The organism is Coleofasciculus sp. FACHB-542 (assembly GCF_014695825.1).
In the GTDB taxonomy this organism is placed as follows: Bacteria; Cyanobacteriota; Cyanobacteriia; order Cyanobacteriales; family FACHB-T130; genus FACHB-T130.
On record NZ_JACJPB010000043.1, the window covers coordinates 1 to 93,578 of the forward strand.

62 protein-coding genes and 3 pseudogenes are annotated in these 93,578 nt (G+C 44.9%); 36 read left to right on the top strand and 29 right to left on the bottom strand.

All coding sequences use genetic code 11. From position 1 onward, the window contains the following. The 6 genes from H6F52_RS16525 to H6F52_RS16550 all read left to right on the top strand — a co-directional run. Window positions 1-620 (top strand): transposase (locus H6F52_RS16525; protein WP_190536120.1); only part of this gene is annotated, 620 nt, incomplete at its 5' end. Between the two features lie 303 nt (window positions 621-923). Further along, window positions 924-4,064 (top strand): WGR domain-containing protein, encoded by a 3,141-nt coding sequence (locus H6F52_RS16530; RefSeq protein WP_190536121.1) that lies wholly within the window; start codon window positions 924-926, stop codon window positions 4,062-4,064. Window positions 4,065-4,225: 161 nt separating this feature from the next. Then, a complete protein-coding gene (locus H6F52_RS16535) occupies window positions 4,226-5,866 on the top strand; it encodes an SWIM zinc finger family protein (protein ID WP_190536122.1) in 1,641 nt (546 codons plus the stop codon). A gap of 480 nt (window positions 5,867-6,346) precedes the next feature. Further along, the gene (locus tag H6F52_RS16540) at window positions 6,347-7,750 is read left to right on the top strand and encodes a reverse transcriptase family protein (protein ID WP_190536123.1); all 1,404 of its coding nucleotides are present in this window, start codon (window positions 6,347-6,349) and stop codon (window positions 7,748-7,750) included. 225 nt (window positions 7,751-7,975) lie between these two features. After that, window positions 7,976-9,814, top strand: coding sequence for a VWA domain-containing protein (locus H6F52_RS16545; RefSeq protein WP_190536124.1), 1,839 nt, complete (start codon window positions 7,976-7,978; stop codon window positions 9,812-9,814). 385 nt (window positions 9,815-10,199) lie between these two features. Further along, entirely contained in the window at window positions 10,200-11,552 is a 1,353-nt protein-coding gene (locus tag H6F52_RS16550; RefSeq protein WP_190536125.1) for a pentapeptide repeat-containing protein, read from the top strand. Between the two features lie 293 nt (window positions 11,553-11,845). On the opposite strand, the gene H6F52_RS16555 is transcribed toward H6F52_RS16550, so the two are convergent. Then, window positions 11,846-13,270, bottom strand: coding sequence for a WGR domain-containing protein (locus H6F52_RS16555; RefSeq protein ID WP_190536126.1), 1,425 nt, complete (start codon window positions 13,268-13,270; stop codon window positions 11,846-11,848). Between the two features lie 790 nt (window positions 13,271-14,060). On the opposite strand from H6F52_RS16555, the gene H6F52_RS16560 reads away from it, so the two are divergent. Both H6F52_RS16560 and H6F52_RS16565 read left to right on the top strand, forming a co-directional pair. Further along, a complete protein-coding gene (locus H6F52_RS16560) occupies window positions 14,061-19,592 on the top strand; it encodes an ATP-binding sensor histidine kinase (RefSeq protein WP_190536127.1) in 5,532 nt (1,843 codons plus the stop codon). Between the two features lie 188 nt (window positions 19,593-19,780). Then, complete coding sequence (locus tag H6F52_RS16565; RefSeq protein WP_190536128.1) at window positions 19,781-20,509, top strand: iron-containing redox enzyme family protein; 729 nt, start codon at window positions 19,781-19,783, stop codon at window positions 20,507-20,509. Between the two features lie 49 nt (window positions 20,510-20,558). On the opposite strand, the gene H6F52_RS16570 is transcribed toward H6F52_RS16565, so the two are convergent. The 6 genes from H6F52_RS16570 to H6F52_RS16595 all read right to left on the bottom strand — a co-directional run bounded on the left by H6F52_RS16570 (window position 20,559) and on the right by H6F52_RS16595 (window position 33,670). After that, entirely contained in the window at window positions 20,559-24,584 is a 4,026-nt protein-coding gene (locus H6F52_RS16570; protein ID WP_190536129.1) for a non-ribosomal peptide synthetase, read from the bottom strand. Further along, complete coding sequence (locus H6F52_RS16575) at window positions 24,574-25,212, bottom strand: Uma2 family endonuclease (protein ID WP_190536130.1); 639 nt, start codon at window positions 25,210-25,212, stop codon at window positions 24,574-24,576. Before H6F52_RS16575 ends, H6F52_RS16570 begins: the two co-directional genes overlap by 11 nt. Before the next feature lie 333 nt (window positions 25,213-25,545). Beyond that, window positions 25,546-26,031 carry a hypothetical protein gene (locus H6F52_RS16580; protein WP_190536131.1) on the bottom strand — a complete coding sequence of 162 codons (486 nt, stop codon included), beginning with the start codon at window positions 26,029-26,031 and terminating at the stop codon, window positions 25,546-25,548. Continuing rightward, window positions 26,028-27,158 (bottom strand): AAA family ATPase, encoded by a 1,131-nt coding sequence (locus tag H6F52_RS16585; RefSeq protein WP_190536132.1) that lies wholly within the window; start codon window positions 27,156-27,158, stop codon window positions 26,028-26,030. The genes H6F52_RS16580 and H6F52_RS16585 overlap by 4 nt, the downstream gene beginning before the upstream one ends. A 222-nt stretch (window positions 27,159-27,380) precedes the next feature. Next, window positions 27,381-28,757 carry a GH1 family beta-glucosidase gene (locus H6F52_RS16590; protein WP_190536133.1) on the bottom strand — a complete coding sequence of 459 codons (1,377 nt, stop codon included), beginning with the start codon at window positions 28,755-28,757 and terminating at the stop codon, window positions 27,381-27,383. A gap of 5 nt (window positions 28,758-28,762) precedes the next feature. Then, on the bottom strand, window positions 28,763-33,670 hold the full coding sequence (locus tag H6F52_RS16595; RefSeq protein ID WP_190536134.1) for a non-ribosomal peptide synthetase: 4,908 nt from the start codon (window positions 33,668-33,670) through the stop codon (window positions 28,763-28,765). A gap of 126 nt (window positions 33,671-33,796) precedes the next feature. On the opposite strand from H6F52_RS16595, the gene H6F52_RS16600 reads away from it, so the two are divergent. Then, window positions 33,797-34,906: an alpha/beta hydrolase gene (locus H6F52_RS16600; protein ID WP_190536135.1), complete on the top strand. Its 1,110-nt coding sequence runs from the start codon at window positions 33,797-33,799 to the stop codon at window positions 34,904-34,906. Between the two features lie 70 nt (window positions 34,907-34,976). Here H6F52_RS16600 and H6F52_RS16605 read toward each other — a convergent pair whose 3' ends face one another. The 4 genes from H6F52_RS16605 to rsgA all read right to left on the bottom strand — a co-directional run bounded on the left by H6F52_RS16605 (window position 34,977) and on the right by rsgA (window position 42,236). Continuing rightward, window positions 34,977-38,351, bottom strand: coding sequence for a non-ribosomal peptide synthetase (locus tag H6F52_RS16605; protein ID WP_190536171.1), 3,375 nt, complete (start codon window positions 38,349-38,351; stop codon window positions 34,977-34,979). 147 nt (window positions 38,352-38,498) lie between these two features. Continuing rightward, entirely contained in the window at window positions 38,499-39,224 is a 726-nt protein-coding gene (locus tag H6F52_RS16610) for a cyclase family protein (protein WP_190536136.1), read from the bottom strand. An 80-nt stretch (window positions 39,225-39,304) separates the two neighbouring features. Then, complete coding sequence (abc-f, locus tag H6F52_RS16615; protein WP_190536137.1) at window positions 39,305-40,915, bottom strand: ribosomal protection-like ABC-F family protein; 1,611 nt, start codon at window positions 40,913-40,915, stop codon at window positions 39,305-39,307. A 259-nt stretch (window positions 40,916-41,174) separates the two neighbouring features. Further along, complete coding sequence (rsgA, locus tag H6F52_RS16620; RefSeq protein WP_190536138.1) at window positions 41,175-42,236, bottom strand: ribosome small subunit-dependent GTPase A; 1,062 nt, start codon at window positions 42,234-42,236, stop codon at window positions 41,175-41,177. Between the two features lie 526 nt (window positions 42,237-42,762). Between rsgA and H6F52_RS16625 the strand changes: the two genes are divergently transcribed. The 9 genes from H6F52_RS16625 (at window position 42,763) to H6F52_RS16665 (ending at window position 49,710) form a co-directional block, all read left to right on the top strand. After that, on the top strand, window positions 42,763-43,530 hold the full coding sequence (locus H6F52_RS16625; protein WP_190536139.1) for a nucleotidyltransferase domain-containing protein: 768 nt from the start codon (window positions 42,763-42,765) through the stop codon (window positions 43,528-43,530). A 90-nt stretch (window positions 43,531-43,620) separates the two neighbouring features. Beyond that, complete coding sequence (locus tag H6F52_RS16630) at window positions 43,621-43,773, top strand: hypothetical protein (protein ID WP_190536140.1); 153 nt, start codon at window positions 43,621-43,623, stop codon at window positions 43,771-43,773. 209 nt (window positions 43,774-43,982) lie between these two features. Next, a complete protein-coding gene (locus H6F52_RS16635) occupies window positions 43,983-44,165 on the top strand; it encodes a hypothetical protein (RefSeq protein WP_190412268.1) in 183 nt (60 codons plus the stop codon). Between the two features lie 213 nt (window positions 44,166-44,378). Next, window positions 44,379-44,969, top strand: coding sequence for a CDP-alcohol phosphatidyltransferase family protein (locus H6F52_RS16640; RefSeq protein ID WP_190536141.1), 591 nt, complete (start codon window positions 44,379-44,381; stop codon window positions 44,967-44,969). 706 nt (window positions 44,970-45,675) lie between these two features. Continuing rightward, complete coding sequence (locus tag H6F52_RS16645; protein WP_190412267.1) at window positions 45,676-46,890, top strand: hypothetical protein; 1,215 nt, start codon at window positions 45,676-45,678, stop codon at window positions 46,888-46,890. 73 nt (window positions 46,891-46,963) lie between these two features. Further along, entirely contained in the window at window positions 46,964-47,143 is a 180-nt protein-coding gene (locus H6F52_RS16650) for an HNH endonuclease signature motif containing protein (RefSeq protein ID WP_190412266.1), read from the top strand. A 336-nt stretch (window positions 47,144-47,479) separates the two neighbouring features. Beyond that, the gene (locus H6F52_RS16655; RefSeq protein WP_190536142.1) at window positions 47,480-47,941 is read left to right on the top strand and encodes a hypothetical protein; all 462 of its coding nucleotides are present in this window, start codon (window positions 47,480-47,482) and stop codon (window positions 47,939-47,941) included. Window positions 47,942-48,049: 108 nt separating this feature from the next. Continuing rightward, window positions 48,050-48,847 (top strand): sulfite exporter TauE/SafE family protein, encoded by a 798-nt coding sequence (locus H6F52_RS16660; protein WP_190536143.1) that lies wholly within the window; start codon window positions 48,050-48,052, stop codon window positions 48,845-48,847. Between the two features lie 116 nt (window positions 48,848-48,963). Continuing rightward, window positions 48,964-49,710: a phosphatase PAP2 family protein gene (locus H6F52_RS16665; protein ID WP_190412263.1), complete on the top strand. Its 747-nt coding sequence runs from the start codon at window positions 48,964-48,966 to the stop codon at window positions 49,708-49,710. Window positions 49,711-49,741: 31 nt separating this feature from the next. On the opposite strand, the gene H6F52_RS16670 is transcribed toward H6F52_RS16665, so the two are convergent. The 6 genes from H6F52_RS16670 to H6F52_RS16695 all read right to left on the bottom strand — a co-directional run bounded on the left by H6F52_RS16670 (window position 49,742) and on the right by H6F52_RS16695 (window position 55,595). Continuing rightward, on the bottom strand, window positions 49,742-50,938 hold the full coding sequence (locus H6F52_RS16670) for an AbrB family transcriptional regulator (RefSeq protein ID WP_190536144.1): 1,197 nt from the start codon (window positions 50,936-50,938) through the stop codon (window positions 49,742-49,744). A gap of 245 nt (window positions 50,939-51,183) precedes the next feature. Then, window positions 51,184-51,609, bottom strand: coding sequence for a DUF202 domain-containing protein (locus tag H6F52_RS16675; protein ID WP_190412261.1), 426 nt, complete (start codon window positions 51,607-51,609; stop codon window positions 51,184-51,186). Window positions 51,610-51,852: 243 nt separating this feature from the next. Further along, complete coding sequence (locus H6F52_RS16680; protein ID WP_190536145.1) at window positions 51,853-52,497, bottom strand: hypothetical protein; 645 nt, start codon at window positions 52,495-52,497, stop codon at window positions 51,853-51,855. Window positions 52,498-52,646: 149 nt separating this feature from the next. Next, on the bottom strand, window positions 52,647-53,303 hold the full coding sequence (locus H6F52_RS16685; protein WP_190536146.1) for a cadmium resistance transporter: 657 nt from the start codon (window positions 53,301-53,303) through the stop codon (window positions 52,647-52,649). Between the two features lie 21 nt (window positions 53,304-53,324). Then, the gene (locus H6F52_RS16690; RefSeq protein ID WP_190536147.1) at window positions 53,325-54,062 is read right to left on the bottom strand and encodes a cadmium resistance transporter; all 738 of its coding nucleotides are present in this window, start codon (window positions 54,060-54,062) and stop codon (window positions 53,325-53,327) included. A gap of 45 nt (window positions 54,063-54,107) precedes the next feature. Beyond that, window positions 54,108-55,595: an APC family permease gene (locus tag H6F52_RS16695; RefSeq protein ID WP_190536148.1), complete on the bottom strand. Its 1,488-nt coding sequence runs from the start codon at window positions 55,593-55,595 to the stop codon at window positions 54,108-54,110. A gap of 221 nt (window positions 55,596-55,816) precedes the next feature. Here H6F52_RS16695 and H6F52_RS16700 point away from each other — a divergent pair, with 221 nt between their 5' ends. Next, complete coding sequence (locus H6F52_RS16700; protein ID WP_190536149.1) at window positions 55,817-56,758, top strand: LysR family transcriptional regulator; 942 nt, start codon at window positions 55,817-55,819, stop codon at window positions 56,756-56,758. A 6-nt stretch (window positions 56,759-56,764) separates the two neighbouring features. Here the strand turns inward: H6F52_RS16700 and H6F52_RS16705 are convergent, their stop codons facing one another. Further along, window positions 56,765-57,565 (bottom strand): prohibitin family protein, encoded by an 801-nt coding sequence (locus H6F52_RS16705; protein ID WP_190536150.1) that lies wholly within the window; start codon window positions 57,563-57,565, stop codon window positions 56,765-56,767. A 366-nt stretch (window positions 57,566-57,931) separates the two neighbouring features. Between H6F52_RS16705 and H6F52_RS16710 the strand changes: the two are divergent. The 5 genes and pseudogenes from H6F52_RS16710 to H6F52_RS16730 all read left to right on the top strand — a co-directional run. After that, window positions 57,932-58,136, top strand: a pseudogene (locus H6F52_RS16710) (ATP-binding cassette domain-containing protein); the annotation flags it as partial. 186 nt (window positions 58,137-58,322) lie between these two features. Beyond that, a complete protein-coding gene (locus H6F52_RS16715) occupies window positions 58,323-58,625 on the top strand; it encodes a hypothetical protein (protein WP_190536152.1) in 303 nt (100 codons plus the stop codon). Window positions 58,626-58,737: 112 nt separating this feature from the next. After that, a complete protein-coding gene (locus H6F52_RS16720) occupies window positions 58,738-59,442 on the top strand; it encodes a pentapeptide repeat-containing protein (protein WP_190536172.1) in 705 nt (234 codons plus the stop codon). A 246-nt stretch (window positions 59,443-59,688) separates the two neighbouring features. Next, complete coding sequence (msrA, locus tag H6F52_RS16725; protein ID WP_190536153.1) at window positions 59,689-60,342, top strand: peptide-methionine (S)-S-oxide reductase MsrA; 654 nt, start codon at window positions 59,689-59,691, stop codon at window positions 60,340-60,342. 226 nt (window positions 60,343-60,568) lie between these two features. After that, the gene (locus H6F52_RS16730; RefSeq protein WP_190536154.1) at window positions 60,569-61,357 is read left to right on the top strand and encodes a tryptophan-rich sensory protein; all 789 of its coding nucleotides are present in this window, start codon (window positions 60,569-60,571) and stop codon (window positions 61,355-61,357) included. Window positions 61,358-61,506: 149 nt separating this feature from the next. Here the strand turns inward: H6F52_RS16730 and H6F52_RS16735 are convergent, their stop codons facing one another. Then, window positions 61,507-62,985, bottom strand: a complete 1,479-nt coding sequence (locus H6F52_RS16735; protein WP_190536155.1) for a CoA-acylating methylmalonate-semialdehyde dehydrogenase — start codon at window positions 62,983-62,985, stop codon at window positions 61,507-61,509. Between the two features lie 189 nt (window positions 62,986-63,174). On the opposite strand from H6F52_RS16735, the pseudogene H6F52_RS16740 reads away from it, so the two are divergent. Both H6F52_RS16740 and H6F52_RS16745 read left to right on the top strand, forming a co-directional pair. Beyond that, a pseudogene (locus tag H6F52_RS16740) lies at window positions 63,175-63,403 on the top strand (transposase); the annotation flags it as partial. A 130-nt stretch (window positions 63,404-63,533) separates the two neighbouring features. Continuing rightward, entirely contained in the window at window positions 63,534-68,966 is a 5,433-nt protein-coding gene (locus H6F52_RS16745) for an ATP-binding sensor histidine kinase (RefSeq protein WP_190536156.1), read from the top strand. 438 nt (window positions 68,967-69,404) lie between these two features. Here H6F52_RS16745 and H6F52_RS16750 read toward each other — a convergent pair whose 3' ends face one another. Beyond that, entirely contained in the window at window positions 69,405-69,620 is a 216-nt protein-coding gene (locus H6F52_RS16750; RefSeq protein ID WP_190412247.1) for a hypothetical protein, read from the bottom strand. Between the two features lie 235 nt (window positions 69,621-69,855). Then, window positions 69,856-70,524, bottom strand: a pseudogene (locus tag H6F52_RS16755) (DUF1614 domain-containing protein). Between the two features lie 430 nt (window positions 70,525-70,954). On the opposite strand from H6F52_RS16755, the gene H6F52_RS16760 reads away from it, so the two are divergent. The 4 genes from H6F52_RS16760 (at window position 70,955) to H6F52_RS16775 (ending at window position 77,596) form a co-directional block, all read left to right on the top strand. After that, window positions 70,955-71,563 carry an Hsp20/alpha crystallin family protein gene (locus tag H6F52_RS16760; RefSeq protein WP_190536157.1) on the top strand — a complete coding sequence of 203 codons (609 nt, stop codon included), beginning with the start codon at window positions 70,955-70,957 and terminating at the stop codon, window positions 71,561-71,563. A 406-nt stretch (window positions 71,564-71,969) separates the two neighbouring features. Beyond that, complete coding sequence (locus H6F52_RS16765; RefSeq protein ID WP_190536158.1) at window positions 71,970-72,254, top strand: hypothetical protein; 285 nt, start codon at window positions 71,970-71,972, stop codon at window positions 72,252-72,254. A 470-nt stretch (window positions 72,255-72,724) separates the two neighbouring features. Further along, complete coding sequence (locus tag H6F52_RS16770; protein WP_190536159.1) at window positions 72,725-73,807, top strand: glycosyltransferase family 4 protein; 1,083 nt, start codon at window positions 72,725-72,727, stop codon at window positions 73,805-73,807. 399 nt (window positions 73,808-74,206) lie between these two features. After that, window positions 74,207-77,596: a tetratricopeptide repeat protein gene (locus H6F52_RS16775; protein WP_190536160.1), complete on the top strand. Its 3,390-nt coding sequence runs from the start codon at window positions 74,207-74,209 to the stop codon at window positions 77,594-77,596. Window positions 77,597-77,603: 7 nt separating this feature from the next. Here the strand turns inward: H6F52_RS16775 and H6F52_RS16780 are convergent, their stop codons facing one another. Next, on the bottom strand, window positions 77,604-77,816 hold the full coding sequence (locus H6F52_RS16780) for a hypothetical protein (protein WP_190412242.1): 213 nt from the start codon (window positions 77,814-77,816) through the stop codon (window positions 77,604-77,606). A gap of 423 nt (window positions 77,817-78,239) precedes the next feature. Between H6F52_RS16780 and H6F52_RS16785 the strand changes: the two genes are divergently transcribed. Beyond that, window positions 78,240-80,717, top strand: a complete 2,478-nt coding sequence (locus H6F52_RS16785) for a glycoside hydrolase family 31 protein (protein WP_190536161.1) — start codon at window positions 78,240-78,242, stop codon at window positions 80,715-80,717. Between the two features lie 36 nt (window positions 80,718-80,753). On the opposite strand, the gene H6F52_RS16790 is transcribed toward H6F52_RS16785, so the two are convergent. The 3 genes from H6F52_RS16790 to H6F52_RS16800 all read right to left on the bottom strand — a co-directional run bounded on the left by H6F52_RS16790 (window position 80,754) and on the right by H6F52_RS16800 (window position 83,303). Further along, window positions 80,754-81,629 carry a phosphatase PAP2 family protein gene (locus H6F52_RS16790; RefSeq protein ID WP_190536162.1) on the bottom strand — a complete coding sequence of 292 codons (876 nt, stop codon included), beginning with the start codon at window positions 81,627-81,629 and terminating at the stop codon, window positions 80,754-80,756. 139 nt (window positions 81,630-81,768) lie between these two features. Continuing rightward, window positions 81,769-81,990, bottom strand: a complete 222-nt coding sequence (locus H6F52_RS16795; RefSeq protein WP_190536163.1) for a hypothetical protein — start codon at window positions 81,988-81,990, stop codon at window positions 81,769-81,771. Next, complete coding sequence (locus tag H6F52_RS16800) at window positions 81,945-83,303, bottom strand: erythromycin esterase family protein (RefSeq protein ID WP_190536173.1); 1,359 nt, start codon at window positions 83,301-83,303, stop codon at window positions 81,945-81,947. Before H6F52_RS16800 ends, H6F52_RS16795 begins: the two co-directional genes overlap by 46 nt. A gap of 223 nt (window positions 83,304-83,526) precedes the next feature. Here H6F52_RS16800 and H6F52_RS16805 point away from each other — a divergent pair, with 223 nt between their 5' ends. Both H6F52_RS16805 and glpK read left to right on the top strand, forming a co-directional pair. Then, a complete protein-coding gene (locus H6F52_RS16805) occupies window positions 83,527-83,763 on the top strand; it encodes a hypothetical protein (RefSeq protein WP_190536164.1) in 237 nt (78 codons plus the stop codon). Beyond that, entirely contained in the window at window positions 83,690-85,210 is a 1,521-nt protein-coding gene (gene glpK / locus H6F52_RS16810; protein WP_190536165.1) for a glycerol kinase GlpK, read from the top strand. The genes H6F52_RS16805 and glpK overlap by 74 nt, the downstream gene beginning before the upstream one ends. Before the next feature lie 262 nt (window positions 85,211-85,472). Here glpK and H6F52_RS16815 read toward each other — a convergent pair whose 3' ends face one another. After that, entirely contained in the window at window positions 85,473-86,255 is a 783-nt protein-coding gene (locus H6F52_RS16815; RefSeq protein ID WP_190536166.1) for an SAM-dependent chlorinase/fluorinase, read from the bottom strand. Window positions 86,256-86,563: 308 nt separating this feature from the next. On the opposite strand from H6F52_RS16815, the gene H6F52_RS16820 reads away from it, so the two are divergent. From H6F52_RS16820 to H6F52_RS16830, 3 genes are all read left to right on the top strand, one after another. Next, entirely contained in the window at window positions 86,564-89,056 is a 2,493-nt protein-coding gene (locus tag H6F52_RS16820) for a glycoside hydrolase family 15 protein (protein ID WP_190536167.1), read from the top strand. 118 nt (window positions 89,057-89,174) lie between these two features. Next, the gene (locus H6F52_RS16825) at window positions 89,175-89,906 is read left to right on the top strand and encodes a pentapeptide repeat-containing protein (RefSeq protein ID WP_190536168.1); all 732 of its coding nucleotides are present in this window, start codon (window positions 89,175-89,177) and stop codon (window positions 89,904-89,906) included. Window positions 89,907-89,911: 5 nt separating this feature from the next. After that, window positions 89,912-90,478: a DUF4126 domain-containing protein gene (locus tag H6F52_RS16830; RefSeq protein ID WP_190437222.1), complete on the top strand. Its 567-nt coding sequence runs from the start codon at window positions 89,912-89,914 to the stop codon at window positions 90,476-90,478. A 248-nt stretch (window positions 90,479-90,726) separates the two neighbouring features. On the opposite strand, the gene H6F52_RS16835 is transcribed toward H6F52_RS16830, so the two are convergent. The 3 genes from H6F52_RS16835 to H6F52_RS16845 all read right to left on the bottom strand — a co-directional run. Continuing rightward, entirely contained in the window at window positions 90,727-91,701 is a 975-nt protein-coding gene (locus H6F52_RS16835; protein ID WP_190536169.1) for a DUF6569 family protein, read from the bottom strand. Continuing rightward, window positions 91,683-93,062: a VWA domain-containing protein gene (locus H6F52_RS16840; RefSeq protein ID WP_190536170.1), complete on the bottom strand. Its 1,380-nt coding sequence runs from the start codon at window positions 93,060-93,062 to the stop codon at window positions 91,683-91,685. Before H6F52_RS16840 ends, H6F52_RS16835 begins: the two co-directional genes overlap by 19 nt. Window positions 93,063-93,408: 346 nt before the next feature. After that, on the bottom strand, window positions 93,409-93,578 hold a 170-nt coding region (locus tag H6F52_RS16845), incomplete at its 5' end, for a transposase (RefSeq protein ID WP_190531097.1).

Below are 93,578 nucleotides of genomic sequence, written 5' to 3' on the forward strand. Positions count from 1 at the left end.
AAAGGCTTTCGCACCGCCCAGCCGAAACTCGTTACCTGAGAGAAATTATTTTTGGCAAACGTCACCGCCGGAGATATTACCAAATTAGTAAGACGAATACTCCCGATCCAACCGGAGAGGAAAGTTGGTACATTAGGACCAATTTTTCAATTGATTTGTCACCGAATGTAGCTGAGTTATATAGTTTACGAAACTGGATTGAATATGGTTTTAAGCAAGTTAAAAATGAACTAGGCTGGGCGGATTTTAGACTGACTGACTATGAAAGTATTGAACGGTGGTGGGAAATCGTTTTTAGCGCCTATCTTTTAGTCAGCATTCAGGCTGCCTCATTTCAATTTTTACCCCAATCAAGCCCAACATCTACATCATTAGTGCCAGACTCAAGTGACTCCAATATTTCTCAACATAGTCAACATCCTGATTGGGAGTCTGGTACGACCTGGAAGAGTTCATTGAATAACCTGAGATTAATTATTCAACCTTATATCTTCTACTGTTTGATTCGACCTTGGCTACAAGTATTTAACATTCCTGGGATGAAACGTTGCTTTTTGAAATTAATTCACTTCATGAATGATTTTCGCGCTTCTCCTGTCAGTTTCCCTATTGCTAGTTGAATCTATTCCTGATTCTCCTCTCCCCCTAGTAACAAAAGAGGGATCAATCCGAGCAAGGTGTATACTAGCCCTTGGGCTAAGGGCAAGAATTGTAGACATTGTTCTTGCTATCTTTTGGTTTCATGCCCTTTTCTCTCATTTCTGGCTACTGTTTGGCAACTAGAGCATTTGTACTGGTGCAAGATGTGAGTCAACCGAGAACCGCGATAAACAGCGTTGACGAGTTCTCCAAAGAAGGCGATCGCTTTTGGCAATTATTTAGTACATTTATACTATTTACACACCAAGCTTTGAGACACTCGTATGGAACTCATCCAACGGACTACGCTTCTCTACCAAGCCGGGAGTTCAGATAAAGTCTACGAAGTCGATCTCTGCAAGACAGGTGAAAACCGCTACCTCGTTAACTTCCGCTACGGACGACGCGGTACAACTCTCAAGGAAGGTACAAAGACGGTTCAGGCTGTACCTTTAGCCCAAGCGCAGCGAGTGTTCGATAAGCTGGTTGACTCCCAAATTCAGAAGGGCTATCGGGATGTCACCGCTGGGGCAGTTAGCGAGCCAGCTGCACCCGCACCAGTCCAAACTGCAAGTAATGTACCAATCACCAGCGACCCACGCCACCAAGCCATCCTCAACCGTTTGGCGAACCGGGACAATCGGAAATGGCCTCTGGAACGGGCAATTTGGCGGGCTGGCGAACTTAAAATTAGAGAAGCTACGCCGTTGTTAATTCAACTCATTGGAACTGGCGAAGCTTTGAGAGATTATTGCATCGCTTGGGCGTTGGGTTGGTGTGGGGATGAGAGCACCATTCCCTTTGTCAGGGAACTTTCCCAGCATAAATCTGTTGCTGAATTCGTCTGCCGCATCGCCTGGGAAGCACTATTTAAATTATCAGATGAACAGACACAAGGGCAGATGCGTTCTGAGAAGATAGAACAACTGCCCTTAGAGTTGCGCGATTTAGCCCGAAATGGAACAGCAGAAACATTTGCAACTACACTTCGCGATTATTTAAATAGCAGCGATTACAGGCGTTTTTCCGTTCTCGATACTATTTATCAAATTGATAACCAATACGTGCGTCCAGCACTACTCGATATTTTATGCGAAACACCTTTTAAATCTAACTACTTCCAGCGAATTCGCCATATTTTCAAGATGGCTGAGTATCGCCATGATGCAGAAGTTTTCGGAATCCTTGCTTATGCCTTTGAGAAAGAACCGGGGACGTTTAATAATCAGCAAACGGGTTGGCAATGGGACTCAGTGAAGCGCGAATATTATAGTACCGGGAAACGTCACACTGAAGAACTCAAGAGTCCGCAGTCGAAAAAAGCTTACAGCCAACAAACTCGTGAATATCTGCGGCGGCGAGTTTGGCGTACTCTTAAAACTTTGGGTGAAGAAAGCGATTCTAACTATATCAATCTTGCAGTCAATATTCTCCTACAGTATTCGGATGATGACGCTCAACCAGCCAAGCAGTCAACTTTCAGGAGATGGAACGGACAACGCCGTTCCTATGAAAGCTTTACTAGAGGTTGGGATACTTATGCTGGCTACCTAATTTTTAATCATATTCTTTACGAAAACAGTCCCCGCTATGCCTCCCATCCTAAAGCATGGCGTTGTCAAGATGGTTACAAACCGGGAGATCCAGAACCGCAAGTAAGAGAAGAAGCTTTTTCCGAACTTTGGCAGCAAAACCCAGCAGCACTTGTACAGTTATTAATAGAAAGTGATTGCCGTCCCGTTCATCATTTTGCAGTTAAAGCGTTGCGCGTCTGCAAAGAATTTTGCGATAGCCTTGACACAGACACATTAATCAAATTCCTGAATAAACCTTACGAAATAACCGCCGAATTCGGCTTTTTACTGGCACGCGATCGCTACGACCCCGCCCAGCCCAACAGTACATTAGTCCTGGCTCTTGCTAATTGTGCATTCCCAGAAGCACGTACACAAGCCTATCGTTGGATCGAACAGCAACGAGAATTCTTTTTTGAATCCAGCGACTTTATCGCGGGTTTAGTGACCAGTCAACAAGCTGATACCCGTGCTTTTGCGCGAAGGTTACTAAGTTCATCAATTTTAACCGATACCACCCCCAGGGTACTCATCGGAAGAATTATTGCTGCTGTGTTGGCACTAGAACCTACGCAAACAGATAGTTCAAGAGAAATTAGTGAAACTTTGTTGCTCTGTTTTGCGCCGCAACTGCGTAATTTGGGGTTTGGTGTAATCCTTGATTTACTTAATCACCCGATGCAGGAAATTCAAGAATTAGGTGCAAGAATTCTATTAAATCATGATATTCGTGCTGTTGATCTACCGCCAGATTTAATTGAATTACTTCTTGCCTCTCCTTATGAGTCAGTACGCGGTATTGGGGTGAGGATTTTTGGACAACTACCTGATGAGAGATTGTTAAGCGATCGCATCCTCATCGTCTCAATGGCAATTAACGCTGTCGCTGATATTCGTAATGCAATCCGTCCTGTGATTCGGCGTTTAGCAACCAATCAACTCAATTTTAGTGCCGAGTTAGCGGCTGACTTGATTGATATCTTAATTACGCCAGAAAGACACGAAGGTGTTCACAAATATTTATTGGGTTTGTTACGAGAAGATATCCCCGGATGGATGTCTAACATCAGCAAAGAACGTGCGATGCAACTTCTTCGCGCTAAATCATCAGTTGCCCAAGAATTGGGGGGTTTGGTGTTGCAAGAAAATAGCGCTCGCTTTCTTCCCGACTTCGAGACAAGTGAGATTGTCAAGCTGGCAAATCACGAAATTTTATCAGTGCGTGAAGCCGCAAGAGAGATGTTTTTAAAAACATTAAACCGTATCCGCACCAACTCCCAAGAAATGTTATCAGCAGTGCGACTACTAGAGTCAAAGTGGGATGATTCGCGAGAATTTGCATCTAGAATTTTTAGCACAGATTTCACCAATGAAGATTGGACTCCAGAAGTAATGGTTAGCGTCTGCGACAGCATTCGCGAAGATGTCCGTTTTTTTGGGCGCGATTTAGTAACTCGCAACTTCAAAGAAACCGATGGACAAGAATACCTACTCAAATTCAGTGAACATCCCTCAACGGATATGCAGACCTTTGCTACTAACTATTTAGAAAACCATGCTGTAAATAATTATCAAGGCTTGCGACAACTAACGCCATACTTTATCAGCGTTTTGTCCGGTGTCAATCGCGGAAGAGTTGCCAAACAAAGAATATTTGCCTTTCTAGATACCGAAGCCCAAAAAAGTGAAGAAGCTGCACAAATTGTAGCTGGAATTCTCACTCGACAATCTGTCACAATGGCAATTGGCGACAAAGCCACTGCGATTCAGATAATGCTGAAAATTCAAAAAGCTTATCCTCAGATATCCTTACCGATTCAGGTAAAACCTATTTCCCAAGTCAGAAACTAAAGCCAAACATAAACCTTCCTCTCTGTTTCTTATATTCGCGTCTTGGCACTTCATTCTCCCTCCCTAAAAGCCATTAAATATCCTACCTTTTTTCTTAGCGCCTTCAGTGCTTCTGCGGTTCGTTAAATCTACTTTCTCCCACTTCCTACAAGTCAAACCTTATGGAATTTAACTACGCCTACAACGGAAGTACATCTGTTAATGAAAGCGGTGCAAACACCCAGATGTCCTTTTCTCCCGATATTAAACGCGAACCCACGTACTTTATTGGAGAATTGCGTCAGAATGTCGCCTTTCGGGAAGCGATTAGTGCCTTGCATGATGTTGTCGTCTCCGATATGCGGTTCAAACCCAAAGACAAAACGGCATATAAAGAATGGGCAGCAAAACAGCAGGATCTGGACTGGCAACTCATCGCCGCACAACGCCAAGAAGTTGCGAATCAAATCAAGCCCTTGCAGGATGAACTTAATCAATTAAGCCAGCATAGTTACCAGCGTCGGGAACCTTTTTACAAGGCACAACGCCGCTATTTTGATTACCTTTATCAAAAAGACCGCGATGCTTGGTTTGTCCTCGACCCGGTGATTACAGTTCATCCCGATGAAGTATTTTTTGAATGTTTCAGTCAAGATGAATCCAGTTATGGGCGTCTCGGTGCCAGCTACGAAGTCTTTAAGAATATCAACGAGTTTGCCTGCGGTACGACTAATATTGATTACTCAGCGGCACTTTACGACGAGTTTCAAAAAATCCGCAGTTACAAAAACACCAAATTTGAAATAGATCCCTCTGGTTTTGAAGTTCAAACTACCCACGAAGAAACTTTTAAAGAAGTCAAAATCGATTTACCCGACAGTTGGGTAAGAGGCTTTTTGCAAGTTAGTTCTGCGATGTCTTTACCAGCAACGCGAGTTGATTTGCATCCGATGGATATTTACAATATGTGCTTTGTGCTGCGTCGCCACAAGGAGAAGCAAGGGCCTCGCAGTATGCGCTACCATCTTAAACCTGGGGAACCCGTGCGGATAACGTTTGATCCGTGGGGAATTGAAATCGTTTGTGCGCGATCGCTCTACACTGGATCGCAATCACAAGAAATCCGCGTTTGGGGACGCCGCCGCCTCCACATCCTCGAACGTCTCATCCCCGTGGCGAAAAAGTTTACCGTTCACCTACTCGGTACGGGTATGCCTTCCTTCTATGTCGCTGACTTAGGCGATATGTCCTTTACCCTCGGTTTATCGGGATGGACGGCAAACGACTGGTCGCAATCTGGTAACTTTGACTTAATGGCACCCCGCGCCGACATCGACAAATGGACGCAGCAACAAATTTTCGAGGCGCTGAAGAAGAATTGGGTAGAAAGTCCCGATTCGCTTGCGGAACGCCTTGGTTTAAACCGTGCCGTAGTTCTCGGTGCTTTAAGTGCTTATACGCAAGCCGGACGTGCGATTTACGACTTAAACAAGCAAGTTTATCGAGTGCGGGAACTGACGCGAGAACCTTTGCCAATGGAACGGTTGCGCTTTGCCAACGAGCGAGAAGAGAAGGCAACCCGTTTCTTGGTTTACAATGCTGTGCAGGTGACTAATGTTACTAGCGATGCCACGAGAGCGTTTACTCTGCAAGGTAATGTTTCAGACAAAGGTAAAACCTTGAATCCTTCATTGACAGTTGACGCAGACGAGCGTATAATAGCCGCAGAATGTACTTGCAACTGGCATCAACAGAATAAACTGTACAAAGGCCCTTGCGAACACATTCTGGCGTTGCGAATGCAACACGCCCGTCAGTATTGACGAATCACGCGCACCTAATCAGTTGGTAAACAGCCTTGCAATCCGGACGATGGATCGTCGTCCTTGCGTTTAGCTTAGCCATGCACCACTAGCCTGCTCTTAACTGTGCGGTCATTCAGGGCTACCCCCTTTTCCGGTGGGACTTCCCTGAAGTGTAAGAAGGGGGTAGCCCTGAGACCGCTTGAGTTGAGCAATCTAGTCCAGAGGGATTTACGAAGGGGCAACCAACTGACAGCGGCGCGTGATTTTATTATTTTTAGCTACCAACGCCCCCACAAGCTGAAGTCTGGGGCTATACAAAAAAGTCCACCTGCGCGGACTAGATAAATATCCTCATCGTTCCCAGTCAGATGTTGGGAATGCTTTTCGGAAACCCCAGCCTCCATTACTACCAGGTTTCAGGGATTATTCCCCGATTGCTATTAAGTACATCTGTACTATAATGTTCAAAATGGTATCGCTACTTCAACCCCAACAAATATGTCAGATCAGCCTCGTACCCGCCAGGAACTCTACGATCGCATCCGACAAACGGGAAAAGAGGAATTCATCCTCGAAGAGATGATACGTTATGGGTTCTGGCCTGCACAAGGTGAGATACCGCAAGATCCAGCCGATGACATTCGGCGGATGGGAGAGATCCGGAGAGAACTGGATGAACTGCGACAGCAGAGTTCGCGTCTTCACAACGAAAAAGAACTTCGCAAGCAGCTACTCAAGCAACGCCTCGCCGAGTCGCGGCGAAAGCGACAGGAGACGAAAGAACGGCGGGAACGGGAAAGGCAAGAACGAGCGGAAGAGTGGCGGCAAAGAAAAGAGCGAGAAATCCTTTATCTCGGTGAAGATGTCTCAGGTGGACTTAACTATACTGAGTGCGATGAGGAAAGGTTGCGAAGTTATGGATTACCTTTGTGCGGTACACCCTACGAAATTGCCGCTGCAATGGGAATTACTGTGGGACAATTGCGCTTTCTCGCTTTTTCCCGCAAGACTTCGACAATTTCTCACTATATCCGCTTCAAGATTCCTAAAAAAACGGGTGGAGAACGGCTGATTTCGGCACCGATGCCACGCTTGAAGCAGGCGCAGCATTGGATTTTGGGAAATATTTTGGAAAAGCTGGAACTGCACGATGCAGCTCATGGTTTTAGACGCGATCGCTCTATTGTCAGCAACGCTCAACCTCACGTAAAACGCGACGTAATTATCAATTTTGACCTGAAAGATTTCTTCCCCTCAATTTCCTATAAGCGAGTTAAAGGACTTTTTCAATCATTCGGTTATTCGGAAGCTGCGGCAACAATTTTCGGCTTGCTGTGTACTCAACCGGATATCGAGGAGGTTGAATTAGACGGCAAAACTTATTATGTAGCACTCACCGATCGACATTTACCCCAAGGTTCGCCAGCTTCTCCAGCAATTACGAATCTAATGTGTCGCCGCTTAGATCGACGGCTTACCAGTATGGCTGACGAATTGGGTTTTGTTTATACTCGCTACGCTGACGATTTAACTTTTTCGGCTTCTGGTGATAGCCTCCGAAATATCTGCAACATTCTCAAACGCACTCAGTCAATCGTGGCTTATGAAGGGTTTTCGATTAACGAACAAAAAACTAGAATATTACGGAAAAATCGGCAGCATGAAGTTACTGGAATTGTAGTAAATGATTATCCAAATGTTTCTAAAAAAGAGCTAAAACGTTTTCGTGCTACTTTGTTCCAAATTGAGAAAGAGGGCTTGGAAGGTAAGCATTGGGGAAATTCTGATAATGTGATGTCTTCGATTCAGGGTTATGCCAATTTTGTCGCTATGGTTAATCCGCAAAAGGGTGTTGAGTTTCAAGAGCAAATTCGACGAATTCGAGATAAATACAGACGGTAATACTGAAAAAAATATCACGTGTTAGGGATATATCTGTAGGGGCATGGCATTGCTATGCCTCTACAAGTTTTGATTTTGTTGGAAGTTGAAAAATATGCAATTTTCTCCATAAAAAATCGGAAATTTCCATCTCTACTCTTGTAGTTTATCTAAGTCACAAATCAAAAAAACGGTATTCTCGACTCGACGCTAGAAACTGCACAAAATATCTAGAGGACGCTACAAATGAAAGCAACTTACTCCCTGAGTCAATCGCTTATTGCAGCCGCTACCCCGTCCACTGTAGACCTGATTGTTAGTTTCAAGGCTGAAGAAGAAACCTGCAACAAAGTACCGCGTCTTCCGCTTAATTTGAGTGTAGTAATTGATAGATCGGGTTCGATGGCGGGAGCGCCACTTAAGAATGCTATTCAAGCTGCACAAAGGCTTGTGGAATATTTGACACCGGAGGATTTTCTTTCAGTTGTAATTTATGACGATACGCCGGAAACGATTCTTCAGCACCAACTGGTTCAGGATAAAGCTGTCATTCGTTCGCTAATTGGTAAAGTAAAAGCTGGCGGGTGTACTAACTTGAGTGGCGGCTGGTTGATGGGATGCGACAATGTAAAATCTCAGCAGTCCACAGAACGCATCAATCGCGTTTTATTATTAACAGATGGACAGGCAAATGTTGGGATTACCGATTCTCAGGTATTAATTAACACTGCAAGACAACAAGCTGAACAAGGAATCATTACAACAACTTTAGGGTTTGGAACTTATTTTAATGAAGATTTGCTCATCGGTATGGCAAATGCTGCCGGGGGAAACTTCTATTTCATCCAATCGCCTGACGATGCTACTGATGTATTCAGAATCGAACTAGAAAGCCTCACGTCTGTTGTCGCGCAAAATCTGACGGTGACGCTGCAACCAGAGGATTCTGTACAAATTACCGGGATTCTCAACAATTACCGATCCAATCCGATTGGCAACAATCTGGAAGTTTTCTGCGGCGATGTTTATGAGGTAGAAAATAAGCAGTTAGCTGTAGAATTGTCAATACATCCGCAAGCAAATCTTGGGGTAAAAAATATTGCCACCGTTGCTTATAAATATCAAGCGGTTGTCGATGGCAGCATTCAACAATTCACTGACGAAATCCCGATTAGCCTAACCGTTGCTGATGCTGAGTCAGCCAACAATGTGCAGCCAAATGCAGCGGTTGTAGAGCAAACAAGTAAGCTGAGGATTGGTAAGGTAAAAGATGAAGCGATCGCACTCGCTGACAAAGGAGATTATACCGCCGCATCCCAGAAACTTCGCAAGACAATTGAGGATCTCAAGCTCAAAGCATTGCATGAATCCTTTGAAGTTGCCGAAGAGATGGAACAACTGGATTATTATGCACAACGCCTGGAGAGCAAAAAGTTTGATAGTGTCAGTCGCAAGGAGATGCGAGATCAATCTTACCAAGCTCTTACACGCGATCGCGGCGATTTGAAATTACGCGGACTTGCTGCGAGTGCCAACAGCTTACAGGCGGTTTCCAGCGTGGATGCGGGAGTTTTGGTGAAATGCGATCGCATTAGTGGTAAGTTGCGGATTCACGTCATTTCTGACGGTTACAATCCTGATTTTAATGTGCAATTCCCTCGTAATATTCGGGAAGAAGGTGTCACCTACATTGTTGATGAAATTAATCTATCTGCTAACGGTAGCTTTTATCGCGTCTCCGGTAACATTCGCCGCTTAGTGCAACCTGGACAAGAACGCGCCGCATCATCTCAAAATGGTACATCTTCTTCCAGCCCAAAACGACAAAAGCTGAATGCACCTGCTTCTGCTGCCGATTTAGAAACAATTGATACTGTAGGTGATGGAGTTCTCGTGCAGTGTGTGAAAGAAGGCAGTAAATTGAGAGCGAGAGTCGTGTCCGATGGGTACGATCCTAACTACAATATCCGCTTTCCCCGCGACATTCGCGAAGAAAATGTTCTTTATGTTGTTGATGAAGTGGAAGAAGCTAAGAATGGGGGGTCTTATGTTGCTTATGGGAAGATTCGCAGGTTAGTTCAATAGGACTGTTTTTTTAACGTTGAGCAATATAGAGATACACAAAGCTAAAGTGACTAATGCTACCCCTGCCAAGGTGTTTTTGATCAACTAGGATAAAATTCATAAATCTGATGATTGCGTGGGGTCGGTTAGCAACAGCGTAACCCAGTAAGCAGAGAAATTCACTGACAACACAATCATTCTCAATTCATAGTCAATTAGCTAGACTGAAATAACCTAACTTCGTTGAACTCACCTTGACTGGGGTAAGTGAGTAACGCTTACTTTGCTTAAAGATAACTGAGGACTATGGAATATGTTTAAGCTAGTTTGGACAAACGACGCACCAGATCCATACCATCTTGCTATACTCTAGCAAGGAGTGAATGTTTGGAATGCTTGGCGTGGAATGAATTCACAAATCATACCTAGCTTCCATAGAGCCAATCTCAGCAAAGAAAACCTTAGTAATACAAATTTCAAAAGAGCTGAATTTAAGGAGGCTAATCTTCAAGGAGCTAACCTCAGCGGAGTAGTTCTTGGAAAAGCTATTCTAAGCAAAGCCGATCTCAGTGAAGCCGATCTCACTGGAGCCGGATTATATGAGGCGGATCTTAGTGGAGCCAACCTTACGGGTGCGAACCTTAGCTTTGCTCACTTCAATAATACAAAGCTTAGTAACGCCAAACTCATAAAAGCTAGACTTATTGGAACTAAAATAGCTGACGCTAACTGTGGTTCTGTGAATTTCAGCTATGCTGATTTTCAAGGTATTGAGAGTTTTAGGAGTATTTTTAATGAAGCTGATTTTAGCAATGCTACTTTCAAAAATGCGCTTTTTTTGGGAGCCAAATTATACAGGGCAAATTTCAAAAAAGCTATTTTGAATTGCGTCAAAATGCCCAGAGCTTATCTACAGGAAGCCGAATTTAGCAATGCTACTATCATAGGAGTAGATTTTAGTGGTGCTGATCTTAGTAACGCTAATTTTAGTGGTGCTGATCTTACAAACGCTAATTTAAGCGATGCTAATCTTAGTAACACTAACCTGACTGGTGCAATTCTCGATGGAGCTTGCTTAGTCAGAGTAAAAGCATTAGCAACAGACTTTACAGGAGCAAAGCTTACAGGAGCCTGTATAGAAGACTGGCACCCTAACGGTGATACAAAGTTTAATAATATTGCTTGCGAGTACATCTATCGAAAAGAAGACAATCAAGAACTTCATCCGAGCGGTGGAAGAAAATTTGCACCCGAAGAGTTTGCTGCATTCTGCAAAGAAGAACAAGACAAGGATAAAAGGCGTTATACATACACCTCAACACGTCTCCAAAAAGATAAGCCTGAAGAGAATTTGAAAAGTCTAGCAAAGTTAATAGATGTTTCTAAAGTTGAAGCAATATTTGACCCTTATCTGGATAATTCAGCTCTAGACAATCTCTCAAAGTTAGTAAGTTTTGGAGTTTCTATTTCTCCGGATTTAAGAGTTCTGACTTCTAATAAAGTTTTGAACCCAAACAGACCAAGACTAACAAATACTCATGCAAAAAAATTTTTAAAAAATTTCTCATATTCAGGAGAAATTCAGATACTTCAATCCGACAAAGAACATCGCCGTTTTATGCTCTTGAGCGATAAAACAAGTCTCATTATTGGACTATCTCTTAATGATGTATCCAAAAATGAAGCAGCGTATGTGGAATCTGATAGAGAAGATTTAGTGTTCTTTGATTCGGAGTGGAAAACGGCTCAACAAATATAACATAACCTAAATTCAAGAGAACTTTGGCAACCCCTATACTTTGGTAGAGTTGAGCCTTCACCCATCCAATTCCAAAAATTACGCCATTTAAAAATAATTGTAGGTTGGATTTGAGCAACAGAAAAACTCAACAAATACTTATAGCATTCCTATTTGTTTCGTAACAAAAGAACCACAGAAAAAGCAGTCTTATTTGTTGGGTTGAACTATCGTTCAACCCAACAAATGTAGTCGTAACTACTTAACTTTACGTTTCGTAACCTCAACCCAGCCTACTGAATCATATCTTTGAACTAAACCAATTTCTTAATATCTCCAAAAGCACGATAAAATCCGCCACGAGAAGATTCGCGCACCTCTTCCACCAGATAACGCGCACCTTCGGAGCGAATCTCCTGAGGAAATTGCACTTTCCAACTGGGATTATAACCAGGAGAAACAGCGCGAATTCTTAACTTCCCACCTTCTTTAAAGCACTCGACAATTACTCCCTGACTGGCGTTCGATGTCGTTTCTAAAGTATTAGAAGGAACGGCTGCGGCAACGGCAGTAGGTGCTTTAATGTTAATAGCCTGGGGAACTGTACCCGCTTGCGCCGCTTTGATTGCAGCTTCACTAGCATCGATGCAAGCAAGAGAACCATCGGTGGTGACGATGTAGAGATGGTCATCTATAAACTGCATGGAAAAAGCAGAACCGCAGCCAGTGGCTAGTTTCCAAAGACGCTCTCCTTGTTGAGTAAAACAATAAATTGAGGAGCAATTATCGCCTGCAAAGACATATTTACCTTCTTCAGCAGTCGCGCAAGAATAAACAGGCGCATCACATTGATAAATTGTGCTAACTTCCCCTTTCTTGGTGAAGCAATAAACTTGATTCTCACTGGTACTAGCATATACAAATGCTTCTTCTTGCCAGCCAAATAGCACCTCACCGCGAGTTTTCTGATTCCAAATCTTCGTTCCATCTTCCCAGTCATACATGGTTACGCCGTTGCTGTGACCGTGATAAATACCAATTTCATCGCAGCGCACCATCCAGCCATACTCGCCACTACTTTTTTTAGTCCATTGAGACTCATCTTCGTGATTGATAGTTGTAACATTTCCAGCGTCATCAGAAACACCGAGAATGGCATCTTTGATATCCAGCCAGAAGATATTCACATTGAGGGCAATTTCATAAGCAACACGGGGAATTTTCCCTGTCAAATCGTATACTTTGCCATCATCGCATCCCGCATAAAGCCAGCCTTCATCAGCGACAATACACTTCACGCCGTCAGGAAGACGAAACTGATTTTGCACAATTCCCGTATGGCTGAGAGCAAAAATTTGACCCGCTTGATTGCCAAACCAACAGCGCGAGTTGTCAATAAAGATACCGAAAGCAGGGGAAGAAGAGGCGAATTTCCAAACTACAGGTGCTTGGTTTGCAGTTGAGCGATCGCTCTTTATTTCCCGTCGAGTCACGGGACGTTTACTTCGCACTCCCATAACTGCTTGTTCGTAACCTTTCTTCAGTTTCTCATTAATCTTTTTGGTCGCCTCAGCTTTAGCTTTTTCCGGGGTTGGATAGGTTTTAACTTGAGTTTGTCCTGAGTCACCAATGCGACCGTAACGAATCGATACTTCCGTACCGTTGACAATTACTTCATAAAATTTGTGAGAACTACTATCTGACTCTGACAATTCTAGATACGTTTTCTCTTGAGTCATTTTTTCCTCCAATTCTGTATGTATTAATAAATATCTATCTTGCCTAAAATTTTCCATTCTTAATTCAGTATTCTGCCGTGTTAAAAGGAGAAAATTAAAATTTCAAAAATAGCATAAATCCTCTTTTAACTTTGCACTTGGCATTCATAAATGAAAATCAGTAAAATTTCAGCTCAAGCTCACTTCCTTGGATTCGTATATGTATGTCAACTTTATATCAAATAAATATAGTAATTAAAGTAGAATTAAGAAAAAAGTCCATTTGTTAACTTTTTATAAAAATTAGACATAAAACATTTTTTATTGATAAATACAGATTTATATATTTTTTGTAAAATCATTAACATCCCAGTCTTTTCGGTTGGTCTTGCAATCCTTAAAAATTCACCACTGGCAGGCGAATCTCAAGAATAAGTTTTTTGAACGAGGATTAGATGCAGTTCCAGATGGCAAGCAATGTTTTTACAAGCATTAAAATACACTTGGTTAGACTCTTTTAATCCTTTTTACTCAAACTATCTCTAACATTTGGCTACATTTATTTGGACAAGTCAACAAAGCAATTAGTATTTTAGGTTACATTTTTTAGAGTGTCAGAAAGATGACTTGCCCAAACTGTGTATACACTGATATTCACTGAGGAGCAAACTATATTTCCGTATAAATACGCTTTCAATTAATCGAATAAAGTTTTAATTTTACTTCAGCACAATAGGCTGATCTAGTGTTCACTTACAAAAAGCGTCTCTAACTGGACTGGATCGCCTACAAATCCGTAAATGGAATAATTATGAGAACAATTCCGGGATATCAGATTTTTGAGCTAATTTATGAAAGTAGCAAGTCGCTTGTGTATCGAGGATGCCGACTTCAGGATAATTTGCCTCTTATTCTTAAAGTTATCAAAGAAGACTATCCATTACCAGAAGAAATTTCTAGGTATAAGCAAGAATATGAAATTACCCGTTCGTTGAATATAGATGGTGTTGCTAAAGCGTATGATTTAAAATCATATCAAAATACTCTAGTAATGCTCTTGGAGGATTTTGGGGGTCAATCTCTAAAGATATTGATGGACAAACAAAATTTTACAGTTTTAGACGCTATGAAAATTACTATAAAAATTGTTGAAACTTTAGCTAAACTGCATAATTTAAACATTATTCACAAAGATATTAATCCATCTAATATTGTTTTTGATCCAAAAAGTAGGCAAGTCAAATTTATTGATTTTGGGATTTCCAGCGTTTTGTCGCGGGAAAACCCTACCCTAAAAAATCCCAATGTTTTAGAAGGCACTCTTGCCTATATGTCGCCAGAGCAAACTGGCAGAATGAATCGTTCGCTGGATTATCGTACTGACTTTTACTCCCTTGGCGTTACCTTCTACGAGCTTCTCACTGGCAGACTACCTTTTAATGGTACTGATGCAATAGAGTTAGTACATAATCATATTGCGCTTACGCCAATTCCGCCTCATAAGCTTAATCAAAACATTCCCAAAGCAGTTTCGGACATTGTTATGAAATTGCTGGCTAAAACTGCTGAAGATAGATATCAAAGTGCTTATGGAATTCAAGCAGATTTAGAATATTGTCTAACTCAATTAGAAATAAATAACCAACTTCCAGAGTTCTCTCCCGGTCGTCATGATATCTCTAATAAATTTCAAATCCCTGAGAAGCTCTATGGCAGAGAGCAAGAAATTAATACTTTACTAACAGCATTTGAACGAGTGAGCCAATTCTCGTTTGGTAAGCCAATGCCAGGGGATATTGAGATGATGTTGGTGTCGGGTTATTCTGGCATCGGCAAGTCATGTTTAGTGCAAGAAATTTATAAACCAATCACTCAACAGCGAGCTTATTTCATTTCAGGGAAATTTGACCAGTTTCAGCGGAGTATTCCCTATTCTGCTGTTGTCAGCGCCTTTTCTGCCTTAATCCAGCAACTTTTAACGGAAAGCGAAGCACAGCTCAACCAGTGGAAAGAAAAACTCCTAGAAGCCCTTGGCTCTAACGGGCAAATTATTATTGATGTTATTCCTGAGGTAGAACTCATTGTCGGTTCTCAGCCTAGAGTTCAAGAATTAGGGCCAACTGAATCCCAAAACCGCTTTAATTTAGTCTTTCAAAACTTTATTCGGGTATTTTGCCAACAAGAACATCCATTAGTCATCTTTCTGGATGATTTGCAGTGGGCTGACTCTGCCACGCTCAAATTGATGGAGTTGATGATGACGGATGATCAAACGCACTATCTATTTCTCATTGGAGCATATCGGGATAATGAAGTCAGCTCCACTCATCCCTTGATGATTACGCTGGATAGTTTACGCGATGATGGAGCTATCATCAACCAGATTAATCTAGCACCTTTAGAACTTGAGCATATTACCCACTTGATTGCTGACACCTTGCATACGGATAGGGAATCAGTAAGATCCTTAGCTTCCCTCATCCTGCGTAAAACAGAAGGAAATCCCTTCTTTGTCAATGAATTTCTAAAAACCCTATATCAGGAAAACCTGCTTACCTTCACCCCCCCTCAGACCTTTCTTACTCAGGGGGAAGAAGAGGCAAGTAAAGCCCTATGGCAATGGGACATCGCTCAAATTGAAGCGTTGGGTATTACTGATAATGTTGTCGAATTAATGATAGGAAAATTAAAAAAATTGCCGAATTCAACACAGCAGGCTTTACGGTTAGCAGCTTGTGTCGGCAATAGTTTCGATTTAAATACCCTGTCTATCATTTATGAGAAATCAATTTATGAAACTTTTAAAGACCTTTTGCCAGCTCTGAAAGAAGAATTAATTAAGCCTACTTCTGTGTTGGAAACGACCGAAGAGGAAGGGGTTAGTTCTCAACTATTAGTTTTTAATTATAAATTTTCACACGACCGCGTGCAACATGCAGCTTATGCACTGATTGATAACTCGCTTCAAAAAGCAGTTCATCTCAAAATTGGCAATCTCCTTTTAGCAAGTACGCCTTTGGAAGACCAGATAGAAATAATTTTTAAATTAGTCGATCATCTAAATATCGGTTCTGACTTAATTGTCGATGAAGAGGCAAAAATTGAATTAATAATATTGAATTTGGAAGCAGCTCGAAAAGCGAAAGATGCAACCGCATACAGCTCAGCACTTCACTATTTGACTGCTTGTATGAATGTTTTACCAAGCGATATTTGGGTAAAACGCTACGATCTAGCTTTTTCATTGCATAAAAAACGAGCCGAAATTGAGTATTTAAACGGTAATTTTGCTCAGGCTGAAGCCTTGCTGGATCTAACCCTATCTCAAGCAAAATCAGTTCTCGACAAAGCTGAAGTTTATAATATGCTGATTGTGCAGCATACCATGCTTGCGAAATATCAAGAGGCAATTCAAGCAGGTCGTAATGCTCTTAGTCTGCTAGGAATTGACTTACCTGAAGGGGAATTAGCAACAGCAGTTGAGCTAGAAATAGGCGAAGTTAATAAGAAATTAGAAACCCATGAGATTGGGTCTTTAATTAATTTAGAAGCAATAAAAATTCCGGAAGTAAAAGCAGCAGTCAAATTGTTAGCAAACATGGGGCCTTTAGCATATTTTGTCAATTTTGACCTTTGGCAGCTAGTTACTGTTAAAACAGTTAATCTTTCTCTCACCTATGGTTATGCATCAGGAGCAGCGTATAGCTACTCGTGTTATGGAATGATACTCAGCGCAATTTTAGGGAATTCTCACTCTGGTTATGAGTTTGGGGTCTTAGCAACTAAACTAAGTAATAAGTTTAATAATGTAGCTCAAAAATGTGCAGAATTGGTGGTTCTTGCCAATTACTTGAGCAATTGGGTGAAGCCAATTAAGTTTAGTCATACAATTAATGATGAGGCATATAAAACGGGGCTAGACTTTGGAGATTTGCAATGGGCAGGTTATACTCGTCTTCACAAAGTCATTGCTTCCTTCCATCAATGTAAAAGTTTAGAGCAAAGTTTAAAACAAATACCTCAGTCTTTGCTATTTTGCCAAAAGAGTAAAAATCAATGGGCAATTGATATAATTTTAGGTTATAAACTAGCGGTGTCGAACTTGATAGGCATGACTGCTGGAACCTTATCTTTTGAAAATGATGGGATTAGCGAATCCAACTTCTTGACAAGTTGCGAACAACATCAAAGTTCGGCGGCAATTTGTGAATTCCATATTTTAAAAGCCCAAATTCTTTACTTATACGAAAAACCGGATTTAGCTTTGAACAGTAGTTTGTTAGCTTCAAAGCTACTTACTTCTATTTTCGGTCATATCTCAGTATCTACACATAACTTTTATCACTCACTGATTCTAGTTGCTCTCTATCCGAATGCTTCAGAATCTGTACAAAAACAATCTTGCGAGACGTTAGCAGCGAATCAAAAGCAGATGAAGATTTGGGCAGACAACTGTCCAGAAAACTTTCTACACAAGTACCTGTTAGTAGAAGCTGAAATTAGTCGCATCACTGGCAATGATTTAGAGGCGATAGACTTGTATGAACGCGCCATTGAGTCCGCAAAAGAAAATGAGTTTATTCAGAATGAAGCTTTAGCGAATGAACTCGCTGCTAAGTTTTGGTTAGCGAAAGGAAAAGAGAAGTATGCTAAAGTCCATATTACAGAAGCTTATTACGGCTATCAACGTTGGGGAGCTAAGCGCAAAGTAGAAGATTTAGATGAAAAATATCCGCACTTTCTGACTAAAACATCTATTCTGCCTCGCGTTAAAGATACTCCCACGACTACTGGACATTCCTCTACGGGTAGTAGTTCTAATACGTTGGACTTCACCACTGTGATGAAAGCTAGTCAAGCGATCGCTGCTTGTATCGTGTTGGATAAGTTACTGGCTTCTTTAATGAAAATATCTATCGAGAATGCTGGCGCACAAAAAGGTTTACTACTCTTGGTAAGAGATGAAAAACTGCTGATTGAAGCCCGTTCATCGGTTGAATCAAAAGAGGTTGTTGTTCGGCAGTCAACTCCGCTTAAAGGTTGTCAAGAGTTACCTCTGACAGTGATTAATTATGTAAAAAGAACTCGCTCAGATGTGGTTCTAAATGATGCGGCTAGTGAGGGAAAGTTTATTAATGACTCTTATATAGAGCTAAATAAATTGAAGTCCGTTCTCTGTATGCCTATCCTTAATCAAGGGAAATTAATCGGTATTCTTTATTTAGAAAATAATCTGACATCCGGAGCTTTTACTCCCGATAGGATAGAAGTTTTAAGAGTACTTTCAGCTCAGGTAGCAATTTCTCTGGAAAATGCTATGCTTTACAATTCGATGGAACAAAAAGTCCAAGAGAGGACGCATGAGCTAAATGAAAAAAATGTACGGTTATCCCAAACTCTACAAGAACTTAAGCGTACTCAGACGCAATTAATTCAGACCGAGAAAATGTCTAGCTTGGGTCAATTAGTAGCGGGAGTTGCCCACGAAATTAATAACCCAGTTAACTTTATCTACGGCAACCTTGTCCACGTTAATGAATATACTCAAGACCTACTAAACCTAATGCAGCTATATGCCAAGCATTATCCCAATCCGGTGTCTGAGATTCAAGACGAAGCGGAGGCGATAGAAGTAGATTTCTTAGTTGAAGATTTACCAAAAATGCTGTCCTCGATGAAAGTGGGGGCTGACAGAATTCGTCAAATTGTCCTGAGTTTGAGGAATTTTTCGCGCCTTGATGAGGCAGAAATGAAAGAGGTCGATGTTCACTCAGGGCTAGATAGTACGTTATTAATTCTGCAAAACCGCCTGAAGGCTAAGACAGAAATTCCGGCTATTAAAGTGATTAAGGAGTATGGTTCGCTGCCGCTCATAGAGTGTTATGCAGGTCAGCTTAACCAAGTATTTATGAATCTTCTGGCTAATGCGATCGATACTTTGGAAGAAGTAATGAGTAATGATTCAAAGACAAAAGGACATTACCAGGAAATAGCCCAGGCATCTTGTTTGTCTTCATGGGAACGGAAAGAACAACATTCAGATAACCAATTGTCAACCAGCGATTACCAATTACCGACAATCCGGATTCGCACCTGTGTCGTAGACGAAAGTCGGGTTCTGATTGCCATTGCTGATAATGGCCCTGGGATGACAGAGGAAGTCAAAAAACGTATTTTCGATCCTTTCTTTACTACAAAACCGATTGGTAAAGGGACAGGGCTAGGGTTAGCAATTAGTTACCAGATTGTGGTGGAAAAACACGGCGGTCAATTGCAATGTTTTTCCACACTTGGGCAGGGAACTGAATTTATTGTTGAGATTCCGATCCGTCCGCAACATTAACCTTTGTCTTCACAAGCGGATCTCCTTTATTCAGATAGAGGACAAGCAGCATTCTCAGTAATTTTGCTTAAACATTTCTTTATGTAAAGCTCATAGTTACGCACATTCACATACGCACATTCACGGTGGACTAGGGATGTAGAGAAAGGCTACCACTGAGGGGTAAGGTTAGCGGGAAGAGATAAGTCATGCAGCTCCTAGACAATTGCTCGATTGCTACCGAGAGAAAAGTAGGACTTCACCAATTGTATGTAGAAGATATAGTGAGATGCACCACGCTATCAGAAGCAGTGCTGATGGTAAATAAGGCTTATGATTTCCACCGTCATCCTTACTTTATGTGGATGCAGGCACCCTCTACCTCACGGGCACAATTTCTTTGCACACAGCTACCAATTTGTTTTGCAATTGAGTCATTTTCGCAATCATTAGCGGCAGTTTTGGCTCGGACTCCAGTATTAGAACGGCGACTTTCGGTGATGGAAAACGTGGCTGAAGAACATGGTCACGGCAATTTATTGAACTCTCACAAATACACCTTCCGCCAATTTTTGCGGGCTTTAGGTGCCACTCCAGAAGATTTAGAAATACCCTGTCCTGCATCAGTGTTAGCTTTCAATCATTCACTTCTGGGCTACTGTCTGACGCAATCAAGTGAAGCGGGTGGAGCCGCTTTGGGGATGCTGGAGCATCTGTATTCGAGTGTTAGTGGGATGATCGCCCGCACGATTAACGAGCGAGGTTGGGCAGCGCCGGGTAGCCAGTCACACTATACTGTCCACGAGGAACTTGACGTAGAACACGCACGAGAACTACTGACTTTGGCAGAACCCAGTTGGGAGGAGCCACGCAACCGCGCTCATGTTGCTCAAGGGCTGGTGCTGGGTGCCCACTACTTATGGGCTTTGTACGAATAGTACGCTACGAAAAGAGCGATCGCTGTACTGTGTGATGTAGCGATCGCTCTTATCTTTCGACCTGTGCATTCTCAATACAGGTTCTTAACTGTTCGGTGAGAACCTGGACATGGGGTTTCTTGAGCATGGTTAGGTGATTGCCAGGAATGTTATAAATTTCCACTCCTCCTCCAGCTAGCTCGCCCCAACCCATACTTGGATCTTGATTCGCAGCGATATTTTGTTCGCTATTTTTCAAAAGAGTAATTTTGCTAGGATAGACTTGCGGCACATAGCTAAGCGCTGCTTGACTATTCGCTTGAAAAACCCTAAGTATCGATTTACTTCTTAATTCTTTTAATATTCGTTTTTTAGATTCTTTAGAGATTAGCTTGCTTTGGGGCTTGTCGGTAGCGGCTATAAGATAAAAATAATCCATAAAATAAGGCCATATATGTCGCGCTACTGTGTTCATCAGAAACTTTAAACCGTCCCCGAAGGAAGGTTTGTTTTTAGAAATTGGTGCGGAAGTATCTATCACAGCCAGTAGAGCTACTTTATGCCCAGTTTTTTGAAATTGTTGAGCCATTTCAAAAGCAACCAAGCCTCCAAAAGACCAACCTCCTAAAAAATAAGGGCCATTCGGCTGCACTGCACGTAAGGCATCAATATAATAAGCCGCTATATCCTCAATACGAGTTAATGGGGATTGTTCTCCGTCCATACCCAGAGGTTGTAGCCCATAAAATGGTTGTTCTGTCCCCAAATGATATGCGACTTCATAATAAGGAAAGACAACTCCAAAAATGGGATGAACGCAGAAGAAAGGTGGATTTGAACCTTTAGGCTGAATGGCAACCAAGGGCGACCAAAATGGAGAATCTGTTTCTGGAGATAGCGTGCTGGCTAGACCTTCAATAGTTGGATTTAAGAATAGAGTAGATAGCGGTAATTCGCGCTCAAATTGCTTGCGTATCTGCTCCATGAGGGTGATACTCAGCAGCGAATTTCCCCCTAAATCGAAGAAGTTATCGTAAATACTTACACGCTCGATGTTAAGAACTTTAACCCAGATTTTGGCGAGGACTGACTCAGTCGGATTACGAGGTTCAATGTAAGCCTTATCTAGGGTTTGGCTAGTTGAATTATCGGGTTCGGGTAAGTTCCGACGATTGACTTTGCCATTAGGTGTTAAAGGCAGAGCTTCTATCATGACAAAAGCTGAAGGAACCATGTATTCTGGCAACTTCTTCCTTAGGAAATCACGGAGTTCAATGATTGTAGGGGTAAAATTTTGGGCTGGCACAATATAAGCGATTAAACGCTTATCACCAGATATCTCTGTAGCAATTACCACCGTTTCTCTGACTGTCGGATGCTGAGTCAGCAGTGCCTCAATCTCTCCTAATTCGATGCGGAAACCGCGAATTTTTACTTGGTCATCAAGGCGACCTAAAAATTCAATGTTGCCGTCTGGTCGATAACGAGCTAAATCGCCGGTTTTATAAAGACGCTCCTCCCTACCCCCCTTTAAAAGGGGGGAGAAAAAAGAGTTTTTTCGGGTTTCTTCTTCATTTTCTATTTTTGCCTTTTTGAAAGGATTAAGAATAAATCGTTCGGTAGTTAAATCAGGGCGATTGAGATATCCCTGCGCCAGTCCATCACCCTGGATGTACAATTCGCCAGTAATTCCGATGGGTACAGGCTGTAAATATTTATCTAATATATAAATTTGAGTGTTAGCAATTGGGCGACCGATGGGCGGCTTTTTGCTATTGTCATTAATTTCTGAAATCGTAGCCCAAACAGTTGATTCAGTTGGTCCATAAGCGTTAAAAAATCTGCGATCAGAAGCCAATTTGTTTACAATATCTTTAGAACAAGATTCGCCTGCACAGATGATAGTTTGCAGCGCAGGAAGTTTTTCTGGTAATACTGCGAGTACAGTAGGCGGGAGCGTGGCGTGAGTAATCGCATTCTCGCGCAATAACTTGATTAAGGGTTGTCCAGGTAGAAGAGTTTCTTTTTTGGCTAAATAGAGAGTGGCTCCCGATCGCAATGCCATGACAATCTCGAAGATTGAGGCATCAAAACTCAAGGATGCGAATTGCAGGATGCGATCGCTTGGCTGTACCTTGAAAACCTCAAGCTGAGCTTCTGCTAAGTTAGACAGTCCTCTGTGCTGCACTAAAACGCCTTTTGGTTTTCCGGTTGAGCCAGAGGTGTAGATGACATAAGCTAGATTTTCAGATGTTACGTTGCTGGTTGGGTTGTGTTGGGGATGGTGAGCGATCGCATCCAAGTCCGTATCCAAACAAACTACAGATAAACCGTCTTGGCGATCCTCCCAACAGGTCTTCAACAGGGAGGATAGATGGGAATGAGTTAGCAAGATCGATACCTGAGCGTCCTCTAGCATGAAGCTAAGACGTTCTTGTGGATAGGTGGGATCTAAAGGCAGGTATGCTCCTCCGGCTTTGAGGATGCCTAACAGTCCTACAATCATCTCTAGGGAACGCTCTATACAGATGCCAACTAGAACGTCTGGAACTACCCCCAATTGTTGTAGGTGGTGTGCAAGTTGATTGGCTCTGATGTTGAGTTCGCGGTAGGTTAATTGCTGATTTTCAAAGATGAGCGCAATCGCATTCGGAATCTGCTCTACTTGTGCCTCAAACAACTGATGAAAACACTGGTTTTGCGGGTAATCTCTTCTGGTATTATTCCAATCAATTAATAACTGTTGCCTTTCGGCTGCTGTCAATAAAGGCAACTCGCAAAGGCTTTGCTCTGGATTTGCAACAATACCCTCCAGCAGCGTTTGGTAATGTCCCAGCATCCGAGTAATGGTAGCATCATCAAATAAATCAGTGCTGTAAATTACCTGTCCTCTGAGAGCTTCCGGAGATTCCCACAGGTGAAACTCTAGGTCAAACTTAGCGCTGGGGTTGTCAAAATCTAGATGCGAAAGTGTTAGCCCAGGTAACTCTAGCGCCTCAATGGGTGTATTTTGTAGGCTGAATGCCACCTGAAATAATGGATGATGGCTCAGGTTGCGCTCTGGATGCAGTTCCTCTACTAGCTTCTCAAAGGGTAAATCTTGATGGGCGTATGCTCCTAGCGCCACCTCCCGGACTCTGCTCAGCAATTCCAGAAATGTTGGATTGCCGGATAAATTAGTACGCAGCACCAAACTATTGACAAAAAAGCCAATTAAACCCTCAATTTCGCGGCGGTTGCGGTTAGCAATGGGTGAGCCGACAACAATATCTTCTTGCTGTGTATAGCGGTAAAGTAAGGTTTGAAATGCCGCCAAAAGGGTCATGAAGAGAGTAACGCCTTGGCGCTGCGAAAGTGCCTCTAGTTCCTCACTCAGGCTTTTCGGTAACTCTAGAAATTGCGTTGCGCCTTGATAGGTTGGAGCCGCTGGGCGAGGTTTGTCAGTGGGCAAGTTAAGTGAGGGAAGATTGTTCAGTTGCTGCTTCCAGTAGGCTAACTGAGTCTCTAAAACTTCACCCTGTAGCCATTCGCGCTGCCAGTCTGCAAAGTCTGCATATTGGATCGGTAGTTCTGGCAAAGGCGATCGCTCGTTATTGCCAAAAGCGGTATACAGCGTTCCGAGTTCCCGAATTAGCACCCCAATCGACCAGCCATCGGAGATAATGTGGTGCAGATTCAGCAAAAGTACGTGTTCTGAGGAATCTAGCTGTAGCAGCATCACTCGCAGTAACGAGTCTTGAGATAAATCAAAAGGACGCGATCGCTCCTCAGTGGCTAGTCGTCGAGTTTCCGCTTCCCGTTCGGTTGCAGATAGATGCCGCAAATCTATAAGGGGCAAAGGTATGGTTAAGCTGGGAGCAATGACTTGAACAGGTTGCCCATCGAGCATCCTAAAAGTGGTACGCAAAGCTTCATGGCGACGCACGATTTCGTTGAACGTCTCCTCCAGCGCCCAAGCGTTGAGCGAACCTTTTAGGCGAAGTGCAGTCGCTACATTGTAAAAGGTATTGCCAGGGAATAGCTGGTCGAGAAACCACAGTCGCTGTTGGGCAAAAGATGCCGGAAATACAAAAACTTCTGTTTCTTCAGCTTTCATTTTGTTGTTGCTGTTCAATCAGCACCCCAACCATAAAAATCTGTTTAGCCGTCAAATTTAACTCTGGAAATGCTGGCGACTGAATGCGATCGCTACCTCTAAACAGATTCACTTGGTACTCACCCTCAACCAATGAGTAAACCGAAATAGTAGGTTGCTTGGGGTTGCCAATAAATCGCCTACCGCCTAAACCCAGGTAATCAACAATCCAATATTCAGGCACACCAATTTCTTCATAATCTGCAACTTTGAGCAGGTAATCATCTCGCCAATTGGTACTGACGACTTCAATTACTAGAGGGATTGACGCACCTTGAGTAACAGTTGAAGATCTTTTCCATAACGGTTCCGCCGCTAGATTAGGTCGATTTAGTATTAGTACGTCTGGTAAATAACCTGATTTTTTTTCTGGCGGCTTAACTAGCGCTTGATTGGGTATGAAGTAGGGAAGATTCAATCGCTTAAACTCTACAGTTAGTTCAGAAGCTAAAAACCCGGTAATCTCTTCATATTCTCCTACTGGCTGCATTTCAATAATTATCCCGTCATGCAGTTCATAGCGTCTCGTTTCCGGTTTCCACTCTAGAAAGTCTTCAAAGGTGATTGTTTTGGGTAAGGCTTGAGTCATAGCTTGCTGCTCTCTCAGAATCAGTGTAGATGCATTTTATTCAATGGGGCGATAGCGCGCTAATTTGAAGGTTGAGTTATTTCTTTTGGACAGGTGGCTCCGATCGCATCATAAAGAGCGAATTACTGTTGCTATATTGTAGAAGGAATTGCTAAGTTGCGATCGCTATGATCAAAGTACAAACAGAAATGTCTAAAACTTCTGGATTATACGAGACAGACTTTTATGCTTGGACGATCGAACAAGTTCCTGCCGGAATCTCAGCTCCATCCGTTACGGCCCAAAATGAAGCATTTGCCATTCACTACCTTAGCCCCAGGAATCTGCTATGCCTTAATTAAACAGAAAGGATTTGACCGAAGGAACCATACGAGCTAATTCAGTTTTATTGTGTTTGAGAAGCTCATGCTCCCATAATTCATTAGTATCGTCAGGGCAGTCATTTGCAAGAGTTTCTCCAATCTCTTCAAAATTCTTTTTAATGTCGCTTCTTAACTTCTCTGGTTCAGATAACACTCCGAGAACAAATACTCTATCTTCTAAATCAATTGGAATATTTTGCTTCACATAATCTAATCGATCTTTATCTTGATCAAAATCAATTAACAAAACAATTATTCTATGTGGATATTGGCGCATTGTAGAGGCATAATCATTCGTAAATTTCTCCACAACATCTTTCCAGCCACTAGCCTCTGGTAGAACTTGAATAGCACGACTATTGAGTTTTGAATAAAGCAAAAATCCGTTGGCAATTTGGCGATTAGCGTCATCTTCGGGCAACACAAGAAGATGAGGTTGGTACTTATTCACACTCATAATTCTATGTCGCCACGAATTAAGGTGTCTACAAGGTCGCCACTAACAGGTATATCACTGAGCAACCTAACTAAGGTTGGCTCTAGGTGACTCTTTCGATCGAGTACAAAGGTGTTTTCATTGGAAAACTTTCGGATTGCTTCCTCATTATGCGAGGTTACTACAATCTGACCGCTATTCTTAAATGAGCGTCGTAGTGATGTTACAAAATGTCCAACCTCTGACAGGGAAAGATAGTTATCAGGTTCGTCCCAAAAGCAAAAAAGTGGGCCGTAGTATTTGTTGGCAGCTAAGACAACAGCACAAAGAAAAAAGCATTTCTCCCCATCAGATAAGTCTTTAAAATCAACGCTCAGATTGGCACTCTTTGCTTCAAATCGAACAACCATACTTTTAGAGTCTTTACCGATCTGTTCATTCAGAAAATCCTGAATGTCAGGCATAACTTCTCTGAGGTATCTGTCAGCCTGTGTGTAGGCAGCAGGGTAGCGACTGAGTAACCCAGAGAACCACTCACCAAAATTTGAACCGTCTCGTTTTGGCTCCAACGTTTCCCCGTTAGAGTCTCCAGTCATCAGGCTTGGAATCGGGGCTAAAATAATCGTGCGCGCCAGCCAAGTCTTGAAAATACGAAGCGGATCGGTTTCTGATTGTTCTTGAATCACTGGAAGAGCAACGAGATGCCAATCTACCAGAAACTGAGCTTCAGGATTTCGCGGGCTGGTGTAAAGAGTGACTTGGGCTTCCTTGCGAGAGTAAATTGGATTTCCTGAAATTAACAGTTGCTCTTCAAAAACTCGAAGCTCTCTAAAGTTTTCTGGTAATTCCAATGCAAGGATATATTTGTATAGTTTATTGTTTAGTAATACTTCTATCTCAAATCTAATTGGAACATCAGACTTTCCTCGATTGAAATCTTTAGGATCGATAAGACCAAGATGATTTTTATCAAATTCACGCATTCTGTTAATGCCTCGACCAATGTGTTGAAGGATTTCCAATACAACACGGATGGTTGATTTACCTGCACCATTTTTCCCAATTAAAAGGGAGGATGGCATCTCTTTGAGAATCAGTTCAAAGTTCTCCAGGCATCTGAAGTTATTTACGTATAGTCTTTGGAGCATAGAAAAACGACTCCGGGGAGTGAAAAGTGAAAAAAATCGGTCAGCCTAATTAACCAATATACATTATTAGTAATTTCCATCTCACGAGAAATTGACACTAAGGCTGGAGCTTTACTTTCACGCTTACTGTCTTTCAATCTTTAACCCCTTTAGAAAATTGCGCGATCGCGTAACTTCACCACTTGTGCCAGTATGATTAAGGCGTGATCGCACGATTTCGTTTCAAACCACTCGGTTCTGACGAATGCACTCTGCATACCAATTAAAGCTTGCTTTGGGAATGCGTTGTTGCGTCTTGTAATCGACATAGGTAATCCCAAAGCGGCGACTATAACCGTAAGGCCACTCAAAGTTATCCATGAAACTCCAAAGAAAGTAACCTTTCAGGGGATAGCCTTCACGAATGGCTCGATGAGCCGCCTTCAAATACTGGCGTAAATACATAATGCGGTCTGTATCAATTACCTCGCCTTGAGGGTTCAGTTCGTCTTCGGCAGCACAACCATTTTCGGTAATGAACACGGGCAAATCTTGTCGCCTAAGCGTGTTGCTAATATGGCGAATACCCCAATAGATGCTCTCAGGAACGATATGCAGCCAAGGCATATTCATTCGCGGGTAGCCTTTGGGTAAGTCAAGAAACTCGTAACCGTCTTTATTGTCCGCCGCACGAACATAAGTTCCCGTGTAAATATTGATACCGATTGCGTCGAGGGGCTGGTGAATGATTTCCAAATCGCCCGACTGAATATCTGGGGCATCAGCGCCCAACTTCTCAAGCATTGCTGGACTGTAGACACCCGTCAGCGCTGGAAAAATAATCCCACCATTGAGCCAAGAAGTATGGAAAGCTTGCTGAGCCGCTGTTATATCAGCCGCTGATTCGGTGAGGGGAACGGTGACAGAAATATTGTCTACAAGTGCTACGGAACAAGGAACGGGCGAGGCAGCACGGATAGCTTGACAGCCCATTCCATGAGCGAGGAGGGCATGGTGAGAAGTCTGCCACACTTCTTTGCGAGTTTTGACGCGAGTGCCAGGGGCAAAGGGTGGGTCTTTATCCACATCGTAGGCGAAATCAGTGAAGCAGGGGATTTCGTTGATGGTCATCCAGTTGGTGATGCGATCGCCTAACCGACTGACAACAGCAGTAACATAGTCAGCAAAATCTGAAGCCATCTCCCGGCTGCGCCAAGAACCGTACAAATCCTCTAGTGCTTGAGGACTGTCCCAATGAAACAAGGTGGCGTGGGGAGTAATCCCGTGTTTGTGCAGGCAATCAACCAGACGCTTGTAGAAATCAATTCCCTTCTCATTCACGTTTCCCCGACCATCAGGAATAATTCGGGGCCAAGCGATACTAAAGCGATAATGCTTGATGCCCAGTTGTGCCATCAGTTCTACGTCTGTTTCGTAGCGGTGGTAATGGTCGCAAGCAACAGCACCCGTATCGCCATTCTCAACCCGTCCGGGGGTGGCACTGAAGGTATCCCAGACGCTGGGTTTGCGATCGCCTTCTGTTGCCGCACCCTCTATCTGATAGGCGGAGGTAGCCGCGCCCCAGATGAAATTTTCTGGAAATTGGTCGCTGGTTTTCATCTGGTTCACGGTTGCTGGTTTTCTTTATTGAGAGAAGATAGCTTCATGCGACGATTTTCACGAGAAATTGGCACTAAGGCTGGGGCTTTGCTTTGAGTAGTGGTCTGCTGAAAACTAGCGATCGCTTTCGATAATTCTGCAATGGTCGGTGCCTCAAAGACACTACGCAAAGGTAACTCCACCGCGAATGCGTCGCGCACTCTAGAAACAAGCTGAGTCGCTAGTAATGAATGTCCTCCTAATTCAAAGAAATTATCGTGAATACCTACCCGTTTAACTCCCAAAACTTCAGCAAAAATTTTCACTAACACTTCCTCAACCGGAGTTTGAGGTGCAACATAATTTCCTGCCAATTCTAGTTTGACTGGTTCAGGTGCCGGTAAAGCACGGCGATCGACTTTGCCATTCGGCGTCAGCGGTAGAGATTCCAGCACCACAAAAGCCGATGGCACCATGTACTCAGGTAGCTTTTGGGCTAGATAAGTCTGCAATTGAGGGATTAACTTACGAGCTGCTTTTGCTTGCAGGGGATTATTCGCATAAGATTGTAGCGATCGCAATTTAGCGCTGAGTGGCAAAGTAGTTTTTTCGTCTATTTCTTTGCTTACAAAAACTACATCGTAGCGTCCATCACTAGCGGAATTTGACCAGCTAATATCAACGTCGTAAGGGACATCTAGGCTATAAAAATCTTCTGGATCTACTCCTAAATTTTGGAGCTTTTGCAATACTTCACGCATCTGTCCCGCAGTTTTAAACTCTGCTGCGCCTGAGAGCCATTCTGCTGTTTTAACTGCTGCTGTTACCCGCGCATTAGGCACATTGGTAATGCTTAATAGTTCTGGTTGGTTATCAACTAATAGCTGATGTACAACGGAGACGGTTAAGTTATTTTCGTGCCAGTCTAGCGAGGCACCCCTCCCCAGCCCTCCCCGCAACAGGGAGGGAGCCGGAGTATTCTTACTTCCCGCCACTTCGGGGGGATTGATGTAGGTGCTTTCAGAATCTATTTCAGCGCTAATATGCAGAATCGCGTTATAACGAAACTGCGTTAATTCATTGTGATGATGACCCCGGATTAGTTGAATTTGTACGTCGCTAATCTGGGGAAATCGCTGCTTTAATGCACTGAAGAAAGCTGGATCAATTACTAACTCCGTTTCTTGGAACATTTGCATTTCTACCCGTTGCTGCAACTGTTCGCGGGTGAGGGAGGGTTCGGCTTGATAAAGCTGTACTGAGGCGTGGAAAGCTTGCAGCAGGGGGAGGCTACGCACATCGCCGATGAAGATGAAGCCACCGGGAGCGATCGCATTTATTGCTCCCTCCAGTACGCGCACCAGATAATCAATATTGGGAAAATATTGCACAACCGAGTTCAGAATCACCGTATCAAAGGCTTCGGACTCCACTCCCTCAAAGTCAGTCGCCAACTTCTGAAGCAATGTTACTTGAGGTAATTGTGCCAATTGCTCCTGGATGTAGTTAAGTGAAGCCGAGGAAAAGTCTGTCCCACAATATTTATTGCAGTGAGGCGCAATTCTAAACAACAATAAACCTGTTCCACACCCTATTTCTAACACTCGACTTGGTTGCAAATCCAGAATTCCCGCAACTTGGTTATCTACCCATTCACGCATCTGTTCTGCTGGAATCGGTTGATTAGTATAACTGCTATTCCAACCGACAATATTGAATTTTGGATCTGAACTAGCAGCAGGTTGATTATAATTTTCGTTGTAGAGCATCTGCCATTGCGAAACCTGCTCATCTTGCAATTGCATTTCCATCTGCTTCTGTTCGCTGTATTCAGCATTTAGTGCTAGATAAACTACTAAACGCTTTTCCCCCGGTACATCTTCACGAGTTATTACAACATTTTGCAGCACTGCTGGATGTTGACTCAGTACCGCTTCAATTTCTCCCAACTCTATGCGGAAGCCGCGAATTTTTACCTGTTCGTCGAGACGACCTAAAAATTCGATATTGCCATCTGGTTGATAGCGAACTAAATCGCCTGTTTTATAAAGACGTGCTTCTGGTTGGTTGCTAAAAGGATTAGAAATGAATTTTTCAGCAGTTAAATCAGGACGGTTTAAATAACCTCGCGCTAGTCCATCACCACCAATGTGCAATTCACCAGCAACGCCGATGGGTACAGGTTGTAAATATCTATCTAGAACATAAACTTGAGTGTTGGCAATGGGACGACCAATTGTAGGCGCGATCGCATTTCCTAATACTGCTACATCTGTAATCCCTTCTTGCTCCCCTTTTAAAGCCCTATTGAAGGAATTTTCTTGCTCTCTAACAGCAACAATACCGGATGTTGTAACAACAGTATTCTCAGTTGGACCATAATTATTCACTACCTGGAAAGGATATTCAGCCAAAGGATACTGATGTAATTTATCGCCTCCTGTTAATAAGACTCGCAATGCTATATCTTTAGACCAATCTAATAACAAAGCTTTCTCAGCTAAAGGGGTCGGCAAGAAGCTAATAGTTATCGATTTTGATACTAAAAAATCTCGCAGCTTTTCAGGCGATCGCCTAATTTCATCATCGGTCAAATAAATGCTAGCTCCTGCACTCAAATAAGGCAAAATTTCCCATGTGCAAGCATCAAATGCACATCCCGCAACCTGCGTTACCTGGTCAAGCGGTGAAACTGCAAACGCTTGTTGATGCCAAAATACTAGATTTAATAGTCCACCATGTTTAATTTGAACTCCTTTAGGCTTTCCAGTGGTGCCAGAGGTATAAATAACATAAGCAAGGTTTTCTGCGGTAACATTGCTGCTAGGATTGTCTTCACTCTCTTGGGAAATTCTTTCCCAATCCATGTCTAAAGAAATTATTTTTGGATTTTGATTATCAAGGCGTTCGATATACTGTTCGCGTGTTAATAAAACTGGCACTTGAGCATCTTTAAGCATAAAACTTAAACGCTCAGGAGGGTAGCTGGGGTCTAAAGGTAGGTAGGCTCCACCTGCTTTCAGGATGGCTAACATCCCGATTATCATATCAAGCGATCGCTCTACGCAAAGTCCTACTAAAATTTCCGCACCGATACCCAATTTTTGCAAATAACGTGCAAGTTTGTTGCTGCGTATATTTAACTCTTGGTAGGTGAGTTCTTTATCTTCAAATACTAGAGCAATCGCATCTTTATTCTGCTCTACCTGTGCTTCAAATAGCTGATGAACACACAAATCATTGGGATAATCTACTTTGGTATTATTCCATTGCACTAACAGTTGATGTAGTTCAGCTTCACTTAATATCGGTAATTCGGCAACTCGTTGCTCTGGATTCGCAACAATGCCCTCTAGCAATATTTGGAAATGCTCCAGCATCCGGTTAATGGTGGCTGCATCAAATAAATCGGTGCTGTATACGACAAAGCCGCTAATTCCTTCTGAACTATCTACCCCTAACCCATTATTTTCCTTTTGCTCCCACAAGTGGAACTCTAAATCAAACCGCGTTGTTTCTGTATCAACAAATTGCAACGGGCTTAAGGTTAACTCTGGTAGCTCTAGCGCCGACATTGGCGCATTTTGTAATGCAAACACCACCTGAAACAGGGGATTTTGATTCAAGTTGCGCTCCGGATGCAGTTCCTCCACCAGCTTTTCAAAAGGCAAATCTTGGTGAGCATACGCTCCCAGCGATACCTCTCGCACTCGACTCAAAAGTGAGCGAAATGTTGGGTTTCCATCAAAGTTGGTACGCAACACTAAACTATTAACAAAAAAACCAATTAACCCTTCTATTTCGCTGCGGTTGCGGTTGGCAATTGGCGAACCTACGGCAATATCTTCTTGCTGAGTGTAGCGGTACAGCAAGGTTTGAAATGCTGCCAGTAAAGTCATAAACAAAGTTACGCCTTCTTGCTGGCTTAAGGCTTCTAACGCCTTACTCAGGCTTTTTGGTAGTTGCAAAAGTTGCGTTGCACCCCGGTAGCTTTGAACGGCTGGTCGAGGTCTGTCAGTAGGCAAATTTAAGATAGAAATGCCCTCTAATTGCTGCCGCCAGTAAGCAAGTTGTGTTTCCAATACTTCCCCTTGCAACCACTCACGTTGCCAGTGGGCAAAGTCTGCATACTGAATAGGTAGTTCTGGTAAAGGTGTAGAGACGGAAAATTTATCGTCTTTACAAGAAGCAAAGGCTGTGTAGAGTGCCGCTAACTCGCGAATTAGTACCCCCATAGACCAGCCATCGGAGACAATGTGGTGCAGAACCAGCAGTAGCACATATTCTGACTCATCTAACCGCAGTAGCGTTACTCGTAGAAAAGGGTCTTTGGACAAATCGAAAGGGCGTTGAGCTTCTTGGGTGGTGATGCGTCGCGCTTCGGTTTCTAATTCTCCTAGCCCTTTTAGGGCGGCTTCGGCAACAGAGACGCTTTGCGATTCTCCTTCGGAGACGCTTCGCGATCGCAAATCTATTACTGGTAGAGGTACAGTTAAAGTGGATGCGATCGCTTGCACGGGTTGCCCTTCCACCGTTACAAAAGTGGTGCGTAAAGCTTCGTGACGGCGCACAATTTCGTTAAAAGCCTCTTTCAACGCCGCTAAATTTAGCGAACCGACCAGACGCACAGCTGCCGGAACATTATAGAAAGCATTGTTAGGTACTAATTGATCCAGAAACCACAGCCGCTGTTGTGCAAAGGATAGGGAGAGATTTCTGTCCCGCGAAATGGGTGTAAGGCTTATCGGAGTAGCGTTTTTGGTAACGTTAGCTGTCCTTAGAAATGAGAGAATTTCAGCTTTGCGTTCAGCTATCTCTGCACGTAGTTCTGCGGTGAGGCTTCCTTCTGGGGCGTTACAGCGCAGGCGTTCTCCATCGACAAAAACCTGAATATCTAAGCTACGGAGGTAAGATAAAAACTCAACTGTTTTCAAAATTAAACCTCTTCTAGGACACTACCCGCTAGAGGAGTGTACTTGCTATTGACCCGACTGTGGTCTAACCTCGGTATGACGTTGGAAGACAACGCAGTCAACATCCTACCCTAAAGGTTTCTGCTCATGGTGTTCATGCCCCTCAATTTCCTACTCGTATGGCTGGTTGGATTGCTGTCCATCGGGATACTGGGCGGAGGGATTTACATTCTGTATGAGTGGTATGAAGGGGAACTGGTGGGGACATCCTACTTGATAGGCGGACTGGCGATGGTTTTGTGGTCTCTTGGCGGTCGTTTTATCAGCTTGCCGCTGCTGCGTCGCCAAGGTGCTGACGAACCTAAATTGATGCGTACTGGAACTGTACAGCGCTTGCCACGACCGGATGGTAGCGTCCTGCACGTAGAGTTCTATGGGCCTGAAGATGGTCAACCGATTATCTTGTCACACGGTTGGGGACCAAACAGTGCGGTATGGTACTATGCCAAGCGACAACTGAGCGATCGCTTCCGAGTAATAGTATGGGATTTGCCAGGACTCGGAAAATCCACTAGACCCAAAAATAACGACTACTCCGTAGAAAAATATGCCCGTGACCTCGAAGCCGTTGTTGCGAGCGCGGGAGACAAGCCGGTTATCCTGCTTGGACACAGCATGGGTGGCATGATTAACCTAACATTCTGTCGGCTGTTTCCAGAACATCTGGGGCGTCGCGTAGCAGGCTTAATCCTCGCAGATACAACCTACACCAATCCACTGAAAACTTCTATCTTGAGCAGTGTGTTACCCAAATTGCAGAAACCGCTGCTTGAACCATTGCTGTACCTCACCATGCTCCTGTCACCCCTCTTTTGGCTGATGACTTGGCTAAGCTATCTCAACGGTTCGCTACACATCAGCGTAGAGATTTCTGGATTTAAGGGGACTGAAACCCGCGGTCAACTGGATTTCGCCGCTTTCTTATCGGCTTTAGGTTCGCCTGGTGTTCTCGCTCGCGGTACATTGGCAATGTTCAATTTCGAGGAAACAACAACACTCCCAACGATTAACGTTCCGGTGTTGGTCGTTTGCGGTGCAACAGATATCGCAACTAAACCTGTTGCAAGCGATCGCATGAAAGCGGAATTGCCTCAAGCTGAACTCGTCACCATTAAGCCGGGTGGACACATGGTATTGATGGAGAAAAATCAGCTCTTTTCCGAAGTTGTCAGTGCGTTTTGTGCTAAATGCGGGTAACGCTCAGAACATTTTAGATTACTTGCGCTTGCTGACTCTTGAGTATTTGCAAATGAGATTGTAGAAAGACTTAAAATTCTATTTCTTCTCGCTCATTTCCCGTGGAACTCGTGTTATCCAAACCTTTCGCCGCCCAACACATTGTTTCAATGTGCCTAGCTAAGCTAGCTACTGTTGGAGATTCAAACAAGTTGCGTACAGACAACTCTATTTGGAAAGCATCGCGGATGCGGGAAGTTAGCTGAGTTGCGAGTAGAGAATGACCGCCCAATTCAAAGAAATTGTCGTGGACACTTACCTGCTCTTTTCCCAAAACTTTAGCCCAAATTTCGGCTAGCGCTTCCTCAACGCGATCGCGTGGTGCGACATAATCTTCTTTGATATCAAAACTGAGCGTATCAACCGCAGGTAAGGCACGGCGATCTACTTTTCCATTCGGTGTCAGCGGTAGGAATTCTAGCATGACATAAGCTGAAGGCACCATGTATTCAGGTAACTTTTCTTTTAGGAATTGCCGCAGATTGATGCTTGCTGGTGCCTGTTTTTGGTTAGGAACAATATAAGCAACCAAGTGCTTATCACCAGGGATTTCTTCCCTAACAATTACCGCTGTCTCGCTCACTACTGGATGCTGATTGAGCGCCGCTTCAATTTCGCCCAATTCGATGCGGAAGCCGCGAATTTTTACCTGATTATCAATGCGACCTAAAAACTCAATATTGCCGTCTGGTAGATAGCGGGCTAAGTCACCCGTTTTATAAAGTCGTGCTTCTGTTTTCTTACTAAAAGGATTAGAAATAAAGCGTTCAGCAGTTAATTCAGGGCGATTCAGATATTCTCGCGCCAATCCATCACCGCCAATGTACAATTCGCCGACAACACCAATCGGTACAGGTTGTAAATGAGCATCCAGCAAATAAATCTGCGTATTCGTAATCGGGCGACCAATGGGGATAGAGGCTGCTGATTCTGTTAATTTCTCCACGCAGTAATAAGAAGAAAATGTCGTACTTTCCGTTGGCCCATAGACATGAATGAATTGCTTTGGCACTCCATGTTTAAGAACCTTTCTGACCCACCGAATATCAACAGCCTCACCTCCAAATAGCAAATAGCGCAAGTCAGCGAAAGCTTGTGGAACCTCTCTAGCAATCTGTTGAAATAAAGCGGTTGTCAAAAATAAAATGCTAATGTCTTTTTGTTGAAGTTGTAAGGCAAACTCGTGGGGCGAAAGGGTGACATCTCTGCTAATTCCAACAAGTTGAGCGCCATTGAGTAACGCGCCCCAAATCTCGAACGTTGCTGCGTCGAAGGAAGTGTTTGAGGCTTGGGCAACTTTATCATCAGGCGACAATTTTACATAATTTGTGTTGCATACCAGCCGATTGACAGCTTTGTGAGTAACCGCAACTCCCTTAGGATTTCCTGTAGAACCAGAAGTGTAGATTACATAAGCTAAGTTCTCGCTGGTTACGCTGCTATTCGGGTTTTCTTCACTTTCTTGGGCAATGATTTCCCAATCCTTATCAAGGGACACAACTGGGTTTGACAAACCCTCAAAATGCCCAACAAATTTTTCCTGTGTCAGCAATAGTACGGGCGTATCCGTGCCAATAATTTCTGGATTGAAGCCAAAGTTTTTCTGTAGAAATGCTTCGCCCTTACAAGCATCATCAAGCATAAACTTCAAACGTTCTTGAGGATAACTAGGATCTAAAGGCACATAAGCTCCCCCTGCTTTCAGAATGCCTAGTAATCCCACAATTAGGTCTACAGAACGCTCCATACAGATGCCGACTAAAACTTCCGAACCTACCCCCAATTTTTGCAAATAATGTGCTAATTGGTTGCTGCGTATGTTCAACTCCCGGTAGGTTAGAGACTCGATAACCCTTGTCTCTAAATTCTCAAACCTTACTGCTATAGAATTAGGATTTTGCTTTACCTGATTTTCAAATAACTGATGGATACACTGATTTTCAGGATAATCTGCCCCGGTGTCGTTTATTTGTATTAATAACTGCTGTCGTTCAGCTTCACCCAATAGCGGTAAATTTGCAACTCGTTCTTCGGGATGATTAACAATCCCTTCAAGCAATGTTTTAAAATGCCCCAGCATTCTAGTAATCGTGGCTTCATCGAATAAATCCGTGTTGTAAACCACTACGCCTCTAATCCCCTCAGAATTCTCCCATTTACCGCCCCACAAGCTCCGGAAATCTTCGGAACATTTCCACAAATGCAATTCCAAATCGAATCGAGTTGTTTTAAATTCAATATCCATAAAGCTAGGTACTAATCCAGGTAGTTCTAGCGCCGACATTGGCGTATTCTCAAAGCCAAATACTACTTGGAATAGCGGATGAATATTTAAGTTGCGCTCTGGATGTAGCTCCTCAACAAGTTTCTCAAAAGGCAAATCTTGATGGCTGTATGCGCCTAGTGTTACCTGCCGGACTCTGCCCAAGAGTTCCCGAAAAGTTGGGTTTCCAGATAAGTCGGTGCGTAATACCAAACTGTTGACAAAAAAACCAATTAAACCTTCAATTTCACTGCGGTTACGGTTAGCAATTGGCGAACCCACCGCAATATCTTCTTGATGCGTGTAGCGATAAAGTAAAATCTGAAATGCTGCCAGCAAAGTCATAAATAGGGTGGTACCTTCTTGCTGCGAAAGCGTCTGGAGCGCATCACTTAGCTTTTTCGGTAACTCTAAAGATTGGGTTGCGCCTCGATAGCTTGCAACAGCTGGTTTCGGTCGGTCAATAGGCAAATTTAGTATGCAAATACCGTTTAATTGTTGTCGCCAGTAAGCTAACTGGGTTTCCAGCACTTCTCCTTGCAGCCACTCGCGCTGCCAATGGGCAAAGTCAGCGTATTGCAGGGGCAGTTCCGGCAACGTAGAGACGGGATGCATCGCGTCTTTACAAGTAAAGGCTGTGTACAGGGTTCCCAGTTCCCGAATCAGCACTCCAATCGACCAATCATCACAGATAATGTGGTGCATATTCAGCAATAGAATATGTTCTGTTTCGGAAAGCTGTAGCAGCTTCACTCGCAGCAATGGGATAGAAGACAAATCAAAAGGACGCTCGATTTCTGCTGCTACCAATTGTTGTGCTTGGAGTTCGCGATCGCATTCTGGAAACTGCCGCAGGTCTACTACGGACAGAGGGATGGTTAAGCCGGAAGCCTTAGCGCAACTTTCCGCAGGAATCACTTGTACGGGTTGCCCCTCTAGCACCTTAAATGTAGTCCGTAAGGCTTCGTGGCGACGCACAATTTCGTTAAACGTCTGCTCTAATGCCGCGAAATTGAGCGCACCTTTTAAGCGAATGACTGTCGGCACATTATAGATCGCATTGCCAGGTATCAACTGGTCAAGGAACCACAGCCGCTGTTGGGCAAATGATGCAGGAAAGACAAAAACCTCTTGTTCAGACATATCGATTCTTTCTTTTGCAGCTATCGGGGCGTTGTCGGCATCCGGCGTCATCTATCTTTGCTTTCACCACAAGGGATAATAGCCTGTCCAGGTTGATTTAATGGGAAGAAGCGATCGCGTAAAGTCAATGCGATTTTTGTGCAGGTATCAAGGGACAAAAGCTAACACGGATACAGGTGTCCCAGAACCACCCCGTAGACGTAAAATCCCAATGACTAATGTGGTGCCAGTGGGCGATAACCGATCGAGATTTGTCAGATTTTCCAATACAATTCCAGCCTTTTTTAGTACCAGGCGGTTGCTGCTAAAGGTTTCATCTTGGCCTGGATCGACGCCATGAGTATCAATTCCCACGCCAGCGATCGCGCGTTGTTCGACTAAGAATCGGCTAGTTTCAGCGCCAAACCCCGGAAAGTGAAATTTGCCCTTCTCGTCCTGATTTAAAAAGGCTTTTTTATCGCTCCACTTTTCTTGCCAACCCGTGTATAGAAGTACAACAGTGTTAGGGAAGATAGGATGGTGTTGCTGTTCCCAGTCGAAGACATCGGCTGTTGTTAAAGCATAGTCAAAATTAGCAATAGCTTTGTCGCGGATATCGATAACAATTGCTGGTACAACGAGCGACTGAGCTGGATAACTCTCAATCCCAACCCCATCTTCATAAAAGCTACTAGGTGCGTTGATATGAGTGCCGCTGTGTTCTCCCATCGAGAATCTTCGTAGATAGTAACCATCTTTTTCTAACTCGGCGACTGGCTCAAATTCAACGAGTGGATCGTTTTGCCAAATAGGTATATTTGGATCAATGACATGACTCAGGTCTACAATTTGGGTGTAATTAATGGTTTTAAGATTATTTGAGCTAGGAATCATGGCGTCTGATTACTAAAAATATTTGTGAGATCCCAGCGGTTAAGACCCCCGAATTCTTAGAGAATTCGGGGGTCTCGCGTTCAAAGTAACTCTTGATAATATTGTTCTGTCTCGGCGGGAAGGAAAACGGTCGTTCGCATTTCCCTGTTTTGAATTTTAAAGGCTTTGGTTATCTGAATGCGACTGAGAAAGTCTAGGTCATGAGAAATTACCAAGATAGCACCTTGATACTCCTCTAACGCTTCCACAATTTGAGTAACGGTTTCCAAATCCAAATTGTTTGTTGGTTCATCCAATACCAGCAACTCAATTTCCGATACGCTAATCATCGCCAGGGCAAGTCTTGCTAGCTCTCCTCCACTTAAGACCTCAGCTTTTTTATTCACTTCATCATTGAAAAATAAAAAGTGTCCAAGCTGTTGTCTGATAAGTTGATACTCAAGGTTGGGATTCGCTGCTTGCAAATTTTCTAAAATGGTTTTTCCTCTATCTACTAACTCGTAAGTTTGGTCAAGATATACAACTTTTAATTTTGGAGCAACTGAAACCTTCCCCGATGCAAGAATCGCTGGGGAATTTTTTCGATGGATGCCCAAAACTGCCCGAATTAAGCTAGATTTTCCCGACCCATTCGCCCCAGAAATAGCAACTCGCTCACCGGATGCTATGTGCATCTGTATATTCTTTATGAGAAACTGATTTACAATTTTCAGATTGGCTCCTTGAATGTTAATTAAGCTTCTCCCCTTTTTACTACTTTCTTCTTCAAGGCGAACAATGGCAACTGGATTTGTCCTAATTTTGGCAGATTCCAAATTTTGTGTAGCTTTAGCGATCGCCGCCTCATGTTTTTTTGAGGCGCTTCCAGCACTTGCTGATGCTCGATTCTCGAAGAATCTTCTTGCAGATTTTCCCATACTTCTATCGTGAGCTTGTTTACGCCCTTCTCTTCGGGATTTTCCTGCCCGTTTCTCTTCTTGCAAAGACGCATCAGTTGCCTGCTTAAGTTCTTTTTTGGCTATTTCTCGCGTCCTCAAAGCCACCTGAAATTCAATTTCTTTTTGTTCCTTATAGCTGGAAAAGTTACCACCGTAAACTTTCACTCCTAATGCTGTTAGCTCCCAAATAGTGTTGACAACTTGATTTAGGAAAAAAGGTTTGTGAGAGACAATCACAAAAGGTTGCTTCAATTCTTGGAGAAAATTCTTCAGATTCTCTAAAGCTAATAAATCCAGGTGATTAGTGGGTTCATCTAGGAGTAACACGCTTGGTTTTCTGTATAAACCAATTGCCAGAAACAATTTAGTCAGCTCTCCACCACTCAGGCTGCTAACTGGTAGCGAAATATCCACATAAGTTTTAAACTTGACCTCTAAAAGGTTACTGATTTCCCACCAATCTTCTGAAAAGTTACTTAAAAAATCAAGAACAGTCGCACCTTGAGTTGCCTGGATAAGGGTGCTAATTTGTGGAAGGTAATAAACCGTACCTTCACGATTCACAGAACCCGAACTAGGCTGAATTTCACCAGCCAAGATTTTGAGCAAGGTTGATTTTCCTACCCCATTAGCACCGACAAGCGCAATTCTATCTCCCTCATTCACTGTGGCTTGAACATTGGTAAATAAGGTTTGGTCGGAAGCGAGTTCGTAGCTAATTTGTTCGGCGGTTAGAAATGATTTTTTTTGCATATATGCTGAATCCTGGGTAATTAGAGTACAGATGATGATTTTTTGTTAGGTTCTTCATGGCTATTTCCAAAATACTGAGTGTTGATAAAAAACGCTGGCAAGTCAACTCACGGCTACACGAATTCAACTGCCTATGCGGAATTGAGGCCTTGAAACTTCCAAGTTTAACTTGGAAGTTTCGAGACTCCACTTCCCAATCCTTACTGGTTGCTCCTAGAAGTTAACGCTTTTTTGCTGGCTAAGATAATGACTTAGCTGCTTAGCGTTTTGGATTGTTTCTTAGAGCTTTATGGATTTTTTTCCATTTTTCCTTCTCGGCTAAAGACGCTTTTTGATCTTGTTTCCGGTGATTGTATTCAAGCTCTTGTTGAAGTTTTCGGTAGTTCCGGAAACGTTGCTTATCTAGAATGCCATCAAGCAAAGCTTGTTGCACTGCACAACCGGGTTCTGCTTCATGTTGGCAATCGCGAAAGCGACACTCTGTAGCAAGCGTATTGATATCAGTAAAGGTTTCCTGAAAGCCTTCACTTCCATTCCACATCTGAATTTCTCGCATTCCCGGAGTGTCCATCAGCAAACCCCCAGAAGGCAAAATAATTAACTCTCGATGTGTTGTGGTGTGGCGGCCTCGATTATCTCCTTTGCGTACTGATTGAACTGCTTGAATGTCCTTTTTAGCTAATTGATTGGTAATCGTCGATTTCCCGACTCCCGAAGAACCAATTAGTGCTACGGTTTGCCCCGTACCGAGATAGGGACTCAAGGCATCGAGTCCTTGGTTCTCAATTGCACTCAAGCTAATAATGGGTACGCTAGGAGCGATCGCTTCTACTTCGGCTTTTCGTTGCTCAACTTCATCGCACAAGTCCGCTTTATTTAGAATGATGACTGGATTCGCTCCACTTTCCCAAACCAAAATTAGATAACGTTCGATTCTTCTGAGATTGAAATCCCGATCCAATCCCGAAACCAAAAACACCGTATCAATGTTGGTGGCAATTATTTGCTCATCTGTTTGTGCACCGACAGTTTTCCGAGAAAATTTGCTTTTTCGCGGCAAAATTTCATGAATACTTGCTCTTTCTTCATCGCTAATGATGCTAACAACTACCCAATCTCCGACCGCTGGAAAATCTATTCGTCGCTCGGCTTGGTAACGCATTTTTCCCGTTATTTCTGCCGATAATTCTCCAAACTCAGTGTAGAGAAGGTAGGTATTTTTTTGCTCAAGAGCAACTCGACCAACCGTGTATCCTTGTTGAAAATAGCTGTCAAAGTTTTTCGCAAAAAAACGATTCCAGCCTAACAACTCTAAATTCATTGAAGTTTCCTCTATGGGTGCGGTTATAGACCGCCAAACTCACAGAGGAATCGCGTAAATTATTCGCGTACATCAGAATAATTAAATGAAAAGCTCTGTGAGGATGGGGTGTTGCGTCTGAATGGTTGTGGCGGTCTTAACGGCTACACGCTCTAACATCACTCTTCCTCCTGAGATACTTTTCAATAATTTCCCAGTTAAGGGAACTGTAGTATGATACTACAACCAGTTGCAATTGGCTGAAGGTAGTTTACAAAACTTACCAACGCACGCCAAACTGTTGTATTCCATCGCGTTGTTCGCTGAGCTTATCTTATTCGCGCTTGTTGTCCTGGGAAATCACCCGATCGGGTGAGTCGGGAGGATGACGATCCTGTTGAGATTTTAGTTCTGCCCTGAAATAAATTACCCTACCCTATCCTTAGGAAAGGCTAACGCGAACGGGAACACTAGACCGAACGGGAACACTAGACCGAACGGGCTAATCGCTAAAGGCTTAAATTTTCTACATATTTTCTACATGATGATGAGAGGAAAAATTCTTGAAACGCTGATTAATACCTTACAGCCAATTGATTTTGTTTTTGCTTTCTGGCAAGGAGGTTCGGCTGCACACGGCTATACAGATGAGTGGTCTGACCTCGACATTCAGGTAACTGTTGAAGATGAGCGCGTTGAAGAAACGTTTTCTATTGTAGAAAATGCTCTAGAAACTATTTCTAAAATTCGATTTAAGTTACGAGTTCCCGAACCGACTTGGCATGGTCACTCACAATGCTTTTACCAATTAGAATCAGCAAGTCCGTTCTTAATGATTGATTTTGTGCTAATGAAGCGGAGTAATCCCAATCATTTCCTAGAGTTTGAGCGGCATGGAAATCTAGTCGTTGCCTTTGATAAAGCTAATCTTATTGTTCAGACGAGTTTAAATCAAAGAGAACATATGGAGGAAATGAAAGCAAGATTAGAGATTCTAAGAAGTAAATTTGATTTTCTGCAAGTTTTTGTAAAGAAAGAGATTAATCGGGGGCGATTTGTAGAAGCAATCGCTAATTATCACAACTACACAATGCAACCTTTAATAGAAGTTTTGGGAATGGTATATCGACCGAACCGATACGATTTTAAAACAAAATACTTTAGCCGAGACTTTCCGCCAGATGTAATCGCTAACGTGTCATCCCTTTATGGCATAGAAAATCTTGCTAACCTTGCTGAAAAACAACAACTTGCCGAGAAGCTTTTTGCTGAAGCTACGCAGCAGGCTGAAACAAAATTATTCGCTCCGCTCTAACAAATGCAAGCTTAGCTGCTAACCGGATAGATGGGACATTCACGGAATTCCTCCGCCTCAACCCCCAAATGATTCGTGAAGGTAAGATCCTTGACTTCTCTACGTCGGGGATCTCAAGCGCTGGTTATAACTCAAATAGGATTGCTATATCAGAGCGATCGCTCTCCTTGTGATGAAATTCGTTCGTGTAGAGAAAGCATCATGCAGATGCACCAGAAGCGATCGCCATTTGCCAACGCCTAGACAAGGCGAAAAAGACTTCACTATTTCCGCAAGGGATCGGCCAATTCTGCAACTGACCCCTTCTCAAGGCGCAGCGGCTACGAGAAAACTAGGTTTACAGCCGCCAAGCAGGCGTACTTTTCAAAAACTGGTAAGCGATCGCTCCCCGTAAATCTGGATTCCCATAAAACTAAGGGTAATCGAGAACTTCACCCCCCAGGCATCTACCAATGATGGAAATCCTAGCTTACCTCCACACTGCGCTCGCCTACGAAACTGCAACCCGCAGACCCCTCAACCGCTTGGAACGCTACGAACCACTTCCTTTGCCTTTAGGGACAAGCGCGAGATCCAGTGATGTAGCAGCGAATGAGCAGTACGAAATGCAAGCGATAACGGTGCTTCCTTTTTAGATATAGCCATTAATTTTTCGACTCCTACACATAAGCTTCTTCTTAGCCCTCCTTTTTTAAGGGGGTTGGGGGGATCTGATGTGTAGCTTCACAAAAGCGAAATGGAATTAGCGATCGCGTCTTTATCATCACACGCTTACTTATCCCCTCAATAACATGAACAAGGTGAATACAATCGAACACTCCCAACGCAATCGCCAAAAATAGTCATCCTTGATTCAGCAATCTCTTCCCATTTCACTGGTCATTATCCGCCTCTGCCTAAGCCCTTTGCTATTATTGGATGCCCTTGACGGCACAACCAGTCCTTGGTTCATTTTTAGTTTTGTACTTGCCTTTCTTTCAGATATTTTTGATGGTGTGATCGCCCGTCGAATCGGTGTCAGTACCGCTGCTTTGCGACAAGCCGATAGTTTAGCTGATGTTTGTCTTTATCTATGTATCGGAATTAGTGCATGGTTAGTGCATCCTGATGTTATAACTGCCTTCTCACTACCATTGAGCCTCATAATCTTGATGCAATTAATCTGGTTGGTAGGCAACTTAGCGAAATATGGAAAACCTGCCAGCTATCACACTTATTCAGCCAAAGCTTGGGGAATAACACTATTCATCGCCACAATTGCCCTATTCAGTTTTAACTATGCTGGAGTTACGCTATTCATGATGATTGCTGTAGGTTGCATTCACACGCTAGAAGAAATTGCCATGACACTAATTCTTCCGGATTGGACACACGATGTCTTGAGTATTGTTCATGCGCGAAAGCTACTTTATTCATCAAGAATATCCAATCATATTTGAGCGACAAGAGAATGTCTAGAAAGTCCTAATCGAGACGCTTAAACGGTAAAGATCCCCCTTGCATCCCTGCGAAGAGAGAGCCGCTATAGCGCGATCGCGCATCCCTCTCGCGCATCCGCGCCGCTACGCGAACGCTATAAAAAGGGGGATTTTGAGAAGATTCTCTCACCCTAAAAAGGGGGCTGGAGGTATCAAAGCAACTTTTGATAATTCTCAGGTATCCTCTAAACTGCCAGCGATTCAGCTCCCCGACTTGTTAAGAGAAGTCGAGGATATCGCCGTCACGCATCCTTTAGGATTGCTATGGGTAATTGATCGGGCTTTTAAACCATGTAGGCGGGTTTCGTTGATATCGCTGCGACTTCAGCCGCCTAGATAATATTCAGTGGTTTCAGTTTTTGAAACCAACTCTTTAGATGCCCTAATCTCAATGTTATAAAAATAGGAGTAAATCTTCCCAGTAAATTAAAAATCGCGCCTATAGCAAGCTGATTTTAGTTATTTTTTTACAAGTTGCTTTAAGTGCGTTCAGAATCTATAAACGCAAAATAGCCTTGCGCTAACGTGCCTGTAAAACCCAGAAAAAATTCAATTTGGAACATAGATTTTTCAGCCACGTCTCAAATGATTGTATGAACTTCAAGCAAACATCAAACTTCTAAACTTTAATTCAAGTGGCTTTGGAGTAGCCTTAATTGTGGAAAGAATGACTCAAACTAAAAATCCTAAAAAATGGCTAGTTGCTACTTTAATTTTGTTAACTAGCAGCTTGTCTTTATCTTTATGTACTGCTTTAACCTTAAAAGAAGCTGCTGTTGCCGATCCCGTCAAACAAGTATCTAAGAAAGAAAAGTTACCGTCTTCCGTTGCCAATGCCATTTTGCGAATAGCATCTCAACGCACGGGATTACAAGCGTCGCAACTACGCATCATTAAGTATGAACAGATTTACACCAACGGTTGTTTAAATCTGCCGCGTCCGGCTGAAGGCTGCACCAAAATTAATATGCCTGCGTGGGAAGTCACTGTAAAAGCTAGGCAACAAAGCTTAGTTTATCGAAGCGATCGCAACGGCTCCCGGATCAGATTAAATGAAGCTGCTAGCAGCATCGTTGATGCCAAATTGCCTAAATCTGTTGTCAGTGCCGTTTTGCAAGATGCCACCCAAAACTGGGGACTCCCGGCGAACACCGGACGCATTGTGAATGCGAAGCAGACAGGGTGGGCGTATGGTTGCGAAGTTTCGACTTTTCCCCATCCCTGCGATCCAGTTGTCGTGGAGGGCTGGCAAGTCACCGTAGAAAGTGGGCAAAAACGCTGGATTTATAATACTGACAAAGTGGGTTCCCAGGTTCAGCTTTATCAAAGGGAGAGCCAGCCAAACGAGGCGAAAAAATTACCTCCTGCTGTTGCTGAGCAAGTTTTAAAGTTAGCATCCGAGCATTTAACCTTACCAATCTCCCAACTTTTGATTACACAAACTCAACAGCAAACTTGGTCTAATGGCTGTTTAGATCTTCCAAGTCCTGTAGAGCGGTGCATGAGCGCTCAGACACCAGGTTGGCAGGTAACGGTGGAAGGCAAACCGAAGCAATATCAGGTCTATCGTACTGATAAATCTGCTGAGCAAATTAGGACGGAAGCAATAGGCGCAATGCCGCCACGCAAAGACTCTTTACCGAATTCCATTGCCAAGGTGGTATTGCAGGATGCTAGTAAGCAATTAAAAGTACCAACTTCTCAGTTATACATCCTCGAAGGTCGAAGTCAGATGTGGTCAAATACCTGTTTTGATTTGCCTGGTACGGAAAATAGCTGCGCTCAAGCAATGGTCGCAGGTTGGCGAGTCGCTGTGGATGGCAACGGGAAAACCTTAGTTTATCGCCTCGATCGATCGGGTTCTCGGTTCAAAGTCGAGTGATTTTGTCGTTGATTTGGGGATTAGGTGGATGCCTAAACCAGGTAGTTAGCTTGATAGTAGGTGCAGGAGCGGATTGTCCTTCAAGGATGGAGACTTGCTGGACACTGACCATATCATCCCTAAAAACAGAGGGAGTAACGATACCCCTGAGAATCTACAGCTACTTCACCGACATTGCCATGATGTGAAAACAGCCCTTCGACGATTGGGATCTTCGGCTAGTAGTGTGCATGATCAGCCGAAGATCCCGTGAGGAGCCGGAGGAAGCGAAAGTTTAATACTCAACACGTCCTGCTACGCTAACAAGCCTCACTTTCACGCCATGGCTGCCTGACAAATCATTCCGTGTAGGTTGGGTTGAACAGAGTGAAACCCAACAGCAGCCTGTATTTCGTTTAGTTTTGCTCCCGCCTTAAGCCAACCGATGACTCTTCTAAGGGTTTCAAGAGCTTTGGAGAGCCTTGCAGGTTTCACACCATAGTTAGATATTTCAAAAAAAACTAAAGCGTTGTCCCTTCCGCACTAGACTTTTGATCCGTATCAGATTAAATTGAAACTACGGTAAGTCTAGCGGGATAGTGGATTTTACATGGACAACGCTAAAAGACCCAGTAGTGAGCTGACCCTCGCAGGGCAAGTAACTCCTGAGCATTTGCAACCAGCGGCTCAACAAAGTTTCCAGGAAGGTTGGTTCAAAAAGCTCAGAGGCGGATTCCTTCTGGTCATTGGATATATGCTGTCACCACTATGTTGGTGGAATGACCTGTTTTTCAATCTGCCAATTGCTTATTTTTTTGGGTATATCTGTAGTTGGCTTTCCCCAGATTTACTTCTGCCTTGCTCAATCATCGGGTACTGGCTCTCTAATATTGCGGGAATTCTCTTGATGCAAGTAGGGGCTGTCGATGTTTTTAGTAAGGAACCCGCTGAGCGTAACTGGAAAAAAGAGTTATTGACAGGTGTAGTCTCCTCAACCGCTTACACTCTGGTCATTCTGGCATTGATACAGTTTAAGATTCTCGATGCTCCTGTCTTATTCCCCGGTGGCTAAGGGGGATTTATGGGCGGCGAATGTTGCTTAATCGCCGCTAGCACTAATGTCAAAGTTTACTTTTAGTTAGAGATTCAGCATTTTAATCGCCTGTATCAGGACAGCAGTATGGACTATCTATTACTACCGTTCCTCAGTTTTGTCGTGGGTATCATTGTGGGTTTAACGGGAATCGGTGGAGCATCTCTGATCACTCCGATGTTGATTTTTGTGTTCCACGTTCCACCTGCGATCGCAGTCAGTTCCGATGTAGTAGCTGCCACATTGATGAAGGTGATCGGCGGCTTTAAACACTGGAAACAGCAAACGCTTGACCTGCAAGTTGTCAAATGGTTAGCTTGGGGAAGTGTTCCTGGCTCAATAACCGGAGTAGGGATTTTATACCTGATTAAGCTTAATGCAACCTTAGACCTAGATTACATTCTGCTACGTGCGATCGGGTTTATGATCCTGCTTGTCACTTTATTGGGACTCGCACAATTGTCACTGAAAACTTTTTTCCCGAAGTTGCAGTTACCTGAGCCGCCTAAGTTTGACTTAAACACTCAGAGGGGTCGAATTTCGACTCTCAGTGTAGGAGCATTTTTAGGCTGTCTGGTAGGATTAACTAGCGTGTCGTCTGGTGCGATGTTTGCAATTGTGTTGATTACCTTTTTTCGCCTCGACGCGCGTAAATTGGTAGGCACAGATATTTCACAGGCAGCGATTTTATTGGTGTTTACTTCCCTTGGACACCTCTGCCTTGGAACAGTGAATTGGAGTTTAGTATTGCCAATTTGGTTAGGGACAGTACCAGGGGTTTTGCTAGGGGCTAAACTCTGCAAGATTACTCCTCAAGGCGCACTCCGGCTGGTAATTTACGTAATTTTAGCAGGAGTAAGTTGGAAGTTAGTTTATCAAGCGTGAGCTGAGTTTGATTTAATATCTGATAGTAAAAAGATTTTCCCATCAGGGTGCTACCTATTTCAAAAAAAAATAATAAAGAATTTCGGTTTGTACACATTTTCAGCATTTTTTGGTGAATGTTTAGTTCTAATTTTTGGAAGCTGTCTTCATCTTTCCTAAGTTTTCTCGAAAAGCTGCTCGTTGCTTATTGGCGTTCTTTGCTACTCCTATTGATAGGAGTCTGTTTACCCATGCTGGTTTTTGAGGAACTTGCATTAGTAGTATTGCAGAATCAAGGCGGTCTTCCCTGGGATGAAACACTCCTACTAGCAGTTCACAAGATAGCACAGCCACAACTAGACGTTTTTGCAGCAACTTTAACCAAGTTCGGAGTATTTTGGGGAGTATTTCCAGTTGCTACTGTAATCTCGTTAGTGTTGCTGCGCCTTAAAAAGTGGCGATCGCTCGCCTATTTACTGACCACGCTACTAGGGAGCATTTTAATTAATCGCACTGCAAAACTGTTGCTGCATCGAGTGCGTCCTAACCTCTGGGAGTCAATTTCCCCAGAGTTTGATTATGCATTTCCCAGCGGTCACGCGATGTCCAGTATGACCTTGATAGCTGCTTTAGTCATTTTGACCTGGAATAGTAATTGGTGCTGGTTGGTGCTGGCTGTGGGGAGCGTATTCGTATTAGCGATCGGTTGGACGCGAATATATTTAGGGGTTCATTTTCCCAGCGATATTTTAGCAGGATGGATGGTTTCAATTGCTTGGACAATTGGCGTTAGTCTGCTAATCCAACCACATTTAACTAAACCGAGTACTATTCCTGAGGATGAGCTAACTGTGGATGAAGAGGAATCAATAGCCCAAGGTTAACAAGCCCAAGGTTAACACCATCGCAAAGAAATTATGACATTGCTGATTTGGGTGATATCGTTTTAAGCTGATCTGCTGCGCCATCTTGATTTTTTGTAGAACGGCGTTCTAGATAGCAAATGAAAGACACCAAAGCTGGAAGACACAGATTAATCGTCATTAGCCGAACTAGATGACCTGCGGTTACAATCTCAACATTGTGATGCAAAGCTAGAGAGATTAATATCATTTCTGGAGATCCGCCTGGAGATGTCACCAGCAAACACGTTAGCCAGTCCCAGGGCGAGATCAACGTAGCAATTCCTGCTGAGATGAATCCTGCCAAAAAGGTCATGGCTACAGGAACCGAGGCATACGCTACTGTAAGCTTTCCCAGCTTTGGGTTCATTCCCCAATATTCACCGATTGTAATTCCCAGTAGAATTTGACCAATTAAATTAAATAAAGGGGGTAGATTAAAATCGATATGAGATAAAAATGGCAGTGAATCTAGCAACGAATCAAAACCAACCCCGACTATTATTGAACACAAGAAACCAGCAACAGGGATTTTTAAATAACTGCCTATTTTAACTGCAAATAATGTTACAGATAGTAACAAAAATAGTAAAAATAAGTAGTTAAAATTTATGACAAATAAATTTTCAGTAACGGAATGAATTATCGCCTTGATGTCATGTGCGTTAGAAACATTAGCAACAAGCGGTATAACAATAATAATTGCCGTAAAGCGTATTAACTGAACGAGAGAAACAAGTGAAATATTTCTACCATAGTCTGCTGCTATACTTGCCATGATTCCTATATTTCCGGGAACCGTAGCAAGCATGGCAGTTAGCAAATCTGTTTTTTCAATGCGTGAGTATATATAACCAATAATTCCACCACAAAACATTAAAAATAATGCTAAAAATAAAAAGATATGTAATTGGGAATAAATAGTTATTAGATTACTTTGCTTAAGAGAAAATCCTACAGTAAGACCAACAATAATTTGTCCAAATTTCCTTGAGTTGCGATTAGGCTTAGCTTGATTGCTATATCGACGATAGAAATAAAAGACCAAGGCACCAGCAGCAATACCCCCCAGTATCCAAGACCCTCCGCCTGCCCCAAGTGCAATAAAAGTTAGACCACTTAATAAACCGATAATTATTTCTATAGCAACAATTAAATAAGTGATCATCAATTTACTAAGTGTAGATTTATCCAAACTTATTTTGCTCACAAAATCTCCAATCTTTAATCATTACTTTCTTATGCGTTGAAGTGCAAAGATTATCCAAAAATGCTTATAAAAAGCGCATTACTTACACCTTGCAGCCTATCTTAAAAATAACTGACGGTGCAACATATATGCGTAGCCTGTAGCCAGGTCTAACGCATTACTTCTGAGTTTATATGCGTTATAAAACCTCTAAAAATGACTTTTAAAGGTAGGCTCTCTTCAGGGTTACTTAAATAAAATCTCAGTTAATCAAGGATGACACCATTTAATGATTCAACTGGAACTGTGAAGACGTAGTAGATAACCCCAGCTCCCAAGGTGAGTACGGCAAGGCTAAATAAAATCACCCAGCGATCCGCAGGTTCGTATGTATCCTCATCAATGTCATGTCGAACAGCGAAGTAGTGCTGGGTTGACAGCAATACCGTTACCAAACCAACTAAGGAAAACACTAAACCTAACTTCCACCCATTACCAGGGGGTTGAGGCGCAAGAGGTGGGCGGAGGAGACGAAGGCGGACGATCAGAACGCCAAATCCCATTAGCGCGATCGCACTCCGCATCCATGCTAAGTAGGTGCGTTCGTTTGCCAAATGATCCCGCACTCGCTCAGAAGTCCGTCGTTTCGGCGTCTCTAATTTTTCTGTACTCCCATTTATCGGCTTAAACATAAACAATAGCTGCACAAAATACTACCCTCAATTATCAGTTTAGATGTACAAACAAAACAAGCTTTCTCCCTTCAGAAGCACTTTGATCCGGAACCCGATATTCCGAAAAATTTTATGAAGTCTATTAGCCAGAGAATGATAGCTGTTCAACCGTTTACTTTTGGTAGCTTTTCATACCCTGGCTGTCATCCTGCTACTCTTTAGAGGAAAAACACCTAAAGTGCTTTCGCAGGCGTGAAAAATTTAATCCTCGATTGGTGCGTTAGGAGTTTGCGCTTCCACATCTGCTGACGACAAGTTAGGAACAGACCATGTACCCTCACCTGCTTTGAAAACTTTCGCAGCAGGAACGTTGAATTCAACTGCACCAGTTTCTGGATTGGTTTTAGCGACTAATTGGGTTCCAGCCACTATTTTGAGAGCTACAGGCTCCCCTAAATTTTGCCCTTGGGTGTCACCAGGAGTTAAGCCAGCTACTTTGACACCACTTGGCAAGTAAACGCCATCACAGTTCCAATCATCGTCCGTGACTTTACCATTTCCCAAGTAGTAGAGAGTACTTGCTGCGGAAAAGTTAGATTTATTGGGTTTATGAGCATAGACCGCCAACGTTTTTCCAGTTTCATTACGGCACTGCCCCCAGTCTGCTGCTGTCTCTAAGATATATTTTTGCAGTTGCAACTCACCGAGCTTCTGCTGAATTTCCTCAGGTGTATAGTCGGATTGATCCGGTGCGTCTTTTGCCTTTAAGAGGCTGTCAAGAGATTGAGTTACCTCTGTGTAGTCAGGACTCTGGGTAAGTTTCGGTCTGTCTGCCAAAGAAGGTTGAGCGATCGCCAAATTGACCAGAAATACTAATGCTACCAGAGCGATTTTGAACAGTTTCATGAACTTTCTCCTTGCGAGATTTCGAGTTTTTCCAACTCGATGTTTGGGTTTATGGTTGGAAAATTTTTAAGGGTAGACCTTTAGCAAAAAAGGTTTTTATTAAATTGCAGACACTGGTAAATGGTCTGCCAAGCTAAAACTGACACTTATTAGAACGACGGTAAGAGTTGATAGCTACCGCTTTCAACCAGAATAAAAATTCCTAAGCCAATTAACACAAATGGGACGATTCTCTTACCGTAACGAGTGAAAAGGTGAGCAAAAACCGAATGGCGGGTTAATTGGTAGGCGACATAACACCAAGCTCCAACCAACACAAAAAACACGCTTAAAATTACTCCCAAACTAGCCAGATTGCTACTAGCGAACAACGGTACATATATCCCGATATTGTCACCCCCATTAGCAAATGTAACAGCTGCGACGTGATAAGTCTGAGGAGTAAGAAAACTAGCGAGAGTTGACATCACTGAGGAACTAGCTTTTGAGCTATTGAATTCATCTGATACTGTCTGGACTTCGTTTTCATCTTTTTCCCAATTGACTAAGTGATTCACTCCAATAACAATGGGAACCAGACCTAGTAAGCCAATCCAAGCTTTTGGCAGAATTAAGCCACCAAAGAAACCCGGAAGACTGGCGGCAATTAATACAGTGAATCCAAGATACTTACCTACAACAATATGTCTGGTGCGGAAGGTAGAATTTACCTGGGCGAAGAATAGCATCAAGATCACAATGTCATCAATGTTAGTTGCTACAAAGGATGTAACTCCGGCAATGATTGCTTGTGCAAACCAACTCATGACACTGCGATCGCAACCTCCTCAATTTTTCTCTATTTCAGGCGTTGAGCAGATTTCCGCCTCAGATCCCTGCTCATTACTTTTGCCGAGAGTCAGCAAACAGAGACAACTGGTTACTAAAGTCAGGACGAGCAAGCCCCGATTTTCCAGCGTGTGACTGTCTACTAAAATTAAAACACCTAACCCAATTAAGACAAAGGGAACGAGTTGATTGCCGTACCGAGTCAGGGTCTGAGCGATCGCAGGTAAACGGGTTAATTGGTAGGCGGTGTAGCACCAAACTCCCACCAGCGAGAAAAATACCCCCAGAATCGCCAGAAGACCTTCCCAAGTGCTACTCGCAAACAACGGCACATAGATCCCGATGTTATCACCCCCATTTGCAAACGTTACGGCTGCCACACTGTAAGTTTGGGGAGATAGAAAACTCGTAAACCAGGATTTCTCAGGTGGCTCTGCTTTTTCCTCGCTTTCCGATTCATCCGTGTCTTGATTGAGTAAGCGACTGATTCCAATTGCAATCGGGAGAATGCCCAACAAACCAATCCAAGGGCGCGGTAATATTAGGGTACCAAAAAAACTGGGAAGGCTAGCAAGGACTAATGCACCAAAACCCAGATACTGACCAGCCACAATATGGCGACGTCGGAATACCGCATTCACTTGCGAGAAAAACAGCAACAAAATCACGATGTCATCAAGGTTTGTGGCTGTGAAGGCAGTGAATCCAAGGGGGATTGCCGTGATTATTTCGCTCATTTTTGCGTGTCCTTAAGGTTTGTAGATGCGTTGTCCAAACTAGCTTCAAAATTCATCATCTGCGATCGCCTCTGGTATCACCACCGAACTAGGTGTCGCAAACTTGGCATGAATCTCTTCAATCCCCCGCTCCATTGAACTGACAATTTCTGGAGAGCGGAATCTTTGGATGACAAACCATCCGCAAGTAACCATCAGGTACATCAAAAACAGGTAAGGAAACGCATCGTAAGGCGCTTCTGGAACTGGGAAAAGATTGCTACCTGGAATCCCCACGCTTCCAAGAACGGGAATCATCATAAACCCAACTGCCAGAACTGAGAACACTACATGGTGTAGGCGGAGTTTTCTAATCTTGTGCAGGTAAACGGGTGCAGCGATCGAAATCAAGGTATAAACCGTTAAAAACCCGTAGCTACAGATCGCGCCCAAGTAACCCATGCTGTCAAACAGCTTCACATGAAACAGGGACATGGAAGCAGGCACCAGAAATACAATCAGCGAACACAGCGTAACGGCAATGTGCGGTGTCCGGTTCGATGAGTGAGATAAACCCAACGAAGAGGGGAATAAGCCGTGACGAGCCATCGTAAAGAAGACTCTGGCTGCTGGATTAATACTACCAAGGACACAGGCAAAGAAGCTAAACAGGGCACTGAAGGCGACCAAGGTTCCTAAAAAACCAACTCCCGCTTGTTGCGCTAGAAAACCCAGCGGTTCTTCCGTAGTAGTAATGGAAACTCCAGTTCCGCTAAAACCCAGCACTTCAATGTAAGTCATCGAAATGAAGAATAAACCTGCCAGGGTAGTACTCCCCAAAACTGCTCTGGGGATCGTTTTTAAGGGGTCTTTTGCTTCATCACCCAGAGATGTAGCACTTTCAAAGCCAGAGAAACTAAACATTACTAGGACAAGCCCCATTGCGACGCTACCTGGAGTTACGCCTTGCAAGGTTAATTGGGACATATCTAATGCAAAGCCTTTGTGTGCCCAAATGATTATCCCTAAGACGCCAATCAGGGCAAGGGAAGCTCCCTCCATCCACAGCATCGCCATTGCTGATAGCTGGATATCTTTATATGCTGCATACCAGGCAACCCCTGCACCGAGTGCCAGCAGCGTAATCGTCGAGGGATGAATACCCAAGTGACCAATCAAGATACTGCTAAAGTTGGCAAAGCCGCACAAAACTGACATTCCTGTAAACAAGTAAGCCAGAACCAAACTCCAACCGCAAATTACACCTGCTGTCGGGCCTAATCCTTTGACGATGTACGAGTAGAGCGAACCGGGAGAAGCCGAGCGGCTAGCAAATTGATTGATGTTAATACTAACAAGCACTAACCCAATCATGCCGATGAGAAAGCTTAGCCAGGTGCCATTGCCGGAAAGTACGACGATCAATCCGATATTTGAGGCGGGTATTGTCGTGGGTGCAATGACCGCAAAGGATTGAGCAAGAACTTCTCCAAAGGGAAGACAGTTTGGCTTTAAGCCGCGATCGCTCTGATTTAGTCGTCTTTCACTTGTCATTTAGAGGCTCCCTTCATACAGATTTGCCAATTCGGTGCGGCTAGCCGAATCTAACCGCTAGGCTTTGTCTGGGTAAGGCTTGATTGCAATAAACTATGCTTTCAATCTATGCAGCCAAATTAATAAAATCAAATACTTTTTTTTGTTGAAAGGATAACTTAAAGTGATTGATAGCTTGATATAGACAGCTAGAGGTGCTTAAGGAGCCTTAAAAAGTAGAGATGACATTTGAACAATTACGAATTTTTCTAGCGGTGGCAGAACATCTGCACTTTACCCGTGCGGCGGAAGAACTATATATTACCCAACCTGCGGTTAGTGCCGCGATCCAAAGCTTGGAACAGCAATACAGCGTGAAACTGTTCCATCGCGTTGGTCGCCACATTGAGATCGCAGAGGCGGGGAAACTGCTACAGGTGGAAGCGCAGAAGATTCTCGATCAGGTTGCTTTGACTGAGCGAGGTTTGCGGGAATTAAACAATTTACAACGGGGTGAGTTGAAATTGGGCGCAAGTCTCACGATTGGCAACTACTGGCTACCCAGCAAAATTAGTCACTTTAAAACACAGTATTCTGGCATTTTTGTTAACTGTACTTTGGGTAATGCAGAAGAAATTTGTGAAGGAACAGCAACAGGACTCTTTGATTTAGGTTTAATCACAGGAGAAGTCAAACCATCGCTACAGAGTTGTTTAGCGCAAGAGGTGGTGGGGAGCGATCGCTTACAAATTGTCGTGGGAAAGTCTCACCCCTGGTTTGAGCTTGCTGAGATTTCTCTAACAGAACTTTCTACAACCAGTTGGGTAATGCGAGAGCCAGGATCTGGAGCGCAACAAATGTTTGAGCAAGCTTTGCAAAATTGGGGAATCGCTCCTACCCAGTTCAATGTAGTTTTAGTATTGAACAGTAGCGAGATGGTGAAGGCAGTGGTTGAAGGCGGTGTCGGTGCAGCTGCAATTCCTGAATTGATGGTGCAAAAAGAACTACAACTCTCTACACTGCACGCAGTTAAAGTTGTAGATGATAGGACAAGAGCGAAGACGAAACTAGAAATCGTCCAGCCTGTCTTGAAGCTGAAGCATCAACAACGGTTTCAGACTCAGGTTTCAATTGCTTTTGAAAACCTGTTAACTGTATCCACAACACTATCTACAATATTTTAACCAATTTTAGTTAGGTTTTACAAATTTACTTAAATCCAACAATTTTGTAGAGTCTTCGACAATTAGCGGCAGCTTTCCATCCCATTTCTCTATTGCTTGCCTTTGCAATAATTCTGGAGTTAAATTTTCACGTAACACCCTATCCGCTTCTGCTTCTCCTCTGGCTAAATTAACCTGTGCTTCTGCCTGCTGCAATGTTTTTAAGGTTATAAAGCCTGCACGTTTTGCGTCCTGTTCGGCAATCTGTTTCGCCTCCACAGCATCGCTAAATCGCTTGGAAAAGTGGACATGGACTAGGGAGATATCATCAACTCCAATGTGATAACTAGCCAGTCGTGTAGTTAATGAATCGTCTACGCCCGCTTTTACTTCTCCTCGCTTTGTAATAATTTCTTCAGCAGTGTACTGTGCCATTACTGCTTTTAATACTTCTTCTACTGCTGGATTTATAATTTTTTCTATAACTAGGTTCTCGTTCCCAATTTGTTGATAAATAGCATTCGCTTCCTCTGGAATAATGTGCCAGTTGAGAGCTACATCGGTGAAAACATCTTGAAGATCCTTCGAGGAAGCTTCAGCAGAACTTTCCTGTTTTTGTACTCGAACACTCAATTTTTGGACGGTATTAACAATAGGAATAATGAAGTGGATTCCTTCGTCTAATACTCTCGGCTGCACCTTACCAAACTGCATTAATACACCCCGTTCTCCAGCATCTACAATCACAACAGGAGTAAGGGAAATCACGACTAATAATAAAAATAAAATTAGTTTACCGCCATTGGGAAGAGCTTTAAATTTTTTCATGGTCGAGGGGTAAATGGCAACTTTACTAAACTATCAGCTAACTTTCGTAGATGTACTCAATCTCAAATAATCTCACCTTATATCGAGTCAGCAGGCCTAACGTTTTGCAAATCTTCCATTAGAGAGATGTTAGTTGTGATGACTTGGCAACTTTAACCCCTCGCCATTTGCTAGTTCCCTAATTCTTTAATATTTTTTTACTCAGATGATTAAGCGGAATGCCAAACTACGGTAATGGAATCGATAAACCGTAGTTTATATCGAAAGGGACACTTGCCGTGAGAATTGTTGTTGAAAACGTATCCAAGCAGTTCGGCAGTTTCAAAGCGGTTAACGAAGTTAGCTGACAAGTGTCCAAGATGGCGGGTCGGGTTTGTGTTGCAGCACTATACTCGCTCTCACCCTCAAGTGCGTGAGAGCGAGAGCCTTTGGTCTAGAAATTCGCAATGCGCTGAAAGTGAGAACCCAAGCGCGAGTAGAACAACTACTAGAGTTGGTGCAATTGAACGGAATGGGCGATCGCTATCCCTTTCAACTCTCTGGAGGTCAGCGCCAACGAGTAGCACTGGCACCCCAGCACAGATTACAGATTTGACTCAATACATTTCGGTTCAGGTTTTGACCGATTGCAACCCAAGCGACCAGAAATTCTTAGTAATCTAAGTATTGGAACGGAAGTCCTTACTTAGTTGATTCGACCAAATCTCTATAATCATTCTTAGTCTGTGCCTTTCGTAAAACAATCCGGGAGCAGATTATGAGACTAGATGAATTTACACAGTTGAGCGAACAGGAAAGATGCCCGGAGTCTCTACCTCAAGCATTGCAGGCACTGTGGTACGACAAAAAAGGAGATTGGGACAAAGCTCATCAAATTGTGCAAAATGCCAGTGATGCTGACAGCGCTTGGGTTCACGCCTACCTACATCGAAAAGAAGGCGACAAAAGCAATGCCCTTTACTGGTATCGGCGAACCGGACGACCAGAGTTTAAAGAAGACCTAAACCAAGAGTGGCAGCAGATCGCTGAAGATGTGCTAGAGCGTTGCAAACCGCAATGATTTGATGAGATGGGCAACAGGAGCGCGATCGCCCCTAGAGGTTGCGGGATCTCATTACTTCACTCCGAAAGAAGCATTCGTTCAACCGGCAACGCCTGCTAGGGTAGTGATAATGAGCGATCTAGATCGATACTACAAAGTGCTGGGATTAGAGCCTGGAGCCTCACTTGATGAAGTGAACCAGGCTTATAGGGATTTGGCTTTTATTTGGCACCCCGATCGCATCCCAAAAGATAATCCTCGGTTACAGCAAAAGGCTCAAGAAAAGCTGAAAGAGATTAATCAGGCACGCGATCGCTTGCGCTCAGTTCGACCCGGCGAAAAGAACCGAAATCCCGAACCTCCGGCACGCGATCGCGCTCATCCACCGAGTTCTTATTATCAATCTAGTTACTCCTATCAATCACCGCCTCAATCTCCCCCTCAATCTCACCATCAGGCTCCTAAGCAGCAGTCCGACTTGAGCGGAGCCAACTTGAGCGGAGCTAATCTCAAAGAAAAGGACTTGTCTGGAAGAAATTTGAGCAATGCCAACCTCAGCAACGCCAACTTAAGCGATGCCTTCCTGCATAAAGTGAATCTTCAGGGAGCCAACCTGGAAAAAGCGAATCTTTTTAGAGCCAACCTGTTGCAAGCGAAGCTAAACAACGCTAACTTGCGAGAAGCTAACTTAATTGGAGCCGACCTCAGTGGAGCCGATTTAAGGGGAGCCGATTTGAGGGGAGCTAAGGTTGGGTCGCAAGACCGAGTCCTGGTTAAACTGACTGGAGCGAACTTAGCAGGAGCCATCCTACCTGATGGCAGCATCCACGGTTAGGAAGCAGCGATACATCCTATTTGACCTTACCCCGTAAGCAGGGAGAGGAGAAGCTAGCCCCGTTTAGCTCAACGTTTAGCTCAACAACAAAAAGGCAAAGAAATAGCCGCCTCTCCGTGAAGATCGAGGGGGTTGGGGGGTGAGGTTCCGGCTAACCCTACCTCCTTCCCGCTCTTCAGGGGATGCCAAAATCTTTACAATATGAAATAAGGTTAAAACGTTTATCAGAAAACAGAGTCAGAATCAATGGCGCTATTCGGATTTGGTAAAAAGCAAAGTCTGCCCACGATCGAGCAAGCATTGCCGGGACGGGCAGAACCCATGCAAGTCCCCGCTACTCACTACGTAAACGGTAATCCGCTGAAACCTCCTTTTCCCGATGGGATGGAGATGGCGATGTTTGGCTTGGGGTGTTTCTGGGGAGCAGAGCGCATATTCTGGAAGCAACCTGGAGTTTTCACCACCGCAGTTGGCTATGCAGCAGGAGTCACGCCAAACCCCACTTATCATGAGGTTTGTACGGGCATGACGGGACACAATGAAGTAGTTTTCGTTGTGTTTGACCCGAAAGAAATTAGTTACGAAACACTCCTGAAACTCTTCTGGGAAAGCCACAATCCTACCCAAGGAATGCGTCAAGGCAATGATGTCGGCACCCAATACCGTTCCGGAATTTATGCGTATTCAGAGAGCCAGAAGAAGCTGGCTGAAGCCTCAAGAGACGCTTATCAGCAAGCCCTGAAAACCGCCGGGTATGGGGAAATTTCTACTGAGATTCTGGATGCTCCTGAGTTCTATTACGCAGAAGCCTATCATCAGCAGTACCTCGCCAAAAACCCAAATGGGTATTGTGGACTAGGCGGGACGAACGTTACTTGTCCTGTAATGACGAACGCTTGAAATAGAAATTCTGTCTTTTAGCGATCGCTAGCAGAAATCACTATCTTTACCCGGTATGCTCTTGAGCGGGTTGCTGCGTTCGTGGCACTGGTTCCTTAAAGCGTGATGAACTTGTCTAACCTAGATTTGGCAATGGTTTGGCCAGTTCTCACTCTTTAGCAAACCAGTGCCACAATTTTTTATTTTGAATTGTCAAACAAAGCCTTAAAAAAGAGGCGATAACAATATGAAATCTGTCAATCAGCGCTTCGACTCAGATTTCCTCCGGTCAGTTGCAAATTTCATCGCTATTCTTGCCGCATTTGCGATTAATGTCTATGCAAATGTGGCTCCTCCCAATGGATTGACAATTGGGGAAATTTCTAATCGGTTCTTTAGTGATGTCCCCATTATCCCCGCTAACTATGCTTTTGCGATTTGGGGAGTTATTTATTTAGGTTTGATTAGTTTTGGAGTCTATCAATTTCTACCCGAGCAAAGGCAAAATCCCTATCTGCGTCGGGAAGGGTACTTTTTGGTATTAGCAAGTATTGCACAAATCGCCTGGGTGTTTCTTTTCGAGTACCAACTGTTTGCACTCTCAGTTGTGGCAATGCTGTTCATATTACTGCCCTTAATTGGGATTTATCTGCGGTTGGGAATTAGTTTAGAACGAGTTTCAAGGTTAAAAAAATGGTTAGTTCAAATTCCCTTGAGCATCTATCTAGGCTGGATTAGTGTGGCGACAATTGTGAATGTGGCGAGTACGCTTGACTATTTGGGTTGGAATGGTGGGGGCATCAGTCCTGAAATATGGACGGTAATTCTGCTGGTAATCGTAGCAGCGATCGCTGCCACAATTACCCTAAAACGGGCGGATATTGCCTATCCCTCCGTCATTATCTGGGCATTCGTAGCGATCGCGGTGCGTCAAGCCAGTCAAGCTTTGATTGCTGTGACAGCGGTTGTACTCGCGATCGCATTAGGGTTGTTAATTTTAGGGCATCAACTGCGGCGTCCTAAGGTGGCGATTTAATCGATAAAATCCCAAAGAACCTCACCCCTACCCCTCTCCGTTAACGGAGAGGGGAAAATCCTAAAGGTTTTCTGGCTTACCGCTCCTTTGAAAGAGAGAAATTGGGGGGTAAGGTTTTTATTGTGAAATACAATGTATTACATCAGATACTAAAACTGACGCGACCACGTTTTAGGCCAGCGTTCTACTACAACTTTTGTTTGCGTAAAGAACTGCACAGCGTCTTTCCCTTGACCGTGTAAATCGCCGTAGAAGCTACCTTTCCAACCACTAAACGGAAAGAACGCCATCGGTGCAGCGACTCCTATATTGATGCCAATATTGCCCGCTTCTGCCTCATACCGAAACTGCCGCGCCGCCGCACCACTGCTAGTAAATAAACAAGCCATATTTCCCCATTGACCGCTATTGACTAAAGCGATCGCATCCTCAATCGTCTCCAGATGCATCACTCCTAACACCGGGCCAAAGATTTCTGTACGAGCTAATTCGCTTTTTGGGTTGACATTTTGCAAGATTGTCGGGCGGACAAAGTTTCCCTGTTCGTAACCGGGAATTTTGGCGCTGCGTCCGTCTACTAATAGCGTCGCACCTTCGTCGGCTCCTTGTTGAATTAATTGCTCAATTCGTGCTTGACTTTGACGGGTAATTACCGGACCCATTTGGACATTCTCATCCAAGCCATAGCCAACGACTCGTGTTTTTGCCGCATTTGCGATCGCTTCGGTAAAAGTGTGCCGTGCTTCTCCCACCGTCACAGCCACAGAAGCCGCTAAACAGCGCTGTCCAGCACAGCCAAAAGCACTATCGGCGGTAATTCGAGTCGTCATTTCCATATCCGCATCTGGCAGGACAATGATGGGATTTTTCGCGCCTCCCTGACATTGCACTCGTTTCCCAAAGACGGCGGCTTTACTGTAGACATATTGGGCAACGGGTGAAGAACCGACAAAACTAATGGCGCGGATTGTGGGATGTTCTAAGATTGCATCGACTACTTCCTTCGCCCCATTCACCAAATTGACGACGCCTTTGGGCAATCCTGTCTTTTCTAGTAATTCAAAGACCTTTTGCATCGTCAAAGGGACTTTTTCAGAAGGCTTAAGAATGGTTGTATTGCCACAAGCGATCGCATACGGCAAAAACCAGAAGGGAATCATCCCAGGAAAATTAAACGGCGCGATGATTGCGGTCACTCCCACGGGTTGACGAATCATCATTTCGTCAATCCCACGGGCAACATCTTCCAGGTTGTAACCCTGCATCAACATAGGAATTCCACAAGCGACTTCTACATTCTCAATTGCCCGTTGTAACTCTGCTTTTGACTCAGCAAAGGTCTTCCCGCATTCCAGCGTCACGATGCGAGATAACTCATCTAAATGTTCTTCTAACAGAAATTTCAATTTAAATAAATATTGCACTCGTTCCGTTGGTGGGATGCGTCGCCAGTTCGGATAGGCAGCAGCCGCCGCAACAGCAGCCGCCTCTACATCGCTTGCAGGTGATAAGGGAACCTGAGTTAAAACTTCGGCAGTAGCGGGATTTACCACATCCAGGTATTCAGTGGCGCGGGAAGCACACCACTCGCCGTTAATGTAGTTGGGTAAGGGGTTTCTGAAGGACACAGAGATTTCTCCTTCCAAAGGTTTTTTTGCATCCTACTCCCAAAAAGACCGGAACCGAAGTTTTACCGGGGAGGGTTATTTAACCTGAGTTCGGGTTAAGCAACTTGGGGCAAAGCAAAGTCCAGATCCGACGGTTTCTTAGGCTGATGGCATTCTTGCAATCAAACCACACATCTGGTTCACCCTGAGGGACAGGTGGTAATTGTTGATAACGCGACGTTCCATCATGGCGGACGCATTGCACCACTACTTGATTAGGCTGGATTGAGGCTGTTGTAATCTGCCCCCCTATTCTCCTGACCTCAATCGAATTGAAAAGTGTTGGGCTTGGCTCAAAACTCGCATTCGCCAATGCTTCTCTCACTCCAGTTCCCTCCGACACTCGAGCGAGTCTGTTCTTAGGGATGCTGTGTGCTAATACTCCTGCCGATAGGTATATATAGAAAGTTTCTGAATAATTAAGTAAGTTGTACTTTTAGCTTATTTGTTACATACGTAACATTTTAGGGAATCCTAGGAATAAAGTTAAAGCTCGCTTTTTAAACCTAATGACTCCTCTAGTACAGCAATTCCCAAAACTTTCTGGCTATACCTTGGTTGAGCAACTGTATCTAGGTTCTAGGACAGCTGTCTATCGAGGAGTGCAAAGGTTACAGCAATGTCCGGTGGTGATTAAGACACTGCGGCACGAATATCCTAGCTTCAGCGAATTGGTGCAGTTTCGCAATCAGTATGCGATCGCAAAAAATCTCGACATTCCAGGCATTGTCCAACCGATGAGTCTAGAACCCTATGCTCATGGCTATGCCTTGGTGATGGAAGACATTGGTGGCATCTCTCTACGTCATTACATCCAGACTTCCCCGCTGACGGTTGAACAATTCTGGCCAATTGCTCTGCAAATTGTGGATGTCCTCCACCAGCTCTATCAGCAACGAATTATTCACAAAGACATTAAACCCGCCAACATTCTGATTCAACCCGAAACTGGGCAGATTAAGCTAATTGACTTTAGCATTGCTTCCCTGTTACCCCGCGAAACCCAAGAGATTCAAAATCCCAACATTCTAGAAGGCACCCTAGCCTATATCTCACCAGAACAAACCGGGCGGATGAACCGGGGGATTGACTATCGCAGCGATTTCTATTCTTTGGGAATTACCTTTTTTGAAGTGCTCACAGGACAGTTACCGTTCCCAGCTGACGAGCCAATGGAAATGGTTCATGCCCATATAGCGAAGCAACCCCTCTCTGTCTGCGATCTCAACCCAGATTTGCCCATCCTGCTCGGTGAAATCCTTCGCAAACTGATGGCTAAGAATGCGGAAGAGCGCTATCAAAGTGCCCTCGGTCTTAAGCACGATCTAATGAGATGCCAGCAAGAGTATGATGTTGCGAGCAAACACGCCTGGTTTAACTTAGGTGAACGGGATATCAGCGATCGCTTTTTGATTCCCGAAAAACTCTACGGACGAGAACAAGAAGTTCAAACTTTGCTTGATGCGTTTGGTCGAGTTGCCAACGGAGCCTCCGAACTGATGCTGGTAGCCGGGTTTTCCGGCATTGGCAAAACCGCCGTCGTCAATGAAGTGCATAAGCCGATTGTGCGTTGGCATGGCTATTTCATCAAAGGTAAATACGACCAGTTCAACCGCAATCTTCCCTTTAGCGCCTTTGTCCAAGCGTTCCGCGACCTGATGGGTCAATTGCTCAGTAGTGATGACGTGCAGTTGCAAGAGTGGAAAGCGAAGATCCTGGCGGCAGTGGGTGACAATGGTCAGGTGCTGATCGAGGTAATTCCTGAACTCGAACAGGTACTTGGCTCGCAACCCCCTGTACCCGAACTCTCTGGTAGTGCCGCTCAGAACCGTTTCAATCTGCTGTTCCAGAAGTTCATCACGGTGTTCACCACCCCAGAGCATCCCCTGGTCATTTTCCTGGATGACTTGCAGTGGGCTGATTCGGCCTCTCTGAACCTGCTCAAACTCCTGCTAACCGAGCGCGATGCCTACGGCGGCAAGCAACGCGGTTATCTGTTCATCATCGGAGCCTATCGGGATAACGAAGTGTTCCCGACTCACCCCTTGATGCTGATGCTCGATGAGGTCAAAAAAGCTGAAACCCCGATCCATACCCTCACCCTGGAACCCCTGAGCCAAGGGGATGTGAATCAGTTAACGGCAGATACGCTGAGTTGCTCTCTGGAACTGGCTCAACCGCTGACGGAGTTGGTCTGTCAAAAAACCAAGGGAAATCCCTTCTTCCTCACCCAATTTCTCAAAGCTCTGCATGAGGACGGCTATATTTCGTTTGATTCCCAGGCAGGACATTGGCAGTGCGACTTAGCAACGGTGAAGTTACTCGCGCTCACGGATGATGTCGTTGAGTTCATGGCACTTCAGTTGCAAAAATTACCTGCTGCAACCCAGACTGCTTTGAAGCTGGCAGCTTGCATTGGCGCTCAGTTCGATTTGGCGACCCTGGCGATTGTCAATGAGCGATCGCCCGAAGATACCGCCATCGATCTCTGGAAAGCCTTGCAAGAAGGCGTGATTTTACCGATTGCCGAGGTCTATAAGTTTTATCAGCCGTCACCACTTCAGGTGGCAGAAGTCAACCAGGCAGCAACCTTTAACTGTTCCTATCGCTTTCTTCACGACCGCGTTCAGCAAGCCGCCTATTCTCTCATCCCTAACGAGCAAAAACAGACGACTCATTACCAAATCGGGCAACTGTTGCTGCAACAAGTTTCCCCTGCCGCCAGAGAAGAGCGCATTTTTGAAATCGTCAATCAGTTGAACTATGGAACCACGCTGGTTGAGGAACAACAGGAACGGGACGAACTTGCCCAACTCAACCTCACGGCTTGCCGCAAAGCCAGACTGGCAACTGCCTATCAAGCTGCCCGTGAATATGCCACCGTGGCGCTGAAACTGCTGGGAACAGACGCTTGGCACCGGCAGTACGACATGACTCTAGCTCTACACGACTTAGCTGCCGAGGTCGCTTTCTTGGTGGGCGATTTTGAGCAGATGGATCGGTGGATTGAAGCGGTAATTCATCATGCGAAAACGCCTTTAGAACAGGTGCAAGTCTATCAAGTCCGAATTCAGGCGTTAGTCGCCCGCAATCAATTTGTAGAAGCGATCGCGATCGGTCAATCGGTCTTCCGAATGTTGGGCGTGAACCTGCCGGACGAAACAACGCTAGAGGATATTCGGCTCCTGAAGCAGGAAATTGATGCCTTAATTGGCGATCGCGCCATTGAGTCATTCATCCATCTGCCCCCCATGAGCGATCCTCAGCAGCTCGCGATTATGCAAAATGCAGCGCGACTGACCCCCGTCTGCTATATGTCCGGCACAAAGCTTTATTTTCTGGTCGTAGCCCTCCAGGTTAAATTATCAATTCAGTTTGGCAATAGTCCGGTTTCCCCTTACTGCTACGCGGGTTACGCCTTTCAACTGAGGATATTGTGGGGAGACATGACCAAGGTGCCTCAGTTTGGGCAATTAGGATACCAACTCGCCTCAGAGCCAGATGCCAAAAATATTAGAGCCGCAACAGCCCTGTTAATGGGGGGGTATGTGGGTCACTGGACGATCCATCTGCGAGAAACGTTGGCTATTCTGCTGGAAGGCTATCAAGCTGGATTGGAAACTGGCAATCTAGAATTTATGGGCTACGATGCCCAGTTGTACTGCTTCAATGCTTATTGGTGCGGTCAACCGCTCGCTGAACTCGAACCTCAAATTCGCGCCTATTACCAACAGTTGTGCGACCTCCACCAAGTCACGGCAGCAAACTGTGTTTTGGCTTACTGGCAAGCGGCTCAAATTCTTTTGGGTGAGTCAGAGGAAGAGATTCTCCTACGCCAGGATGCCTATGAAGAACAAGTTCTGGATGAGGCAAAAGTCGATTTTTATCGACTATCTTTCTTTTACCTGTATCGATTCACATTGAATTACTGGCTGGAAGACTTTGCCAGAGCGGAACACGATGCCACTCAAACCCGACAGTATTTAGCCGGAGGGATGGGAAGTACCGTTGAACCGATCTTATATTTCTATGATTCTCTGACCGTGCTGGCGACTCCCCCGGAATCGATGTTGGAGTCAGAACCTAGATGGCAGCGAATGCAAGAAAATCAAGCCAAGCTAAAAGAGTGGGCAGATTATGGCCCCATGAATTACTTGCACAAATATCATCTAGTAGAAGCTGAAAAACATCGCGTTCTCGATCGCAAAACGGAAGCGATAGAACTGTATGACCTAGCGATCGCTGGTGCCAAAACCAATGGCTACCCTCAGGAAGCAGCCCTTGCCAATGAACTAGCGGCAAAATTCTACTTGGCTTGGAACAAAGAGCGGATCGCCCAAGCTTATATAATTGAAGCCTATTATGGCTATGCTCGCTGGGGGGCGAAAGCCAAACTCGCCGACTTAGAAACTCGCTATCCTCAACTACTGGCTCCCATCCTCCAACAAACGCAGACACTATTCTCTATTGACGAAACCGTATTTGCCACTGGAACTGTCACCGCTACGAATACTTCCTCCACCAGTATTTCTGATTCCCTGGATCTGCTTGCCATCCTCAAAGCTTCCCAAACTCTTTCTAGTGAAATTGAGCTTGAGCAGTTAATTGGTACTCTTTTACTTACGGTAATACAAACCTCAGGGGCGACGCAGTGCGCTTTGATGTTGAGTGAGGAACAAAATCTCACGGTTCAGGCTAAGGCAGAGCTTACGGGATCGGGTCAAATCGAAACGCAGATTCTGCATCCGGCGCAGTCGCTTGTCGATAGCGGTATAGTGCCCATCAGTCTGGTCACAAAAGTCAAACGCAACTTGCAGTCTGCCGTGATTACCAACGCCGTGCAAGAGCCGCTATTGATCGGTGATGTGTATATTCAAAACCAACAGCCCAAGAGTCTGCTGTGCAGCCCCATTCTGCAACAAGGCAAGTTGCTGGGTATGGTCTATCTGGAAAATAATCTGGCAACAGGAGCCTTTACCCGCGATCGCGTTAAGTTGCTGAATCTGCTCTGTGCCCAAGCTGCGATTTCCCTGGAGAATGCTCGCCTCTATCGGCAAGCCCAAGCCTATGCTCAACAGCTAGAAGAATCTCAGCTTCAGATTGTCCAAAACGAAAAAATGGCGACTTTGGGTAACTTGGTGGCAGGAGTTGCTCACGAAATTAATAACCCAGTCGGCTTCCTCAACGGCAGTATTAATAATGCCAAAGATTATGTAAAAGACCTGCGTGAGTATTTAGACACCTACCAGCAGCACCAGCCGCCTACTGGTTCAGTAGCCGAATTGGCCCAAGAAATTGACCTAGAGTTTCTATTGGAGGATTTACCCAAGTTAATTGACTCAATGCAAGGAGCGACCGATCGCATCAAAGGCATCAGCACCAGTCTGCGTACCTTCTCTCGTGCCGATACGGAACACAAAGTTAGCGCCAAGCTGCACGAAGGGTTAGATAGTACGCTGTTAATTCTCAAATATCGACTCAACGCGAATGAAAATCGGCCTGCTATTAAAGTTATCCGAAACTACGGTGAAATCCCTGAAATTGATTGCTTCCCCGGTCAGCTTAACCAGGTGTTTATGAACATTTTGGCTAATGCGATTGATATGTTCGATGAAATGGCACAGCAAACAACCTTTGAAAAATTAGAACATCATCCCCAACAGATCGCGATTCAAACTGCATTATTACCAGAACAAAATACGGTTGAAATTCGCATTAATGATAATGGTAAAGGCATGAATGAGGAAGTTAGAACTAAGATTTTCGATCACTTGTTTACGACTAAAGAGGTTGGTAAGGGAACGGGGTTAGGCTTAGCGATTGCTCGTCAGATTGTGCTAGAGAAACATGATGGTCGGCTGGAAGTCCAGTCGGAGTTAGGGCAAGGCACTGAGTTTTCCATCTTCCTCCCAGTTCGAGGTCAAGTCATCCATCCTGCTTGAAAGGCTGTAGATCAACCACCGCTGTGACGCAGTACAACCACTCTGTTGCAGCGGAAAGTTTAGATATCTTGGTGTAGATGCAAAGGCGATCTGCTGCCGCTGAACACGACCGTTGTACAGCTTAAATTCTGGGTTTTGGCTGCTGAAGCAGGGACTTTCGCCACTAGGGTTCAAAGTGGCAGCACAAATCGTCGATGTGCCATAAAAGTTCTTCTGGCACTAGATATGGAAGGAACTGGCTGAATTATAGATTTAACTCATTTGAGCTTACACGTCTCCTTCTTTTCTTATCCCAAACTCAGATTAATTTAAACTCCAACATTCGCCAAATCAAAGCGATTAAAAACAAAAAACCCCAGTACCCATCTGGGGTGTACTGAGGAGCGAGTTCTTTCGAGTCCGATTATTTTTTATCTAGAGTCCCGTCCGCTTTGTTCTCTACATGACAGCCGAAATTTGCTCCACTAACGAAAGCCGTCCTTTACACGCGGCGCGAAGCAGACGGTCGATGACATCTCTCTCTTCTTCACCCAGCGAATCATCGAGTAGCGCTGCCATAAGTCCGTAGCGGTCAGCAAGCGTCAGGGAACCAGAATAAGTAACTTGAGCGAATAACTCAGAGAGGGCGGTGGGGAGAAGTTGGATAGAAGGCATCGTTTGGACTTGAACTCGATATCTATAATATCGGTGAATTTCCGGTTGTCATTGGTGATGCGATGGGATAGCAAAAAGTGATTCTTTTAGCCGCCTCTTGTGATTCAAATCACAAGAAATGGCGAACTCAATCGCAGCACGAGTACGATCTGGGTCACTTTATGGCTTCCTGGCGAAAGCTTTACGTTTGTGCTGAATCGAGACTCCCAGAGGCTTCCGTCCTAGGAGTGTCAATTTAAGTCAATAGCAAGGCAAAAAGACTGCACAAAGCAATGCCATCAAAGACTCCGGCTCCGCCGATACTCAGCACTCCTGGTGTCATTGCTTTAATTTCCTTCAGATGCAGCAAATCCGCACCAATCAACGTTCCCAATACGCCCCCAGCAAACGCGACAGGAGCAGCATGAACCCCTGCAATCACAATGGCAGACAGCGCAGCGGTTAGGGGAGCCAATAATGGACTCATTTGAATACCAATTCCCGGCACCACTTTCGCCCCGTAGTAGCTAACAAGCGAGACAATTGCAGTCACTAGGACAATGAAGAGCGCATCTGCACGGGTAAATTGGTACAGCGCCACAACTAGCGGAATTAATCCGCCTCCCACATTTAAAGCTACGACAGTTGAACGCCGCACTTTCCTCAGAGGAATCCCCCAGAATTGCCTTAACCAGAAGGAGGTAAAGTCATCGATCAAGTCAGCTTGGGATTCCACTCGATAGAGGGGGATATTGATAGTGCTGCCCAGAATAACTGCTGTTAGTAATAAAACAGCCATACCGGGAGAAAATCCTAGCTTGGCTACCGCAATTTGCACCACATCCACCGCTAAAGCAAATCACAGAAAAGGTAGTAGCAGCAGGAACAGGATAAATAGAAGTAGTGAAACTGGAAGATAAATCATAAACATCTGAGGGAAGGATTCCTGGTTTGAGTCCTTCACGCTGTCGCTATTGTATAAAGTTAGAGAAATCGAGCGGGACGGTGTTGACCACCTTACGCATTCGTTATTGCCGTACACGAGCAGGAAAGGTTCGCGGTTGTGCGCCCCTACGATAGGGGCTGAAAGCATTACTTACTAAGTAGGGTTTTCCCTAATGACAAAATTTTTTGGATAGAACAATATTAGATTAAGGCAAGTAAATAAGTCTTGTGACTGAAAGCTGCTTTCTCAAAGTAATTAGCAGTGTACCCAGTTACTGAAAAAGACTATTTTCTTGCCTCAGGTAAAGCAGCTTCTCCATATTAAGTAATCGCAATCAAAGAAGCTGTGCGCGAGCCTATCAAACGATAACGTTGAGTGAGTTAAGTCTATAACGGAGGTAACTGAACGTATGGCACTAATACGTTGGCAACCATTCCGCGAAATAGAAACCTTACGCCGTCAATTTGACGAACTGTTTGAGGAACTTGCAAGAGGCAACCGCGAGTCTGAGATGACTTGGACGCCTTTGGTTGAACTTCAAGATATGGATGACAACCTCATTCTCAGGGCACAACTTCCCGGATTAGAAGCTAAGGATCTCGATGTCCAAGTGACTCGTGATGCAGTTTCAATTTCGGGGGAACACCGCTCTGAAAACAAGGTTGAAGAGAAAGGATATTTCCGCTCGGAGTTTCGTTACGGTAAATTCCAACGGATGATTCCTTTGCCGGTTCATATCCAAAACGAGCGGGTACAAGCTGACTTCCAGAATGGCGTCTTAACGCTGACTCTACCTAAGGTGGAAGAAGCGCAACGCCGAGTGGTCAGACTCAACTTGGGTGAAAGCCAAGGCGCGGGCAGCGTTAGCGTAGCCATGCGCGATCGCGCTATAGCGATGCCAAAGGAAATCGCTGGAACAAATGCTTCCACAAATGCTTCCACGACGGTAGAAGCGAACAGCGAACAAGGTAACGGTCATAACGACCAGGCTCAAGCTGAATCAGCGATCGCTTCCTAATTAACGCGCTTCGCATCCTCCATTCCTCCTGAGAAACATGGCAGCAGACGGGAGCAATTCCGTCTGTTGCTGAAACGACAACTAACCGCGATCGCAATCACTGCAAGTGCGATCGCGGTTAATTTGTTCACATAACAGCTTTGTGCATTCCCACAAGTTAAAGGATTATTCCAATTTGTCTGTTGATCGCTGCTTCAATCGCCGCATCAGTGGCTTGAACTGAGATTTTAAAATACACACCCACAGCAGCCTTCAATCTCCAGTAGTGTTGCAGCTGGAGATTGAAGCGTGGTACGGTTGCATCTCCCTGGAATCCAGGTTAAGCCTGGTTCTTTACGAAGACGAAAATTCAGGGAATAATTAGAGAAATACAGATGAGGAAAATTTTTAGTTCGGTAGAAATACTATGCTGAGAATTGCGATCGTAGCTCTATTAACTTTGGAGATAGTGTTATTGTCTGCGTTAGCGCTATCTCCAGCTAACGCGACTAGCAGTGACTTTGAAAATTACATCTGGAGCTTTGCAGATGTAGGCAGTCATCAAGTTGTTTGTAAGAAGATTGTGATGCATCCAGAGAAACAGTTGCAGTCCGGAGAATCTGGCAGACAAGTTGTAAAGATGTCTTCTACCTCTACAGTTGTGAGTGATAGTTATTGCGGTTCCTCTACGAAACCTGTTGTGGGAAGCTGATCGGTTACTTCAATTTAGTCACCTCAATACTGGGGTGACTGGAACGCATCTCACATCTTAGTTATGTTTTTTCCGATTGCTTCCGAAAAGATATAGCAGTCCTAAATGATGCGTGAAAGCGAAATCACCGACTTCCTTAGAAGTCGGTGATCTGAACTGCTGACTCACCACTCAAATAGGATTGCTATAGCGCCAGCTAAAAAGAGATTATTACGCGCAAAACTCGCACGATAGAAGTATTTTAATTCTCAAAACTATACCTCAAATTTTATATTTTTAGGTTCGGACATCTCTACCTTCTTAATTCCAAATTTCCGCCTAAAGTAGCATTTACAAAACTAAATAATCTTTATTAAAGTTTTGTGAAGTAATTTCCTCTGTTTAGAAAATCCTTCACGAGGAATAAAAGATCTATAGAACAGAGCCTCTTCTAATCTAAATTAGACTTTACTACAATTAGGAGGTTAGTGATGAGAATTGCACAGGTGGCCCCTTTATGGGAGCGTGTTCCACCTCCAGCCTATGGCGGCATTGAATTAGTTGTCGGGTTACTTTGCGATGAATTAGTCCGGCGCGGTCATGAGGTCACTTTGTTTGCATCTGGTGATTCCATCAGTCTCGCTAAATTAGAATCTGTTCATCCACAGGCACTCCGTTTAGACTCCTCAGTGAAGGAATATAGCATTTACGAAATGCTGCAATTGAGTCGAGTCTACGAGCAAGCAGATAAATTTGATATTATTCACTCTCACATGGGCTGCGCTGCCTTGCCTTATGCGAATCTGGTAAAAACGCCTACTGTTCACACCCTGCATGGCATTTTTACCCCAGACAATGAAAAGCTGTTTATGCACGCCCGTCGTCAACCTTTCATTAGTATCTCCAATGACCAGCGGGAACCCAGACTAAATCTGAACTGCGTCGCTACAGTTTATAACGGCATCAATCCAACGATTTATGAGTTTTACCCCCAGCCGGATAACCCCCCTTACTTGGCTTTTCTAGGTCGAATCTCACCGGAAAAAGGGCCGCATTTGGCAATAGAAATTGCTAAGCGTTCTGGCTGGCACTTAAAGATGGCAGGGAAAGTGGATGTCGTTGATGTGGAATATTTTGAGCAGCAAATCAAGCCTCACATTGATGGTAAGCAGATTGAATATTTGGGTGAAGCAAACCATGTTCAAAAGAATGCATTGATGGGAGGGGCTGTTGCAACTTTATTCCCAATTACCTGGCGCGAACCGTTTGGGTTAGTCATGATTGAATCGATGGCATCGGGAACACCAGTGATTGCAATGAAGATGGGTTCTACGCCAGAAGTGATTGCTCACGGGAAGACAGGCTTTTTGACCCACAACGTTGAAGAAGCGATCGCTGCAATCGATCAAGCTGCCCAATTGAACCGCTACGCTTGTCGAGAACACGTGCTAAGCCACTTCAGCGTCCAACAGATGACTGATGGTTACGAAGCAGTTTATCAACAAATCTTGGCAGAGCGCTTTTCGCAAAATGGTCACGTCCGCAGTCAATCTAAATTGCGTAGCACCCATTAATCGCTAATCGTTTTGAGGAATCTTACAGGGAGGAGGAAGCTTTTACCATCCAAACTGTAAGTCTTAATTCCTCAATTCAGTTCAGTTAAGAGCGAATCGCAGTTTAAGAATTCTAATTTTCATAAAATTTGGTATGATTTCGCCTAGTTGCTGTTAGGTCAGCCGACTTAAAAATAATTTCGCTAAATTAAGTCGTAGGCAATTTCGCGTCTCTACAAAGCCGGAGATTTATCTCAAGGCTCTTATGTCAGTGCCCTTCGGCTTAGCAATGGTGCAAGCTATGAGCTTTGCCACTAACCGGAGTGCTTGATAATTCAGCAAATTTTTACATAACTGTGGCTCAGATAAAGATATAGATAAGGGAGCAAGCCATCTACCAATCGGCAAGAGGACTTCCCAATGCATTACCGTCTTAGATACCTCAGCTTTGCTACTGCGACTCTACTACTTTCGGTAACATTCCCCCTTTTACCGCTTACCTCAAACTTTGAGCCGTTGGTAGTTCAGGCACAAACGACCCAAGATAGAAATGCTAAGGCGAAGCGGCTGAACGAAGAGGGACTTCAGCAATTAGACAGGGGGCAATTTCAAGAAGGCTTAGAGAAATTCCAGCAGGCTTTAGCGATTAATCGAGAAATTGGCGATCGCAAAGGCGAGGGAGTCAGCCTCAACAACATTGGGCTAGCTTACAATAACTTGGATCGATATCCCAAAGCTTTAGAGTTTTATCAACAAGCTTTAGCGATTTTTATAGAAAGTCGGGATAAGGCGGAGGAAGGAAACACTCGCAGTAACATCGGGTTAGTTTACCGCAAACTGAGTCAGTACCCTAAAGCCCTAGAGTTCTATCAGCAAGCCTTAGCCATTCGCAAAGAAATTGGTGATCGGGCAGGGATAGGGACAACTCTCAACAATATTGGAGCAGTTTACAACAGCCTTGGAGAGTATCCCAAAGCGCTAGAGTTCTTTAACCAAGCCTTAGCCATTCGCAGAGAAATTGGCGATAAGAGGGGGGAAGGGACAACCCTCGGCAACATTGGATCGGTTTACAACGAGTCGGGACAGTACCTGAAAGCTTTAGAGTTTTATCAACAAGCTTTAGTCATTGCTAGAGAAGTTAGAAACAAAGCGGGGGAAGGGGCAACTCTCAGCAACATTGGAACAGTTTACAACAGTCTTGGAGAGTACCCGAAAGCCTTAGACTTCCATCAACAAGCTTTAGCTATTTTCACCAAAATTGGTGCTAAGGCGTGGGAAGGGACAACCCTCAACAAGATTGGAGTAGTTTACAACAACCTAGGGCAGTATTCAAAAGCTTTGGAGTTCTATCAACAAGCTTTAGCGATTCGCACAAAAATTGGCGACAAGGCGGGTGAAGGGACAACCCTTAGCAATATTGGAGGAGTTTACAACAACCTGGGGCAGTACCCGAAAGCCTTAGAGTTCTATCAACAAGCTTTAGCGATTCGCACAAAAATTGGCGATAAGGCGGGGAAAGGAGTAACTCTTAACAATATTGGGGCAGTTTACGTCGAGCTAGGGCAGTATCCAAAAGCTTTGGAGTTCTATCAACAAGCTTTAGCCATTCGTCAAGAAGTTGGCGATAAGCTGGGGAAAGGGGTAACTCTTAACAATATTGGGTTAGTTTACGCCAACCTGGGACAGTACCCAAAAGCCTTGGAATTCTATCAACAAGCTTTAGCGATTGGCAAAGAAATTGGCGACAAGGCAGGGCAAGGGGTGACTTTCAACAATATTGGGTTAGTTTACGACAATCTAGGACAGTACCCGAAAGCGTTGGAGTTCAATCAACAAGCTTTAGCGATTCGCACAAAAATTGGCGACAAGGCGGGGGAAGGGACAACCCTCGATAATATTGGAGCAATTTACTACAAGCGGGGACAGTACGAGAAAGCATTAGAGTTTTATCAACAAGCTTTAGCGATTCGTAAAGAAGTTGGCGATAAGGCGGGGGAAGGGACAACCCTCAATAATATTGGGGCAGTTTACTACGACCAGAAACAGTACCCAAAAGCGTTGGAGTTTTATCAACAAGCTTTAGCGATTCGTAAAGAAATTGGCGATAAGCCTGGGGAAGGTGTAACCCTCAATAATATTGGTTGGCTTTTAGAAGAACAGAAGCAGCCAGAATTAGCGATCGCTTTCTTCAAACAATCTGTCAATGTCACCGAAGCCATTCGCAAAGATTTAAGAAGCCTGCCAAAAGAGCAACAGCAGTCTTACACCGAAACCGTTGCAGCCACCTATCGTCGTCTCGCTGACCTTTTGCTCAAAGAAAACAGGGTACTCGAAGCGCAACGAGTCCTCGACTTGCTCAAAGTTCAAGAACTCGACGATTACCTCCGCACCGTACAAGGGAACGAAAATACAAAACCGGGGGTGGAATATCTACCCTTAGAAGAGCGACTTTTGGGCGAGTACAATACTGAACTAGCTTCTGTTGTCCAAATCGGTAAAGAACTACAGAAACTCCAGAAAATTCCCGCAAGCGATCGCACCCCTGAGCAAGAACAGCGCCGACGGCAGATTGAAACCGCTCAGCGGGCAACAACTCGAAAATTTCTCGATTTCATCGGTTCTCCCCAAATTGTCGCTCTTGTCGGGCAACTGAACCAAACTACAGGCGGCGAAAACCTCAGCCCACAACTGCTTGTAGGTTTACAGGACAACCTCAAGAAACTGGCACAAAATGCCGTTCTCCTCTATCCGCTGATTCTCGAAGATCGCCTGGAACTGGTACTCATTACCCCCTACGCGCCTCCGATTCATCAGACTGTCCCCGTCAAACGAGAAGAACTCAACCGCACCATTGTCGATTTTCGCTCAGCTTTGAAAAATCCGAACGCGAATGCGAAAGAACCTGCCCAAAAACTCTACAATTGGCTCATTCAACCGATAGAAGCTGCCCTTAAAGAAGCGAACGCCCAGACCATTATCTATGCCCCAGACGGGCAACTGCGCTACATTCCCCTGGCGGCTTTGTATGACGGCAATCAGTGGTTGGTGCAGAAGTACCGCGTCAATAATATCACTGCCTTGAGTTTGATCGAGTGGGACAAGAAACCCCAAGCGCCTAAGATTTTAGCGGGTGCGTTCAGTCAGGGAAATTACAGCTTTCAAGTCGGCGATCGCAACTTCAACTTTGGAGGATTGCGCTTTGCAGGAAAGGAAGTCGAAAACTTGGCGGCGATGCTTCCTAACACGACAGGTTTACTCAACCGGGACTTTAGCGAAAAGGAAATATTAGCCCGGATCAGCGATTATTCTATCCTCCACTTCGCGACTCATGCCGCCTTTGTCACGGGGAAACCTGAAGATTCGTTTATTTTATTTGGTAATGGCGATCGCGCAAATTTCCGCGATGTCGAAACTTGGCCTCTGAAAAATACCGATCTCGTCGTCCTTTCTGCTTGCGAAACCGGAGTCGGCGGTCAATTAGGCGATGGAAAAGAGATTTTAGGCTTTGGGTACCTGATGCAAAAGGCGGGTGCGAGGGCGGCGATCGCATCTTTGTGGACGGTCGATGATGGCGGTACCCAAGCACTGATGAATGCTTTCTATACCGCCCTAGAAAATGGCAATACCCCAAAAGCTGAATCCCTCCGCCAAGCACAAATCGCCTTGATTACCGGCGACTATACAGCTTTGGGTCAAGAACGGGGCATTTTTGTCGTCGAACGGATTCGCGATATACCCGGTAATGTTAGCGATCGCCTTAGCCACCCTTATTATTGGGCACCCTTCATCTTAATTGGCAATGGTCTATAAATGCCGATTACTGCTGTTCTTGCCCCGATCCGCCTTGATTCGGTCGTTGAGTCGCGGCGGCATTCTCCGGACTTTCTTCTTCGGCTCTTCTCGCATCAACACCTTCATCCAGAAGATCGGCTGGCTCTACTGAGAGATCAGCCGCAGTATCAATGCGACCATTCGCATTCGTGTTGGGTTTTGGTGAAGTGCTTTTATGACTGGCATGACCACCTGGCATAATTTTTTCCTCAACTTAAATGAATTTATCTCTTTCAGCTTAGACTCGTCGGTTTAGAGAAATACCCTATCTTGGGGCTTAAATTTGGCTAAAAAAACCAACATTTCTGATTAGTTTCTGTTTATTCATTTCTGTCTATTTATACTCAAAAAGTATAGATGGAGACGCGACAACTCCTGTTTATACTGGCTATCTAGACGAAACCCGCTCTCAACGGCTTTCAACCCGGCTCTGCCAGAATTTGTCAACCGTATCTTTTTAATCACCAGAATATTTTTTAGCATATTGAGATTTTAATTCAAGAGATCATACTTAGGATTGATGAGCTTACTAAGATAAATTTGCTTTTCTCTTGAAGAGTTGCTCGATTAAAAGATTTGTTAAATCGGTTAAAAAGATTAGCTCTGTTCTGGCATAAATACGATGAGTCTCTTCAAAGAAATATCGCTAAAGATACGTTTTGTTCTAGGATCGCTGCTCTATGTGAGTTATATGCCGCAGGCATGGGTCTATTCTCGCCAACGCGATCGCATTGAACAAGAGTTTCTCAATCCGCCAGCCGATGAGGCTTTTGACAACCCCGGAAAATTACTGCGGGGCGAGCCAAGCAATCGAGGTGCTAATTTTTACTTCGAGCAAGCAGAGTTAGAAATTTGTTTTCTGACTAGCGATTTAGTCCGAGTGGATTGGAAGCCGGGGATACCGCCGATTCCGTATGCGATCGCTCGTCAGGATTGGTCGGAAGTGGAGACGACGCTGGAAGAAACGGCGGAGGGTTGGACGGTTTCGAGCCACAATCTCACCGTTATCGTCGGAATTGATGGCAGCCTGAAATTCTGCGACGCCTCTGGACAAACCATACGGGAAGAACTCCCGCCGCAGCGAAAAGATGGGGGATGGATTCACAAAGCCCAACTGCGAGAAGAAGAACGCATTTATGGCTTGGGAGAACGCGCTTCTTCCCTCAACCTGCGTGCAGCGAGGGAGGTGACAAAGAAAGGAGAAGTTACCGAGCAACCTAAAACTTATCGGATGTGGAACTATGACGCGGCTGGCATGTATGCCCCCGGTTCAGATCCGATGTATATTTGCATTCCGGTTTATTGGGGTCTTCACTCCGCAGGCAGTTACTTGGTTTTCTATGAAAATTCTTTTAATGCCAATTTTACGTTTGCAGATGTCGCCACAGCCAACTTCGACGGAGGATCGCTGCGTTACTACTTTACTTCCGGCTCCCCTGCGGAACTACTAGAGCGTTACACGGAGCTGACGGGACGTTCTCCCCTGCCTCCCCGCTGGGCTTTGGGATATCATCAGTCGAAGTGGGGATATGGTACCGAAGAAGCAGTCCGAAAAGAAGCGAAGACATTTCAGGCTCATAATTTGCCGTTGAGTGCGATTCACCTAGATATTGACTGTCAGGTGGGATACCGAGCCTTCACGATTGACCCGGAGCGTTTTCCCAACTTAGGAAGTTTTACCCAAGAACTGGCTGAGCTAGGGGTGCAGTTTATTGCCATTCTCAACCCAGGAATTAAGTACAGCCGCCAGAGCAACTTGTTTTTAGAGGGTCAGATTCTCGATGCGTTTTGCAAACACCCCAACGGCAAGCTTGTTGTTGCCCCAGTTTGGCCCGGTTGGTCAGTTTTCCCCGATTACACGAATCCAACGGTACGCAAGTGGTGGAGTCGGCAGTATGCATACTTGCTCGATGTCGGCGTGGCGGGATTTTGGCACGACATGAACGAACCCGCTGCATTTATTCTTTGGGGCGATCGCTCTCTTCCCAAACCGACACGGCATTTCTTGGAAGGGAGAGGTGGCGACCACCGCGAGGCGCATAACATCTACGGGTTGCTGCAAGCGGAGGCGGGATACGAAAGTCTGCGGGAACATAGACCCCATCAACGCCCGTTCATTGTTTCGCGTTCGGGTTGGGCGGGACTTCAACGTTATGCTTGGACTTGGACGGGCGATATTGAGTGTACTTGGGCGGCGTTGCGCCAGACGATGGCAACGGTGGTGGGGTTAGGACTATCGGGAGTTCCTTATAGCGGCCCGGATATCGGCGGTTTTCAGGGAAATCCGAGTGCTGAACTTTACCTGCGCTGGTTCCAGATGGCAAGTTTTCTGACTTTTTGCCGCACCCATTCTTCTAATAACGTTGAACACCGCACACCGTGGACGTATGGTGAACCTTACCTGAGTATCATTCGGCAATTCTTGCAATTACGCTACCGACTGCTGCCCTACTTCTATACATTGGCTTGGGAAGCAAGCCAGAAGGGTTATTCTCCAGTTCGTCCGCTTTTCTGGGCTGACAGCGATGAATCTGCACTTTGGGATGTAGAAGATGCTTTCTTGTTGGGCGATGCACTGCTGATTTGTCCGATTGTCGAGGATAAAGCGCGATCGCGTGAAGTCCTGTTACCGAAAGGTCGTTGGTATCGTTTCTGGGATGATGCCGTACTGGAAGGTTCGCAGCTGGTGAATCTGGATGCACCGCTAGAGCAGATTCCGGTGCTGGTGAGGGCGGGGAGTATTCTCCCAATGGAGGAAGAGCGGCAACTGATTCTCCACCTCTATCCACCCGTGCAAGGAACCGGCGAAGCTCATCTTTACAGCGACGCCGGAGATGGATATGGAGAATCGCGGCTCGATCGATTCCGGATGGTGCGGGACGAGAACGGTTTAGAACTGACCTGGGAAGAACAACACGGGGATTATGCTTTCCCTTACGCCAGTGTCCAAGTGCAACTTCACGGGATGGAAGTGCAGCAAGCTTGGATCGATGGGGCAGAAGTGACTTGTCAGGGGAATCGTGTGGAATGCGTTAGCGCAGCGGGAGGCGGTAGCATCCATCGCTTCCAGCAAATTCGTTTGAAAGGAGCGTTTTTTTAATCCCAATTGCCTGTTTTCAGCTTGATTGGAGAATGGCTACGTCAGTCCTGTCGATGATAGTTTCATGCGTACAAACAGTGCCGGTGCCAGGAAAACGATCCACAGTGCCGCGATCGCAAACGTCACCACCTCAAGCGCCACCCCGTAAATGCCGATGAGGCGAGGCACCAGTACGAGCAAGGCAAGTCCTCCCAAACCGACCGCCAGCTTCAACATTTGCTTTTGGAGGGGAAGTATATCTGGAGAGTAATGAACGTACCAATATTCCAGGGGCATTCCAATTCCCATACCCAGTGCAGCACCAAAAATTTCCCAAGCTTGGGGCAAAAAGCCGGTGAAAGGAAACACTGCAACGGGTGCGGAAAGACCGAGGATTAAGAAAAATCGAAAGGGGCGTCCGGAGAACCAGTGCAAAAGCACGAACCACAAACGCTGATAAGTCAGCACCAGGATCAGCCCGATCGACACACCACCGAGTAAGTCTACCGGATAGTGTACGCCGAGATATAGGCGACTCAGCATCACCCCCGCAACAATACCCCCCGCAACCACGATCGGGATACGATCGAACGCAGCCAACGTTCCCCACAGGGTAGTTGCAGTAACGGTGTGTCCGCTGGGAAAGGACGGTACTGTTTGTTTTTCCCGGATCTCGATCTGCGGGTCGTGCGGACGCGCCACAGGGAAGAGTGTCCAAATCAGGACGTTTGTAAAGGTTGCCCAGAGGATAATACCCAGCAAGCCGTAGGCAAGCTCTCGCCCCCAGATCCACAACACCACAGCAAAGACCACTGCGATCGCTGGAACTGTCCCCAGTATGGTAAGGGTCTTAAAGAACCAACTCCAGCTAGCCCCAAAAAAGCGCTGAACCCCAATAATCGACTCAGCACTCCACAGTACCTCAATCCCCATGCCGCAATTTTTTCCAAAAAACCTAACTAAATATATTACGTTTTAGCTAAGTCGCCGTGCTGGAGGAAAATTCCACGCTTAGAATGCGGTACCAAAGTCTCAGGGAGAAGCCGTCCCTGTTCGCGGGGAAGAAGCCGATTCATAAATCTAGGGTGGGGTCTAATAACTGGCTGTTTCCTCCATCTCCTGTTTCCTCGCCTTCTCTTCGAGACGCTACACGAACGGCATGGGTCACAGGAGTATCGTCAACAGCCGGGGTTTCATCCCGACGCTGACCCTCGATCTGGTAGAGGACGGGACTTCCTGCGAGGCGAGTTAAAAACCAGAGGGAAATGTCTCTGGCACTTCGTCTGTCTCCCATCCGGCACGCTCTAGTGGCTGTACTGCTTGGGTTTCGTCGAAGTGGATGATGGCGTCAAATTGGTCGGCTAGCCGTGCGTGGAAGTAATGGCTGCTCCGCTCAGTTTCGGGTCGATAGATGACACCGATCGCCCGTTCCAATCGAGGCTCCCGCAATCCTTTGATTGATGAGCCACTGTCGCGTAAGGCGAGCAGGAAGCGCGGCAAACCCGTATCGTGAAACAGCCCTTCATAACTGTCTGGGACTGCCGGACGAATGCGCTTGCGTTCGGCGGGTGCGTCCCAATTTGAGGCGGCGGTGACGGTTCCCGTGTAGGTGCTGAAGCCGACGAGTACCGCGTCGCGACCGTACTGTTCGCGCACCAGTTGACCGACGTTCAGTTCGCCGTGTGTGCTCATGTCGGTTGCGCGGGCGTCACCAAGATGGGAGTTGTGCGCCCACAGAACGACCTTCGTGCGATCGCTTTGTTTGTCCAAATGAGCGACAAGGTGTTGCAGCGTTTCTGCCATGTGGCGATCGCGCAAATTCCACGACGATACCCGACCACGAAACATTGAGCGGTAGTATTCCTCGGCGTTCTTGACCAGTCGTGCGTTCTGTTCGGCAAAGAAAAATTCGTCCTCTGTCACGCGACCATCCCGATGGGCGTACTCGCTAGCACGATGTTGCAATTCTAGAAGTTGGTTGACAACTTGGCTCTCACAGGATTCCTCATCATCGAAGTTGGCGACATACCCGTAGGATTGAGCGTCTTCACCAAAGTCTTCAAAGCACGAGTAGCGGTGACGCGCCTGTTCTGCCGCCTCTGGGTCAATTTTGTCAAGGTAGTCGAGAACGGCGGCGATTGACTGGTGTAGGCTGTAGAGGTCAAGACCGTAGAAGCCAGTCTTCGTCGCATTTTCAGGGAGGGCGCTATTGTACTGGCGCAGCCAATTAATGAAGTTGATCACATCCGCGTTGCGCCACATCCAAGCGGGGAAGCGTCCAAAGCCAGAGAGTGCTTCGTTACTGGTGGTATCGTCGCTGACACCAGTGACGTAGCGGTTGACGCGGTAAGCATCGGGCCAATCGGCTTCGACAGCGATCGCTGTAAAGCCTTTTTCTTGAATCAGCCGCTTGGTAATTTCGGCTCGCGCTTGATAAAATTCATGGGTGCCGTGGGATGCCTCACCCAGCAAGACAAAGCGGGCATCGCCAACAAGTTCCATCAAGGGGTCGTAGTCCGAGGTGGCACCTGTGAGCGGGTGGGCAATCTGGCGCACGGTATCGGTTAGCTTAGTCTGAGTCGCGTTAGTCTGAGTCACGTCGGGCATCGCTTTCGCCCTCCTTTCAAAAATTTGCTTGGGACAGCGATCGCTACTGAGTGAATACTGATGCGATCGCATTGCTGATGAGAACTGGTTCTTGGCAGACTCTTATACTTGTGCAAAATACTTGTGCAAAGTCTCAGAACGTGGAGAGTCTACCTCCAAACTAACTGCCTCGATTTCTGCTAACTTCTACCCCAGGAAAGGCTCTGGGTGAAGTTAGTCTGTTATGAGGAATACAAAAAAGCCGAGAAACGTAGACGTTGCACGCTCAAAGTCTGATGCGTGTAGCAGCGATCGCTTTCTTGGCATTCTTGGCAACGTTGACGATCGAGACTTCGGCTTAATTCGCCCGTTGAAAAACTCTCAATTTATTACTAATAAAGCTTGCAATGACTGCATCGACGCCTGCCTACGTTCTCGCCCTAGACCTCGGTACTACCGGCAACCGAGCGATCTTATTTAATGCTGAAGGGACGATTGTTAGCTCTGCTTACAAAGAACTCACTCAGTATTATCCCCAACCGGGTTGGTTAGAGCATGACCCCAGAGAAATTTGGCAAGATACTTGTTGGGCGATGCAGACTGTATTGCAGAAGGCGGACATCACTGCAAAAGATATTGCTGCGATTGGGTTAAGCGTGCAGCGAGAAACTTGTCTGTTGTGGGACAAAACCACGGGGCGACCTTTACATAATGCAATTGTCTGGCAAGACCGACGCACGGCACCCCTGTGCAATCAACTTGCAAGTCAAGGTCATGCAGCAGATATCTACGATCGCACGGGGTTAGTATTAGATGCCTACTTTTCTGCAACTAAATTAACTTGGTTGTTGGAGGAAATTCAACGAGAACATCCCCCCATCGATTTAGAGAATGTTTTAGCAGGCACGATTGATACCTGGATTCTCTGGAACCTCACGGGTGGTAAGGTACACGCCACGGATGATAGTAACGCCAGCCGCATGATGTTGATGAATCTGGCTTCGCGGGAGTGGGATCAGACGCTACTGAATTTATTTAAAATTCCGGTTCATTTGATGCCAAAAATTCAGCCAAGTTTAGGCTTATTTGGCTACACTCAGCCGGAATTATTAGGCAGTGAGGTGTCCATTACGGCAATTTTAGGCGATCAACAAGCTTCCTTATTTGCTCATGGTTGCGATCGCCCTGGGTTATTAAAATGCACCTATGGCACTGGCTGCTTCTTAGTTACACATACCGGAGAGAAAATACAGCGATCGCGCAATCAACTCCTTTCGACTGTCGCTTGGACGCAGACAGGCAATGACGGAAAAATCCAAGTCGGCTATGGCATGGAAGGCAGTATATTTACCACTGGAGCTTGCATCCAATGGTTGCGGGATGGCATTAAACTCATTACGGCGGCTACGGATACAGAACGAATGGCGCAGCAAGTGGCGGATAACGGGGGTGTTTACTTCGTTCCGGCGTTGAGTGGTTTGGGTGCGCCGCACTGGGATATGAGTGCGAGAGGGGCATTTTTCGGCATTACGGGCGGGGTGCAGCGAGAACACATGGTCAGGGCGGTACTGGAAGCGATCGCCTTCCAAGTCAAAGAAGTTGTACAAGCCATCAACCAAGATAGCGGCACCGACATTTCCCTGCTAAAAGTAGATGGAGGAGCTTGTCAAAATGACTTTTTAATGCAGTTTCAAGCGGATGTTTTAGGAATACCAGTAGAACGTCCAGCCGTTCTCGATGCCTCTGCACAAGGTGCCGCTTTTGCTGCTGGTTTAGCAGTTAATTTTTGGCAAGATTACGCCACATTAACCGCGAGTCGTCAAATTGACCGAACTTTTCAACCCGGTGCGGGAGTTACCCAGGCACAGGCAAATTTTACAATGTGGCAAAAAGCAGTTGAAAGAGCGAAACATTGGGCGGAGGAGTGAGGACTGAGGGCTGAGGGCTGAGGACTGAGGGCTGAGGGTTGAGGTTGAATAGAACTTCTTGGTTAAGATTATGTCCGGCGAATTAGACATAATTCCTCAGCATCCGGAACCCCACCCCAACCCCTCCCCGCAAGCGGAGAGGGGCTATCAACTCCCCTATTGCCCGTAAAAATAAAAAACATTTATTCCGATTCCTTCTCCTTTTAGGAGGGGGCTAGGGAGAGGTTTCAATGGGATTATTTGCCCAATCCCAGAAAAATTGTTAGATAATCTCTATCTGCGTGCCAACTGACGGACGCTTGAAGGACTCCCAGGCATTGCCACCGCGTAAGAACAGTTCGATCCACCGTGTTTCTTCGCCTTGGGCATTTGTCCAACCGCTGCTACCGGGTGCGAAGGCTAATTGTCCGGGTTCAACGGCAAAGCTGCCATCGCTCATTGTCGCTTCTTGCTCGATGTCACCGATCCGCAAACGGATATTCGCGCGATCGCTCCCCTTGCTGGCATCATATTGAATCGTCGTTTTTAAGTTGCCATAGCCGTCAATATAGGCAATCCGATTTGACGGCACATCGGGGATATCCGAAGGCTCAATCTTATCCCCTAGCGCATCTGGTTGTCCCAACGCGATCGCCGCCGCCGCTTGCGGAAACAAGTCACGAGAACGAAACTGCGAACCTTCCGCAGCAACAGCAGCCCAGCTCAATTCTGCTACATCGCGGACAAAGGAGAAGGCATAGCCAGCATTGACACCGATCACCCGCACACCCGTCGGGAGGCGTGCGAAAGCCAGACGTTCACCGGCATTCCCGACACGCGCCTGTTCATCATCTTCGCGGGGCGCAACGTTGTGGTAAATGATTGTTCCAGCCGGGGCTTCATTCAAACCTAACTGGGCGATACAGAAGCCAGCAGCCAGGGTGGCAAAAGCAGGCACGGGGGTGAGGATTGGCTCAGCATCCGGTAGATAGAACCTGATACGCTGCACTACTTCCGCAAAGGCGAGATCGCCAAAGCCGTAATCAGCGATGATGTGAACTAACATAAAGTTTCTTAGCTGTTGCTCTTTGCAATTTCATCCTATCGACGGGCATTTTTGAATGCTTACCGCCTTGGTATGATTTCCGAGCGATCGCCAGAAACTATCGATGCGAATAAACCCGCACCCTTTAATTTATTTCCTATCAATATTTGTTTAACTTCTAAATCCTCTCTATACCTCTTCTCTCTGCGCCCTCTGCGCCTAAAGCGCTAACGCGCATGGCTTCGCTAAGGCGGTTCGCCAAACAATCAAATAAGATTGCTATATTCGACTAATCAAGTCAACTTCACCCAGTTCTCAAGGCGAATTAATTGAAAAGAATTTATTGGTTTGCAAGTGCCATTATTGTCATTTTGTTGATAGCTTTTATCGGAGGAAGTAAAATTTTGTTTCCTGTTGCCATGACCCAAGATGAAGCCTTTGGTCATCCCGGCACTTGTCCAACTTGGTCGCCTTCAACCCTCACCTTTCTCGGTACTGCCCAAAACCCAACTTCAAAAGTGTGGTTCACGGGTTTCGATGGCATCATTAGTCAGGTATTTTATCCTTCGACTGACAAAGCAGCGACGGTAGATTGGCAGTTTTTAGTAGGCGATGCGGCAAAAACTTGGGTTGAAGAAGAGAAGCAGGATACTCTCAGCCAGGTTAGTTTGAATAATACGCGATCGCTTTCTTGGAAGATTACCAATACGGCGAAAAACGGCAAGTATCAAATCGATAAGACAATTTTCACCGACCCCAATCGCAATACTTTAATTCAGCAGGTAACATTCACCGCACTCAGCGGAACGCTGGATAATTTTAATCTTTATACTTTGTATCATCCAGCTATTGACAATAACGGAAAAGCCACTACAGGTTACAGCACTACTTACAAGAATATTCAAATGCTGATTGCTAAAAATCCCACCAGCAATCAAGCATCGGCATTGGCGAGTTCTCTAGGTTTTAAAAAAGGCATGATGTCTTCTGGATTCGTCGGACGCAGCGACGGCTGGCAAGACCTCAAAGGCGGCGAAGTTGATAATACGATGAACTGGACTTATCAGAAGGCAACCAATGGCAACATTGCACAGATGGTAATGTTCGATCTCAGTCCTTATGCCAACCAGAAATCGGTCACTTTTAACCTGGTACTTAGCTTTGGCAATAGTGACAAAAACGCTGAATCGGAAGCCGCAGGAACCCTAAAAGATAATTTCTCTACGATGCTGTCCGGTTACAACGCGCAATGGAACAGCTACACCAATCATTTAAATACCTTTGGCGGCACCGCAGATACTCAGTATTATGTTGCGGCAATGGTACTGAAGGCAGCGACTGACAAAGCATCGGGTGCGATGGTTGCAGGTTTGGGGAATCCGTGGGGGAACTCTAACTACTCAATTTGCACTCCGTCTGTCATCGAAATGTCAGGCGGCTACCACCTCATTTGGCCTCGTGACTTGTATAAATTTGCCAGCGCCTTACTTGTTGCAGGCGACACAGCTACCCCCAAAAAAGCCCTGGATTGGTTGCTAACTACTTTGCAACAACCAGATGGACATTTTCTCCAGAATGCCCTGACAGACGGTACGCCTTACTGGAATGGCATTCAAATGGACGAGACTGCCTTCCCAATTATCTTGACGTGGAAACTCGGTCGTACCGATGCAGACACCTATATCAAACACATCAAGCCAGCTGCTGATTATATTGTGAAAAATGGCCCAGTTACGGGGCAAGAACGTTGGGAAGAAAACGCAGGCTATTCTCCCGGCACCATTGCTGCGGAAATTGCGGGTTTAGTTTGTGCCGCAGATATTGCCAAAGTTAACGGTGACACAACCAGCGAGAAACGCTATTTGGCAACAGCAGACTACTGGCAAGGCATGGTAGAAAACTGGACGTTTACGACTAGCGGTTCGATTGGCAATGGCAAATATTTTGAACGCATTGATGATAATGGAAATCCTAATGACGGACACATTTTACACATTGGCAACGGTGGCGGCGATCGGGATGAACGTTCTATCGTTGACAGTAGCTTTTTAGAATTAGTGCGTCATGGAGTAAAAGCTGCAAATAATCCCTATATTCTCGCCTCCCTTCCGGCGATTGATTCCACCATTAAACAAACAATTCCTGGCAAAGGAGAGGGTTGGTTTCGCTACAATCACGACGGTTATGGAGAAACATCAACGGGTGCAGATTATACAGGTGCGGGAATCGGGCGTTTGTGGCCTATTTTCACCGGAGAACGCGGTCACTTTGCGATCGCGCATGGTCAAAAAGCAGACTCTTACCTGGCAACAATGCGTGCCTTTGCCAATCGTTCTTACATGATTTCCGAGCAAGTTTGGGATCTCAATGCACCCTCTGGTTATACTCCCGGAACTCCCACTAAATCAATGACTCCCCTTTCCTGGTCGATGGGAGAATACATCACGTTGGTGGCATCAAATTATACTCATAAAGTAATGGATATGCCGGAGGTTGTCTATCAACGCTATGTCGTCAATTCATCCAAACCGCATCAAGGCAAAACGGTAGATTATCAGGAAGCTGACTCGAAACAAGGGCTAGCTTTAACGATTTATTACAAAGGATTGTTGACAAATTCCGAACAAGTCAAACTGCACTGGGGATACGATAATTGGCAGCAAGTTACTGACAACTTGATGATCCAGCGAGAGGATGGATTCTGGGAGACAACACTCTCTGTTCCTCCGGTAGGAACTACTTTAAATTTTGCTTTCACCGATGGAAATAATTGGGATAACAACGGGGGGAACAACTGGAATGAAACTATCTCAAATTCTTAAATCTGAATATGTCTATTGATTGATGTCCACTCCGGGTGTGTTAGCTAGGGTGTTTAAAGGATATACAAAAGTTTTATCGATTTAAATGCCCCTTGAATAAAATTGCTTAAAACACCGGATGAAAGACTTAATCCGAAACCTATTATCATTTCCCAGCAACCGGATTAGTAGTTCTGGAGGCCGGGTAACGCAAGATATGCTCTTATTCGACTCCTTATATGCAGCCCAAGAGATTGCTTTTATTCTCGGCGGTGAATGGGATGGTTGTAATGGGGTGGTATTACCGAAAAATGACGAATTAGCTGTTAACACGGCGGCTAAATTAGTCGGAGCGCAATGGTGCTATTGTGAAGACAAAAGTGCCCTTTTAATCAGATTGGCTGCTGATGAGCTGAAGCGGCGTTACGCAGGCGGAGAAAGGTATTTTATCAATGCTAACTTGAGAGGTGCTTGGCTTTGTGAGTGCTTATTGAGCGAAGCTAACCTGAGTTGGGCAAAACTGAATTTGGCGAACTTAAGCAGAGCAAACCTAAGTAAAGCGGAGTTAAGTAAGGCAGATTTGAGTGAAGCGAATTTGAGCGAAGCAAATCTGAGTACAGCTAACCTAACGAGAACCAATCTAGCGAAGGCTAACTTGCGGCTGGCAGATTTACGAGGGGTAAATTTGAGTAAAGCTTTCTTGAGTGAAGCGAACCTCAGTGAAGCCGATTTAAGGGGAGCAAATTTAGAACTTGCCGACTTAAGAGGCGCAGATTTGAGTGGAACGAACCTGAGTGGGGTCAACTTGAAAGAGGCCAAGGTGATTGAAGCAGATTTGGCAAGAGCAACCCTAGCGAATGATTCAATTTGAGTCGTATGGATACCTTATTAAGTATTGCAATTGGCATTGGTTTGAGTGCGGCTTGTGGTTTTCGGATCTTTGTCCCGCCGCTAGTGATGAGCATGGCAGCACTGTTTGGACATCTGCCACTGGCACCGAATTTTGAGTGGATGGGAACTTATCCAGCGTTGCTGACATTTGCTATAGCGACTTGTGTTGAAATTGCCGCTTATTACATTCCGTGGATAGATAATTTGCTGGATATCGTTTCTACACCAACTGCGATCGCTGTCGGCACTTTCTTAACCGCTGCCATCATTCCCCACGACGATCCTTTAGTTCAGTGGACAATCGCAGTGATTGCGGGTGGAGGTTCGGCGGGTATCGTGCAAGCCTTAACGGGTATGGTTCGCTTTTCTTCAACCGCACTCACCGGAGGATTCGGTAATGGGGTGGTTTCTACCTTGGAAGCAGGTAGTGCGATTATTTTATCAATCCTGGCGATTTGGTTGCCTGTCGTGACTGTCGCCTTGGTAATCAGTTGTGGGATCTTGCTTTGGCGGAAAGGATATCTCAGGCTACCCAATCCCAGAGAGTCTTGAGCGGTGCAAAGGACATAATAATACCCCCTTCCCTGTCAGGGAAGGGGGTTAAATTTTCTGTATAAAGTTTAGATAGGGCGGAAAATAACAGTTGGACAAGCGGTTAGCGCGGTAGCGTTTCTTAACCATGACTTGGAATCATCAAGTAAACGCCAATGCCTAACTCAGTTCCAACTGTAATGTATTGTAGTACAAATTGAGCGAATTGACAACTCAGTGCTTCCCTATCCTGTCAAGCGTTAACTTGATTAAATTGCTAAAGCAAACAACGAAGCATACACGAGTTGTCCAGACTCTTCGACCAACTGACCCGCAAAGTTTTTCCCTTTACAGGTATGCAGCCGCAGACTCAAGAAGCGTTCTTCTTCTTTGAGCTGAAATCTTTCTGCGGGCGTTTGACTTAGCCAATTGCTGACTTGTAACTGTTTTTCCTGACGGCTTTTGTGCAACTGCTGGCGCAGTTCTTGCAGATTGCTGGCGGCAAAAGGAAGCACGGGTTTGTCGCTTGCTTTTGCGTGCTTTTGGGCATACATTGCTGCCACACCATAGCAGAAGCAAACCAGAGGCATCCACACTTCCCGGAAGTAAGCCGCCGTGGGAGCAATTTCCACGCCAACTAACTGATTCCGAATCAAGAACAACGCCCCGGTTTGCTGGGGAAGCAATTCAAATCGGCTTTGATATTGCGTCAGAAAGGTGCGTTTTTTACTGAGAATTTGCTCTAAGTGACCGCGTTGAGGTAAATCAAATCGCTGATTTAGACGCTCAATTTCTTTCCAGAGTTTGCTGTAGTCTTCCTGACCCCGGAGTTTCAATGCTTGAAAGCGCAGTTGCAGGGGGAGAATGAAGAACCATTGTTCTCGACCTTCCAAATAACCGCCTTGACCGGATTGCACGCAGCAGGCATCTTTAAACATGAGTTTCTGTCCCGCAGCAATAAATGCTGACCGACACAAAGCATGATTTTGGGCTTGGTCTTGGATATAACCCATGTGCAAGGGAACGATTGCCACGCCCGTTGAAGGGTTATGGAGTTCTACATTTCCATAGCCGTGAACTCGACTGAGTTTCAACCCAGACAGGGGACTGGTAAATTGACCTGGGCAATCTGGGCTGAAGATAGGGACTACAGTCATGGCTCCAGACTGTTGAGGAATTCCAAAATGATAAGGAGAGAGATCGACTTTGTTGGGAATAAATAACTCTAATTGCTGGTAGTCCATGTGGCTAACTCCTTTTCTTGGGATGTGAGTTTTTGGCGTAGGAATTCCTGCAAGGAAACTTCGGTTTGCTTGGCACCCGCAATCGCAAATAGCGAATTTAGTAAGTCTTCAAAATCGTCTTGATGCCAGAATTCTCTTTGGAGGAGATTAGCCGCAGGTCGTCTCAATTCCAAGTCATCCAGCGCCGTAAACTTGCTATGGCAGAAGACAATTGGGGTATGAATACCCAATTGCGGCAAGGTGGCGACCACTCTTTCCAAGTCTCCCGGATACATATTTTCATAACCATCAGAGACAATGGCCACTAAATCGGGTGAGTCTTCTAAAGCATCCAGTAAAGCACCCGCCAAGTCGGTGTAACCTTCTGGCATGGGTAATTCGCCAACGCCCCCAAGGGTATGGACTTTGAGGTTCGCGCAGCATTTTTCGAGTACCAATTTCAGGGCGACTGACTGCGCTAGAGAACAGTATTCGCGATCGCCATAACTTCTTGTCGAAGCAGACGCATCCAACACTAAAGCCACTTGACCTGAAAATTTCGGCAGGTTTACCGCAGCTTGTTCGACATAATGCTGCAAAGCTGACATTAATTCTGGCGATTTTCCACCCCGATACAAATGCACCAAGGTTGCGGAAATATCACCGCGATTGGTTGCCGTTACTGTCTTGGGACGCTCTGTTTGTACTTCAAAGTGACGATATTGTTGATGAACGAGAGTATATTTAACTTCGCCTGCCGCAGGCATTAAACCTGTTCCCAGAGGAGAATGATACAGAAAAGGTAGAATGGCTTTCACCGATTCTGGATTATGGGCATAACGCAACAGATAGCGGCGCAAATCGCTTTTATCAACCGTTGCATCCGACAGCTTTTTCACAGAACCCCTCGCCACATTCTTCCCCAGCGCGTGTTCAATCGCATCCACAACCGCAGGACGGCGGCGCAAAGCCATATCCTCAAATTGGGGATGATTGAGGATGTACTGGAGAATCGCCCTCGCGGTATGTTTGTGATTAGCTCGTACCCGTCGCAGTGCTAAAAAGACGGTCAAAACTTGGTCGGGGTGCAAAATTGCCAACAAGAAATTAATGACGCGATCGCTTGTTTGACGTGCTTCTTTCGACATCCCCACACGAGAGCGTTGCAGCAACTGAAACAAAATCCGCAGGCGCTGCCCCGTTGTAACATGAGTGATGAGAGCTAAAAGCGCATACAATTCTGGATTTTGTTCGTAAGCTTCCCGATGCAGAGATTCATCGCTCCAGCGTGGGGGTTGCCCGTTATAACGTAGGAGAAATGGCTCATTACAAGAGCGCAGATGCACAATAATATTCAAAATGGCTGGTTGAGTTGCATCCATAATTTGACTCCTTGCATTACAAAGCTGGAGCGTATCCCCGCAGATGTTTAGGAACGCTCTGATTACTTTGATGAATTCCCCAGTGGCTTCAAGAACTCGACCACTTGTTTAAACGTACTACAAGTATACTACAACAAATTGAGTTGCCACAAGAGGGCAACTAGCGATCGCAAGCATCTCACTTGTGAAAATTTGCAAAGACCTACAACTATCCCCCCGCAGGCAGGGGAAAGGTAAAGAAAAACTTTTTTTCATGGGGAAGTAGAATTTCAAGATTTTGGCTTCCCCGTACCCCTCTATTCCCTCGCAAGTGGAGGAAGACAAGAAATAAATTTTATTTAAGTGCTTAAGCAAAATTAATTACATATTCGGTTCCGACTTTTTTTAGCACATTTTTGACATACTTTACTAAACTTTTCCAGTCCCGATAAGCCTCTATCTCTATCCATTCATATTTCATAAACTTCCATAAGATTTCAATTAAGTTGAGTTCGGGTGAATAAGGGGGGAGCCAAA

Bases quoted from the DNA above. Each gene is read 5' to 3' on its own strand.
- H6F52_RS16530 (WP_190536121.1), top strand. From the start codon at position 924: ATGGAACTCATCCAACGGACTACGCTTCTCTACCAAGCCGGGAGTTCA.
- H6F52_RS16535 (WP_190536122.1), top strand. From the start codon at position 4,226: ATGGAATTTAACTACGCCTACAACGGAAGTACATCTGTTAATGAAAGC.
- H6F52_RS16540 (WP_190536123.1), top strand. From the start codon at position 6,347: ATGTCAGATCAGCCTCGTACCCGCCAGGAACTCTACGATCGCATCCGA.
- H6F52_RS16545 (WP_190536124.1), top strand. From the start codon at position 7,976: ATGAAAGCAACTTACTCCCTGAGTCAATCGCTTATTGCAGCCGCTACC.
- H6F52_RS16550 (WP_190536125.1), top strand. From the start codon at position 10,200: ATGAATTCACAAATCATACCTAGCTTCCATAGAGCCAATCTCAGCAAA.
- H6F52_RS16555 (WP_190536126.1), bottom strand. From the start codon at position 13,270: ATGACTCAAGAGAAAACGTATCTAGAATTGTCAGAGTCAGATAGTAGT.
- H6F52_RS16560 (WP_190536127.1), top strand. From the start codon at position 14,061: ATGAGAACAATTCCGGGATATCAGATTTTTGAGCTAATTTATGAAAGT.
- H6F52_RS16565 (WP_190536128.1), top strand. From the start codon at position 19,781: ATGCAGCTCCTAGACAATTGCTCGATTGCTACCGAGAGAAAAGTAGGA.
- H6F52_RS16570 (WP_190536129.1), bottom strand. From the start codon at position 24,584: ATGAAAGCTGAAGAAACAGAAGTTTTTGTATTTCCGGCATCTTTTGCC.
- H6F52_RS16575 (WP_190536130.1), bottom strand. From the start codon at position 25,212: ATGACTCAAGCCTTACCCAAAACAATCACCTTTGAAGACTTTCTAGAG.
- H6F52_RS16580 (WP_190536131.1), bottom strand. From the start codon at position 26,031: ATGAGTGTGAATAAGTACCAACCTCATCTTCTTGTGTTGCCCGAAGAT.
- H6F52_RS16585 (WP_190536132.1), bottom strand. From the start codon at position 27,158: ATGCTCCAAAGACTATACGTAAATAACTTCAGATGCCTGGAGAACTTT.
- H6F52_RS16590 (WP_190536133.1), bottom strand. From the start codon at position 28,757: ATGAAAACCAGCGACCAATTTCCAGAAAATTTCATCTGGGGCGCGGCT.
- H6F52_RS16600 (WP_190536135.1), top strand. From the start codon at position 33,797: ATGGTGTTCATGCCCCTCAATTTCCTACTCGTATGGCTGGTTGGATTG.
- H6F52_RS16605 (WP_190536171.1), bottom strand. From the start codon at position 38,351: ATGTCTGAACAAGAGGTTTTTGTCTTTCCTGCATCATTTGCCCAACAG.
- H6F52_RS16610 (WP_190536136.1), bottom strand. From the start codon at position 39,224: ATGATTCCTAGCTCAAATAATCTTAAAACCATTAATTACACCCAAATT.
- abc-f (WP_190536137.1), bottom strand. From the start codon at position 40,915: ATGCAAAAAAAATCATTTCTAACCGCCGAACAAATTAGCTACGAACTC.
- rsgA (WP_190536138.1), bottom strand. From the start codon at position 42,236: ATGAATTTAGAGTTGTTAGGCTGGAATCGTTTTTTTGCGAAAAACTTT.
- H6F52_RS16625 (WP_190536139.1), top strand. From the start codon at position 42,763: ATGAGAGGAAAAATTCTTGAAACGCTGATTAATACCTTACAGCCAATT.
- H6F52_RS16635 (WP_190412268.1), top strand. From the start codon at position 43,983: ATGATGGAAATCCTAGCTTACCTCCACACTGCGCTCGCCTACGAAACT.
- H6F52_RS16645 (WP_190412267.1), top strand. From the start codon at position 45,676: ATGACTCAAACTAAAAATCCTAAAAAATGGCTAGTTGCTACTTTAATT.
- H6F52_RS16655 (WP_190536142.1), top strand. From the start codon at position 47,480: ATGGACAACGCTAAAAGACCCAGTAGTGAGCTGACCCTCGCAGGGCAA.
- H6F52_RS16660 (WP_190536143.1), top strand. From the start codon at position 48,050: ATGGACTATCTATTACTACCGTTCCTCAGTTTTGTCGTGGGTATCATT.
- H6F52_RS16665 (WP_190412263.1), top strand. From the start codon at position 48,964: ATGTTTAGTTCTAATTTTTGGAAGCTGTCTTCATCTTTCCTAAGTTTT.
- H6F52_RS16675 (WP_190412261.1), bottom strand. From the start codon at position 51,609: ATGTTTAAGCCGATAAATGGGAGTACAGAAAAATTAGAGACGCCGAAA.
- H6F52_RS16680 (WP_190536145.1), bottom strand. From the start codon at position 52,497: ATGAAACTGTTCAAAATCGCTCTGGTAGCATTAGTATTTCTGGTCAAT.
- H6F52_RS16685 (WP_190536146.1), bottom strand. From the start codon at position 53,303: ATGAGTTGGTTTGCACAAGCAATCATTGCCGGAGTTACATCCTTTGTA.
- H6F52_RS16690 (WP_190536147.1), bottom strand. From the start codon at position 54,062: ATGAGCGAAATAATCACGGCAATCCCCCTTGGATTCACTGCCTTCACA.
- H6F52_RS16695 (WP_190536148.1), bottom strand. From the start codon at position 55,595: ATGACAAGTGAAAGACGACTAAATCAGAGCGATCGCGGCTTAAAGCCA.
- H6F52_RS16700 (WP_190536149.1), top strand. From the start codon at position 55,817: ATGACATTTGAACAATTACGAATTTTTCTAGCGGTGGCAGAACATCTG.
- H6F52_RS16705 (WP_190536150.1), bottom strand. From the start codon at position 57,565: ATGAAAAAATTTAAAGCTCTTCCCAATGGCGGTAAACTAATTTTATTT.
- H6F52_RS16715 (WP_190536152.1), top strand. From the start codon at position 58,323: ATGAGACTAGATGAATTTACACAGTTGAGCGAACAGGAAAGATGCCCG.
- H6F52_RS16720 (WP_190536172.1), top strand. From the start codon at position 58,738: ATGAGCGATCTAGATCGATACTACAAAGTGCTGGGATTAGAGCCTGGA.
- msrA (WP_190536153.1), top strand. From the start codon at position 59,689: ATGGCGCTATTCGGATTTGGTAAAAAGCAAAGTCTGCCCACGATCGAG.
- H6F52_RS16730 (WP_190536154.1), top strand. From the start codon at position 60,569: ATGAAATCTGTCAATCAGCGCTTCGACTCAGATTTCCTCCGGTCAGTT.
- H6F52_RS16745 (WP_190536156.1), top strand. From the start codon at position 63,534: ATGACTCCTCTAGTACAGCAATTCCCAAAACTTTCTGGCTATACCTTG.
- H6F52_RS16750 (WP_190412247.1), bottom strand. From the start codon at position 69,620: ATGCCTTCTATCCAACTTCTCCCCACCGCCCTCTCTGAGTTATTCGCT.
- H6F52_RS16760 (WP_190536157.1), top strand. From the start codon at position 70,955: ATGGCACTAATACGTTGGCAACCATTCCGCGAAATAGAAACCTTACGC.
- H6F52_RS16765 (WP_190536158.1), top strand. From the start codon at position 71,970: ATGCTGAGAATTGCGATCGTAGCTCTATTAACTTTGGAGATAGTGTTA.
- H6F52_RS16770 (WP_190536159.1), top strand. From the start codon at position 72,725: ATGAGAATTGCACAGGTGGCCCCTTTATGGGAGCGTGTTCCACCTCCA.
- H6F52_RS16775 (WP_190536160.1), top strand. From the start codon at position 74,207: ATGCATTACCGTCTTAGATACCTCAGCTTTGCTACTGCGACTCTACTA.
- H6F52_RS16780 (WP_190412242.1), bottom strand. From the start codon at position 77,816: ATGCCAGGTGGTCATGCCAGTCATAAAAGCACTTCACCAAAACCCAAC.
- H6F52_RS16785 (WP_190536161.1), top strand. From the start codon at position 78,240: ATGAGTCTCTTCAAAGAAATATCGCTAAAGATACGTTTTGTTCTAGGA.
- H6F52_RS16790 (WP_190536162.1), bottom strand. From the start codon at position 81,629: ATGGGGATTGAGGTACTGTGGAGTGCTGAGTCGATTATTGGGGTTCAG.
- H6F52_RS16795 (WP_190536163.1), bottom strand. From the start codon at position 81,990: ATGGGAGACAGACGAAGTGCCAGAGACATTTCCCTCTGGTTTTTAACT.
- H6F52_RS16800 (WP_190536173.1), bottom strand. From the start codon at position 83,303: ATGCCCGACGTGACTCAGACTAACGCGACTCAGACTAAGCTAACCGAT.
- H6F52_RS16805 (WP_190536164.1), top strand. From the start codon at position 83,527: ATGAGGAATACAAAAAAGCCGAGAAACGTAGACGTTGCACGCTCAAAG.
- glpK (WP_190536165.1), top strand. From the start codon at position 83,690: ATGACTGCATCGACGCCTGCCTACGTTCTCGCCCTAGACCTCGGTACT.
- H6F52_RS16815 (WP_190536166.1), bottom strand. From the start codon at position 86,255: ATGTTAGTTCACATCATCGCTGATTACGGCTTTGGCGATCTCGCCTTT.
- H6F52_RS16825 (WP_190536168.1), top strand. From the start codon at position 89,175: ATGAAAGACTTAATCCGAAACCTATTATCATTTCCCAGCAACCGGATT.
- H6F52_RS16830 (WP_190437222.1), top strand. From the start codon at position 89,912: ATGGATACCTTATTAAGTATTGCAATTGGCATTGGTTTGAGTGCGGCT.
- H6F52_RS16835 (WP_190536169.1), bottom strand. From the start codon at position 91,701: ATGGACTACCAGCAATTAGAGTTATTTATTCCCAACAAAGTCGATCTC.
- H6F52_RS16840 (WP_190536170.1), bottom strand. From the start codon at position 93,062: ATGGATGCAACTCAACCAGCCATTTTGAATATTATTGTGCATCTGCGC.